We start from the raw sequence: 101342 nt of genomic DNA, 5'->3' as shown, positions 1-101342 counted from the left end.
TGCTGCGCTACAGCGGTCAGCGCATCACCCAGGTGGTGCTGACGCTGACGCTCGGCGAGTACCTGACACTGCTCAACGACACCCTCCACCAACGCACCGGCGAACTGCTCGCCAGCATCGACCAGCGTTTCAACAAACCGGCGGCCAACAAGGTCCGCGCCATGGTCCTCAGCGGCGCCCTGAGCATCGCCAGCGCCCGGAACAACCGCACCCTGATCGACGTCAGCGTCTGGACGCTGGAAAGCACCGAAGCGCTGCTGGCCCGGCTTGCACAACTGCGCGCGAGCGGCGATTTCGGCAGGGGTGAAGCTTTGCGCAGCATCCACATCGGCGCGGCGAGCCTGCAGGACAGCGCCGAGCGAGTCACGCAAAGCATGTCCATCGGCGCGGCTGAAGCCCGGCAGATGGCGACGCGGGCCCTGCGCGGCTTGCGTGACAACGCTGGAAACACGCTGTTGGTGTTGGGGAGTTTGTGGTTCGTGCAGGACAGTTTGCGCAATAGCCTGAAGGCCCTCTCGCGGACGGCAGGAAGCAGTCATGACGAAGCGCTGGCGGCGGTCTGGTCGTCGTCGGTGGGGGTGATGGGAGTGGGAGTGGAGGCTGCGGGGGTTGCGTTAAAGGCGTTGCGGCCGGGGTTGACGACGACTGTGGCTGGCGCGACTAAGCCCATGGGGACGCGGGTGATGCAGTACGGCGGGGCGATTGCGGCAGTGGCCGGGATCATGGATGGGGTGCAGTTTGGGTTGGCGGCGGGAAGGGTAGCGAAAAAGGGGGATACATCGGCTTCTGTGGCGTATATCGTTGCTGCCGCCTTTTCCGTTGTTGCCGCCGTCACGGGCATCGCAGGCGCAATCGCACCCGCTACCATTCTGCTCGGCCCACTGGGGCTCGCGATTGCTCTGGGACTTGCCGCCTATGCATTCGCTACGGCGGCCAAGAAAGCTGAGTCCGCTGCGCTTGAACTTTGGGCCCGGCACAGCTTGTGGGGGTTGCCGCGACAGCACCGGCAATGGACCACGGCCGAGCACTTCGATACCGCCATCGCCGCCCTAAACGCCGCCGCGCTTGGACTGACTGCGGAAGTGGGCATCCATACCCGCATTCAGCCCTTGGGCAGTACGCGCACCATCGGCATTGGCGCATCAGTCGGCTCCGACGTTCAGTGGGCGCCTTACCTTCGCTACGCCATCCAACTCCCCGGCTTTGTCCCCGGTGCATCTCGTTACGATTGGGCGCTCACCGTTTACCGTCCACACACTGCTGAACAGGTGATTGCCAGTGGCCGCAGCGACAGTACGCCTTCGTTGCAACCACCGCCCTTGCCGTTGCAAAACGACTATGACCATGACAGCACGCTGCCGCATCTGGAACTCGATGAAGAGTCCTGCACGCTGCTGATTCGCGGCTCGATCGAACTGGACACCTTCTACGACATCAACGCCATGCAACTGACCGTCTACTTTTGGCCAGACCGCAGCGATGAGGCCGGCCATGCTCGACTTATCGTCAAGGAAGACAAGATGGACACCGTAACAACGAATCGCAAGAGGGGTGACTGAAAATGGCACGGCCACTACTTGATCCGCCTTGTATTGGTTGGCGAGAGGATTTACCAGCGCCCGAAGAGCTGCCGACGCTAGTGCCTTCGTTGGGATTTGACTCGCCCAATCATATGAATGAGGTATATCTGGAGATGCCTAGAGCATCTTGGCAAGCGCGTGGATTTCTTATCTGGTTAGCTCCAATTGGAGGTCTATGCTCTATTGTCATGCTAATTGCGCTTATCTGGGGGTGGGACAGTACTGATCTTTGGTTATTTTTGGGGTTCGGTCCCGCCGGCATACTGACCTGTCTCTGGATAACATGTTGGATGCTGAAATCATCCATCGCTGCCCCGCGCGACTTACCCCTGCGCTTCAACCGCACCCGCAGAAGAATCTACGCCTACAACTTCAAAGAACGTTGGTGGAACCCCTTCGAACGCTGGTATGTAGCACCAGTCGCTTATGACTGGTCGCAAGTACGCGCCGAGCGCTGGAGGCAAATCAGCGCCAGTACCCATGGAGTCATCATCAGGGTGGGCGTCGTCCTTTCCATCGTCGCCCCGGGCACGAACAAGGTCATCGACCGCTTCCACCTCAGCACCATGGGCGCCGACGAACATGCCTGGGCCTACATCTGTACCTACATGCAGAAAGGCCCCGAGGCACTGCCACCCCCTGACCCACCCCAGGATCACAACGACGTGCCCTGGTACAACCTCGCCATGCGCCTGGCCCCTAAAGTCCAATGGCCCGAAGACATGGACCGCGAATCGCGAACTGCACCTTGAAATTGGGGGAGTCGTGAATGGGGTGGCTGGCGACGTAACGCGATGGTGCGGCTATGGCGTCTGAATCGAAACATTGAACAGTATCAAACGAACAATTCAGGGCTTTCCCTCGCCACAAGCGGAAACGTCCTGCATCAGTAACAAAGCTGAGAAGACATGATTCGGCCCCAGACGAAACGACTGGCCCTACTCTGCGACTATTGCAGAAAACATGTCTTGCCCATGCGGGAGGTAGCGTGAGCGCCGAAAATCAGATCACGACGGATTGGCAGCGACAGAATGTGCAGGTTGTTTTGGCACCTCGCTGGGAGAGCGTGCAAACACAAGAACGCTCATGGCTATGGCTCAATGGCAATCGTATCGACGATTTGGAAGCGCAGATTCAGGCGCTGACCCGGCGCTTCGATTACCACTGGGTGTGGCGCGGGACTGAATGGGAATATCGCGCGCCAGGGTATCGTCGCGGTCCCATGCTGGTGCCATTGGACCACGAGGCATTGCTCACACATTTTCTCGACGCGTGGGCACCACAAGGCGCCGGACTGTTGTTACAGAGCTCCGAGCCCAGCGATGTATTACTCATGCACCTGCAGCAACTGCATTTACTTATCGGCGCTGATGGGATGCCGCTGAGTTTCAGCCTTGAGCCATCCCGGCAACTTGAGGAAATCGGCGAGGGCCTCCCGAGCGCACAGCGCGCCCAACTGCTCGGCCCAATCGCGCGCCTGACCTGGCGCGCCGACAGCGAGGCGAGCACCGAATGGCTTCAACTCGATATGCCGGCCCACTGTGGCGGCACTCCTCTGAGGACTGGCGAACATCTGCAATTGACCCATGAGGATGAGACCGCGTTGGCGCAGGCCAGCTACCGCTGGTTCATTCGGGACACTGCACGGCTGTTCTTCCAGCGCTATCCAGCACACACAAGCGACCTGACCGAGCAACAACTGTGCAACAAGCTAGCGCTTATCGACGCCGAGTCGGACGTCCTGGGTCTGGCTTTGGAGCGTGATGCGCGTCAGTACATGGCGTTACGCCTGACTTACCCAAAGGAGCTGTTCGACCGAGATGCAACGCTGCGCAAGCTGCTGTGCAGCCCACAGATGTCCGCCCGCCATCGCCTGCTCGAAGCCGAAGAACATCTCTCCAGGACAGCCCGATCAAAGGTCGAATCAGCCTCATGAGCCAGCCCTTCAAAAAAGCACTGCAACCGGCCAGCCCCAGCGAAAAGCCACGACGCTCAGCCATCTCGCCACCTCCTTGCCAGCGCTGCATTCCGGTCTATCCCGTGCGATACGCCGTCACGGACACCCCTTACAACGCTGACCTGTTCGATCAGTTGACCGTCCAAGGCTATCCAACACTGCAGGCGGGTAAAACCTACGGCCTGCGGGTACTGCGCCCAGGTACCTACCTGTATCTGTTCTACTGGTCGAACGCGCGCATGCACACCTTGCATTATCAGGTGACCGACGACCTGCGCTTTGCTCCCATCTGGTGGACCGAGGCGGACACGCGGGATGAAACGCCCGGTCGTTTTGCCCGTCCCGATACCACCGGCGCCAAGCCCTATCTGCTGGCGCCGGAAACCCATGTCGCCAACACCATTCATTTGATGGTCAGCGAGACACTGCTGACGCATGCGCGGCTCTTCGACATCGCAGAGGATAGAAACGGCATTCGCAAAAGCCTGGCCACCACGCTAATGCCGGCCGATGGCCCTAAGCAAACACATGCCTTTGATGCGCTACACCTGGCGACGGCCACGCCGGAACTTGTCAGCAAATCCAGTCAATACGCCTGGAGCGAAATTGAGCTGGCAGATCATCGGGTCGGCTACCAGAGCATCATCTCCGGCATGAAGATGGCGCTGCCGCCTTCCAGCGACGAGGCAAACCTCGTGCACCCCCTGGCCGTAGCACTGCATGATCCAATCGGCACCACCAGTGAACTGGCACACCTCACTGCCGTGGCCGCCGCACAGCGTCAGACCTACGAGATCGACCACAACCACGCCTACACCAGCGCCACCCTGATCAAGCAGTACCTCGCCAGTTTGCAGGAACGGACGGAGCCAGAGTTCCAGCAGAAACGGAGCAAGCTGGTGCGCTATCACGACACCGACCACGCGAGTTCTATCAACGGTAACGTAATACCCTTCCTCCTGGCCTATGAGAGCAAGGTCAAGGCGTTGCAAAACATCCTTGATCGCTGCGTGGCCGACCTGGATAGATGGGTCAGAACCGCCAATAGCCTGGGAAAAGGCTGGAGCCACGGTTTGCTCGGTAAAGCCCTGGCCTGTTACGACCCCAGGAGTCGTGAAAACTGCCGGCACTACGAGGAGGTCATCGCCCGTTGCACCGGCGGCCTGACCCACAGTGAGGCAGGCCGCAAAACGATCAGCGACCTGGTACTGGCCCACCCGGCAGATAGCCCTCTCTGGGCAGCGCTGGCCAACGGAGTACCGGAGCTGCATACCCATTTCGCCGCACCCGATGCACTCAAGAGCGCACTGGACATCGGCGTTGCCGCATTCGCGCCGCTCTACCAGTTCAATCTCAACTACGCCGCTACCGCCCATTCGGACACCTTGGTCAGCCTGATGCTGCCGTTGTTGGCGGACAAGGCGCTGTCCGACTCACAGGCGGACACCATCGTTCGACGGCTGCGCTTGTTCGCCGAGATTCGCGTGGGTAGCACGATTGTGACCTATCGCGTGAGTAGCGCCGAGGCCAGGTTCCAATATGCGCAGTTCAGCGGTGCGCAGACGATGACTGCGGAGCAGTTGAAGAAGTGGGGTATCACGGTGAAACGACCGCTGCGCAACCTGCCGGCTACTGTCACTCTTTTTGAAGAGATACCTCGGGGGGCTGGCAAGGAGTACATCAGCCCGGCACAAGCGGGTGAGGCTCAGAAATACAGCTTGGAAGGTAATGTGTTCCAGCGTGCGCTTCAGCGGCTGCAGGGGAGCAAGGGTTATGCTGCCGTGCAGAGGGGGCTTGTTACTGCGGAGTATGCGATGACGGGGCTGGCAGCGCTTGCGGCTGCCATGTCGGTGCGGGCATCTCTTAGAGATATTGCGCAGGGAAAAGTCACCACAGGGAATAAAATCGAAGGTGTGTCATATGTACTGAACGCACTCGCGGCAATAGCGGCTGTTTTGAGCGCCACCTCCTACTTTAAAGCCGATATTGTTCAAATAAGGGCGCTGGCCCAAGGTCATGCTTTAAATAGTGTACGTACTAGGCCCGAAGTTTTTTTCGCTCGGGTAAAAGCTACAAAGCTAGGAGCACTAGGCGCATCTTTTGGATCATTTTCCGACATGGTGCGTGCGGTCCAGGCGTCTGAAGGTGGTCAAAATTCCGAAGCAGCCAAAATGTTCATGGCTTCAGCGGGGTGCGGGCTAATAGTTACTACGGGGCTGTTGTTAAATGCTGTTGGTGCAACTTTAGGTTTCACTGGACCAGTAGGCTGGCTAATATTGGCGGCTTTAGCGACCGTCGGCGTCATCTACTTCTCAATCCAGGCCGCCGCTGCGAAATTCCAACCGGACGAAGTCTGGCTTTCCCACTCCTTTTGGAGCCGTGGGGAAACACGCTATCGATTCAAAAGCATGGAGGAGGAGTTGGCTGCTTTCCATGGGGCCATCTATGGCGTGCGGGTGGTGGCCGAATGGGAGCGACCTGATAGCGAAGTCCCTTCCAGCTTTAACAACCTAGACAAGCGATTGTCGGTTCTTGCCTATGGCCTGCGGCAGGGAGTGTACGCGTTCAAACAGGAGATTCAGGCACAAGGCGTCGGCGTCCTATCCCTTTCCCTAGCCTTACCCGGATACCTGGAAAACCTGCCACCCGATGCAGTGCCGCGCTTTCAGCACACTTTGCGGGTGTTTCGAGGAAGCAAGGAACTGGTGGCCATTGAAGGCCCTATAGCAACCTCGCCGAACTACCGCTTTTCCTACGATGATCAATGCATAGTGACCCGTAGCGATTACTCGAAAAATGAAACCCGCCTGCTGACTTGGCGCATCAACATGCGCGCCGACGCGCAAGTGCATCTGGATTATTGCTATCGACCCCATCCGGAAGAGCAACCCACTCTGGCATTGATGCCTCAGAAAGCGCCGCTAGTATTCACTCGCGGTACATGGATCACCGACCCCATCGACAGCGACATGCTTGAGCCTGTTATGGAGCCTAAACGATGACAATATCCAGTTCTACAAAACAAGAATGCCCCACGCCCGCCGAGATCCAAAAAAAGTGGCGGCAGTTTCGTTCTGCGAGTCGATTTCTGCCTTCAGAGCTATTTACTATCGAACCCGCCATTTCTATATTGAGAAAAAGCAATGACTCCATCGAGCTGACTTCGGAAACCCTGCAAAGAAGTAGCGAAGGATTGACTTTAAGAGCTACCGCACCCTTGGTATTAGCCTCTCTATTAGCTGCATTCTTGAGCTCTTCAGCGTCAGATGTCGAGGCTGCAATGCTGATGTGTTTAATCACCTTGATCCTAAGCTTTGTTGGATTTTTTTCTTTTCGCTTGATAGCACCTCGCTTTAGATACCGTGCAAGTCGAGTCAGAATTAACAGAAAGAGCCGCCGGATCTATTACGCACCTCATCCCGAAAATGGTAACGAGGATATCTGGATACTCAAATGGGATTGCATTCAATCCTTGGCCTACGCCACAGGACAAAGCCCACCGTACTTGTATCTCATTGGCTATACTTGCAATACCCAACCGTCCAAACTGGTGAAGATCCCAATCGTTTCAGATTATCGTCTAAATATGCCCTTTGACGACCTCGCCCCTACAGATTGTCGGTGGGTATGGTTACAGCGATATATGGCCGGAGATACAAGTCTGCCCGAACCATTCATCGAATCTCCCCCCAGGACCTGCCGCGACGTCGTTCTCAAATACGGCGGCCAATGGGTGCTTTCCTCGTTCACCGATCCCAAGCGCCGCCGCTGGCTACCTCTGACAATATGGGCAGATCTTGTTATCGTGCTGTTGGTCATGCCGATAATGGCATTGCCCCAACTGATTGTGCTGACCTACCCAGAACCAATATTCCCGCCTGAAAACGACCGTTTGTGCGGCTTTGCTAGTAATGAGGATTGCAAGGGTGGTAGCTAAATTCAAACGGCAGATACGCCCCACACCTGCCGAAATAAAGCACACATGGAGAAAATTTCGTTCGGCAACTGATTTTTTGCCCTTCGATATCGACCCTGAAGTCAAGCCATCAATTACTATTCTGCGCGCCAATACAACCACTGTAGAAATCACATCAGATACATTACAGCGCACAGGCACCACGCTAAACTTCCATCTGAGCTCACTCGTGGCCTTTGGAGTTCTGCTGCTCTTTAGCGTTTCCCTCATGCATCACACACAGGACCTTAAACTTATCTTCTTAATATTTGCTATTCCGCTTTCCTACCTTACAAGTTTCGGCCTCTCGTATTTTCTGGGCATTCGCTTTCATTATCGTCGCTCCACTGTACGATTCAACCGAATCACACGACAGGTGTTCTTCGCACCACACATTAGGACTGCAGATTCTATGTGGATCATGAACTGGGACGAAATTTGCGCCGTGGACTATTACCGTGGAAAAGGCCAAGGCTATTTATATCTCGTTGGACATCCAGCTAACTTGGGCATTACTGAGCTTGTCAAGATCCCCATAATTGGAGCCCACATTGGTTATCACAACGCCAGTTCGTGGCTCTGGCTGCATCGGTACATGACCGGGGACTCTCAACTTCCCGCACCCACCATAGAATATCCCCCCCAGACGTGGCGCGATGTCCTTCTCAAATACGGCGGCCAATGGGTACTTACTTCCTTCACCGACCCCAAACGCCGCCGCTGGCTCCCCCTGACCATCTGGGCAGACCTCTTTATCGTATTGCTGTTCATGCCCATCATGGCACTGCCTCAGCTGATTATCCTGACCTACCCCGAGCCAAAGTTCCCCGCCGAAAACGACAAGCTGTGTGGCTTCACCGATAAGGCACAGAGCAACACCTGAGCCAGAAAGGGCGCCTTTTCTTCAAGCGAAGCGCCCCTTGGGTCGTGCTCGTCAAACCAGATAATCCTCAACCCATTTCACCCAACAATCCGACCCGACCTTCACCAGCTCATCATTAAAGTCGTAATGCGGGTTATGCACCGAACACCCATGAAACTCCCCTGTCCCATTGCCCAGCATGAAGTAGCACCCAGGCCGTGCCTGCAACATGTAGGCAAAATCCTCAGTCCCCATAACCTTCTTCGGCATCCGCGCCAGCAAGTCCCCTTCCTTGAACAACGGTCGCAGGCTTTCGCGCAGCAGGTCGCTCTCGTGTTCGCTGTTGACCAGCGCCGGTGCCAGTTGGGTGAAGTCCAGATCGATTTCTACCCCAAAGCTCAGGGCATGTCCCTGGACCAGTTCCTCGATCCGGCGATTGATCTTCTGCTGGGTCTCAAAGGTGTCGGTGCGCACGCTGATAAGCATGCTGGCTTCATCGGGAATGATGTTGTAGACCGTGCCGGCCTGAATCATGCCGATGCTGATTACCGCGTAGTCTTCGACCGCGAGGTTACGTGACTTGATGGTCTGGATGCCGCTGATCAGGCTGTTCAACGCCGAGATCGGGTCCACGGCCAGCTCCGGCATCGCGCCGTGCCCGCCCTTGCCGGTGATGCGGATGCTGACCCGCTGGGACGAGGCCATGGTCGGACCGGATTGGACCACGCAGGTGCCGACCGGCATGCCCGGCATGTTGTGCAGGGCAAACACGGCGTCACAGGGGAAGCGCTCGAACAGGCCGTCGTCGATCATGGCCTTGGCGCCTGCCAGGCCTTCTTCATCGGGCTGGAAAATCAGGTTCAGGGTGCCGTTGAAGTTGCGGCTGGCCGCCAGTCGTGCGGCGGCGGCCAGCAGGATGGCGGTGTGGCCGTCGTGGCCGCAGGCGTGCATGCGGCCGGGAATCTTGCTGGCGTGGGCAAAGGGGTTTTTCTCGCTCATGGGCAGCGCGTCCATGTCGGCGCGCAGGCCCAGGCAGCGCAGGCCATCGCCCACTTTCAAGACCCCGACCAGGCCATGGCCACCGATATTGCGGTGCACTTCATAACCCCACTGTTCGAGCTTTTCGGCCACCAGCGCGGCGGTGTCCGGGGTCTCACCGCCCAGTTCGGGCGCGGCGTGGATCTGCCGGCGAATCTTGATGAACGTGTCCATGTCTTCGGCGACAGGGTGCAGGTTCTGGTTCTTCTCGAAGTGGCTCATATCACTCGCATCCTTTGTTTTCCGGGAAGTACTTCAGGCACACCAGGCTTAACGCACCACCGGCCAGAAGGTAATAGGCAGGGGCCAGTGGGGTGTCCAGGGCGGAGGTCAGCCAAGTGGCGATCAGCGGCGAAAAGCCACCGAACAGGGTCACGCCGAAGCTGTAGCTGACAGAGGTGCCAAAGGCGCGTTGAGCCTTGGGAAAGCCCTCCATGATCATGGCGAAAAATGCACCGGCACCGATGCAACCCGGCAACACCAGGATCGCCACCAGCATCATTGCCAGGCCCAGGTGCTCGACCTGTCCCAGCAGGTAGAAGACTGGCAAGGTCAGCGCCACCGGTGTGGCCACGGTCCAGACCAACAGACGCTTTCGCAGCTGGTACTTGTCGGCGAACTTGCCGGCCAGCGGGCAGATGATCGCCAGGCAGCCGGCGCTGATGCAGGCGATGGCCATGGCGCTGCTTTGCGGGTAATGCAGGACGGTGATCAGGTAGGTCGGCATGTAAAACACGAACAGGTACATACCAATGGTGGCACTGGCCATCAGGCCGATGCCCAGCGCGATGCGCTTGAACAGCGCCTTGTCGATGGTTTGCTTGCCTTCCTGCGCGGGGGCTTCATGGGTTTCCGGCAGGCGGGTGCGGATGTACAAGCCGACCGGGCCGATCAACAGGCCGAAGATAAAGGGAATGCGCCAGCCCCAGCTGTCGAGGCTGGCAGGGTCGAGGATCTGGCTCAAGCTAAAGCCAAAGCCCGCGCCCACCAACGCCGCATAGCCTTGGCTCGCGCCTTGCCAGCTGACGCTTTGGCAACGCTTGGCGCGGGTGCTGGACTCCATCAGAAACACCGAGGCGGTGCCGATTTCACCGCCGGCAGACAAGCCTTGAATCAAGCGGCCGGTCACCAGCATCACTGTCGCGAAGATGCCGATTTGCTGGTAAGTCGGCGCAAAGGCGATCAGCGCCGTGCCTAGGGTCATCAGCCCGATGGTCAGGCTCAAGGCCGCCTTGCGTCCGCGCCGGTCTGCGAAACGGCCGATCACCATGGCCCCCACCGGCCGCATCAGAAAGCCCACGCCGAAAGTTGCCAGCGACATCAACAGAGACGCCAGCGCCGAGTCCGACGGGAAGAAGTGCCGGCCGATCAGTACGGCGAAGAAACTGTAAATGGTGAAGTCATACATCTCCAGCGCGTTGCCCAGCGAGCACGCTACAAGGGCTTTTCGGGAGGAAGAGGCCTGGGCCGCATTGAGCGGCTGCGTCTGCATGATCGTCGGTGCGGGAACGGGTCTAGTCATTATTATCTCCGGTGTCGAATCACGGCATGGCGTGACTATCAGCCAATCCCGCGGTCAACACGATTGCGGTTTTGGTAACTGATTAACCCGTTGTTAATTGACTAAACCACGCTGCGGCAGGTTTGCCTTAGTCCGGCGCACAGATGGCCTCAAATTCCGGAAACGCCCCGCCATTGCTCATTGTTGCCCCCATGAACGAGCGGTGTTTCGCTGTGCTGACGTTCGCATCCAACGGCTGTTCAGCCGTTATTTGTCATCCAGAAGGCGCTCCAGACCTGCTTGTTAACCAATCGGCATAGCGTGGCCGAACAAGCAATTAGGCAAGGGCATCCCGACCGCCCCCTACTCGGCTGCCTTGAGCAGCCGCGTACGCAAGCTGTGGAACAACTCTTCAGCCGGGGCCGTCAGGCTATGACGGTCGATACTGACCAGGTTGATGGGGTAATCGGGCACCAGCTCCTGCACCACCACCGAGGCAATCTCCGAGCTGGTGGTGAGCGTCAGCACGTCATCCACGGCCAATTCGCTGATGGTCATCAACGACTCGGTGTTCTTGAGCAGCTTGAGCGCCATCATGATCGAGGTGCATTCGACCGCGTTCTGCGGCACCCGCAAGCCGTTGATCTCAAACAACTGGTGAAACTGCGACGCCGGATCGGCCAGCTCGTCCAGGCTGATCCAGTTGGCATACTGCAGGGCGCGCAGCGACTGGGAAAACTTGTGCTGGTGGGAGGCATGGCAGATCACCTTGCCTTTGATGCTGCCCACCGCCTCCCAATCCAGGTTCAGGCGGGTCAGCGGCTGTTGCGAGGTGATGGCAAAGTCCAGGCTGCCGTCGCGCAGGCGTTGCAGGATCTGGCTGGGGCGCAGGTCGGTGATGGTGATCTTGACCCGCGGGTATTTGCGCCGAAACGCCAGGATGCTCTCATCGACGCCATCGAGCAGGGCCGTCAGCGACGTCACCCCGATGGACACGGCGCCCAATGCGGCATCCTGGATATGCGCCGCCTCCACCTGCAAGCGGCGGATGCTCTCCACCACCAGGTTGGCGTGGCGGATGATGCGCTTGCCCTCATCGGTCAGGGTCATGCCCTTGTACGAGCGCTGTAGCAGGACAAAGCCCAGTTCGCGCTCCAGCTCCTTGATTGCCCGGCTCAGCGCTGGCTGGGTGATGTGCAGGATTTTCGAGGCCTCAAGGATGCTGCCTGACTGATGGATGGCGACCAGCGCCTTGAGTTGATGAAGTTTCACCCGCTATGGCCTTATCACTGAAAGGTAAAGGGAATCGATTGAGCTGCAACCGGGATGCAGAAGCTACCACGTCAGGGCTTGGCCTGCAGGCATTGCTCAAATATTATCCAAAACGCTCCAGACAGCTTACAGCGCGGGGTCTGGACCACTATCCACAGAAATACCCACGGCTGCTGTGGATAACTTGGCGATGTGCCACCCCGAACAAAACAACTATTTTATTTATAAATAAATATTAACTTGATAAATAGTTAGCATATTAGGACATAACCAAAAAGACCTTCACAGCGCACCTCCCGAGGGTTACCGTCTGTCACGTCCGACCCCACTCCTGGCGGAGGCCTCAACTCATGCCATCGCCAGGAACACACCATGCGCTTGTTCACCGATTCAACTCCTCCCTTACAGCTTGAGGCTGATGTACTGGTCATCGGCGGCGGCCTGGCCGGTACCTGGGCGGCGATCGCCGCGCTGATCCGAACGCTGTTCTCCACCTTGCTCGCCGGCAGCCTGCTATTGGCCTCGACGGCCCACGCTGCCGAACTGGAACCCCTGCGGGTCGCCAATCAGAAATCCTCGATCAAGCTGCTGCTGGCGGCGGCCGGCCAATTGCAAGATGTGCACCTGGCGTCCGCCAAGGGTACCGAGTTCGACCGCATTCCCATCACCGACGCGGTGATCAGCAACCTGCAACAGACCTCCGACATTTACCTGGAGGAAGGCGTGCTGATTCGCCGCGTCGACGTTTCCCCAGGATTCGATGCCAGCTTCAACGTGGCCCGCGCCGAGGCAGATACCGACAGCGTTGCGACACCCCCCTGATCGCGCAAGGGGAAACCCCATGAGTGAATCCCTCACGGCAGTACTTTCACCATCCATGACAGGAGTTGTTTCATGAGTCTCGAATTTATCGGCCTGGTCGGGCCACAGGAAGGCAGTGAATCCCAGGCCCCGCGCGGCCCGGCGGTGGACCTTGAGTTCGTCAAGACCTTCGCCCAGGCCCAGGAATATGGCGGTTTCAATCAAGTGCTGCTGGCGGTGAACACCAGCGCCGCCGACTCGCTGATCCTGGCCACCCATGCCGCGGCGGTCACCGAGCGCTTGGGCCTGTTGGTGGCGCACCGCCCGGGTTTCCAGGCACCGACCTTTGCCGCGCGCCAGTTCGCCACCCTCGACCACCTCAGCCGTGGGCGCGTGGCCATCAACGTGATCACGGGCGGTGACAGCGGCGATCTGCAGCGCGACGGTGATTTCCTCGACAAGGACGACCGCTACGCACGCACCGAGGAATACCTGGACGTGTTCAAGAAAACCTGGACCTCACCGGAACCGTTCGATCACAGCGGCGAGCACTACCGGGTCGAAGACAACCTGACCTTGATCAAGCCCGTGCAGAAGCCGCATATTCCGATCTACTTCTCCGGCGCCTCGGACGCTGCGGTGGAAGTCGCCGCCAAACATGCCGATGTGTACATGATGTGGGGCGAGCCGCTGGAGAACATCCGCCAGCGTATTGCCCAGGTGCGCAAGGCCGCCGCCAGATACGGGCGGGAAAAGCACATCCGCTTCAGCCTCTCGCTGCGGCCGATCCTCGGCGCCACCGAAGATGAAGCCTGGGCCCGCGCCGAGCGCATCCTGGAAGACGCCAAGGCCTTGCAGGCCCAGCGCCAGGGCAAAAGCCGCGAACGCAATGTCGGCACCAGCAACAGCGGTTCACAGCGACTGGTGGACCTGGCCGGGCAACGCGTGGTTCACGACAAACGCCTGTGGACCGCCATCGCCGCCCTCACGGGTGCCGCGGGCAACTCCACCTCGCTGGTCGGCACCCCGGACCAGGTCGCCGAAGCGGCACTGGAGTACTACAAACTGGGCGTCAGCACCTTCCTGTTCCGAGGTTTCGAGCAACTGCGCGATGCGGTCGACTATGGCCAGCACTTGCTGCCGCGGATTCGAGCGCTGGTCGAGCAGCATGAACATGGGCGGGTCGAACAGGCGAGCTAAGCATCCAGGCCCCATTTGACTTGCACGGTAGGAGCAAGGCTTGCCCGCGATGGCCTCACCACGGTGTGCCAGATACACCGCGTTGCCTGCATCGCGAGCGCGCCCCCACAAAGTCAAAAGCTCACTCCGCGCAGGTGTGGCGGGAATGGAGATCGGTGTGTGGAGCAAGGCTTGTCGGAGCGCCGAACCGCCGCGATGGCCTCACCGCGGTGTGCCAGATACACCGCGTTGCCTGCATCGCGAGCGCGCCCCCACAAAGTCAAAAGCTCACTCCGCGCAGGTGTGGCGGGAATGGAGATCGGTGTGTGGAGCAAGGCTTGTCGGAGCGCCGAACCGCCGCGATGGCCTCACCACGGCGTGCCAGATACACCGCAGTGCCTGAATCGCGAGCAAGCGCGCGCCCACAAGGTCAAAAGCGCTCCGCCGTCGCGATGCAGGGCCTGCTGGAAACTCGGCCAGCCGCCATCGGCGCGCCCGGCACGGCGCATCGCCAACGACACGGTGGAGGCTCATTGACGTGAGCATTCAATTGATTGCAGGCTTGCTGCTGGCCTGTAGCAGCATGGTTTGCCTGTGCCTGTGCCTGTGCCTTGGACTGGAACGGCATTACAAACAGCTCTGGCAGCGCCTTCCCCCCCCCCCGCGCTGCACCGGACCTTGCGGATCGTCGGCTGGTTGGCACTGGCGGCCAGTTTTGTCTATAGCATAGGGGGCTGGGGCTGGGCCATGGGACCGGTCGGCTGGTTTGGACTGATCTCGCTTGCAGGCCTGGCACTGGTATTGCTACTGCCCTATGCCGCACGCCTCAATCAATAGCGCCTTGTGGAAAAGGAGTTTCGCGAATGAGCAAAGTCTGTGACAACCCCAGCGCTGCCGCCCAGCGCATGATCGATGAAATTGCCGCTGCCAGGACCGACCAATTGGCTGACCATCAGCAAGCCTTTGCCAAGGGCTACGCCTATGCCTTGCTGGAGCTGCGCCTGATCAACCTGCCGACCTGGGAATCGTTGATTGATGAAATCCAGGAAACTCGCGCGGCGTGGCGGCGTCGCGCCAGCGGCCAGGATTGATCTCAGGCCATCGGCCCGGCATAGCTGCTGTTCATGACCATCATCTATTGCTGGGCCTCTGCCAACCCGTCGGCCATGCACCAACCGTCCCGCCCGTTCCTCGATCCACGCACGCAGTTGCTTCAACACCACCACACCGAAACCGGACAGCCCAAAAGGGCGACGCACCAGAATGGTTCCGTCTCGTTTGGCCAGCACCAAGGCACCGCGGTCATCAATGGGAGAGCCAGAATGCTCCTCACTCGCCATCTTCGGGCTTGCGCCGCCGGATAATGGCGTCTTCAATGTTGCGCCTTCTGGCCACGGCATTGCCTATGGCCAGCACCACCGCGGACGCGATCAACATCGCCGCCAGCAGCAGGTATCCCCAATGAACGACAGTCATGCGTCGACTCCCGGGGCTGGATCCAGCCCTTGCGGATCACAATGTCCTGAGTACGCACAACTCCTTGGCATGCCGGCCTGTCTCAAGCGCCGGCATCATCGATTCAGTGTAGTTTGGTCTGGAAAGATTCGTAAGTGCAGTCATGACCCGGGGCTGCCACCTGTCGCAAGTCGGCCCCTGCTGCCTGGCATGGTTGATCTCCCCCGTCGAGCCACCCTCCCCTTGAGACAGAGCTAGACTCAATAGCACCAGGACGCACAGTGACTTGCTGCCACCATTGCGCTGGTAAACCCATCCGGGGGAGAAAGACGCAGGACGGAGGTGCCAAATGACCCAATATCAACGATTGCTTGTCATGCTCGGCCCGCAGATGCGCCACACACCTGCCTTGCAGCGCGCAGCAGCGCTGGCCGATACCAGCGGGGCCGCGCTGGATATCATCGTCTGTGTCGACGATGTCGATACGTTCGGGTTGATGAGCGATCCCGCCGAGCGCAAAAAGCTCCTGGACGACAACCAGCAATGGCTTGCCGATGAATGGGAACAGATGCGCCGCGCTGGCCTCGATGTGGCGTGCGACGTGATCCTGACCCGCGACCTGCTGCAGACCGCTCTGGATCAGGTCAATCGTGTTCATTGCGACCTGCTGATCAAGGACGTCCAGCATGAACCTACCCTCAAACGCTTGGTGAACACGCCGCTGGACTGGCAGTTGTTGCGCGAGTGCCCGGTGCCAATTCACCTGGTCAGCGAAATCCGTTGCCCGCTGCCGCGCCTGATTGCCGCCGCCGTCGACCTGATACCCGGGCACGGGGCTGACAGTCTCGACGATCAGGTCATCGAAGCCGCCCATTCGTTGGCCTTGCAGTGTGATGCCGAACTCCACCTGGTGCATGTCTTTGACACGGCGCGCACCCATCTGAGCGACTTCGGTGCCGGCACCGTCACCATGCCCGGTTTTACCGGCTCCGTGCGTACGGCCCAGCACAAAGCCTTCGACCACCTGGCAGATCGCCATTCCATCGACCTCGCCAACCGCCACTTCCTCGAAGGCCCGGCCACCCGGGCGATCACTGCGCATGTCAACCACAGCCGCACCGATGTGATGGTCATGGGCAACCGCCATCACGACATACTGCAGACCTTCATGGGTGACATCACGGCCCATGTGACCGAGCAGCAGTTGTGCAATGTACTGGCGGTGAAGGCATCGGTGGATCCCCTGTCGCCGGTCGCGGAGCAATAACCGCGGCATAACACTCATGTAGGAGCCAGCTTGCCTGCGATGAAGGCGACGCGGTCTATCTGGAAAATCGCGGTATGGCCATCGCGAAGGTTCGGCGCCCCGACAAGCTCTGCTCCTACATCAAAAAATGCCGTCCAACATCGACCGTCCGCGCTGGCGTCTAGGCTTGCTTGGCCAGGCTTTGGTAATCAGCGCTTGCCTCGCTGGCCAAGTGCCGGGCGCGCCCGACGCCCCAGACAAGCGCCCGAGTCATCGACTCGTTCGGCCTGGAATCATGAACCTCTTCGTACAGGGCCATGCCGCACGAGGCATAGACGCCAATGAAAAGCTGAGTGCCGCCCATCCTCGACAGCCTCACCTGCACATCGATGGTCGTCCCGTCATCGAGCGTTTCGGCATGCGTGCGAGAGTGAAGTGCCGGATCTGCCCATGCCCAATAGCGTTGTCCTCGGTGTCTCATTTCGACCTCCGTGCGCTGTGTGTTTCTTCAGATTATTAGAGCGCGCACTATTGGCAAGTCGTCGGGACCGCGTTGTGCACTAAATCGGACCATCGGATCGCTTCCTTGTACAGAAGCCTGTACAAGACCCCGCCCAACTCAGCCTGATAAACCGCAGCGCCTACATTCGCGGATAAATCCCACACATTAAATTGCCGTGAACCCATTACGACTGTAAAACCGCTCCAGCTCATGGGGCTGTGGATCAACGCCGGTAAAAATCTTCAGGTACTCGGGGATGTAATGCATGCGCTGGGCGATCGGTTCCTGGGTCTTCATGCTGATGTAGCCGATCTGGGTCAGGTAGATCGACCTTGCGCGGGTGACGGCCGCGTCGTGGGCGAAGCCGAAACGGTCGAACATGTGCCTGAGCGCCTCCACCCGTTGGGCGTCGGCTTCGGCAATTTCCTTGGCCACTTCCGGCGACTGGAGGGCCCAGCTGCGCATGGCGAATTCGAACTGGGAGTCGAACAGGTCGCTGTTCAGCCAGCAATCGAACACATTCAGGATGGCCTCGGTGATGGAGCTGGCGTACGCCTGGGACTGGGTGATCAGGTTGAAGGTGTTCTTGCTTTTCCAGCGTTCGATCAAGGCCTCGAGCAGCGCTTCACGGTCCTGGAAATACCAGTAGAAACTGGTGCGCGCCAGGTTCAGTTTCTTGGCCAGGGGCATCACCCTCACGGCATCGACGCCCGATTCCTTCAGGCTTTCATAGGCCGCATTAAGCCAGCTTTCCAGTGAGCCCCGGCCGGCGGTTTCCGCAAGATTGTTGGGTGCTTTCATCGAGATCCATCCACCTTCATGCCTGGTTTACGGGGTCAGTGTACACCCCTGTCGATATTATTGACACCTGTGTACATGGCATCTATCTTCAGATTGCCTGATGACCTGCATGCGAGACCGATATGAATAACGATCCGCTTCTTCAGCCTTATCGCCTCAAACATTTGACCCTGCGTAACCGCATCATCACCACCTCCCATGAGCCGGCCTACCCTGAAGACGGCATGCCGAAAAAGCTCTACCGGGCTTATCACGTCGAGCGGGCCAAGGCGGGTGTGGCCATGACCATGACCGCCGGCTCCGCGGCCATCTCCCGGGATAGCCCGCCGGTGTTCAACAACATTCTGGCCTACAAGGATGAAGTCGTCGGCTGGATGAAAGACCTGACCGATGAGTGCCACGAACACGGTGCAGCGGTCATGATCCAACTCACTCACCTGGGCCGCCGCACCCGTTGGGACAAGGGCGACTGGTTGCCGGTGGTGTCGCCCTCGCACAATCAGGAACCGGCGCACCGCGCCTTTCCGAAACGGCTCGAAGAATGGGACATCGAGCGCATTATCACTGACTATGCCGATGCCGCGGAGCGGATGAAAGCCGCAGGCCTGGACGGCATCGAGTTGCAGGCCTACGGGCACCTGATGGACCAGTTCTGGTCGCCGCTGACCAATACCCTCGAGGGGCCCTATGGGGGTTCGCTGCAGCACCGCCTGCGCTTCACCTTCGATGTGCTGACGGCGATCCGCAAGCGTGTCGGCCCCGAATTCATCGTCGGCATTCGCTACACCGGGGATGAAGTCTTGCCCGGCGGCCTGCAAAAAGAAGAAGGCCTGCAGATTTCCCAGCTGCTCAAAGACAGCGGCATGATCGACTTTCTCAACGTGATTCGCGGCAACATCGCCACCGATGCGGGCCTGACTGACATCATCCCGATCCAGGGCATGCGCAACGCGCCGCACCTGGACTTCGCTGGCGAGATTCGGGCGCTGACCGGCTTCCCGACCTTCCACGCGGCCAAGATTCCCGATGTCGCCACAGCCCGCCACGCCATCGCCAGCGGCCTGGTCGACATGGTCGGCATGACCCGCGCGCACATGACCGACCCGCATATCGTGCGCAAGATCATCGAAGGCCGGGAAGACGAGATTCGCCCCTGTGTCGGCGCCAACTACTGCCTGGACCGGATCTACAACGCCGGCGCCGCCTACTGCATTCACAATGCGGCGACGGGGCGTGAAACCACCATGCCGCATGAAATTCCCAAGGCCACTACCCGGCGCAAGGTCCTGATCGTCGGGGCCGGCCCCGGCGGGCTGGAAGCGGCACGCGTCGCGGGTGAACGCGGCCACGAAGTGTTGGTGCTGGAGGTGGCGGACAAACCCGGTGGGCAAATTCGCCTGACCGCGCAATCGGAGCGGCGCAAGGAGATGATCAGCATCATCGACTGGCGCATGGCCCAATGCGACCGGCTGGGTGTGCAGTTTCGCTTCAATACCTGGGCCGACAGCTCGGTCATTCTCGACGAGAACCCCGACGTGGTGATCATCGCCACCGGCGGCCTGCCCCACACTGAAGTCCTGGAGCGCGGCAATCAGTGGGTGGTTTCGAGCTGGGACATCATCTCCGGTGACGTGAAACCGGGCCGCAATGTGCTGGTGTACGACGACGCCGGCGACCATGCCGGCTTGCAGGCCGCGGAGATCATCGCCCGCAGCGGAGCCAAAACCGAGATCATGACCCCCGACCGCGCCTTTGCGCCGGAAGTGATGGGCATGAACCTTGTCCCTTACATGCGCTCGCTGCAGCAACTGGACACCACCTTCACGGTGACCTGGCGGCTAAAGGCGGTGGAGCAGCAGGATGACGGGTTGCTCGCCACCCTCGGCACCGACTACAGCAGCCTGGAAAAAACCCGGCAGTTTGACCAGGTGGTGGTCAACCACGGCACCCGTCCGCTGGACGACCTCTATTTCGAACTCAAGCCCTGGGCCCTCAATGAAGGCGCGGTTCAGTACATGAACCTGATCGCCGGCAATCCGCAGAACCTGGCGAGCAACCCCGAAGGTCGTTTCCAGCTGTTCCGTATCGGCGACGCGGTCGCTTCGCGCAACACCCATGCGGCGATCTACGACGCCCTGCGCCTGGTCAAGGATCTCTGACCGCCAGCGCCAGGTGTTTCCAATCATCAGAACTGACGTTTTTGTAAGCCTTTCGTACTGCCCCGTAAGTTGATCCGAATGATGGATTTGAAACTTTTCCAACGGAGTTGCCGTATGCATACAGATTCCCGCGTCCCATTTGAACCGACCGCCGAAGCCAACCTGCGTTTTCGCAGCGATGCCAGCGTCACCGACCACACCCTGCCACCCGTTGATCAAGCGCTGCTGAGCGCTCAGGCCGCCATCGATCGCAAGGCGCTGCGCCACTATCGCCTGGAGCGTATTCGCCAACAGCTGCGCGAGAGCGACTACGGCGGCATTCTGCTGGCCGACCCGATCAACATCCGCTACGCCACCGACACCAATAACCTGGGCCTGTGGGTGATGCACTCCCCCAGCCGCTACGTGTTCATCGCCACCGACGGGCCGGTGGTGCTGTTCGAGTTCTCCAGCAGCCGACACAACAGCGAGCATGTGGAAACCATTGATGAAATCCGCCCGGCCATTCCCTGGGTGTACTTTCTGGCCGGGCCGCGGGTCGAGGAAAAAGCCCGGCAATGGGCTCAGGAAGTGGCGGCGCTGATGGACCGGTTCAGCGGCCACAACCGCCGCCTGGCGGTGGATCGCTGCGACCCCTGGGGCGCCGAAAAACTCAAGGCCAGCGGCCTGGAACTGTTCGATGCGCAGCCACTGATGGAACAGGCAAGGGTCATCAAATCCGCTGAGGAGATTGCCAGCCACCGTGTCTCGATGGCGGTGTGCGACCTGGCCATTGCCCGCATGCGTGCCAGCCTCGTGCCCGGAGTCACCGAGAACCAGTTGTGGAGCATCCTCCACGGCACCAACGTCGCCCAGGGCGGTGAGTGGGCCGAGAGCCGCTTGTTGAACTCGGGGCCGCGGACCAACCCCTGGTTCCAGGACGCGACCGACAAGGTGATCGAAGCCGGCGAGATGGTCTGCTTCGACACCGATATGGTCGGGCCGGGTGGCTACCTCTCGGACATTTCCCGCAGTTTCGTCTGCCCCGGCAAGCCGGTCACTGGCCAGCAGCGCCAACTGCTGGACATTGCCACGCAACAGATCAACCACAACGTCGACCTGCTGCGCCCCGGGCTCTCTTTCCGCGAGTTCGCCGAGCGCTGCTGGCCGGTGCCCAGGCAGTACGAACACAACCGCTACATGATGATGCTGCACGGGGTCGGGCTGGTGGACGAATACCCCAGCGTTGCCTACGCGGTGGATTTCGCCGAATGGGGCTACGACGGCGTCTTTGAGGAAAACATGGTGGTCTCGGTGGAAAGCTTCATTGGCGAGCAAGGCGGGCGCGAAGGCGTGAAGCTGGAGGAGCAGGTGCTGATTACCGCCCGGGGGGCCGTGAAACTGTCGCGCACTCCCTTGGTGGATGGAGAACGTTAACGCGTGCCATGAGAGTCGCTGCAGCGACCCGTTTATCTGTCGAGGATTAGAAGAATGAGCAGCACCCTGACCGTGCTAAAAACGCCCCCTGAGCGCCCTTCGAGCCGCCCGTCTGCGGCCATTCCTTTCCTGAAACTGGAGGCTATCCAGAAACAGTTCGGCCCTTATTCCGTGCTGCACGACGTCAGCTTCGAGATGGCCAAGGGCGAGGTCGTGGCGATCATCGGCCCCAGTGGTTCGGGCAAAAGCACACTGCTGCGTTGCATCAACCAGCTAGAGCCGCCGACCAAGGGCCGGGTCAGCATGGACGGCGTGCAGATCGAAGCCGGCCGGCCCCTGCCCAAGGCGCAGTTGCTGAAATTGCGCCGGCGCATCGGCATGGTGTTCCAGTCGTTCAACCTGTTTCCACACCTGACGGTCTTGCAGAATGTCAGCCTTGCCCAGGTTCGCACCCTGGGCCGCAGCCGCCAGGAGGCCGATGCGCGGTCACTGCAACTGCTCGATCGGGTCGGGCTGGCCGACAAGGCCGGGCACTATCCGGCCCGTTGTTCGGGCGGCCAACAACAACGCATCGCCATTGCCAGGGCGCTGGCCCTGGAGCCGGAGTTGATGCTGTTCGACGAACCGACCTCCGCGCTGGACCCGGAGCTGGGCCTGGAAGTGCTGGCGGTGATGAAGGAGTTGGCCCGCGAGGGCATGTCAATGATCGTGGTGACCCACGAAATGAACTTCGCCGAAACCGTCTCGGACCGAGTGGTGGTGATGGCCGAAGGGCGGATCATCGAGCAAGGCCCCAGCGTCGAGGTGATGCGCCACCCCAGGCACGAGCGGGTGATCAAGTTCCTGCAAGCCGTGAGGGATCGCTGATGCTCGACATACTGGCTTTGCTCGCGCGGGGCGTGCCCTGGACGATCGCCGTGACCCTGGGAGCGTTGATGATTGGCGTGGTGCTGGGGTTTCCGCTCTGCGCCCTGCGCATGTCCGAGGCGCGCCTCGGCCGTGTGCTGGCGACAGCGCTGATCCTGACGCTGCGCTCCATTCCACCCATCGTCTGGCTGTTCTTCATTTTCTTCGGCATCGGTGGCGGCCTGATTCCCCTGTCGCCCTTCGCAGCGGCGGTGATCGGGCTGGGGCTGGTCACCGCGGCGCACATGGCCGAAGTTTACCGCGGGGCCTTCGCCGCGATCCCGGACGGGCAGTACGAGGCCGCTGCCGTGCTCAACCTCTCCGGGCCGCAGCGCTTCTTTGATGTGGTGCTGCCGCAACTGATCCGGATCGCCATCCCCTCCTCGGCCACCTACGCCATCGGCCTGCTCAAGGACTCGGCGGTGGCCTCGACCATCGGTGTTGGTGATATCAGCTTCCAGGCCTATCAGGTGTCGCAGCAGACCTTCCAGGGTCTGGGCGTGTACAGCGCAGCGGCGCTGGCCTACCTGATCCTCAGCGTGCCGGTGGCGTTGTTTTCCCGCTGGTTGTCGACCCGCCTCAAACTGAGGATATCGCGATGCTAGAACTCATCGAGCTGTGGAGCAGCTGGTTCCCGGAACTGTGGAAGGGTTTTGTCCTGTCGCTGCAGATCACCGCCCTCAGCCTGGCACTGGGGCTGCTGCTCGGCCTGCTGCTGGCGCTGGGCGTCAGCGCCAGGGCGCGGCTGGTGCGCTACCCGGCGCTGTTGCTGGTGGAAGTCGGACGCGGCGCGCCCGCCTTGATCCTGCTGCAGTACTTCTACTTCGGCTTGCCGTCGGCGGGCCTCACCTTGTCGTCATTCTGGGCGGCGGCACTGGCGCTGGCCTATTGCACGGCCGCTTACACCAGCGAAATCATCCGCGGTGGCATCGAGGCCGTGGATGCCGGTCAAAATGAAGCGGCCGAGGTGATCGGGCTGAACCGGATCGACGCCCTGAGGTTCGTCATTCTGCCCCAGGCCTTGCGGGTGGCGGTTCCCTCGCTGCTGGGCTTTGCGATCCTGATGTTCCAGGCCTCGTCGCTGTGCTTCACCATCGCGCTGCCGGAAATCGTCAGCAGGGCCTCTGCCATCGGTTCCACAACGTTCGAGTACATGCCGGTGCTGACCCTGGCGGGCCTGATGTACGCCGCCATTTGTGCACCCGCGACGCTGGTGGTCACTTTACTTGAGAAAAGACTGGCGCCCAGCCAGCCGCACTAACGACGACTGATCCAAGACCTGCCCCCTCATTGCATAGGTGCAACCATGACTAGATCGATCAAGCGTTTGGCTTTCCTGTTCGCCGCGATGACCGTGGCGCACGACGCCCTGGCCGAGTGCACACCGGCTCATCAGTTCGAAACCCTGACCCCCGGCGTGCTGACCGTTGCCGCCTGGGTGTTTCCGCCCTACTCCGCTCCCGGGGCCGACGGCCAGTTGAGCGGGGTCGATGGCGAAATCATCAAGCGCATCGCGGCCCGAGAGTGCCTTGAGATCAAATCGACGGTCGTCGACCCTGCCGCCGTTATCCAGTCCATCATCGCCCGGCGGGCCGACGTCGGCATCGGCGACTGGTACCGAACCGCAGAGCGCGCCAAGGCCCTGGGCCTGTCCGCGCCGATGTACCTGGACATGATGGGGATTATCTCGCCCGAGGGCCACAGCACCATCGCGGCGCTTGAAGGCAAGCGCGTGGGCACGGTCCAGGGTTACCTCTGGGTCGCGGACCTGAAGAAAGTGCTGGGTGACAACCTGGTGCTCTACCCCAACCCGGTGGCCATGGCCCAGGACCTGGCCGCGAACCGTATCCAGGCGGGCGCCGACAGCTTTGCCGTGGGCGTCGCCTCACAGCAAAAGGGCGCCTACAAAGGCAGCACCATCAAAGTCGCCGAGCCGGACCCAAGGGTCAAGGCCACGCTGGAACCGGGCCAGACCGGGATTCCGCACACCAAGTCCAACACCGCGCTGGGGCAGGCATTGAGTGCGGACATCGCGGCCCTGCATGCCTCGGGCGAGGTTGCCGAGATCCTCGAATCGTTCGGGCTGGATCGCAAGGCGGCCGATGTAGGTGCACCGCGGCTGGTGGAATAAGCCACCGGTGGGGAGCTTTTGTGGGGCAAAGTCCAGAGACTAAGTGCCTGTACTGACGTCATCGCGAGCAAGCTTTGCCACAGTCCCCGCCTCAACATCGATGTGAAGGCAAGCTCTTGTGGGGGCGCGCTCGCGATGACGCCCACACAGTCGACGCTAATCCTGGTCAGGAGCAACAACCCATGGACCACCCTCAGGCAATGAAGCACCTCTCCCTGGAACAAGCCTTTGCGTTCGCGCAACAGCGCTGCCTGGCGCACGGCACCAGCGAGCCCGTGGCGTTATCACTTGCCCAGGCAACGGTGGACGCCGAAGCCCATGGATTGCCGGAAGTCGGCTTCTCGCACCTGGCCGACTACCTCGACGGGTTCGCCTGCTCACGCATACACCCGACAGTCGAACCAACCTTGACCCATCCCGCACCCGCCATGATTCGCTGCGACGCTCGCAAGGGCATCGCCCAGCTGGGTTTTGACCGCGCATTCATCCCGTTGCGCAACGCCGCACGACAATTGGGTATCGCGCTATTCGCCCAGCACAACGGCTTTACCTGCGGGGAACTGGGTTACTACACCCGACGCCTGGCCGATGAAGGCCTGGTGGGCCTGGGTTTCACCAACGGCCCACCGCTGCTGACCGTCAGCGGCCAGGGCCAGCCCATGTACTCGACCAATCCACTGGCGTTCGCGGCCCGCGCCGCCGACGGGCGCAAGGTGCTGCTCGACCAGTCCAGCAGTGCGACGGCATTCGTCAAGATCCTGAAGGCGGCTCACGCCAACGAGCCTATTCCGGCGGGATGGGCCGTCGACGCCCGGGGCCAGGAAACGCAGAACGCCCGCGACGCGTTGCAAGGCGCGCTACTGGCCTTTGGCGGCCACCGTGGGGCGAACATCGCGCTGATGATCGAAGTGCTGGCCGCCGGCATGACCGGCGCCAACTGGTCGCTGGACTCGGCCAGTTTTCGCCAGGGCAGCGAGTCGCCCGGCAGCGGTTTGTTGGTCATCGCCATCGCGCCGCATCTGCTCGACGAACACTTCGAACAACGCCTGGCGCAACAGCTAACGCGCCTGGAAGCCTTGGGGGTTCACCGGCCCGGCAAAGCCAAGGAAGAGGCATACGCCCGCGCCCGCCGGGAAGGTATCAAGCTGCCCTGGGGGCTGTATGAGCAGCTCGCATCAATGAGCTGAAGCACACACGAAACCTTCCAACGCTGATCCAGCGGGGTGGTGTACCTCTGGCTCATCATCTCTGGTCGCACGCCCAGTCAGGATGAGTGGGCACAATGGACGAGCGCAGCGTCCCCCTTCCGGCTTCCCCCGCGCTGGATGATCTTGTCCACCAGCGCCATCACTCGGAAGTTTCCGAATGGCTCAACACCAGTCGCACTTGAACGGCCCAAAGATGTTCACCACCTCGGACGTCATCGCACTCGGCGATGGGGACTCGAACGCTGTCGGTGGTTGCTGGCTCACGGAGGCAACGACACAGAAGCGTGCCCCACTAATGTGAGGCTATCGGGCTATCTATCAGATGCAGAGAATGCCACATCAGCTCTACCAAGATTGTTTCGACCCAAGTACCAAAGCGCACAGCCCAAATGAGTAGGAAAATTCCTCAAGAAATGCTCCGAGTGCTAAGCCCTAAAGCATTAAGGAGAATATGTCGCTCATGCGAACCGCCTTGGTACCCTTAAGCGACGGCTAAGAAAACGGTCGTTCAATATTGGCCGAACAGTCCCATACCGCACTAACCTATTGATTTTAAAATAGTTAAGTCATTGAAAATAAAAAAACAAGAAAGTTCTTGCACTGCTAGTTTTTTTTTGGTTGTCTGATAAAAAGCCATCTAGATCGAATGGAAGCACGCGTCATGTACGTCATGTATGTGAAGACCCGATCCGATATTTCTCCGGCTTGCACCCATCGTAGGCGTTGAGTAATACGCTCGCGTTAGATTCACATACTCGAACTATTTCAGTTAAAACAGTGACGTAACAATTTTAGGATTGTAACAAAAGCACACCCTAGATCCTATCCTGTATTACCGATGCTTGTCATCCAGTATGGAAGGCGGGGGCTATTACAACCAAAAAATATTGGATCCAATATACAAAACCAATCTGATAAACCACTGAGGCCAGCACATGAACGAAATCCTAATAAAGGTATCGAACTCTAAAGTTGGAGAGGAAACAGTCTCCATTTTAGATGGAGCAGTTGTCGTGCCAAAAAGCTATTTGCGCGAGAGGGTTTATCTAGACGATGAAAGCATCCTGATCGTTTCAGGCACATTAATTGAAGGGATTGGAACCGCACATTCTGATATTGATTGCATCGTACTTTGCGAAGACAGACCAAAAGCAAAGGACGTGGAATCTAGTGAGCATGCACTTGTGACAGATGCTAACTATCACTTCTTAGCAGGAAATGAAGAAGTTCATAACACCACGGACTTCTACGACAAAAGCGGGCTGCACATTGACACGGACTACATTACATTCGACGACGTCAAAAATATCATTTCCAAAATCGAAGTAGCATTTGATGAAATCTTTTCTGACCAACGCTTTTTGTACCACCCCATATTACTGGAGCGAGAAAACAACGTAATACATCGGTCTCTAACGGGTTATGCGCTGACCAACGAACTAAAATTTGAAGCTCTCAAACGGCTTTTACCAAGAGATAAGCATATCTATGTTGCACACCGTGAAAAGCTACCCGTTTTTTACGCATTCCAAGATGTTCAAGGGTGCTGGCAGTCTGGAAATTTATGGATGGGGTGCGAAATTACTCGCGACATGATGCTAAAAACAACGATGAGCCTAACCTATCTTACAGGTATTACGAACAAGCATCCTAAATGGGTCTACTCAAACATATATCGAATCAAAGGCCATGACGAGATAAAACAAAAATTTTTCGAGCTTTCCAGGCGCGGCGCAGTGAGCGAGGATGAATGTCGGCGCTATATCGAGGATGCACTTAGTTACATGGACATGGTGTTTGTCGCCATGCAGGGGCTTTTGTCGAAAAACAGCATTTATCCATCAACAGAGGTAGCCCTCGCCGCTTTAAATCATGAATTTAACAGCCGAAAGCAAACCGATCACAAAATATCAACCTGTGAATACTATTTTCGCAAAAAATTCTTTGCCGCTGACGACACACCTTCCTTGAATAGCCTGCTAAAAGAGTGGGACTGACAAGATGACCGCAATGAGAACAGTTACAAACTGCAACCGCATGGCGATAAATGCGGGAAGCTCTTCCATTAAAACCTCCATGTTCTTTCAGAGCAACAGAGTTGACATAAACATGAACTTCATCGGCCTGCCCCTCCAAACAGTTAAAGTCAAATTCAACGGACTTCCTGACTATAAGGACGAAGTTTATATTGCTGCTGTCGGGGACAATCTGGCAAAGGCCGCTGCATTAATAATTAATAAAGCACGGGATATCGCAAGGCAAATTGACTGGCCACCCCCTACAATAATCGGGCATCGTGTAAAATTTGCTGGATTTGGACCCCCGGTCGAAGAATTCAGCACGGAAAATGAACGTATTCTGGAATTTAACGACTACCTCAGCTCAAGGCACAACGCGCTTTGCCTCGAAATTTTCAGAAAAGCTAAGGAAATATTCTTTGGCTCAGCGCAACTCATGGTAAGAGATCAAGCCGTCAACGACTTGTCTCTTCATCATAAAGAGAAGACTCCATTTGAGAAGTCGTTAGTCAGACGCTATGGCTTGTACGCGAATGGTTACCACGGACTGGCCATTAAGGCCTGTATTCGAGAGCTCAAGGATCGATATGCTATCGAACATTTTGATGGGGTTATTTGCCAAGTTGGCTCAGGGGTTAGTTTTTCGACCATTTCAGGTGGGGACGTCTTATACAACAGCATGCGATTTGCAGCATGCGATGGCCCGATCATGCACAATCGATCAGGGACTCAACCTCCAGGCCTGGTTCTGCGCTTTCTAAAGTACGGTTTAAACCCATCATCGATTTCAAATATGTACAATCGCCTTAGTGGTATATATGGACTCGCCGACCTCTCCTCTAGCAGCACTATTACAGTTGAAGACATCCTAAGTCAGGAATCGTTTGAGCGCGCAAAAGATGCGTACTTAAAAGCCAATTCCATAGAGCTATTCAGGGCTATCACAGAATATCCTGAGTCATCAAATTTCGTGTTTTCTGGTGGCCTTGCTACAAAACACAGGTGGATAGGCCCCGAGTTGCTTTATCGTGCAAAGGTTATAACAGAAGAAGTTAAAGACAAGCTTAGCCAGCAATTGAGTGCTCCTGATATTTTTATCGCGAGCGAAAGAGGCATATGCATTTACATTATTGATATCGATGAACAGACTTGCATCTTGGACGAATGTAATTCTTTTGGAGAGAACCATAATCCTATCGATTTCTCCTCAGCCGTCTGTGAGGTGCCTGGGACTTCCGTCGGAGTAGTACATGAGGGGCATGCGGGATGGGGCGAAGGGAAAATATGTCTAAATTTAATAACTTCCGAATTCTCATTTGATCAAAAAAACTTACCTGAAGCATTCGTTTTTTGCGGCGCAGCCCGGGACGATTTTTTTCTAAGGGCCGCATTTGCCCGAAATTTTAAAATACCAGCAATCTTTATTAATCAAGATTCGATCAGTATTAATACCTTCCTAGGCAAAAAAATTTATATTGACACACCCACGAAAACGGCAATCAGGCTATGAGCATACGGCACACTAAATATCTCAAAGAGTTAAGACTTCTCGATCCAATTAGATCTATAGAAAACAGCCTCGAATGGCCTTCTATCAATAAACATAACAACCTGATAACCGATGACAATTTAGTCGAAACATTGGCTAACATTGCGAGTCTATTGGAGAAAAATCGCTACCAAGATGCTCTACCGCGAGCTTTGATGGCCGTGTTGTATTTAACAGGGCGGATCGTTGACGAACGCGATTCGTTGCGACGTGAAGGGTTCGCGATCAACCCTTTAGAGCAGGACCTACAACTTGCGCTTATTTTGCCTGGCGAAGAAGTTAATGGCCTCTCTATCAAATGGCCAGACCAACCAAAACAAACATCGATGCTCGGTGTTACGCGCCATGAATACGCAGAATGGATTCGCAACATTCTAGTGCAGCTCAACACCAACATAGCAATCAACAAAGGACATGACTCAACCCTTTCATTAGCCTCCCTGTCATTGGCGTACAGCGCACTCACATCCCTTATTATCAACTAAGTAAGCGTACAATTTATCGACTGCAGAATGGAGCCGTTATGAACAACGTGGGAAATTTATTGCACAACGCACCTACAGCGAAAAGACTAAACTACTTAAATGCTCATAGAATTGCCGAGTTATTTTATCGTCAAGTACTTGAAGCACATAACATCCCCCATAGCAAACCAATAAACAACTGTCTAGTTTTCTGCTTCTCGCATTTATCAACAACAGTAAACTTGAGCATTTGCAATCATTGGATGTCCGTTTTTGAAAATATCTATTTGATACCTAAGAAGGCATCATTAAATCCCAATCTTCTACGACACATTAGCAATCCCACCAGAATATTGAAAGCTCGCGATAGAATTGAATTCTATAAAACCCTCGTTGAGATAAAAAAAATCCTTAGAAACTCCGAGCTCCCCGTTATTTTTTTTGACATCGGTGGATATTTTGCGCCCTACATCGATGAACTATCGTTTTTATTGGGGGATCGGCTTCTGCTTGTGCTTGAGGACACTGCAAATGGACAAAGCAAATATATGCCCACTGCTTACTACAAAACCTCTGAGCGGTTCAAGTCCATGGCATATGATTCATATAAAATGGCGGAGAACGTGATGGTGGCCAATATTATATTGGCACACTTGCACTCATTTATTTCAGACTGGTCAATTTTCAAGCCAACGCTGGTAGTTGGATATGGCCGCATTGGGCGATCACTTTGCTTCGGACTCAGAGAAAGAGGCGTCAAAAACATTGTAGTTGTTGATGCCGATAAAGCTCGTCTCTTCATGGCCTCAACCGAGGGCTTTAAATCACTATCAGGAGCGGCACTGTCAGCCTATAAAAATAGTTTTGATTATTGCTTTTCCATGTCGGGCCATCACGGTGTTACAGATGCAGTAGTCTCAGCCATGAAGAATAACTCTTATATCGCCGTAGTCACTTCCTATGACGATGAATTTTCTGACAGCATAAGGGTAGCCTTTGAACTCGGCGATAGGGAATCACTTTACTGGAAAGGAAAAGAAATAAATATCCTTAACAAAGGAAGACCAATAAATCTGTCTGCATTTGCTGCCTTTGACGCAAGAAACTTATCTCTCCATTTTCTTTTTGGTCGAATATTTTCTACCTTTTTGAGCTCACTAGGACTGACGCTTTCCTCTGACTGGGAAGAAGATGTTTATTCCGGCATCCTCGAAGAGATACAGTTAAGGTAAGGATAGCATTATGATGATTGCTAAGCTGGCTGGCCCGTTGATTATTTCTCGACTGGGTGAGATGGTCTCATCATTTTTGTATCTTGCTTTCGTCGGCCACGTTATTCCAGATGCTCTTGGGCATGCGTCATTCGCATGGGCGCTCATCTCATTAGCAACTGTTGTCGGCATTGGTTTCTATTCAGTGTTGATCTTTGAGGTAGCGGGCACTCACAATGGCAGTAACTTACACATCATGTCCATTCTTAGCACGGCAGTGAAATTGGCTTTTTTTCTGGGTAGCTGTGTGACCTCAAGCGTTTTCTTGTACCTTATACTCTGCGCTAATGAACTGGAGAATCTACATAGCGATAGCGGCAAGGTAATGGCATTCATGTCTATGTCGATACCTGCAATTTATTTACAAATCGTAATCTTCAACTACTTCAATGCACTAAACCAGCCTAAGCTTGAGCTGTTTTTTGTATGGACTTTTAATATAGTATTTCTTCTGGCATGTTTGACACCTATTATTTTCGAGTCCAAAGTTAACATTATTGGCTTTGTTGCGACCTATGCTTTCATGCGCTGGGCCTTGGTTATAACCGCACTAGTACTTCTTAGCAAAAAACACAAAATAAAATTTTCATTGTATTTCTTGCAGGCCGTTTCCGCGAAACAATATAAGAATTTTATTCTCAAGGGAGCACCGTTTGCATTATGTTTCGGCGCAGAAAGCTTTCTATACTTCACTCTCTCTGTCATTGCAAAAAATATGGGTGCACCCGAGCTATCTGCGTACCAAGCATCCTTGCATTTCTTAAGTGTGATTTACATGATCTCGATTGGCGTCGGTAATGCAACAGCCATTTTGACAGCCAAGCCACATGTGGAGGGAAAAATAAGCGAGGTCAAAGCCAAATGTATTGAAGGGTTAATTTTTGGCGCGGTACTTCTAGTGCCATGCTTGTTTCTATGCCTATATTTTTCGGATTCAATCGCTCGCCTGTACAGCTCCGATGAAATGACAAAAACGCTGATAGCTGAAAATATAAAAATCGCGATTCCTTATTTAGTATTTGAATACGTTTACATTGTTATTAGAATGGTCCTGAGAAGCTTGGGCGATTATTGGCTCCCCACCATCCTCACCATAATCTGCCTAAATGTTCTAGGCTTAGCCGCCAGCTGGATTCTATTCGAATTTTATGAGCATAGCGTTAAGTCTATATTTGTGTCTTTGGTTGCATGTTCTTTTGTACTGATGCTGTTTTTGCTGTGGCGACTCAGTAATCGCTTCCACAAAACACCCATCATGGTGTCAAAACCAACACCCTAGACAAATGTATGCAGATAAATTTCAACTAATTAATTTATCATCTGTTTACAGGCAGGTTCTGAAAACTTCCCCGGAGCCAGCCCGTTCTAAGGAGTCATCCCCACCAGGACAACAGATCTAACTTCTTAGATGAAACTCGCCATCCAAATGTATGGCCTGTAAAAAAGCGCTGTCGTGAGAGATAACGATCAATGCGCCTTGGTACTGATTAAGCATCTGCTCCAGCGCAATTCGACTGGACAGGTCCAAATGGTTGTCAGGTTCGTCCAGCAGCAGCAATTGCGGTGGCCGCTGTGCATACAGCTGCGCAGCCAGCGCGATTTTCATACGTTCTCCGCCGCTCAAATGGCACGTCTTGAGAATCGCACGATCTGCATCAATTCCTATCTGCGCCAAGCGGGTTCGCGCCTCGGCTTCGGGCAACTCCGGGTTACTCTCGTAGAGCCATTGCACCGCCGTGCGTTCGGGATACTGTAATCCGGCATGTTGATCCAGCCAGCCAACATGGCAACTGCGTATGAGCTCGCCTTCGCGCACCGGCAGTTGACCCGCGATCACCTGCAACAGGGTCGACTTCCCGCTGCCGTTAGCGCCCAGGATTGCCATGCGCATAGGCCCCGTCAGCGTCAGATTGACAGGCACTGTGTACCCGAACGGAAGAACGACGTCGTTGAGCTGCAATATCAGCTTGCCATTGGGTACCATGCTTTCCGGGGACAGCATCATGCGCTGAATGTCCGGCGCACACCGTGCACGGGCCTCGGCGATACGTTGTTGTTGCTGCTCCCGGGCCAACTGTTGATTGAGGCGCAATTTTCCCTGACTGTTTTCACTGCGCTCTTTCTGTGCATTGGTGATCAGTCTGGTCTGATTGCCGTCGCGGGCCTGACGATCGCCGCGCGCATTACGCCGTTGCTGACGCTCCATCTGCACGACCATCTCGCGTTGCTCGCGCTTGGCCTTTGCCCGCTCACCTTGCAACGCCGACTGGAACGACTGCTGTTCTTGCTCTCGCGCCGCCACATACTGACTGTAATTGCCGCCATAGACCGCCAGCCCCAATGGCGAAAACTCGACGATTTCGCTCATGTGTTCCAAAAGGCCCCGGTCGTGGCTGATCAACACCAGACCGTTGGGCCAGCGATCGATCTGCTGCGCGAGCTTGTGTTGCTGATCAATATCCAGATGGTTGCTGGGTTCATCCAGAATGAGCCAGTCGGCCCTGGATAGCCACGCCCCCAGCAGCGCCACCCGTTGCCGTTCGCCACCACTGAGGGCGTCGGTGCGAGCGTCGACATTCAAATGGCCCAGACCGATCTGCTCCAGCTCCGCCTCAAGGCGAGTGGCACAATCCCATTGATCGACCGCCAGCGAATGGTCGTAATCGTCGATGCTGCCCTGAGCTATGCGATCCAGCGCCGCCAGAATATGGTCGACACCGGCCAGCGCGCCAACAGTGGGATAGCGCTCGGGTTCCAGTAACTGTGCCACGGCGTAAACCCGCCCTTCACGCCGGACGATGCCGCTGGTGGGCAACTGTTCCGCCGTCAGAAGCCGGCCAAGCAAGGACTTGCCACAGCCATTGGCACCCACGATGCCGGTAGTCCCTGCTCTGAAGGTGTGGTTCAAGTCATCGAACAGAACGCGCCCGTCGGGCAGGTTGAACGACACTTGATCAAGCTGAAGTAACCGTTGGGTCATAACGCTTCCTTAAACATTCGGCCAGACAGGCACTGAACAACTCCTTGTTGGTGCGCAACAGCGTCCGGCGGATGGGCAATCACCGTGAACACGGCGTCGGCCCACATCTGGAAAAAACCTTCAAACAGCATGCCGGCCCTGAAGGTGTAGCGCTTCCCCGACGGTTATATGAGCAGCTCGAATCAATGGGCTGAGCGCTTGAGCGGTCGCAGATATTCACCACCACCCGTTTCCCCTGCAAGCGATTTGCGGTGTGGTTGGCGAGCTCGGCAAGCAATTGGAGCGTCTGCAGTGATGACGGCGTGTTACCGGCTCAAGGCTCGTAGTCTTCTGGCGGCTCGAAGCATTCAATCTCGCCTCGCAGCCAAGGGTCGACCGTCTCGACTCTCAAGTCCAGTACGTAGGCTTGGAATTTTGGGTGCTTGTGAGCGTTAGGGCCGAACACCGATAACAGGAGGTAGCGGTTTTCGACGTTGTCATAGACGTAGAGCAGCCAACTGTCATGCGCTGCCTCCCACTCCTTGACGGTACGGTAGAACGGATCGGCGATCTCACTCCAGCGTGCCAGGATGACTGGGCTGTCCGTCAGTTGAACTTTGCCGAATGGCCTTTGCCATAGGGTGGCGTCGCGCCCCCAATAGACGGGATGGTCGCCGCATACCTTGAAGTTGTAGAAGTCGATGTAGAGATCATGCCACGTCGGCAGCTGCATAAAGCGATTCGTCAAAAAGACGCGAGCATGCGGCACATACGCTCACTTAGAGGCCGGTAGCTTCCCGGACTCGATGTAATACTGGAACTGGGCATCCCCGACTTTCGCAGCCTCTTTGACGACTACGATCGGATCGCGGGTAGACTTCTTCACTCGACGCTTGGGCTTCGCCTGGGACGACGAGAGGTCCGCGCGGTCAGCTAAATGCAACATATGGAATCCCTCCTTGCGGGGTTCTTGCTGGCAATTCTAGGCCCAGACTCGTTTCTAAGCAACGAACCCACCAAGAAGCAAAAGCGTTCAGGGGCGCTCTTCTATTACCGGGCGTTGCATCGGTAGCCACGCCTGTCCATGAAGCCGACAAATCGGTGAAGCATTCAATTTTATTTTTACGTCTGATTCGCGTATGCGTTTCCGCTGATTTTTTCTGGACTATATTTTGGAAGATTGTCCTGAACGCTCAGGTCGGAGCCCTGACGCCCTATCCGTCTGCGATTGAGCAGGGAGCACCGAGAGCAGCCTCACGAGTACGAGCGCATGGGCAAAAACTCGCTGCTGGCTCTCGGTGTAATGCTGGGTATTTTTACGGTGAACGCCGTGGTCACCGGAATACTTTTCTTCTGGATGCTGCGATAAAACCAGGCAGCACACCGCTAACGCCTGGCCCTCACCATCAGATTCACTCCAGCCCCTTCCCGCGCCGTATCAAAATAGGTGAACCCGCTGCCATTGGGCATGCGTCCGCTGCCCAGCACCGGCAGCCCGGCCTCCTCGGCTGCCGCCTGGGCCGTGTCGCAATCGGCCACGCTGAAGCCCAGATGAAAGACCCCTTCTCCACGGGTCTCTAGAAAGGTTCGCTGCGGCGTTACCCCCTCTCCCGGCTGGCACAGCTGGATCTGGACATTGTCCAGCTCCGCGAACCTGTACCTGAGGTTGAGAAGGCCCTCGCGCTCATACCCGGTGGTCTCGAAGCCCGCCAGCGACGGGAAGTCTGTCCACGGCCCAATGCCCATGGACTGGTAATACGCCACCGCCTGTTCAAGGTCGCGAACGACGATGCAGACATGGTGCAGCGTGCGAAAGATATTCAGATCAACCACGTATTGCCCTCCCTTTCAACGGTGTGTGTAACGGTCGGCTGCCGAGTCATGGTCCTGGTCGGCCGTCGGGTTCCACTGGAAGCCCGAGCGTGCCTTCACACCGGGTTTCAAGCGCTGGTCGGTGCCGTAGTCTTCCCATGGGTGGAAGAACAACGGCTCGGTGCTGTCCAGTTGGTCCAGGCGTTCGGCGTAGTCGGCCAGGTAACCTTCGCGTTCCTCGGCGGACATCCGCGCCGGCATCCAGGCCACGAACGGCGGCAGTACCTCGAACCCCAGGTAGCGGAAGATACCGTTATGGATCGGCCAGAGAATATGGTTCATCGCCCCGTCGATCCCGTCCGGCTCATAGAGGCTGGCGGCGGTACCGGTGGTGGTGCAGATCATCGCCCGGCGGCCCTTGAACAGGCCGCTGTCGTACTTGCGCCCGGTGGCGTAGGCAAAGCCACGGGTCATGGTGCGATCAACCCAGCCCTTGAGGATCGCCGGCATGCCGAACCACCACATCGGGAACTGGAAGATGATGGTGTCGCACCACAACAGCTTTTCCTGCTCCTGGGCCACCACCGGGCACGAGCCCGCGCCTTGGAACATGTGTTCTTGCTCGGCCGACAGGTCGAGATAATTCGGGTTCAGCCGAGGGCCGGTAAAGTCCCCCTGGCCCAGATCCGCCTTCCAGTTGATGCGGTACAGGTCACTGACCTTCACCTCATGCCCAGCGGCCGTCAGCGCCGTCACGGCCCTGTCCTTCAGGGCGCCATTGAACGAGTTGGGCTCCGGGTGGGCGAAGACGATCAGTACTTTCATGTGAACACTCCAAAAACGGATAAAACGCTGCGTTGCTCATAGTGGAAGGCATGCAGACGGCTGTCTTGCATGCTTTCGGCAGGTTTATGCGGAATTTCGCACAGTCTTCAGCGGTGCGCGTCGCTGCCCAGCAGCGCTTCACGGAAGCGGCTGCGCAGGTACGGGCCATCACGCGGCGGCAGTGCGGTCGGCTCCGGGTCGGTGGTGACTTTGACGGTGACCTGGACGGGGCCTGCGCCATTGCGGATCAGGTCCAGGCTTTCTTCAAGCTCAGCCTCGGTGCGGATCAACCGGGTCTGGCCGAACCCGACGGCCTTTGACACTTCGCAGATGCTGACGCCACGTCCGGCGTGAGCAGGCTGCATACCGGTCTCGGCATAGTGTTCGTTGTCGATCACCACCACCGTCAGGTTGGCCGGTTTGTGCACCGCCACGGTCGCCAGTGAGCCGAGGCCCATCATCATTTCGCCGTCACCGACAAACACGATCACCCGCTTGCGCGGTTGTGCCAAGGCCAGGCCCAGGCCGACCATGACCGCGCCGCCCATGGCGCCCCAGAGGTAGAAGTTCTGCGCACAGTCGCCTGCCGCCGCGACGTCGAAGGTCGGGTTTCCCAGGCTGGTGATGGCCAGCGCTTCGCCGCGCTGTTCAAGGATGCGCGCGACCACTGCACGGCGGTTCAACGATGCGTTATTCAAAGACATGGGCTGCTTCTCACTTGTTGAAATTTTTAGTGCCGATGACACGTTGGGCAATCAGAACCGCGACCATCCGCCCGGTCTGGTAGGCAAAGCGCGCTCCGGCGGCCACCGTCTGGCTGATCTGGTCGGCCGAATCGGCGCGGTAGACATGCACGCCCGAGGCTTCGAGCACTTGCTCGGTGGACTTGCCCATCGCCACCTGCCACGGGTTGAACTCCCCCCACTCGCCGCGCATGGTCACGATCATGATCAAGGGGATGCGCGTCTCGTGTTGCAGCGAGAGCATGTTGATGCAGTTACCCACACCACTCGATTGCAGCAACAGCACGCCACGCTGGCCGCCGATCCAGGCGCCGGCGAGCTGGGCGACGCCCTCCTCCTCGGTGGTCAGCGATACCGAATGAATCTCCTCGTCGGCTTCGCACAGCTGGATCAGCTTGCTGTGGCCGGCATCGGGTACGTACACCACTTGGCGCACGTCAAGCTCCTTGAACTCTGCGTAGATTTGCTCGGGCCAGTTGATCTGTGTCATTGACGTTACTTCCGTTGGTTGGGTCGTGGGTTCGGTTCAAAGGGTTGCCGCGCGGCTCAATACACCACCGACTCGACGATGGGCCGGCGCGCCGCGATGCGCTCATAGCCGAGCGGCGAAAGGTCCAGGCTGCGGTAACGGCCGTGGGTAATCAGTTCGGCGACCGCGCGCCCGGTGGCCGGCGAATGCATCACGCCATGGCCGGAAAAGCCGGTGGCAAAAATGAAGTTGCCCAGCGTCGGGTGGGCGCCGACCACGCCGTTGTGGTCGAGCAGGTTCACCTCGTAATGGCCGGCCCAGGCGCGCTGAACGCGCAGCTGCTCCATGGCCGGGATGCGGTGGGCGAGCAGCGGCCAGAGGGTTTCTTCGAGCAGGTAGTGATCGGGTTCGAAGTCGTCGCTGGCCTCCGCATCCCGTGCGGGTTCAGGGGCAATGCCGCAGATGAAACCGTCACCTTCAGGGCGGATCCACATCCCTGAGTTGTCGAACAGCATCGGGAACCCCGTGCCGGCGAGCGGCGCCTTGATGTGGAACACCGTGCGCTTGCGCGGCTCCACCGGCAGCTGAATATCCAGCCAACCGGCGACCTTGCCGCCGGCCGCCCCCGCCGCATTGACACACCAGTCGCAGGCCAGGGTCTGGCCTGCGGCCAACTTCACAGCGCTGACCTTGTCGCCCGCCGTGGTGAAGCCTGTGGCCTCGCCCTGGACATACTCGACACCCAGTCGCCGGGCCTCGCGCCGCACGCATTGCAACAGCGCCCAGGCATCGAACCAGCCTTCGTTGGCGGTGCCAAAGGTGCCAATCCCCACGTCTTCGACGTTCAACCACGGGAAACGCTGGCGGGCACCGGCCGGGTCGAGAATATCGACCTGGGCGCCGTGACCGATCTGCATCAGCGCGTTGTTGCGCTGGCTATCGGCATGCTCTGGCGAGCCCAGGATCAGGTAGCCGCGCTCTTCAAAACCAATATCGGCGTCTTCGCCAAACCACTGTTTGATGTCCTTGAACACCTGGGCGCTGAACAGGCTCATGCCAATGTTGAACGGGCAGCCGAACTGGGTACGGATCGAGGCCGCCGACAACGCGGTCGAGGAAAACTGGTAGGTGCTGTCGCGTTCGACCACCTTGATCGAACCGCTGAAACCTTCCTTGCGCAGAAAGAACGCGACAAAACTGCCGATGACGGCGCCACCAATGATGACGACGGTTTCCGAAGTTTGATTCATGTGCACACCTTGTCGATTGAATGTCATGCCCGCGCGGCCTGGGTCGGTTTCACGTGCCCGCCCTCAAGGTAAGCGGCGCGAACTTCGGCGCTCTGGGCCAGCTCGCGCCCCGTGCCTTGCATCACGATTGCACCGTGCTGCAGGACGTAGGCCCGGTGGGCTACTTTCAAGGCCTGGCTGGCGTTCTGCTCGACCAGCAAAATGGTCATGCCCAGTTCCTGGTTCAGCCGCTCGATGATCTGGAACACCTTCTGGATGTAGATCGGCGCCAGACCCAGCGACGGCTCATCGAGCAGCAGCAACTGCGGATGGCTCATCAAGGCCCGGGCGATTGCCAGCATCTGCTGTTCGCCGCCGGACAAGGTCCCGGCGTTTTGCTGGCGGCGGATTTCAAGGATCGGGAAGAGCGTGTACATCCGCGCCAGGTCCGCTTCGAGTAGCGCCGGGTCGGTGAAGATCGAGCCCATCAGCAGGTTTTCCAGCACCGTCATGCGCGGGAAAATCCGCCGCCCTTCCGGCGCGATGGCGATCCCCAGACGCGAGATGTCATGGGGCTTGAGGCCCTGCAACGGCTGGCCGAGGAACAGGATCGAGCCCTGGGACACACCGGGCGTGCCGAGGATGCTGGTCATCAATGTTGATTTGCCGGCACCGTTGGCACCGATCAAGGTGACGATTTCGCCCTTGGCCACGCTCACATCGATACCCCGCAGGGCATGCACATGGCCGTAATGGGCGTGAACGCCTTGCATCTGCAGCATCATGCGACCTCCCCTTGGGCATCGGTGTCCGGGCTGCCCAGGTACGCCGCGATCACTTGCGGGTCGTTCTGGATCTGCTGCGGGGTACCCTCGGCGATCTTCTTGCCGTAGCAAAGCACGTGGATATGGTCGGAGATATTCATCACCACGCTCATGTCATGCTCGATCAGCAACACACTCAGGCCGGTGCTGCTGACCAATTGCTGCAGGTAGTCGTTGAGCTCGGCGGATTCGCGCGGGTTCAGGCCGGCGGCCGGTTCATCCAGGCACAGCAGCACGGGGTCGACGCACATGGCCCGGGCCAGCTCGACCTTGCGTTGCACCCCGTACGGCAAGGCCCCGGCCGGCAAGTCGGCAAACGGCTCCAGTTTCAGCGAGCGGATATTGACCAACGCCTTTTCCACCGCGGCCTCTTCGGCGCGGCGGTAGTTGCCCAGGCCGAGCAGGCCTGCGACGGAGAACCCCGACGCCCGTTGCAGCGCGTTGTGCTGGGCCACGATCAGGTTTTCCAGCACGGTCATCTTCGGGAACAGGCGGATATTCTGAAACGTGCGCACCACCCCGGCCTTGCTCGCCACTTCGGTGCTGTCGAGGGTTTCCAGGCGCAACTCGCCATGCACCGGGTGAGCCATGCGCAAGGTGCCGCCGCTGGGTGTGTAGAAACCGGTCAGGCAGTTGAACAAGGTGGTCTTGCCGGCGCCGTTGGGGCCGATCACCGAAGTGATCGCCGCCTGCCTGACGTCCAGCGACAGCCCCTCGATGGCCTTGATGCCGCCAAAGCTCATGTCCAGGTCCTGGACGCTTACCAGAGTCTTATTCATCCGCCAGTCTCCAGGTTGCGGGGGCGCGTGCCAGGCGCCGTTTCAGGTAGTCGATGAGGCGAATGCTCGGTTCGCGGGCCGAGAGGATGCCGCCTGGCCGCCAGACCATGATCAGCACCATGGCCGCGCCAAACAGCAGCATCCGATACTCGGAAAAGTTGCGCCCAAGCTCGGGCAGCAACACCAGCACCAGCGCCGCCAGCACCACTCCCAACTGGCTGCCCATGCCACCGAGCACCACGATTGCCAGCACAATCGCGCTTTCGTTGAAGGTGAAACTTTCCGGCGAAATAAAGCCCTGCCGCGCGGCGAAGAACACCCCCGCCAGCCCCCCGAGCATCGCTCCCAGGGCAAAGGCCGAGAGCTTGACGCGGGTCACGTTGATCCCCAGCGCCCGGCAGGCAATCTCGTCTTCGCGCATGGCCTCCCAGGCCCGCCCGGCCGGCAGTTTGCGCAAGCGCAGCACCAGCACGTTGGTCAGGATCGCCAGGGCGAAGATGAGGTAGTACAGGAAGATGATCCGGTGCTGGTTGGAGTAGTCCAGGCCAAAGAAGCTTGCGAATATTGTCTGCTCGGTACTCGACGAAAACGGCAGGCCGAAGAAGCTGGGCCGAGCGATCGAGGAAATACCGTTGGGGCCACCGGTGAGCTCGGTCCAGTTGATCAGCACCAGGCGAATGATCTCGCCAAAACCCAGGGTGACGATGGCCAGGTAGTCGCCACGCAGACGCAAGGTGGGATAGCCAAGCAACAGGCCGAAGCTCGCCGCCAGGGCGCCCGCCAGCGGCAGGCACGCCCAGAACGACAGTCCCAGGTACTGGGACAACAGCGCATAGCTGTACGCCCCCACCGCGTAGAACGCCACGTAGCCAAGGTCCAGCAGCCCGGCAAGGCCCACCACCACGTTCAGCCCCCATCCGAGCATCACGTAGATCAACACCGTGGTGGCGATATCGACGATGTAGCGATCACCGGAGAACAGGATCGGCAGCAACAAAGCACCTGCAAAGGCGATCCAGCCAAGCGACAAGGTGATCGGCAGCGGCTTGCGTGCCACCGGCAAGGGGGCAGGCTTCGATGCCCGCTTGCGTTGCAGCGCACCGAGCAGCGTGGTTTGCAGCAGGCGCAAGACAAACACCGCCGCCACCACCATCGCCAACAACGGCCAACGGGTCTGCAGTTGCAGCTGGCCGCCGAAGTCCTGGGTGTTGATGCCGATCAGCGGAATGCCCAGCACCAGCCCGACCAGCGCGATTTTCAAGGCATCGCGAAGCCTCCCGGGCAGCGCGGCGCCGGGGTTTGATTGAAGAATACGCATCAGACTTTCTCCACTTCCGGACGGCCCAGCAGCCCGGACGGTTTGATCAGCAGCACCAGAATGAGGATCGCGAAGGTCGCCACATCCTTGTATTCGGCAGAAAAGTAGCTACCCCAGAACGACTCGATCAGGCCGATCAAAATGCCCCCGAGCATCGCCCCCGGCAGGGAACCGATGCCGCCCAGTACCGCCGCGGTAAAGGCCTTGATGCCGACCAGAAAGCCGATGCTGAAATCCACCACCCCGTAGTACATCGTCACCATTACGCCCGACACGGCCGCCAATGCCGCGCCAATCATGAAGGTCAGGGAAATGATCCGGTCGACGTTCACGCCCAGAAAGCCGGTCATCAGGCGGTCCTGTTCACAGGAGCGCTGCTGGCGGCCGAACGAGGTCCGGGTAAGCAACCAGGTGAAGGCAGCGAGCAGCAGCAAGGTGGTGGCAACGATCAGAATCTGCACATACGAGATGTAGATCGCCGGACCACTGCCCGCGCCAAACTCGATGCCGCCGGGAATCACCGGGGCAATCGCCTTGACCCGCGCGCCCTGGCTCAGTTGCACGAAGTTCTGCAGGAAGATCGACATGCCGATCGCCGAAATCAGCGGCGCCAGCCGCGACGATCCGCGCAGCGGACGGTAGGCCGTACGTTCCACGGCCCAGCCGTACATCGAGGTAAAGGCGATGGTCACCAGCAGCACGCAGACAATGGCCAGTGGTACCGAGCTGATACCCAGCGCCGTCATCAAGGCAAAGCCTGCGATGGCGATAAAGGCGCTGATCATGAAGATCTCGCCGTGGGCGAAATTGATCATGCCGATGATGCCGTAGACCATGGTGTAGCCAATCGCGATCAGTCCGTAGACGGCACCGAGCGTGAGCCCGTTGATGAGTTGTTGAATCGCTAGAAACATGAAACCTACTCCCGGTATCGGTTGCTGCTGAATCGACGCTTTCTGTCGCATCCCCCTGTAGGAGCGGACCTGGCCGCGATGGGCCGCGTAGCGGCCCCCAGGGCTGCTGCGCACCCCATCGCGGCTGAAGCCTGCTCCTACCCGGTTCAGCCCTTCAGTTGGCGTAGCCGTACTGGGTGCCCGACCAGCGATACACCACATAGCCGGGCTGGGTGATGTCGCCCTTGCGGTCAAAGCTCAAGGGGCCAACCACGGTGTCGTAGGCACCCTCGCCCAAGGCGCTGCGAATGCCCTCGAGCCGGGTGGTCCTGGCCCGCTCGGCCGCCTGGGCGAACAGCTGGACGGTGGCGTAGGAATAGAGGGTGTAGCCTTCGGGCTCGATATTGGCCTTGCGGAAATTGGCCACCACCTGGGCCGCCTCGGCGTTCAGCCGTGGGTCGGGGCCGAAGGTGAACAACACGCCATCGGCGGCCTGGCCTGCGGCCATCAGCAGCTCGGAGTTGGTCAGCGTGTCGCCGCCAATCACCTTCAGCTTCAGGCCGGCTTGTGACGCCTGGCGAAGGATCATGCCAAGCTCGGTGTAGTAACCGCCGAAGGCCAGCACCTCGATGCCGCCCGCCTTGAGCTTGCTGATCAGGCCGTTGTAATCCTTCTCGCCGGCGGTGATCGACTCACGCAGGGCGATCACGACATTGCGGGCCTTGAGCCCCTTGCCGATTTCATCGGCCAGGCCCTTGCCATAGGCGCTCTTGTCGTCAATCACGGCGATTTTCTTGCCGGCAAAATGGCTCGCCAGGTAGTCGGCGGCCACAACCCCCTGTTGGTCGTCGCGCCCCACCACCCGAACGATATTGTTCAGGCCGCGCTCAGTGACTTGCGGGTTGGTGGAGATGGTCGCCATCGGAATCGATTCGTCGGCGTAGACTTCGGACGCCGGCATGGTGGAGCTGGAGCAATAGTGTCCATCCACAAAGATGACGCCCTTGTTGACGAAGGTATTGGCCACCGACACCGCCTGCTTGGGGTCGCAGACATCGTCACCGACAATCAGCTTGAGCGGCTGGCCAAGCACGCCGCCCTTGGCGTTGATGTCGTCTACCGCCATTTGTGCGCCATTGCGCATCTGTTGGCCGCCGGAAGCGTAAGGGCCGGTCATGGGGCCGGCGACGCCGATCAGCAGATCAGCACTCGCGCCCTGGGCAAACAGCCCCGCCAGGCTGGCCATGCACAGGCCCAACGGCAAAATTCGCATGTTCATATCGCCTTCTCCAACTCAATTTGTTGTTGTCTGTTTTCCCGGGCGTGGGCCTGGGATGAAATACGGATCGGCAGTGATAAGCGTGGCTGCGCGCAGGCTTTGCCCTGTGCGTCAGCAGCGGAACGGGTTTTTGCTTTTAGCAGTCCGCGCAAGATCAATTCTGCGGCCAGTGCGCCCCCATGGCTTGAATCCACGGGCGCAGGTTCTTGCGGTTTTTTGCATAGTGAGCCATTGCGCCGCAGAAGTGCCCAGGCGGGTTTTCAGCTGTTACAGTGGCGAGGCGACAACCGCCGCGGCGGCGGGATTCAGACAACCCTAAAGGGGGTAACGATTCATGCTCGAAGGCACAGCGCTGCTGCACTGGCTGGACCAGGACCTGGACTTGCTCGGCAAGATTTTCGATCGCATGCCCGATGTGATGTTCTATGTGAAGGACACCCAGGGCCGCTATGTGATGGTCAACCAGACACTGGTCAAGTACAGCGGTCGGCGCAACAAGGAAGCGGTGATTGGCTGGACGGCCGATGAAGTGTTCCCGGTCACCGGCTACAGCACCATGGCCCATGATTTGAATGTGATGCAGACCGGCAAGGAGTTGATCGACTCACTGCGGCTGTTCTTTTCGCCGGACGGGCACAAGCAATGGTGCCTGAGTTCCAAGTACGGCATTTTCGGCAACCAGGCGCAGGCGACCGGGTTGGTGGGTATTTCGCGGATCCTGCCCAAACCGGACGAAAAAAATTCGGCCTACAAACGGCTGATGCAATTTCTTGATCTGGTGCGAGACAACATTGGCCAGCCGCTGCTGATTTCCGATATCGCCCGCCAGGTCAATCTGTCGGTCGACACCCTGGAGCGTCTGACCAAGGAAGTGTTCCAGCTCACGCCCAAGCAGATCCTGCTCAAGGCCAGGATTGATAAAGCCTGCGAGTTGCTGGAGTCCTCCGCGATGAGCATTACTGACATCGCCAGCGAATGCGGCTATTCGGACCACAGCGCCTTCAGCCGGCAATTCAAGGCCGCCTCCCATTGCACGCCCCAGCAGTATCGGCTCAATGCCAAATCCGCAACGCCCGCCCGGTAGGGGGTAGGAGCAACTGTTCGTAGGAGTCCGCCCCGCCTCTTTGAGGCTGCGCTGTCGCGCAGAGAACATGCCGATAAATCGGCAAAAAATTTATCTTTAAAAATCAATGAGATAAATTTTGTTCTATGAGAGCCAGGCAGTTAAGGCACAGAACATGTGGGAGCGGATTTATCCGCGAATGAACGATGACGCGCAATGCCTGACAAACCGCGGTGCCTGGATTCGCGGATAAATCCGCTCCCACAGGGTTTGTGTCGTTCAATGCCTTAACTGACTGGCATTGGGGCGAGTCCATGTAATTACAGTTCGCGCTCACAGGCCGCCAGCAGGATGCAGGTGGCAATCACCTGGGCCGCCAGCGCCAGCTGATCGCCAGGCGGCGACGACGGGGCGATGCGCAGGTGCTTGTCGTCCGGGTCGCGGCCTTCGACAAAACTGGCCCCTGCCGTGGTCATCTGCACGCCGCACGCCCTGGCCAGCTCTACCACTCGCCGCGCCGTGCCGGGCAGGCCATCGACGCTGATGAAGTAGCCGCCGCGCGGTTCGCTCCAGCGCGCCACGGCCCAAGGCCCGAGCACCTCCTTGAAGACCTGGTTCACCGCCTCGAAGCGCGGCGTCAGTATCCGTCGATGCGCTCGCATCAAGGCCTTGATGCCTTGTTGGTCTTTGAGGAAGCGCACATGCCGCAGCTGGTTGAGCTTGTCCGGCCCGACACTGCGCAAGGCCTCATGCCCCAGCCACCAACGCACATTCGCCGCCGAGCTGCCGAACAGCGCAAGCCCGGCACCGGCGAAAGTCATTTTCGAGGTGGAGGCGAACACCAGCGCCCGGTTCGGATGGCCGTGCTGCGCGCACAAGGTCGAAATATTGGCGATTTCAACTTCATCGTCGGTCAGGTGATGGCTGCCATAAGCGTCATCCCAGAACAGGCGAAAATCCGCTGCGGCAGTCGGCATCCGCGCCAGCGCCTCGACCACTTCATGGCTGTAGACCGCACCGGTCGGGTTGCTGTACTTGGGCACGCACCACATGCCCTTGACCGCCGGGTCCTGGACCCAGCGCTCAACCTCGGCCAGGTCTGGACCGTCATCCCCCATGGCCACCGGAATCAGGCGAATACCGAAATGCTCGCAGATCGCGAAATGCCGGTCATAACCGGGTGACGGGCACAGAAACGCAATCCCGCCCTCGACCTGGCCCCAGGGTGTGGTCGAATCACAGGTGCCCGCGCGCAGGGCATAGGCGATGCAATCGTGCATCAGCGCCAGGCTGGAATTGCCATCGACCACCACCTGCTCGGCCGGCACGCCGAGCAACGGCGCAAACAGCGCGCGGGCTTCGGGCAAGCCCTGCTGGCCCATATAGTTGCGGCAATCGGTGCCGTCGGCGGCCCGGTAGTCAGACAGTGTCAGCAGCGCGTTGGAGAGGTCCAGCTGCTCTGCCGACGGCACGCCGCGGGCCATGTTGATGGAAAGCTTCAGACTGCAGAAATGCTGGTAGCGGGTCAGCAGCCCGTCGTGCAACTGGCGCAGCCGTTCGCGGGTCTGCTCGCGTAATGGGGTCATGGTCGCTCCTCAAGCTCGAACAGCGGCTGGGCGAAGCCGATCAATTCGCCTTCGCTGGCCAGCACCCGGGCGATGACCCCGGCCTGCTCGGCCAGCACCGGTTGCAACAGCGTGCCGGTCTGCAAGAACGCCAACACCTGCCCGGCAGTAACGCTGGTTCCGGCGGTCACGCACGGCTCGCGACGCTGCGGGTGGGTCAAGCGCAAATGCCCAAGCCCCGTGGCGTTCAACGTCGGCGGCGGCGCAACTGCCAGTGCGACAGGCGCCGTCAGCGCCTGACCACCGGGCATCAGCCGCAGGCAGGCACCTGCCTGTTCGAACTCGAACGCACGCAAGGCGCGCTTGTTCAGCATCTGCACAACCTGTTCGATAAAGTCCGGGGTCATAGTCATTCCTCCCGATCGGGGTGTGGGGCCTGGGCCAAAAAGCGCTCCAGGTGGTGAATGTCGAAGCCTGAGGCGACGAAGCCCGGCTCGTCCATCAGCCGCTGATGCAAGGCGATAGTGCTGCTGATGCCCGCAAGCGTTGCCTCGGACAGCGCGCCGCGCATGCGCACGATGGCCTGTTCACGGGTGTCGCCATGGGCCAGGAACTTGGCAACCAGCGAGTCGTAATACGGCGGCACCGAATAGCCGTCGTACAGATGCGTATCGATGCGGATGCCCGGCCCGGCCGGCGCGATCCAGCGGCTGACCTTGCCTGGGGTCGGGCTGAAACTGACCGGGTCTTCGGCGTTGATTCGGCACTCGATGGCATGGCCACGCAAGCGGATATCGTCCTGGCGCAAGGTCAACGGATGCCCCAGCGCCACCAACAGCTGCTCACGAACAATATCGACGCCGGTGACCAGCTCGGTGACCGGGTGCTCGACCTGAACCCGGGTGTTCATTTCGATAAAGTAGAACTGACCGTCCTCATAGAGAAACTCGAAGGTGCCGACACCGCGATAAGCAATGGCCTTGCACGCGTCGACACAGCGCGCGCCGATGGCGGCAATGGCCTCGCGGGCAATGCCGGGTGCCGGCGATTCCTCGATGATTTTCTGGTGGCGGCGTTGCATCGAACAGTCCCGCTCACCCAGCCAGACAGCGTTGCCGAAACGGTCCGCCAGCACCTGGATTTCAATATGCCGGGGATGCTCGAGAAATTTCTCCAGGTACACCTCGGGGTTGCCGAAGGCGCGCCCGGCTTCCTCGCGGGTCATGGCGACCGCTTCGAGCAACAATTGCGGCTCACGGACAATGCGCATGCCGCGCCCGCCGCCACCGCCGGACGCCTTGACGATCAACGGGTAACCGCAGGCTTCACCCAGACCAAGAATCTGGTCGGGGTCCTGGGGCAAGGCCCCGGGTGAGCCGGGTACACAGGGCACACCGGCTTCGAACATGGCTTGCTTGGCCGAGACTTTGTCACCCATCAACCGAATCGAGGCCGACTCGGGGCCGACAAACACCAGCCCCGCGTCTTCCACAGCGCTGGCAAAATCGGCACTTTCGGCCAGAAAACCGTAGCCGGGGTGGATCGCGTCGGCACCGGTCAACTCGGCGGCCTGGAGGATGCGCGGCACGTTCAGGTAGCTCTGGGCGGCGGCTGCCGGGCCGATGCACAGCCGCTGATCGGCCAGCGCCACATGACGAAGATTGGCATCGGCTTGCGAATGCACCGCGACCGTACGCAGGCCCAGGTCACGGGCTGCCCGCAGGATGCGCAAGGCAATTTCGCCACGGTTGGCGATCAATAGCGTATCGAACAAGGGTTGGGTCATGGTTCAGCCCGCCACGTCGATGATGAACAAAGGGCTGCCAAACTCGACCATCTCGCCGTCACCCGGCACGATGGCGATGACCCGGCCGGCGCAATCGGCTTCGATCGGGTTGAGCATTTTCATGGCTTCGACAATGGCCAGGGTCTGGCCCTCCTCGATCAGGTCACCGACCTGCACGAACGGCGGCTTGTCCGGGGCCGGGGCACGGTAGAACAGGCCGACCAGGCTGGAGGTCACGGCATGGCCGCTGGCCGGGGCCGTTGTTGCGGCTGACTCGACGCTGTTGGTTGAAACCGGGCGCGGTTCGGCTGGCTTCAGTTGTTCGATAGGCGCTGCGAGGCGACGGTCAATACGCACCCGGCAGTCGCCTTCGCTGTATTCCAGTTCTGCCAGTTGCGAGCGTTCGGCGATGTCGATCAAACGCTCAATGAATTCAAGTTTCATCTCGATATCCGTTGTGCCAGAGAGGTGGGCTGGGAGGCGCTCAGGCGAATCCCGTGATTGCAATGTCCTGCTGCTCCAGGGTGCGGCGCACGCAGGCGGCGATCTGCACGGCGGCCGGGGTGTCGCTGTGCACGCAGATCGAATCGACCGGGCAGTCGAGCAAGCGTCCCGAGAGCGTCTCGATACCCTGCGCACGCACCATCCGCACCACCCGCGCGGCGGCAAGCTCAGGGTCATGAATGACCGCGCCGGGCAAGGTGCGGGAGACCAGATGGCCTTCTTCGGTGTAGGCCCGGTCGGCGAAAATTTCCGAGCGTGCCGAAAGGCCCATCTCTGCCGCGATTCGGGCCTGATGCCCGAGCGCAATCACCAGGCACACCAGCGTCGGGTCCACTGCCTTGATTGCCCGGCAGACAGCCTGCGCGACACCGGCATCGGTCTGGGTCAGGTTGCCGAGTGCGCCATGGGCCTTGACGTGAGTGATCGGGTGGCCGGCATACGCCGACAACGCCTGGGCGGCGCCGATCTGATAGGCCACCAGCCGTTCGATTTCAGCCAGCGAAAACGCCATGTTGCGGCGCCCGAAGCCCCACAGGTCCGGGAAGCCGGGGTGGGCACCGACGGCCACGCCCTTGTCCTTGGCCATGGCAAAGGTGGCCGCCATGATCTGCGGGTCACCGGCATGAAAACCGCAGGCGACATTGGCCGAACTGACGAGGTCGAGAATCGCCGCATCATGACCCATGGCATAGGCACCGAAGCCTTCACCCATATCGGAATTCAAGTCGACGGTCAGGGCTGTGGTTGACATGAGCATGCTCCGTAGAAAGTCAGGCTGGTCGTGCGCAAACGGGCCAGTTGTTCTTCAAGCTGCCGGTCGGCGGCAAGCGCCGCCGCATGGTCGACTTCGATAAACCGCAGCTGCGAGCCAATCGGCGCCTGCGCGAGGCGCCAGAGGTCGGCGTCGATCACATGGGCGATCTTCGGATACCCCCCGCAGGTGTTGGCATCGGCCAGTTGGATGATCGGCTGGCCTGCGGGCGGCACTTGCACGGTGCCTGGGAGAATCCCGTGGGACAGCAGCTCGCGGGGCTGTTGCAGATGCAACAGTGGCCCCTCAAGGCGCATGCCCATGCGGTTGGTCTGCGGGCTGAGCGTCCAGGGTTGGGAAAAGAACGCCGAGCGCGCCGCCGGCTCGAAGTCGCTGTGCTCGGCGCCGGGCATGACACGAATGGCTATCGGCGTGCCCGGCTCGCCCGGGCCAACGCCAAGCGTTGCGCCAAACGCGGGCCGTGGTGTCGGGCTCGATGCCCCCAACGCCAAGCGATCGCCGCGCAACAGGCCACGGCCTTCGAAACCACCAAAACCACTTTTTAGGTCGGTGGCCTGCGAGCCCATCACCCGCGGCACATCGATTCCACCGGCAACGCACAGGTAGGCCCGCACGCCGCGCCTCGGCGCCTTGAGCACCAGGGTCTGCCCGGCCTTGGCATCGAACACCCAGTCCGGTGGCAGCTCGGCCTTGTCCAGGTGCGCCTGGCAATCGGCGCCGGTCAGGGCCAGGCGGCAGTCACGGTGGATGCGCAGACGAAACGGGAACACGACAATCTCCAGCCCCGCCAATGCGTCGTCGTTGCCCAGCAGCGCATTGCCGCAGGCCAGGGCCAGGCGGTCCATGGCGCCGCTGGTGCTGACGCCGAAGCGGAGAAAACCCGGTCGCCCGGCATCTTGCACGGTATTGAGGGCGCCGGAGCTGAGGATCTCGATCATGCTTCAAGCCCCGCAACCGTAAAGTGAAGGCGGTCGCCCGGGTGCAGCAAGGCGGGTGTCGAGGCAAAGGGATCGAACAGCGCAAGCTCTGTGCGACCGATCACATGCCAGCCCGAAGGCGCGCTGCACGGCATGATCCCGGCCTGGACGCCACCAATGATGACGGCGCCTTGCTCAAGCCGCAGGCGCGGTACTGACCGGCGAGGTGATGCCAGCCGTGGGTCGAGTCCCGACAGGTACGGAAAACCCGCCATCGCGCCCAGGCAGGCGACGCTGTAGACCGCCTGGCTGTGGCGCTGCACGAACTCGTCGCGGCTCAGCCCGGCCTGCTCGGCCAGCAGTGGCAGGTCTTCGCCAACGGCGCCGCCATAGATCACCGGCACCTCGATGTCACGGCCCACCACTTCACTGCCCTCAAGGTTCTGCCAGAGATCCAGCAGCACATCGGCCAGGGCCTTGGACGATACCTTGCCCGGTGTGTAGACCAGCATCAGGTTGTTCATCCCCGGCACCACCTCGGCCACCCCTGGCAGCGCCGAGGCGGCCCGGGCCAGCCCGAGAATGCGCTGCTGCAGCGCCTCGCTGAAACGCTCGGCGGCGACATCGAAGAACAACCCGCGGCTGCCGCTGGTCGTGATGCTGGGCACTGCGTCGTGCTTGCGCATGCGTCACCCTCACTCCGCCACGGGCACGGTGTAGTTGAGGATCAAGCGACCGCCATCGGGATAAATGGTCTGGCCGATGATGTACGACGCATCGTCGCTGGCCAGAAAGGACGCCACGCTGGCCACTTCCGACGCTTCACCGCAACGCCCCATGGGGGTACGCGACAGCACGGTGTGACGCTGGGCCGGGCTGGACATGACGGAATTGAGCACCAGGTCGGTGGCGATGGTGCCCGGCCCGATGGCATTGACGCGAATACCGTGGCGCACCAGGCCGACGGCCATGACTGCCGTCAGTTGCTTGATCCCGCCCTTGGATACGGCATAGGCCACGGAGTTGGGGATGGCCAGTTCCGCGTTGATCGAGGACATGTTGATGATCGAACCCTTGACGCCTTTTTCGATCATCACCCGGGCGGCGGCCTGGCCGATCAGGAACGGCGATTTGAGGTTGACCCGCTGGACGCGGTCAAAAGCCTCTTCGGGAAAATCGACAAAATCAGCGGTGTGGATGATCCCGGCGTTGTTGACGACGATATCGAGCGAGCCGAAGTGATCGACCGCCTTGGCAACGATGGCCCGAGCCATGTCCGAATCGATTTCACTGAAATCGGCCGCGTACCAGGTGGCGCGTTCGCCCAGGCGTTCGGCCTGTGCCCTGACTTTTTCGGCCTGCACATCGACCAGGACCACCTTGGCGCCATCGGCCAGAAAGCGTTCGGCGCAGGCCAGGCCCAGGCCTTGGGCTGCACCGGTCACCAGGGCGACTTTATCTGTGTGTTTCATGCGTTCTCCCACTTGAGTTGGTTGTGGGTTTATCTTGCCGCTGGGCAGGTTGGCTGGCTTGCATTCGCGCCAGCAGTATTTTGCGGTTTTCTGCACACCCCAAGCGTTAACACATACTTGTAGGAGCGGACCTGGCCGCGATGGGCTGCGAAGCAGCCCCTTGGGCCTGTGACATCTGCAAATCAGCTTGCGAATGCCGGCGGTTTCAAAATCGCCGGGGCCGCTACGCAGCCCATCGCGGCCAGGTCCGCTCCTACATCAGCCGCAGATCGTGGGCATCGCGCAGCGACCAGACGGCATTGATCAACGACTGGGCCTGCTCGAAGGTGCGGGCACCGGAGAACGCCACCAGCCGATGGAATTTGTCTTCGAGCTCAGGCCGAGACAGGGTGTTGCCGGGGTCGCCCTTGGGCTCATCGATGGCGGCGGTGAGGGTGCGCCCATCGACCGTGCTGACCACCACCCGCCCCAGCCAACGGCGGGGATAGGCTGAATCCACCTGCGGATCGAGCTCCATGCTGACCCGCTCGCGGAAGGCCTGCACATCCGGGTCAGTCAATGCCAAGGCGTCGAACTCGGTCAAGCCGGCCTTGCCATGCACCGCAATCAGTCCCAGCACCGCGCCCATGGAGAATTTGGCCTGGTGCACGGTTTGCGGCACAGTCACCCGCCCCAGTACATCGATGGCGGCCTGATGCACACGGGTGACCACCCGGGTGATGTGTTCGTGAGTCAGCCGTTCTCGCTGCATCAACGCCAGCAACGCATCGGCGGCCGGATGGGTATGCCGACACGAGGCGTGAAACTTGAACGAGGTTTCGGCCAGCGCCCAGCGCTCACCCAGGCGATCCGACAGCTTGCGGGCATCGGCATCGCTGGACATGCCGGCCGCCATGCCCTGCTCGCCTTCCAGAATATTGTGCGCACCGGTCAAGCCGTCCTGCGTCAGGTAAGCGGCCAATAAGCCATCGGCGGCGGCCTTGGCGGTGTGCAATTGCTTGGAGTCGGCGGCATCGCGCAAAAACTCCCACAGGCCGGCAGCCTGGGTGCCGGCACTGCCGAGCAGGTTGATGAACTGCGCCTGATTGAAGTTGAGCAGCTTGCCCACCGCAACAGCAGCGGCCAACGTGCCGACGGTGGCGGTGGTATGGAAGATTCGATAATGCGAACGGCCGAGGAATTCGCCGATACGGATACCGGCTTCATACCCCGCCACCGATGCCAGCAGCAACTCGCGACCGGACTTGCCCAAGTCCTGTGCCGCGGCCAGCACCGCCGGGAACACCACCGTCGCCGGGTGCAGCACAGAGCTGTTGTGCAGATCGTCCTGCTCGACCAGATGCGAGGCTGCGGCGTTGACCAGCGCAGCAAAGTAGGCGGAGGTACCGGCGCCGTTGACGAGGACGGTGGCAGGCCCCGTGGTCGGTCCCATTTTTGCCGCATAGCGTTCGAACAAGGGGATCGGGTGCAGACCCTGACTGGCCAGGGCCGAACCCAGCCAGTCAAGAAACAGGTCTTCGGTGCGATCCAGCACGCTGGCGGGAATCTGGTCGTAAGCGAGTTCAGCCAGAAATCCGGCCAACGCTTGGGTATCACGCATGTAGGGCTCCTTGGAAGCAGTGCGTCAGGTTGGTCGTATCTTGCCGATGGAGGGCATGGCTGGCTTGAATGGACACCCAGGGAAATATGCGGGTTTTTGCATACCGCAGGCCCTGACCTGACGCGCACCTGTCACTTGAACACGCTCAACTTCTGCTTTGCGTAATACGCGAGCAAGCATCAGTGGCGCAAACCGTTACCGGAATGACCCGTCAGCTGCTGTGCATGAATTCAGTGGGACCGCGGTGATGCCATCGCGGCGGTCCGGCGATCCGGCAAGCCTTGCTCCCACAAAATCAAAAGCGCTCCGTGCGCGCTGATGAAATGTCTTACGCGCCTTGGAGCAATGTTCTGTAGCTTCGCTCAAGGCTCAGGAAATACCCTACGCGCCGTGTCGCCAGCCATGAACTTGTCCATGGGAAGCCATGCCCCTAGGCTTTTGCGGTCGCTGAATGGTCAGCGATCGGGTGTGGTAACCCGGTATGGCTTGGGCTGTCTTTATGGCGGCTGTACGCGGGAGAGCTTCGGCTCTGCCGGTTTGAGCTCTGCCGGTTTACCACCCTGCGTACAGCTGTCACCCACCGTGTGGTAACGAGTGGATTGCGGCCCAGACCTTGAGCTTGCCATGAAAAAAATTGTTCCAGATCCTCCCAGAAAAGTCCTCGCCAAAACCATCAAAACCCCTATCGACAACTGCAACGCCGGCCACCTGCCGCTGCTCGCCGTCCAACCCGGCATCCACGCAGAAGACGCGCTGATCCACACCGTTCTGTACCTGCAAAACGGTATCGACAGCCTCAATAAAGTGATTGAACAAGCCCCCGGCCCCTTCAAGGGCCTGGCGTTGAACAGCCTGCATTCCATGGAAATGGCCAAGGGGGTGGTGGAAGCGGTGTTGGGCGGCATGAAGCGCGGGGATCCCGGTACACGAATGTAGCCACCTTCTGTAGGAGCAAGGCTTGCCTGCGATGGCCTCAACACGGTGAGCCAGATACACCGCGTCGCCTGCATCGCAAGCAAGCTTGGCTCCTACAAAAAGCGATCTATGCCTGTCTGGCGAGGTCTGGCTGTTCCTGCCTCTGCTCGGTCGCCATCCCCCGGGCGCGGCCGACTCCCCATGCCAGGGCCCGGGTCACCGACTCGTGGGGCCTGGAGTCATAGGCTTCCTCGACAAGGGCCATGCCACACGACGCATAAACGCCGATGAACAGCTGGGTCCCCCCCACTCTGGAGAGTCGGACTTGCACGTTGAAATTGGTCCCGTCATCGAGCGTTTCATCATGGGTGTGACAGGGCAGGACCGGATCGGCCCATTTCCAGTAACGTTCACCTCGCTGCCTCATTTGAACCTCCAATGTCATCAATAAGCGACTCAGCTCTTCACCGGCTGGCTGCGGCCATACACATCTTCCAGACGCTCGATGTCGTCTTCGCCCAGGTAACTGCCCGACTGCACCTCGATGATCTCCAGCGGGATCTTGCCGGGGTTGGCCAGGCGATGCACCGAAGCGATCGGGATGTAGGTGGACTGGTTTTCGGTGAGCAGAAAGACCTTCTCGTTGCAGGTCACCTGGGCGGTGCCCGAGACCACGATCCAGTGCTCGGCGCGGTGGTGATGCATTTGCAGCGAGAGCTGCGCACCGGGTTTTACGGTGATGTGCTTGACCTGATGGCGGCTGCCGACGTCCACCGAGTCATAGCCGCCCCAGGGGCGATACACCGCGCAGTGGCTCTGGGTTTCCGAGCGGCCCTGGGCATCGAGCACATTGACCAGCTTTTTCACGTCCTGGACGGCATCACGGTGCGCCACCATGATTGCATCCTTGGTCTCGACCACCACCACATCGTCCATTCCCAACAGGGTGACCAGCTTGCTGCTGCCATGCACGAAGCAGTTACGGCTGTTGTGGCTGACCACGTCGCCCTTGAGGACATTGCCGTCGATATCCTTGTCATGCACATCCCACAGCGCTGACCAGCATCCCACATCGCTCCAGCCGGCACTGAGCGGCACCACCCAGGCGCGCTGGGTGCGCTCCATCACGGCGTAGTCGATGGACTTGTCCGGGCAGCACTCGAAGGTGGCCCGATCAATGTTGACCACGCCGTCGATGCCGCGGCTGCGCTCCAGGGCGAGCACGCAATTGTCGTACATGTCCGGTTCGTGGTTGCGCAGTTCCTCCAGATAACGGCTGGCGCGGAACAGGAACATCCCGCTGTTCCAGAAGTAGTCGCCAGACTGGACAAAATCGCTGGCGGTGGCCAGGTCAGGTTTCTCGATAAACTGCTCGACCTTGAACAAGCGGGCCGTGCCATCGCCCTGGGCGGCCTTGATGTAGCCAAAGCCGGTTTCCGCACGCACAGCAGGAATGCCGAACAGCACCATGTCGCCACGCAGTGCCTGCTCTTGCGCCAGTGCCATGGATTCGCGCAAGGCCTCGACGTCGCTGATCACGTGGTCGGCCGGCAACACCAGCAGCAGCTCGTCACGACCCTCGGCAATCAGTTTCAGGGCGGCCAGCGCCACCGCCGGCGCGGTATTGCGACCAAAGGGTTCGAGCAGTGTCGCCTGGGGTGTACAGCCAATGGCCGCCAGTTGCTCGGCGACGATAAAACGGTGCTCCTGGTTACACACCACAATCGGCTTGCCGATGCCGTCGAACGCCAGGCGTTTCAGGGTTTGCTGAAACAGCGAGCCCTCACCCGCCAGGCTCAGGAACTGTTTGGGAAACAGCTTGCGCGACAACGGCCACAACCGTGAGCCACTGCCGCCGGACAAAATCACTGGAATCATCGCGCCTTCCTCTCACACCGTTATCGAACGATATGAAGGCTCTTCGCAGTGCGAAGGACTGCCCTTCTCTTTTTCCAACACTACCCTGTTGAAATCGCATGGGGTCAATCCTTGGGGCCAGCGAACAGCTGTGTAATGTCACCGCCCAGGCGGTAGGTCTTCATCGGCTCGGCCGATTGGCGCCAGCGGTTGGTTTGCGCCGAGCAGTTGTAGAGCGCGCAGTAGGGTTCGAGCCAGGCAAATTTGCCGTCCTCGTCGAGGTCTTCCATTTTTTGCTTGTAGCCGGTCTTGCGCTCGAAGGTGCCCGGGTCCTTGATACCCTCCTCTATTCGCCCCGCCAGTCGGCGCATGGCGCCCTGGTTTTCTTCACGCAGGTCGACGCCGTTGGCCTGGGCAAACGCCGCGATCATCATCAAAGGCCCCATGGCGTAGTTGTGATAGGCCAGTGCCCGGGTATCGCGCCCCAGTTCGTTGGGCAGATAGCCGTCGGCATTGACCTGGGAAGCACCAAAGCGGAACTGCGCCACCGACCAGTCGAACAAGTCGCGGCGATCGACCACCACCGAGGCGGCCATCACGGCCCAGGCGGCCCAGTACTGGTGATTGTTGAGGCGGTCCCGCGGTTGATCGCGCCAGTCGACCACCACCTGATCGGCGACCTGGCCGAGCCAGGCCTCGATTGGCCGGGTCTGCGCCTCGCGGCCTTGCAGTGGCCGGGAACGCGAATACTTGAGCCGCAGGTAAGCCGACGACACGCTGCCCAGCGCCCATTTGCGCATCGATTTGCCGGTATGGGTGTAGGTGGTGCTCAGCAGTGCCTGGGCCTTGGCCCAGCTGTCCAGCCAGGTCAGGGTGCAATCCACATAGCCCGGGCGACCGAGGCGCAAATAAGCGGCCACCTGTTTGTTGACGCCCTTCTCAAGCTCATTGATGTCGGCCGACAGCTGCTTGTAGCGCTTGTAGGAGTCGGCGTTGAATTTATCGCGGGCCTTGCCCGAGCCCTCGTATTTGCTGGGGATCAACAGATCGCCGGTATAGGGTTTGGGGGTTTCCGGACAGCGCTCTGCGTCGCCTTGCTTGACCGTCGCCTCGGCGTAATAGCCCTCGGGCGGGCGCAACTGCGCCACGGCCGGTGCCGTCAGGAGAAAGGCCGCGCCGAAGGCCGCCCAGTGTGAATGTCGCATCAGTGACCCTCCGCCTGCGCCGTGCGCAGGGATGGCGCTTGCGGGGTGGCCGGCTTGGCACACAAGCGGGCCGAGAGTCCCGTGGAGGCAGTCCCGGGTGGCGGTTGCACATCCATGGAAAGAAACGTGAGCTCATCCCAGTCCGCATCGGCACGCAGTTCGAACGCGAAGCGACCGCGGGTATCGACTGTCGGCGGGCGACTGAGGCTGATGTTTTCCTGGCGCCCGTTCATGAACGTCAGTGTGGCGCTCATCAGGTGCACCGTGGGGTCGGCAAACTGCAGATCGACCTGATAGCGATCGCCCTTGATCGGATGCACCGCGCCGCCACTGCCGTTGAACAACACCTGGCGACGCCCGCCTTGAAGCGTCACCTGGCCTCTGAGCAGCGGCGCCTGGCCATCGCAACCATCGCTCAGCGCGGCCATCGCCTGCCGGTAGAAACTGGCCTTGCGCAGGCTGTCGAGGTTGTCGGTTTCCCACACCAGCACTGCCGGTGGGCGGGCCTGGAAGGTATCGCTGAGCAGGTAAGCAATCAGCGAATCGTCGTAACCGCCGCCGGCCACGCTCAGGTTAGTGACCGGTGTTTGCAGGTACTGCTCCAGGAAGCCGGCAAAGTTGAAGGCATCACCGCTGGCGCTGGTGCCGATCAATGCAACTCGCGGGGCCGGTTTGGCGCTCCCCTCGGCCAGGGTCTGGTAACGGGTCACGAATTGCGCTGCATAGCCATTGCCGCAGATCTGTGCAGCGGCTTTGTGCAAGTTGCCCGAGCGCCCGAGCAGCCCCACCGGCCGGCTGACGAAGGCCTGCTGCGGCAACGCCTTGAGCGCATTACTGCCCTTGAGCGCCTGCGCCACCAGGCGCGCGCTGCGTTCGGCGCCGTAGGGCGTCCAGTTATGATCGCCCTTGAAGTAGAACGGCTGGTCGGCTGGCGAGGGGGCTTGCAGCAGCGTGCCAAAGTCGGGAACCACAACCCGCAAGTCACGTACCCGCGCCAGGGTTTGCAGGTAGTTGTCCCGCGCCGTGGCCTGGTCGAAGGTGGCCAGCGCCGCCGGCGTCAGGCGGTCAGCGTGCAGCAGGCCGCGACTGGGGGGCAACACCAGCACCAGCTCGACGCCGCGCTGGGCCAGCCCGTCGCGCAGTCGCTTGAGGGCCTTGTAGCCGATCTCATCAAGGCCGAAATCGGTGCGCAAATCGCTTTGGGTACGAAACAGCCATTGGTCTTTGGTTTGCACCAGCGTCGCAAAGTTCTTGAGCCCCAGCGGCTCGTAAAGTGTCGCCTGCGCCGCTTGCGGACACAGCTGGCAACAGGCTTCGACGCTGTATTCAGGCTGCGCCGCCGGGGCCCATGCGGGCGCGGACAACAGGCACAACGCGGCAAATCCCTGAAGAGTGTTCATCGGCAGGCTCCTCATAATTTCATCGGCACAATCAGCGCCGCTTCATGGCGGTTCAGAAGGATACGTATCAAGTCGCCCTGCACCTCCCCCAGCAAACCAGAGAATGAAAGACCGTCCTGTTTCTGTGGCGCCAGAAAGGTCAGGTCATAGAGTTCCAGGCGCGACGGCGAAAACACGGTGATAGGGCTTGAACCGTTGCCGATCAATTTGCCGCCGACCACGGTCAGTGACAGCTTGGCTTCGAAGGGGTCTTCATGGAGGTTACGGTCGGTGCCGCGCAGGTCTTTGATATGGCCGTAGATGCCGGTCAGGACATTGGCCATCAGCTCGTTTTCATAAAGCTTCACGCGGGTGCTGTTACGCACGCGAATGCCATGCCGGTCGTTGTTGACCGCGCGGTTGCGCCAGAGCAGGTTGTTGCCGCTTTCATAGAGGGTGATGCCGTCGGAGCGGTTTTTGTAGGCCTCGTTGTAGGCCACCAGGTTGTTGACACTGGAGCGGTCCAGCACGATGCCTGACAGGCCATTTTCGTAGGCACGGTTGTGGATGATCCAGCTGTCGTTGACCTCCCGTGAAACGATGATGCCGTGCTTCTTGCGGGTGCCGAAGGCGTCGTTGTGGGCAATGATCAAACGCCGAGAGCGGTCGTGAGGGTCAATGCCGTAGACGATGTTGTCGCGGTACCTGTTGCCGAGGATCACCACGTCGTCGGCCTCGTAGCAATAGAAGCCGTACCAGTTGTCGACGAATTCGGAATTGATCAGCCAGCCGGTCGGCCGCTTGCGCTTCATCTTCGGTGCCATGCTGGGGCTGTACTGGGAAATACTCACCCCATAGCTCTTGCTCGCGGTGTAGCCGAAGCTGGTGATGGTGCTGTTGACGATGTAGGTCTGGGTGCCACCCCAGGACACCAGGAAGGGCCGGAAAACGCCCTCCTTCTTGTACCAGGCCGGGCTGTTGTTCTTCTCGCTCCAGGCGCTGACCTTGGTGTCGGTGATAAACAGCTTGCCGTCATTGACCAGAAACGAGCCGCCTTCCTGGGACAGGCGCAACTCCTTGACCGACTTGTCGACGTGCAGGGTCGCGCCGGGGCGTATCACGATCGGCAAGCGGGCCAGGAACACCCCCGGCGCCGTTTCGCGCAACGCCGTCGGCGGCAGGCTGCGCGCCAGTTGCGAAAGGTTCATGTAGCCACGGTCGATAAAGATCGCCACCGGCATCCGTTTCTGGCGCACCACCCATTCCTTGATGCGCTCCTTGCCGCCGATGAACTCATCGAGCATCTGCTCCTTGAGCATCGGCTGGATCAAGGCACGCCCCGCAGGCTTATAGACGATCTTCGCCATCGCGGCCTCGGCCGTGTAGCCCGACAGGTCGGGCATCTTGGGTTCTTTGATCAGCAAGGATTTGCCAGGCGCCTCGCTGATGGTATAGCGCGGCAGTGAAACGCCTTGCGCCGCACTGACCGCTTGGGCCTGCCCCCAGAGTAGCGTGGCGAGCAACAGCCCTATCTTGACGACACTGTCCATAAGCCTCACTCATCAAATTGAACGCAACTTATCGGTACAAAGGCCACACCCTGAACGACACCCCGCCCCCTGTAGGAGCCGGCGGTCCGGCGTTCCGGCTCGCCCGCGATTTCAGACGCCGCGGTGGGTCAGGAAGAAAGCGGCGCCTTCTTTCGCGGGCAAGCCCGGCTCCTACCGGGTGGGCAAGCCTGTGGTTAGATTTTCCAGACGAAATCCAGGAATGCCCGGTGCATGCTCGAGTCGGTGTCATCGGCGTAGGCGTCGCCCGGGAGGAACACCCCGACGCGCAAACGGACCAGCGCTGAAGGTTCATCCACCCAGTCGACCATGCTTGACGGCAACAGGCCCTGCTTGAAGTACTTGGTCAGGACCAGATCGACTTCCTGGCCCAGGTCCTTTTCACCATCGACCAGGACGGTGTTGATGATTCCGTTGTCGCCGGTCTCCTGCAGCTCATCGACCCGCCAGAAGCGGTGATAGACGAGACTGGCGTCGTAGTCATCACGCAGCTGCCAGGCGCCAAACAGCGTCGCCGACTGGAGGTTACTCAGCTCACCGCGAAAGGCTTCGCCGAAGCGGTGCACCCGCGACCGGGTACCGGTGTAGCTGGAGCGGTTGCTGTGCAGGCCGGTCTGCTGGAACTGGTCTTCCTTGTCGACACCACCGCCTTCGCCACGGGCCGCGGCCGCACCCAGGCGCCAGCTGTCATTGATGTTCCAGCGCAGGCCCAGGTCGGCGGCCCAGGTGTTGACGTCGCCTTTGTTACTGCCCACCGCGATGCGGTTGCCATTGACGTCCGTCCTGCTGCTGAGGTTGTCGCGGTTGCCGGTCAGCCAGGTGCCATTGATCCAGTAGTTGACCGGCATCGTGGAGCGGTAGTTGTAGCCATCGCCGTTGGTTTCAAGGCCAACCCAGGTCAGGTTGCCGGTATAGCTTTTGTCCAGTACTTCGACCTGCTCGCCCGGGTTTGGCAGGCTGCCGCTGTCTTCGACGTGGTGCACGCGAAGCCCTATCCAGTTATTGGGCAGCCATTGGGTGGAAATATCCCCGAAGCCGTGGGTGCGGTCTTCGTCCTCGGGCGCCAGGTCGCTGTAGTCAGTGCGGTAGTCGGAAAAGCGCTGAGCGACGCCAAGGTGGGCACGCAGCAGGGTGGTCTCGAAGCTCCAGTTGAGCGCTTCGATGTTGCTGTCCATCCACTGGCCAGTCTCCTCGCGCAAGCGCTGGCGCCCCAGGCGCAGGTGCTCGCCGGGGTAGGCGGTGATCCCCGAGTAATCGATCCAGAATTCGCGCAGGGCCAGGTAGCTGTCGTCAGCCTCGCGTGCGTCGGCGTTGTCGACACCGTTATTGACCTGATCAGTGTCGATGGTATCGGTGGCCGCCACCCCCTGGCCCATGATGTAGGCACTCCAGTTGCCCCACAGGCCGAAGGCCCAGGGCCGCACGTCGATACCGACGCCATTGACCGTGCCACCGGGCGCGGTGCCCAGATCACGGTCTTCCTGGGATTCACCGGTGAGCTTCACATCCACACCGAAGTTCTTCGGTGCCTCGTCTGCCAACGCCAGACCGCTACTGCAAAGCAGCGACAACCCTAGACCACAACCTGCCCACAATGTCTGCTTCATAGTAAGTCCTGTCCATTTTCCGGAGTTTGCAACCTGGCAAGCGCAGCGCCTGTCAGGCGAGCTTGGGTTTCACCCTCAAGCAAGGGCTGAGCGATTTTCCTTTCTGCCGGTGTCAGCGCCGAGTGCAGGGTCAACAGCACGGGTGCCGCCTCTAGCACACCCTGCCGTTGCGCCAGTTGCGCAAAGACAAACGCATTGACTCGATTGACCTTGATCCCGCGGGCCTCGGAAAACATCCGTGCCAAGGCCAGGTCGGCGCTGGGCGAGCCGCTGCGGGCCGCCAGCAGCAAATGCTGCAAGGCCTTTTGCGGTTCGACCTGCCCCAGGAACCCGCGCCGATACAACTGGCCCAGGTAGTAATGCGCACCGAGCTCGCCGGCCGCGGCCGCCTTGAGCAAATGCGCCTCGGCCTGACGCGGGTCCTGGGGCAACCACTTACCAAGGTAGTACAGTCTGCCCGTCAGCAACTGCGCACGTGAGTCGCCCGCGTCGCGTCCACGCTGCAAGGCCGTCAGCAATTGCGGCGCATCGCCCTGCGCCGGGTAGTCGTTGATCAGGCGTGCCAGGCTGGTCCAGGCCGGCGCATAGACCGGCGCCAGTTCCTCGAGCAGGCGCTGGGCGGCCTGGGCATCGGCTGGCCCTTCCAGGGTGAGTGTCGACAGCACGCGCGCCACCGACTCGACCCGCAAGGGCGCCACCCGCCCCTCGCGCCAGCCCTGGCGCAATTGCACCAACAGCTGCGCCTGGGCCTTGGAATCGGCGCGCATGCGGTAGATCGTGGCCAGTTCGACATAGCAGGCATCGAGCACTGCAAGCCGGGCTTGGCACATCGTTTCGATCCGCCGCAGGTGCGCCTGGTAGGTGCCCTGGTTGCGGTAGATCAGGATCTGCGCCAGATCGGCCTCGACAATGCCTTGGGCGCGCCAGGCATCGACCTGCTGCTGCGGGTTCACGCCAGGCACCAGTTGCGGGTAGCTCAGGTACAACAGCGTCAGCGGCACCACCGCACTGAACTCGTTTTTGGCCAGCGCGCCTTCCAACAGCTGCCGGGCCTCGCGCACTTGCGCAGGGTCCGTCGGCCCCTGCCGCAAGATCAAACGCCCCAGGCGCGACTGCGCTTTGAGCGACTCCGGTGCGGCCTGCCGGTACAGGACTTCGGCGGCTTTCAGGCTCGCCGGATCGCCCGCCGACGCAGTCAGGTCGCCCATGCCGGCCTGGGCATCGGCATAACCGTCTTCGGCCAGGGCCGCATAGTTCTGGCGCGCGGTCTGAAAATCGCCGCGTGCCATGGCTTGGCGCGCCAAGCCTTCATCCGGCAAGCTGCCGCAGCCTTGAACCAGCGCCAACGCCGCGGCCAATGCCGTCCACTGAAACCCCGATCGCCAGGTACCGTTCATTTTGTCGCCGCCATGACTTTGTTGATCCAGTTGTTGTTGGCCCAGGCCTCACTCAACCAGTTGCCGATCGGCAGGTTTTCGATGCTGACTTCCACCGGGCGGCCGGCCAGTTCTGTCTGCAAGGCGCTGTCAGGCACGATGGTGACCCGCAGATCCGAAGCCAGCCCGCCGTTGTCCAGCATCACCGTGGTGATCTTGCCGCTGCGTGACTGTTCTTCGCCGACCACCTGGAAATTCACCCCCTTGCCGGGCTGGATCCTGGAAAAGTTTTTGTAGGGAAAGCGTGCTTCGATGGTCGCCACGCCGTTGGTCGGCATCAATTCGAACACCGTGGTGCCCTTGCCGACGACCTGGCCGTCGGGCACCAGTTGCGCCACCACCCGGCAATCGCATGGGCTGGTCAGCGAACCCTGCAGCGTGCGGCTGAACAGACGCTCGAGGTTTTCCGGGGTCGCCTGCCCCGGTGGCAGATTGCCCTTCATCACATCCAGCAAGGATGCGGAGAAGCTCGCCAGCGGCGCGCCCTTGGCCACCACCGCCCCGACCTTGGCCAGCGCCGTGACGCTGCCGTCACGGGGCAAGCCGATCAACTGGCCAGGGACGTTGACCCGCGCCGACTCGGCGTGGGTGACAAAGTAAACGCCGTACAACTGGTACAGCACAAAGCCAAAGGCACACAGCCCCACCAGGAAAATCAGCAGGCTCAAGGTGGTCGCCCGCAAGCGCCCGAAAAAGCCCAGGCTGCTGCCACTGTCGTGCTTGCGTGGCTTGGTGAAGTTTTCGCGCTGCAGGGTCGCGAGCATATCCCCCAGGCTGATGACCACGCCCGAGAGATAGGCCGTGATCAGGTAGCGCAGTGCCGCGATCTCTCGTGGGCGCAGGTTCTGGAATTCGCATCCCACCCGCTCCCCATCGTCGCTGAACGAGCGCACGACAAACTCCACATCGATGGCCAACCCCAGCCCATCGACCTGAAACACCAGTTTGCCTTTGTGCTGGCGCCCCAAGATGAACGGCGAATCCGGTTGATACAGGCTGAAGCCACCGGCCGACAGGTCGAGCAGCTCACATTCGAGCATCTCGCGGTCCGGCCCGTAGAACTTGAGCTTGGCCGGAAGTTTCAGCCGCACGTGCTGACGCTGTACTTCCGACTCGTGTACGACATCGTTACTCATCGCAATGCTGGCTGTGCTCATAACGCGTCCCATCCCATCCACAATTAAGGTCGACCCGGCAGGTCAGAATCGGGGTTGATTTTTTTCTTTGCGCTACACGATCCACATCAAAAAGGCCCCATACACACTGGCAGCCGAGAACGTCATGGCCCGCGAAGACCAGGTGTTGAACCAGCGCTGATAGCGCGCCAGGCCGCGGTCGAGCCGAGTGTTCTGGCGCGTCCAGGACTGACGGTCCAGGCGAAAGAACACGTAGATCTTCACCACCGCTCCGACCAGCTGGTTGTAATAGAGAATCAATGGATACGCAGGCCCCACCGGGTGCTTCGATGCCAGCAACAACAGGCTCAGGAGCAAGCGGGTAACGCCGACCCACAGCACGTACACCAGCAGGTAGGCCATGCTGTATTTGAGGCTGGCGATGATCGCCACCGACGGCCCGAGCAGGCTGGCCCACATCGTCACCCGCTGGTCGAACAGCACCAGTGAGGTGAACCATCCCAGGCGGTTGGCGCCCAGGTGCAGGGCCCGCGAGTTCTGCCGCAGGTTGTTGCCGTACCAGCGGAACATCAGTTTGCGGCTGGCCTTGAAGAAGCTCTTTTCCGGCGGATGCTCGACCGTGTTGATGACCGCATCGGGCACATAAAAGGTGTCGTAGCCCAGCCGCATCAGGCTGTACCAACTGGACTTGTCATCGCCGGTCAGAAAGCGGAAGCGACCCAGGCGCCAATGTTCCAGGTAGTCGCTTTCCACGTCCTGGATAAAGCCCGGATGGGTCACCACCTGGGCGCGGAACACCGACATCCGCCCGGTCATGGTCAGCACCCGCTTGCCCAGCGCCATCGAACACATGTTGATATGGCGCTGGGCGAAGCGCAGCTTGTGCCATTGGCTCATCAGGTAGCTGCCACGCACTTCGCAGAACTCGTTGGTGGTCAACCCGCCGACGTTCGGGAACAGCTTGAACCAGGGCACGCACCGGCGCACAAGGCCTGGGGTGAGCACGGTGTCGCCATCCACCACCGCCACCACGGCACTGCTGTCGGGCATATGCCGTGAGATGGCCCGAAAACCATGGGCCAGGCCGTCACGCTTGCCGGTGCCGGGAATGCGCACGAAGTCCAGCTTGACGTGCGCTGGCGGGTTGCAGCTTTCCCAGAGCGTCTTGATCAGCAGCTCATCGGCCAGCTCGACGATGGAGCAAACCACGGTGGTCGGGTAACCACAGCCGATGGCCTCCTCGATGACCGAGCGGTAGACCTGGGCGGTGGTCATGGCATCGATGCGAAAGCTGGTGACCATCAGGAACACCTGCGACGGGTCGGCACCGGCGCCTAGCCGACTGACCTTGCGGCGGTACCATGGAAACACCAGGTACAGGAACACCATGCCCCGCAGATAATGGATCGCGCCCATCGAATAGCGCCAGATACCGACCGCCCCCAACAGCAGGAGGAAATCCTTTGATTCGGGATCGAATACGGTGCGCGGCAACAGCAGCGCAATCCCCATCAATGCCGCGATGTAAAACAACCACCCCGCACCTTCGCGCAAGTAATCCCTGGAATCCGCCATCACCCATGCCCCCGGTTCAATTCTGCACAAGGCGCGCTTGCGCAGCGCCCTCGATGCTTTACCAGCAGATGCCTTCGAGCTGATCGTTACTGACGCCAAGCATGAAGCCCACCAGATCGACCACCCGTTTGCCTTCCGGGGCCTGTTGCGCAATGGCCTGGAATGACTCGTCGCCGTTGCCCAGCACGATCACATCGGCGTGTTCGATCACCTCTGCAAGGTCGGGACGCAGCAAGGACGCCAGATGAGGAATCTTCGACTCGATGTATTCCTTGTTCGCCCCATGGATACGCGCGTACTCCACGTTGCGGTCGAAGATGTGCAAGTCGTAGCCCTTGCCGATCAGCATCTCGGCCAGTTCTACCAATGGGCTTTCGCGCAGGTCATCAGTGCCCGCCTTGAAGCTCAGGCCCAGCAGCGCGATACGCCGCTTGCCGATGCCGGCGACGATGTCGAAGGCTCGCTGCACTTGCGCCACATTGCTGCGCATGATCGAGGCCAGCAGCGGATGATCGACGTCCAGTTGCCCGGCGCGGTAGTTCAGCGCGCGCACATCCTTGGGCAGGCAGGAACCGCCGAAGGCAAAACCTGGCCGCATGTAATAACGCGAGAGGTTGAGCTTGGTATCCTGGCAGACCACATCCATCACATCGCGGCCGTCCACGCCGGCGGCCTTGGCGATGTTGCCGATCTCGTTGGCGAAGCTGACCTTGGTGGCGTGCCAGACGTTGCAGGTGTACTTGATCATCTCCGCTACTTCGATGCTCCTGCGCACGATCGGCGCATCCAGCTCCCGATAGACCGAGACGAGCATGTCCCCACTGCGTTGGTCGAGTTCACCGATCACCGTCATGGGGGGATTGTGGAAATCCTTGATCGCGGTGCTTTCGCGCAGGAACTCAGGGTTGATCGCTACCCCGAAGTCGATCCCGGCCTGCTTGCCGGAACAGTCTTCCAGGATCGGGATCACGACATTCTTGACCGTGCCTGGCAGCACCGTGCTGCGCACCACCACCGTGTGCCAGCCATCCTTCTCGCGCATAGCCGTGCCGATCTCACGGCAGACCGACTCGATGTAGACCAGATCCAGGTCACCGTTCTTCTTGCTGGGCGTACCCACGCAGACAAACGACATGTCCGTGTCCATCACGGCTGATTTCACATCGCAGACACCACGCAACCGACCAAAACTCACACCGAGCTCAAGCAGCGCTTCCAGGCCAGGCTCGACGATTGGTGATTTCCCTTGGTTGATCAGGTCGACTTTGACCTGAGATACATCCACCCCAACCACGTCATAACCACGCGCGCAGAGACAACCTGCACACACAGCGCCCACGTAACCCAGACCCAATATGCTGATGCGCATGGGTGAGATCTCCTCGTATGTCCTGATTCAAGAGCGCCAGCGATCTGTCACGCAGACCAACGGTCGCTCTACCGTTCCAACTAACGCTACTGGACAGTCAGGTACGACTCACTCCTCGACCCGCACGCGAAGAACTTCGCGTGCTGTACGACATACATCACAGGGGGCACTGTCTCATTTAACTCGGTAAACACGGGTCTTGACACAATCTTGAACATTGAACAGCAAAGTAAGTGCCAAGTTTCTGACTGATTACAGGGTTGAATATTTAACCTTGACAATCAGCAACTTACAAAAACAGATCAACTATAGCCACGGAGACCGTCAAAACAAAGCACCAAAAAGAAGCAACTTCTCTGGCGCTTTTTGTATTCAATACACGTAAAGCACGTTAGCGGTGCAAAACCGCTTTTACAACTGTCGTTGCAAAATTTTTTAAATGTTACACTCAGTGTAAAGTTGGTGAAACGACGTCAAAATCCCAGCAGCTGTTTTTCTGGCGCACTTTTGAAAATAACTCGACATGTCGTCGGAAATTTACGCAATGAGCGCGACTGTTATTTTGATGCATCTACAGTATTCAAAGGCGGTATTTGAGGGCAGCTATTAGAGCCCAATATGACGGGATCATGTATTAACATCAACTCTTATGACGCGACCACTCACTGTTCAGTCGTTTGCCGGTATTAACGCGGGGTAATACCGGTCAAGGTCTTGAATGGGCCGCAGATAGCTGCGTCTACCCGGGCACGTTTTTTGTTGCTTGTGCTGGCCTCATCGCTAGCAAGCTCTGCTCCCACAGGTGCACGGCTCAGCTTCACGTCTGTGCGCCAGGCTCACTTATCCTCGCCTTGTACGACGAGGCGAATAATCTGCTCCAGATTTGCCCGAGCGCCTTCGTCGACGACAAAGCAAGCCAGTTTCCGGACGATGGCAACCACTTTTTCATCAGGCAATTTGAGGCTGGCAAGTACTTGGCGGATAAGCTTCTCGGTGCCGAAGGTGCGTACGAACGCTTTGTCGAGCACCACGGGCAGGCTCATCAACAGTTGCTGGATCGCAGGGTCGCTGCGCAACGGTGAGTTGGCCGGCAAGAACTTTTCGGCAAGGTCCTGGATGCAATCAAGCCACTTTTCCAGCTCCCCTCGTTCAACGAGTGCGACAAGGCTTTTCACCGCTTCATCGAGCGTTGATGGCAGGAGGCTTCCGTCTACAGGACTGGCAAGCTCAATGGAAAGCAGGTCGTTTTCGATGACGACTGGAGGCCTCACATAAATTTTGCTGAACTTCGCTTTTTTCGGCAGGTATTTCTCCAGCCGCGCCATGCCAGAAACGGCCAGGCTTCCAAGGAATGACGTCGATCTGATTTCAGGTTTTTCGACTCGCACAGCCGACGCCAAGGGTTTATCGGGTTCAGGTTCGCTCGACCAGATGAACCAGGTGGTGGTCTCGTCAACGACGCAGGGCTGCGGAATAACCTGGTTCAATGTCCTGCTTGCGCCATAGGCAGCCACCAACTGCTCCCAGCTCCTTCGAAGCAGAGGAGGACCGCTCAACGCTTCCAGGGTCTGCGTCGAGGGGGGGTAGCAGCGCGTCGCGAGCGGTCAGCTCTCGATAGGCCGCGCGCAAGGCAATCACATCAGGAAAGTGGCTGCCGAGGACTTCGGCGCTGGCGTCGATGAGCGCCGCTAGCCGTGTATTGTTCGACCCAGGCGGGCTCTTGAGACAAAGCTGGGCGTCTATCAAGGCCAGCAGAGGATTGGAGGCTGCCGTGGCATGAATCGAGGCAGTGTCTTTGCCGGCCCATCCTGAAATCGTGCGACCGGCACTGAACGCCTTGCGGGCCACTTCAAGCTTGAGCGCATTTTGAGTCCACACGCTTACCTGGGCGCCGTGTTGAAAAATGACCGCGGCATTGTCCAGATTGATTTCAATCGGCTTGAGACTGTCAAGGTCCCGAAGTGACAAGAGATACAGGTGCGTTACCCGCTCTTTGAGGAGGTAAATCGGCAGGCAACGCTTGCGGCCGTTTGCACATGCCTGTGTCAACACGACCACGCCCTCCTCCAGAGCAATGTCGAGGATGAACATCCCTTGCGCGGCCTCCAGGGTGCCGCTTGCCTGGAGGTCGAGTAGCGGCGTGCCCGCGAGCGTCTGGATACCCAGCTTGCCAACCTCCGTGCGAAGGTGCTCAATGGCCGCTGGATCAAAGTAGGCGGGAATGGCATTGGCGTCCCCCGGAACGAATTTCACGGCTTCACGCAAGGTGCCAGGAAAGCTTAATACGTGCTCGTCGTTCGAGAGCTTGAGCTTGAACACCCGGCGCCCGTCGGCCTGGGGCGGTTCCAGCGGTATATCGACCTTCCAGGCGCTGTTGTTTGCAATCCAGACCACGGTATCGGCACGGACAGTCCCGGTGGCCGCGAGCACGCTGGATTGCAGATTCAGTTGTGTGCCGTCGGCAGTGCCTGCCGCAAGGCTGAATGCCTGGATGGACAGCGGCTTGAGTGATTGAAAGAAAATGTCGCCGGCCTGGGGCGTGATGATTCGAGGGGCCGGCGGCACCGGAGCAGAAAACCAATCCGACCAGTGCAGGTCCACATAGCCCTTCAAGGTCACCGACGGGATGCGCCCAGCGACATCGGTCGGCGCCTCCCTCAGCGATTTCAGCAGCGCATGCGTCAGCAGGCCGACGGCTTTGCCATCAGAGTCTGGCAGGATGCGTTCCTGGGCTTTGCCTCTTTTCTGTGTGGCGTAGATCTGCAGCACCTTGACCTTCTCGGACCCATCATCCTCGACGGTGTTGATCTCCGGATGGTCCCTGCCGTTGGCGTGTCGCTTGACGACCGCGATGACAATTCTGGCGACATACTTGGCGACACCGAGCCAGCTCAGAACGCCCCTGGACTTGACCTGTTGATCGGATGGAGCGAGTGCCTCGTCCTCGGGCGGAAACATCTCGTCGAGCACTCCCGGGTCCAGGAGCAGATTGCTGGACCTGGCCTTCGATCCAACGCCCTTGGTGGTGAGCTCCGAAGCGGGAATGGACGCGTTGTAAGCCTCAGCCAAGGCCTTCTTGAAGGCCGGGTCGTTATCCAGTGTCCCCTGTATTTCCTGTGCCAATGCCGCTTCGTCGAGCGTCTTGGCTTTGGTCCTGGTTTGCGGGCTATCGCCGGCAGGGACGTCTGTGGTCTCGGAGGGCGGCGTGTCGCGCTGTTCATCGAAGAACTTATCGAACTCGTTGCGAAACTCGTGAATGTCCTCGATTTCGTTGGGGGGTCTCCCAGCAATCCACTCGCGGAGATCAAGTAATGGTCGGGGTTAGGTGTTTTGGCTCCAGGCTTTACGTCAGACATTGTTCCTCCTATCGAGGCTGAGCCGCCTGTTTCAGGCGAGCATCAATCACTGTCAATCAACGCACTGCCGTGAGGCATTCCGTCACCTGGCAGAATGCAGCGCCCTGCGAATCCTCCAGACTCAGGTTCAACGACTGCACAGGTCGACTCCGCTCGGCTGCGACCCACCTGATTCACCCGACCACGAACTGCCTTGTGTCTAACGATATAGACGAGGAAACGGCAAATCGCCACCGCCCTTGTTCGAGGCTGCCACCCAGCGTCACTGACAACCGCTGAGTGGTCGCTGCCAATACGAATGTCCCTATGCCTCAGCACGCAAGCGAATGATCCCCGCCACATTTTTCATCTGTCGGGTGCCATTGACGCTTTGGTTATTACGGTTGCCTTCGGCGGTCTGCAGGGTCGTGCCATTTCCCGGCCCCTGGAGCACGATGCCGATGTGATCCAGGGCCTTGTCGCCATCGAGCCATTCAAAGCAAACGATATCGCCGCGCTCAGGTGTGGTCACGCCGGCCGGGTGCCAATACCTCTGGTCCTTCGCCCAGGCTTTCCACATTTCAACCAAGGCCATGGTTGCCTTGTGACCAGCCGGTTGGTCCGGGATGGTGTAGCCAGCCTGGCGGGCGCAATAAGTCACGAAGGCTGCGCACCAGTTATAGAACACCGGTTTCGTGCCGATATGCCCAAGTTTCTGCATCGGCGCACGGAACGGCTTCAAATAGCGCTCGGCCAGCGACGTTGGCCCGGACCAGGAGAGCCCCATCGCAGCTTCGGTCTCGGCAATACTGGCGAGTCGCTCCCGGATACCGCTGGCGAACACCACGGTCGCGGCTTCGGGTTGCGACCTGCCCCCCAGTGCAGTCCAGCTGATCGGCCCGGCAATGCCATCGACCGTCAGCTCGTTCATGCGTTGGAAATGCTTGAGTGCCTGTTCGGTCAATGGGCCGAACTCGCCATCGATTGCTCCTGGATCGAAGCCTTTTGCAGCCAGCGCTGTTTGCAGGTCTTTGACGGCCTTTCCTTTGGCGCCATTGCGCAGTTCCCCGGGGAAGTCACCCAGGCTTGTAGGCGCGGGGGTGGCGCTGGGGATGAGCGCAGCGGTCTTGCTGTAATCGAGATTCCATGCCTGGCCTTTGAGACCCAGTGTCGGAATGCGGAATATCGAAGAACCCGGGTACGCATTCAGAAAACTTTGCAAGGTGGCCGCTGTCGCAGGATGGGCAGCATCTTCTTCGCTGCCCCAAATAGGCAGGATGGGGTTTTTCAAACGCAGGCTTTTATGAGCATCCAATGCCGCTTTGACTTCGTCAGCATCGGTCGCGCCGAACCTGAACTTCTCAAAATAGATTTGTGGAAAGGCGATGTCTGTTCTGCTGTCGAGCAGCGTCCAGGGCACTTCCCGATGAAACCCCGGGTGGCCAAATGAGGTATAGCCAAGAAATTTGCTGCCAGTAGCCGTGCGCAAAGCAGTGAGCAAGTCATCCAGTGGCGCCTTTGCTCTGGGTGATTTGACTTCGGCTTCGACGTCAACGATATACCCCTCCAGGCCACAGGCCATGGCCATGGCGACGGCTTTTACTTCTTCAGCGACAGGTATCGATGTGCGCTGGTCGAAGTGGTACCCCCACCCGACAACACTGACGCCGATGGCGTTGAAGGCCTGGATGGTCGCCGCGGTACATTGAAAGTCCCAGAAAAAATCGTCGGCGCTGTCACCACGCCGGTCGTCGAATACTTTCAAGTAGACACGTTTGCAACCTACCTCGGCCAGTCGATTCAAATAATTGCGGTCGATGTTGGCGAGGCGCCAGATCCAGACACCGGAGGGCGTATTGTCAATAGTCTTTTTGATGTCGGCGGGACTGAGCTTTGGCATGGCATGTTCCTCGAAGCCGGACGCGGATATAACTGCCGGTTAAAGCATAGGCCTGATCAAAGGAAATATGGGGCGCTGCCTGCGTCCTTTGCGGGCTGGCGGTTCCAGTGCTGACTGGATTATTCACTTGTGGCTTTTGGAGGTGCAGCGGTGATATGGGTCGGTTGGCGTGCCGATGCTGTTGCACCGATTTTGCTATGGGGCATAGCCTGCCAGGCCGTAGGGTCGACTGTAGGATTTCTTTTCGGCATTCCACGTTCAGGGGGAAACATCCCCAAGCAGATTGGATAAACAACCTGATCCGGCGTACGGGTCGCTTATTCCTCGCAAGCACTGGGCGCTGATTGGGTGAACCTCTCTAAATCCTGACCGGTGCCGCCTCAGGGAACGGGTTTGCCGAGCAATGAAGCCGGTCCCACAATCGCCGGCTTCTGGTCATAACCCAGATCGGCCAGGAGCTTTCCCGTCTCGCGAACCAGGGCCTTGAACGTCGGTCGTTGCCTGGATGCGCGCAACGTATGGGCGAGCGCGTAGGTGAACGCTCCATATGAGGTAACACCGTGACGATACTCATATGACAGCTGGGATTCACCGCAGGCGTACATGAGAATCGGCAGAAAGGGGCCTTCGTGCCCGTACGCCTTGCGGCGTTTATCGTAAAGCTTATCGTCGTAACCGCGCACCGCGATGGACTGGCCGAGTCGGCGGATACCCTCGCGGTTGCTAACGGTATTGGCGGTCTCGGCCTTCTGTGCACTTTTACGAGCCCTCTTCACCCAGTCACGCTCCACCCACATTTGCAGCTCAGGCTCCCAACGCAGCGCGCGATGGCGGATGTCATCCGGCGGCGTGAGTCCTCGGGCGCGCCGTGCCCCGTCGCGCGTCATACCACCGGCATGGCAGCAATCGAAAATCGTCATGAACTGCGTGTCGTATGGCAGCTGGATATAGAGATCGCGGAAGTCGTTGTCGAGAATTGCGTGTTCCGGCGTCCAGTCGAAATCCCAAGGGCACAGGCATTCGTCTATGCGATCGGCTTCGCCCGAAGCATTGGTATTGGGAATCTGTGCACCGTGTCCGGAATAAAAGAGCACCCGGCGATCGCCCGCTTGGGCGTCGTCGAGCAGCCAGTGCAGACGATCACGAATTCCTGCCGCGGTAGCGCGCTCATCGAACACGATGCGGATGTCGTCCGGCGCGAACTTCGACTCTTGCAACAGTGAACTCATCAGGAAGACGTCATTGACGCAGCCTTCGAGCCGATCCGCGGGATTGGGATAGTTGTTGATACCGATCAGCAACGCCTTGTCTTTCGAACGGCGCACCGTGCGCCCCTTGGGTATGGCAATGCCCAGTGACTTATCGACTGCGGCGAGCCGCTTGTCGAATCCCTTGGTGATGCTGGCCTGGAATAGAGGCCCCCACACATTGGCCACGGTTTCGTTCTGGCCAAGGTAAAACGTCGCATCGTGATTGAGTGCATCACCCGGTTTGTCGAACGGTGTCATGACCTGAGTGAAGTTTGCATTACGTAGATACAGCGGCGCCGTGAACACGTTATCGTGTTCGTTGTAGAGGTGGTACCACTTGCGCGCGCCCTCGATGCTTTCGATGCGCCCGCCGAAAGTCTCGCGTACTGCGGGATTACCAATTTGCGAGCCGAACGTGATCAGCACTCGCTTGCTCATGAGCGATGGATCTCTGCTGAACGTGTCATACGCGACCAGCGACCCCAGGCTGTGTGCACAGACGATGTCCGGTTGCGAGGCGAGGATATGGCTGGACAGATCATTGCGCAGCGTAGTACGTAGGGACTCGTCCGCAGTCCACTGGGCTACCATGCCGGCCGTCCAGCGCAGGCGGTCAGAGAACTGGCCGAAGCCACGATCGCGCCGGAAAACGTCCCCCACTGAATGGATCACCGAGCTGGTCAGCAGACGAAGCGTCGCCTCGGCGATTTCCGGCGTGCCAAGGCCGCTGGCAGAAAAACGCGAGTCATACTGAAAATAATCCAGTTCGATGTCTGCACTCGGGGCAACGTGCGATACCGCTTCGGCGATCGACCTATGCCAGGATGTTTCGAAATTCTCATCCGCCTCTTCGTGGCCTATGCCATGTACACACAGAATTTTGATCGCCATTTCCACACTCCAGCAGTCTTGTTGTTGTCCAATCTGACTACGTTGGTTGGGGCAGGCACACCATTGTCGAGCTGATCGGGAGTGTTCCAGCTACCGTCGCAGCAAATCACGATATTTGTCATGGGGATATCCTTGCCCGGTTGGGTTGGGCGGATAGGGTTTGAAAGTTGAATTCCTCTCGAAAAACCCTGATATACCCGGTGGCAAGGACAAGTCTGGCATTCGCAACCCTGGAATACTCCATTGCCCTGGTCGCGATGACTGGCGTATGCATGGTCACCTCACACTATGAGAGGGGCGCGCCGACCACAAATACCCAGCGTTTTTTGAAGTCAAGATCAATTCAAATAGGACGTCAAGGCAAGTGCCGGCGTGCTGGCTCTCTCGGCCAAAAAGTCATGCCCAGCCAGGCGAGATCGCCACATTTACCGTGCATCCGGGTGGTCGAGATCGGCAACCCGATTCCTACCGAGTGGCCTAACATAATAAGGAGCAGGGCTATTTGTAACACCCTCGTTTTGCAATCCCATTCAGGTTGAGAGGTGGATGACATGAACAACATTATCTACATCGTCGGGGTAGTTGTGATTGTCGTGGTTATCCTGTCGTTCCTCGGGATTGCATAGATTCGACGGCCGTACTGACTCATCATGTATGTTCGATTTTCATTGAAGTGGACGTCAGTTTCATCCCCGTACCTTCAATGGTAGCCATGCGACGTCGTGCTGGCAGGAGCCGGGCTTGCCCCAATGCCAGTCAGTTAAGGCGCAGAACATGTGGGAGCGGATTTATCCGCGAATGTAGGCGCCGCGCAATGCCTGATAAACCGCGGTGTTTTCATTCGCGGATAAATCCGCTCCCACAGGGGTTGCGTCGTTCTATTCCTTAACTGACTGGCATTGGGGCTTGCCCGCGATAAGAACGCCGCGGTTTTACAGGTATTGCGCGTCATCGTTCATCGCGGCGGTGCGGCGATCCGACAAGCCCGGCTCCTACATGTCCTCAAATGGAGGAACCAGCCGTGGATCTGCTGTTTCTTGGCACCTCATCCGCGGTACCGACCCGGGCCCGGAATGTCAGCGGTACCGCCCTGATCGAATCTTCCGGTAAAGGCTGGTACCTGATCGATTGCGGCGAAGCCACTCAGCATCAGCTGCTTTCCACTTCTCTGTCACTGCACCAGCTGCGAGGGATTTTCATTACTCACGTGCATGGGGATCACTGCTTCGGCTTGCCCGGATTGCTGGCCAGCGCTGGCATGTCGGGGCGTACCGAGCCGCTTGACCTGGTGCTGCCGACTGCTCTGCATGACTGGTTGCACCTTAGCCTGGCCGTCACCGAGACGCGCCTACCTTTCGAGTTGCGTCTTCATGCGGTCGAAACCCTCGACGGCTGGCGCACTGGCAATGTCCAGCTCAGCACGGTTGCTCTGTCCCATCGGGTTCCCTGTCACGGCTACGTGTTTGCCGAGATCAATTCTGAGCCGCGCCTGGATTTGCAACGCCTGCTGGCCGAAGGTATCCCGCGTGGTCCCCTTTGGGGCGAGCTGGCACGGGGGCTTGATGTGGAACATGACGGGCGCATGCTTCGTGCACAGGACTATCTGCGCCCCTCGCGGCCAGCACGTCGCGTCATCGTCTGCGGCGACAACGACAGCCCCGAGCTTCTGGCCGAGGTGGCGCCGGTTGCGGATGTGCTCGTGCACGAGGCGACCTTCACCCAAGCGGTGGTCGATCACATCCAAGGCAGTTATGGGCACAGTACGGCTGCAGCGGTGGCGCGTTTCGCCGAGTCGGCGGGCGTTCCAAACCTGGTCCTTACGCATTTCAGCGCCCGCTACCAGACTAACCCCCAGCGCAGCCCGTCCATCGAGGACATCCGCGAAGAGGCCAGGGCACAATTCACCGGCCAGTTAATTCTGGCGCGCGATCTGGAGCGCTACCACCTCGGACGGGATGGCCGCCTGGAGGTGATGGCGACCGATCGACAGGAGCGGTTTCACTAACCGCTTTCCGATCAGGATCTTCGGCTTGGGCTCCACCAACCGGTAATCGGAAAAAACCAAGCGCCGATGCCTGGCTTTGTAGAGTTGCTGGACCCGAAAGAGCAGCCCTACCGCTGAGCGCCTGTGCCCAGCTTTTTTTAAAGCGGGACTAACGCCTCAAAAACGAATGATGTATTCTTTTGATGTCTCTGCAGATGACGCCATGCCCATAAAAATAATCACAGACGGTGAAATTCGGAAAAACCGACATGAGATCCGCACCAATAACGATCATTGTATTTTTTTAGCCGCCCGTTTAGGTACCGGCTAAACCTTGCCTATAAGAACATCACCAAAAGGATAAATACGTGCACATCACCGAGACGAGCCATGCCGGGACGGCCACCCGCCTTCCCCGCTCCACCATGCTTCTAGTGCTAGGCCTCTGCTGGGCCGCCATCCTCTCGGAGGGTTATGACATCGGCGTGATGGGCACCATCGTGCCTGCCCTGTTGAGCGACCCTCAATGGAGCCTGACCCCACTGGAAATCGGCGCCATGAGCAGCTCTGCCCTGTTCGGCACGCTCATTGGTGCCTACTTCATCAGCCCATGGAGCGACATCATCGGGCGCAAACCGCTGATCATCCTCTGTATCGCGCTGTTTTCAGGCTCAATGCTGGCCGCAGCCTGGGCGCCAACCCCGGAAATCTTCTCGCTGGTCAGAGGTATTGGCGGCCTCGGGCTGGGTGGAGTGATCCCCGTGGCCGCAGCCTTGACGGTCGAATACTCTCCACCTCACCGACGCAACCTCAATTTTGCCCTGATGTACTCCGGCTATCCGCTCGGTGCCCTGCTTTCAGCCTGGGTAGGCATGACGTTCATGCCCGACCATGGCTGGCGCACGGTGGTGGCTGCCGGTGCGCTGGCGCTGCTGCTCATCCCGATCATGCTGCTGTGGCTACCCGAATCGCTGGAGTTTCTGGTCGCAAAGAAGCGCACCCGCCAGGCTCAGGCACTCGCCGCACGATTGGGCATCAGCGAATTGCCCGCCCCACCTGTCAGCAAAGGGCCTACTCAACAGTCGCCATTCAGGGAGATCCTCGCCGAGGTTTTTTCCACGCGCAATCGTCGCGGCACCTTGTGCCTGTGGCTGGCGCAATGCACTGCCGTCATGGTGGTGTATGGGCTGGGGACCTGGCTGCCGCAATATATGCGGCATAACGGCTACGACCTGGGCTCCAGCCTGATGTTCTTCGCCACTTTCAACCTGGCCGCCGCTGTGGGCGGAATCGTGATCGGGCGGATCGCGGATCGCTTCGGAGCGCGCCGCACACTGGCCCTGGGCTTTACCTTTGGCGCCTGCGCCATTGCCGCACTGTCGTTCAAGAACTCGATCCTGGTGAACTACGTACTGGTGGCCTGCGCAGGCTTTGGCAGCGTTGCCGTGGCGCTGGTGCAGCTGGGCTACATCGCCAACTACTATGCACCGCATGCACGGGCTTCGGCGACGGGCTGGGCGGTGGGCATAGGGCGCTTCGGGGCCATGGGCGGGCCGATTCTGGGGGGGTTCGTCGCCGGACTGCACCTCGATAGTTTCTGGAACTTCATGGTCTTCGCCGCCGCCGCAATCGCCGCGGCGATCGCAATCATCATGACGCCTGCGCCAGCCCACGAAAGATAACAACCCGCGCCTGCAACCTACAACTCACCGACAAGCCAAGCTTGCCGGTGAGTTGCTGCGTACGCCCTACTCGATGACAGGCAACGATTTGGTGAACAGCGAACCAAAACCTTGCACCTGACTTTCGATGCGCAATTGCTGCAAGCACATCCACACCAGCGCCTGATTACTGCTGACCACCGGCAGGCCCAGTTGCGCTTCGATGGTTGCGAGCACTTCGCACACCTGGATGCCCGCACAGCTGATCAAGACGCCATCCAACTCTATGCCGCAGAACCCTTTTGCCAACTCCAGCCATGTCTGAGGCAGCAGACTGCCCTGCTCCACCGGGGTTGTGCAGGGCCTGCCCAGCGACGTGACCACTTCAATACCAAGACCTGCGAAGTACTCGCGTTCAACCTCTACCACTTCTTGCGGGTAAGGCGTCAACAAGCCGATACGACGCATGTTCTGCGCCCGACAGCCCGCTACAACCGCTTCAATGGTGGTGACGCTGTTGAGCCCGGTCGCCTCGAACAGACGCTTGCGCAGATTCTGCGGCCCAGCCAGCAAGGTCGCCGCGGTGCAGTTGATTGCCAGCAGATCCACGCTGGCATCGGCGAGCAATTGCGCATGGAACTCAAGGTCTTCAGAAAACTTGCGATCAGCCTCCAGCGAGGTCTGCCGGAAAGGCACGCGAGTGGTGACAAAACGCACCCCCTGGGGGGCCATCAATTGTGGTTCGTGGTCGCAGATCCCGCCCGAAGGGTAGAGCTGACCAATGCGCGCCAAAGTACCGATACCTGGGTTCACGGGGCTTTCCTTTTGATGAATTGCACAAGCTTGAAAACAGAAAACCTCCGGGGGCCAGTATGGCCACCAGAGGTCAGTCACCGCAGACCGGCGCTACCAGAGCGCCAGGGTGTACCCGACTATCAGCCGGTTTTCGTCGACTTTGGTGGTCAAGCCGTCGCCTGAACGGAAGGTGACATTGCGCCAGCGTACGCTCACGCCCTTCAGAGGACCATCCTGCACGGTATAGGCAAGGTCGGTGTCGCGCTCCCACTCCCGCCCCTCAGACCCGGTGGCGGTTTTGACATTGCGCCCATCTACGTAACGAGTCATGAATGTCAAACCCGGCACGCCCCACGCAACGAAATCATAGTCGTAACGCAGTTGCCACGAATCCTCCTGAGCCCGGGTGAACAGATTAAAGGTCACCAGGTTGGCCACATAGGGTTCCGCGCCGTTGAGAAACGGAAAATCACTGTCGCCTGACAAGTACTGCCAGGCCGTGGAAAACCGATGCGCCTTATAACCCAGGCTGATCGTCCCGTTGAAGTTGCGGTTATCAATGTGTCCCGCAAGCCTGCGCCCGTCATCACGACTGTCGAAATAGCGAATATCGCTTTTCAACACGACGCCTTCGGCCAACTGCCAACCGTGGGTGACCCCCGCGAATTGCTGCTGGTAGATATCCTGCAACGTCGAAGTGTAGTAACTAAGGTTCAGCTGGGGTGTTAACGCATAGGTTCCGCCGGCAAAATCAAAGTGATCACTGGACGCTGCGCCATAACCAACATCTTCGTTGCTGGAAGAGTCGCGCAGGCTGGCCTGTGTCAATCTTCCCGCATTCAACGAAAGACCTTGAATCGCTTGCGAGCTCAACAAACCACCGCGAAAAGATGAACCCAGTAGACGGGTATCGTTATACATCACCACCGGCAGCGTCGGTTGCAGCGTCCCCACATTCAAAACGGTTTTGCCCGCACGCAGTTTTGCCGTCAGCCCCAGCTTGCTGTAACTGTCTACCGGTTCCTGGCTTGCGCCATAGGGCAACAGCCCGGAGTTGCGTCGATCGCGGCTGGAGTCGAGCTTCACCCCCAACTGGCCCAGCGCATCGACGCCAACCCCCACGGGGCCGTCGGTAAACCCTGAAACCAGCCGGGTGGTAAAACCTTGCGCCCACTCTTCGGTCTTCGCCTGAGCAGCATTGTCCTGGCGATAATCACGGTTCAAATAGAAGTTGCGTAATTCCACGGTCGCCTTGCTGTCTTCTACAAATGCCGCCGAGGCGCAGTTGGCCATGGAAGTACCCAATGAAAAAAGCAACGGCACAGCAAAACAAGGTCGGTTCATTATTGTTATCCAAGCTCGATAAAAGCCGGGGCGGCCGGCAACCGGACGCGCACCAATTGGCAACGCATCGCTTCACGAAGCAGCAGGCAAAGAAAAGCCACAGGTGCCCACTACCAGACACCCACACGCACTATTTATTATTTTTGGAACGACGCCGCACCACGGCCCAATGCGCCCTAACGACTTACGCCGCGAGAATGCACGCTTGCAACTGCGAAGCCTCCATATTCTGGGTCAAGGCCAACATCAGCAATATGCGCAACTTGTGAGGGCTCAGATCACCACCGGCCATCACACTGTCGCGCTCCAGAAACGCCTGCGGCGGAACATGACCGCGCACAGCCCGGGTCGCCTGTACCACGACGACCCCACCGGCAGTTGCCCGCCTGATGGCGGCCATCTCACCCGCGGCCGGCCGCCCCGGGGCCAATCCGGCACAAATGATTGCCCGGCTTCCGGCGGCAACCAGCGCATCAATGACCACATCGTCGGCACCGGCGTAAGAAGTGGCGATATCAACCCGTGCAAGCGCATTGACGCCCTCGAACTGAAAGCGTGCATGCCAGCCATTGACCGGCATAAACCGTCGCCAGTGAACCTGAGCCAGGGCATCCACCTGCGCCAGCGGCCCAAAAGGAACGGCTTCGAACGCATTGAGATCGAAGCTCGAACTCTTGCTCACGTCGCGGGCGGAGTAGACTTTGTTATCCATGACCACGAGCGCGCCGCACTCCTTGGCCTGCTCACAGCTCGCCACCGCCAGGGCGGCTCGCAAGTTGGTCAATACATCACTGCCCGCGGTATTGAGCGGACGCTGGGCACCGGTCAATACCAACCCAACCTCAAGGTCCAGGGCCAGGTCGAGGAAATATGCTGTCTCTTCCAGCGTGGCGGTGCCGTGAGTGATGACAAACCCTTCGATGTCCGGGCGCTCGCTCGCTGTACGTTCGATCAGCCGGGCAAGCTCCAGCCAATCGGCCGGGGTGATCGCGGTGCTGCCCAGCGCCCGAAACGGCACGGGAACACATTCGATATGGGGGGCCGCTGCGCCCAATTGCTCCAGTAAATGATCAATGGGCAAGACCACTCCACTTTCACTGTATTCAACCCAATCGAACAGGTTGCGGGCTTGCATGGCGAACGTACCGCCGGTGCCTATGACGGCGATTTTGGGCCGGTGCTCAGAATTCATCGATCAAGCCTCCCCACTGGCGAGCTGCACGAACACGCCATCGCCTTCGACTTTGACCGAATGGCATCGAGTATTCTTGACCAACGGACTACACAGCGCCTTGCCATTACGCAGGTCGAACGCCCCGGCATGCAGCGGGCATTCGATTTCATAACCCTCCAGATCACCGTCGCTGAGCAGCGCGTTGCCATGGGTGCAAATATCGTCAACGGCAAACAACTGGTCGTCGACTTTGAACAGGCCGACTTTGCGGCCATTGACCTGGACGCCCACGCAATCGCCCTGGTCAAACAGCTCGGCCACAGTCCCTACGGCAATCCATTGCCCACTTTTCGTTTGCTCAGGAAATATCAATGCTTGCGATGCAGTCATGGAAATATCGCTCCATCAATTAATGCGCGGTGCGCATCGGAGAAAGGGTTCGCGCGCGCAATGCTTCAAGCCCAGGCGCCAGCGGCAAGCTGCCGTTACCCAGCGCCGCCACCTGGACGTCACAAAAGCGCATCGAATCGATCAGCCAGCCTTCAGCTTCGCTGTACTGATAGGTTTCCTCGGTGCGCGCCATCAGCAACACGGCCTCAGCGTTGTCAGCGCGAAGGGCCAGCTGCCACAGACGCCAGGCGGCCCTGGCCTGTTGGCCGTCGACTTCGATATCCGCCCCCACGTAGTAATGCGCAGCAAAGCACCACGGAGACTGCTCGAACCATTGCGCCAACGCTTCTCGCCCCACGCGATCACCCCCGAACTCGGCGCCATGCCAGACCGCCTGCGAGGTGAAGCACGCCGCCTGCGCCTTGGCCAGCTCGCTCAGCCGCTCGGGCTCCCGCTGGCGGTAATCGGCCGTGTATTTGGCGTCGGCCAATGCGGCGTACCGGGCCTTGAGCTGCCTGATGGCCTCGACTGCCTCCAGCCGCTGCAGGCGCTCGGTCAATTGGGAAAAATCGCTCATGCCGCCACCGCCTTCAATGACACCGACACGTCACTGAGCAGCGCTTCGTCAATCTGTCGCCGACCACGAATCAGCGCTTCCAGTGCCTTGCGCTCCTTGCCCTGATTGACCATGACCGCCGCCACCACTCGGCACTCCTTGAGGAGCACCATCGTCGCCTTGCCTTGCGCGAGATCCCCACGCCAGACATGTCCATCAGCTTCGTCGATCAGCCCGACGACCTGAATGTTGTGCCCGAACTGATCGGTCCACATCCACGGAATTTCACTGTATGGCTGCGCAGCTCCGACAATCTGTTGAGCGACGGCCAGCGCCTGGTTTTCAGCATTGCGCCACGTCTCTTGACGCAAAGGCCGGCCGTAAAATGCATTGTCGCAATTGGCAACATCGCCCACGGCGTAGCACCAGGACGCATCGGGACTGCGGCAGAAAGCATCGACCACGACACCATTGACGCAAGTGATTCCAGTCTGTTCAAGAAACCCGGTATCGCAGTCGATGCCAATGGCGAGCAGTACCTGCTCTGCCTCCAGGACCTCACACCTCCCCTCCAGGCCTTGCACCTGAACCTGGTAGACAGCGCCGTCATGGACAATGGACTGCACGCCGACTTGCGACTTCAGGACGACCCCCGCATGCTGATGCTGCGCCGCCAGCCACTGCGAAACAGCAGCCGGCAGGCATCGGCGCATGACCTGATCAGACACGTCCAGCACCGTCACCGCGACGCCCAGCCCTGATGCGGTTGCCGCGACTTCCATGCCAATGACGCCAGCTCCGATCACCAACAATCGCGAACCACTTTCCAAGGCCCCGGCCAACTTCTCACAGTCGCCGATCCCTCTGAGAACATGAAGGCCAGGCAAATCACCGCCGGGCACCTTCAACGATCGCGCCACACCGCCGGTGGCCACGACCAGTTCATCGAACTCGACCTGACGACCGTCATCGAGCCGCAGGCAACGCTGGTCGCTATCAAGCCCAACCACACGCGCGGTCATACGCACCAGCCGGTCATGCGCGGTCCAGAATTCGTCCGCAGCCAGCATCAGCTCGCCCCAGGCCTGCTCGCCGGCCAACACGGCCTTGGACAAGGCCGGACGCTCGTAGGGCGCATACGGCTCATCACCGATCAGCAGCACCTGACAACGGCTGTCCAGCTCGATCAGATGTTGAGCGACTCGACCGCCAGCATGGCCGGCACCGACAATAGCGATTCGCCGAACGCTCATGGCGCACCCTCCTGCACGTCGCTATTGCGCACAATGGCTCGATAGAGCAGCCCCTGGGCCGAGGTGCAGACCCAACGCCGCGGTTCGTGCGCCGGGATGAGGATCGCCTCACCGGCACTGAGGCTGTAGGACTCATCGGCGGCGAATACATCGAAGCTGCCTTCGACGATAGCGCCGACCTCCTCGCCCAGATCGCTGATTCCGCCCTCCACCGCCTCACCCTGGACAAACCGGCGCAATTGCAGATCGAAGGCATCACCACTGATAGCGCTGACCGCAGAAGCGTCCAGTGGCGGGGTGAGCAGACACTGTTGAGTGCTCATGACTGACCTCCCCGATCCTTGAGTGGGTAATAAGGCACGCTATCTTCCGGCCCGAACTCCGGTCGCGGCGGCGTGACCACATTCAGCCGCATGCTGACGCCCTGCTGGCCAAAACGGTTGCTGCCGTAATGGCTCAACTGCGCGGGAATAATCATTGCGCTGCGCGCCATCATGGGCACCGCGACGTCATCGACCAGGCCAGTACCTTCAAAGACCGTGCACTCGCCGACCAGCTGCAACGACGCTTCTTCTCCATGGACGTGGGCCTTGGCAGGCAGGTCATGCCCGACTTTTTCTACAAACTTCACCACCGAAACACTGATGCGCTCGCCGAACAGGTGCTTCATGTACAACCCGTCGGCGACGACTTCCTTGAGCCCGTCGTCAATACCAAAAACTCTGCACTTGGCCATAGCCACCTCCGCGCTCAATAAACAGGCTTGAGAGAAAAATCCTCTTCTGCCACGAAGCGGCGCGGATCAAACCCGTACACCACTTCCTGCTGGTTGTAACATTCGACCGTGGGGGCAATTTCAGCCAGAGACAGCAGCAGCTTGAGCAAGGTGGTCTCCACCTCATCGAGCTCTGCCAAGGGTTTTCGATTAACGAACTCAAGCAGCGCATCGATCTGCGCCATCATGGCGTCCTTGAAGGCGATGATGCTTGGCATCGACTGGCGGTGACGCTGGATATTGCGCTCGGTTTCAGTGTCCAGCGCCCACACGCCGATATAGGCCTGCAGCGATTGGAATGGCTCGGGCAGCAGCACGTTGACCGGGTGATCAGCCTGCGAGGTTGCAATCATATTCATGGGCTTCACTCCCCTGCGGCTTGAGCAGCATTGCGTTCGAGCATGCGCTCGACAGCGTGATAGTTATGGCGCACGAGAATTTCGTTGTCCTGCAGGAACATGAAGCGCTTGGCGCCGGTTTCAGCGGCCTTTTGCGTGCGCTCCACGGTGCTCATGTCTTCGAGCAACACATCGCGCAAGGCGACCTTCATGTACTCGATGAAGAAGCGCCCACCCGCCGTGGTCATCTCTGGGTAGAACACCCGGCATTCGACGCGCGTACGGTTGTAGGCGGTGGGGCGGAAGGTGTAGCACTGGAAATAATTGGGTCGCAGGGACAGGTACAGGTCTGGAAAGACGACGTTGATGTCGAACAACCAGTTAGGGCTCCTGGTCCAATTCATGCCCTCGGGCAATGCCTCGATCGGAAAATCATGCCTGGCGCTACCCACGGCGCCGCGCAGCGCCGCCGCCGAGATGGGCTTGGACCTGGTCGCCTCTGCCAGCGCTTCCTCAAAGGCTGCCCCCCCTTCGGTCATGGCCTTGGGATTGCCGTAGACCGACTTCTGGTTACCCGACAGTGACAACCGGCGGTGGTATTCACCACACAGCGCACCGAGCGGCGGCATGCTGCCATTTTCGTCCTTTTCAACCGCATCGGCGATCGACAGGCCATGAATGTAGGCCACGTGATAGGCCTCCTGGAACGCATCCAGGGCAAGCTTCCAGTTGCACTCCACTTCGCTGACCCAGGAAAAACCGCAGGTCAGCTTTTCGAACGGGTAACCCTCGATCGAACCGAACATGGGCTTGAGATAATCCTCAAGCGATTGCGCCGGTTCAGCCTGCATATTGATAAAGATGAAGCCTTGCCAGATTTCGCAGGCGACTCGCGCCAGGCCATTGGCAGATTTGTCCAGGTCGAAGAAGCACTCTTCTTCGGGAACGCCGGTCAGGTTTCCATCCAGATCAAAGGCCCAACCGTGGAATTTGCAGGAAAACTTGCGGGTATTGCCGCATTTTTCGTAGGCGATCTGGTTGACCCGATGAGAGCAGACGTTGTGCATGGCATTGATCTGGCCCTTCTTGTTACGCACAACAATGATTGACGCATCAGCGCACGGCAGGTCCTTGACCATGTAGTCCCCGGCGTTGGGGATCTCTTCTACACGCCCCACCTCAAGCCAGGTCTTCTTGAAAATGTGCTCTTTTTCCCGCTCGTAGTAGTCAGGAGAAATATAGGGCTCTACCGGCACCGGGCCTTTGCCCAGCTCGGGATAGTCGTCTGTGATAAAGGTGCGCTTGGTGCTCATTATTTTTCTCAAACCCCATCAGTTCGTCCAATTAACGAATGCCATTCTGTATTTCGGTGTGGCTAGCTGTCAATAGCCCCACAAAACAGACAGCCAGCGGCTACGAAGCCCTGTAAAACGACTGCAAATCTGTAAAGGGACGCGTTGGCACGAATGGATTTTCCAGCCGAGCGGCACCGTAATGGCTCTAGCTGGTATGATTCGCCCCCGTTGCACGTGTGTGTGCGAGACTGATCAGCAGGAGTAGTGCGTGGCGCAAATAAAGAAAATGGAAATCCGCGATGCCATCGTCGAATCCGCGTTCACCCTGTTCAAACACAAGGGATACACGGCGACCACCATGAGCAGCATTGCGCGCGAAGCAGGCGTGACGGTGTCGAACCTGTACGTCTACTTCGACTCCAAGATTCTGATTCTTTACGAGATTTACACGCCGTGGTTTCAAGACCAGGTCATCCGGCTAAAGGAATCCGTCAGCCGTCTCCGTCAGCAACGAGCACGGCTAAAACGAATCTTGATCGGGGTTTGGTCGGAGCTTCCCGTTGCCGACCAGGCATTTGCCAACTGCATGATCGAAGCCTTGGCAAGCGCTCCCCGCCAACAGGGCAAACCGAATGATTTACTCAAGTGGTCAGAGCAGCAGATCAGCGAGATGCTGCTCGATGCCCTGCCTGAGGACCGCCACCACCTGGTCACCGACGGCCTGTTGGCACACATCCTGTGGATGGCATTTGACGGGTTCGTCATCAATCAACGCATGGGTGATTGCCGAGACATGGAGAAAATTGCTGATCTGTTTACAGATATGCTGCTGCCGAATTGAGCGTTAACAAGAGAGCTGAAGCCGATGAATCAGCATCCCACGTTTTACCCGGCGCTCCAGGCGCCGGGCCCAGTCATGGGAAGAAACATCAGAACAGCGCCAGGGTGTAGCTGACGAACACGCGGTTCTGGTCTTGGTTGGCATCCGCCTGGGAGTGCAGGACGCCATAGCGCCACCCGAAACCGACGCCCTTGAAGGTGCCAGCCTGGATGACGTAGTCCAGCGCCATGTCGCGCTCCCACTCCTGTTGGTCGCGGCCTGAGGTGGTCTTGATGTTGTCGCCGTTGAGGTAGACCAGCGAAGCGCGCAGGCCAGGAATGCCTGACGCCGCGAAGTCGTAGGCGTATTGAGTGAACCAGGTCCGTTCGCCGGCGCGGTTGAAGCTGGTGAGCATACGATCGGTAAACAGGTAGAGGCTCGCGCCAGCGGCCCCCTTGCCGGGCAAGGTGCCCTGATTGAGTTGAACGAAGTTGCTGCCATCAGAAACACTTTGGTAGCCCCCCGTCAGTGCGTGGCCACCGAGGCTGTAGGTGAGCATCGCGCTCCAGGTCCGGTTATCGATTTCTCCCGAACCGTTGCGCGAGTAGCCGCCCACCCGGTAACCGTCGGCACGGCCGCTGGCGCTGCCGTTGGCGCCGCTGGAGCGGGTGTCGAAGTAACGCAGGTCGGTCTTGATCGACTGGCCTTCACCCAGGCCCTGGGCATGCTGCAAACCAAAAAATTGCTGGGTGTAGTAGTCCTCAAGCTTGGCCGCGTAGTACTGGGCGACCAAGTCCTTGGTGACCTTGTAGTCGGCGCCGGCGAAGAAAAACGTGTTGCTTTCCTGACGACCACCGCTGACCGCCAACCCGGTGCTGTCGCTGGAACCACGCCCAGTAGCCTGCTCCAATTGCCCGGCAGTCAGCGTCAGTCTGTCGATGTCATTGCTGGTGATCTGGCCCCCTTCGAAGGTCTGCGGTAGCACTCGACCGTCGCTCGATTGCAAGATCGGTAGCTTGGGCGTCAGCGTGCCGTAACGCACTTCTGACTTGTTCAGGCGCGCCTTTGCGGTCAGGCCCAGGCGGCTCCATTCATCGACGGCGCCATCACCGTCGGACGGGATCATCGAGCTGCCGCGATGGCGGCCCTGGCCGCTGTCCAGGGTCACGCCGAGCAAGCCCGATGCATCGATGCCAAAGCCCAAGGTGCCGCGGGTATAGCCCGAAACGTAATTGAGCATGAAACCTTGCGCCCACTCCTCTGTTTTACTTTGTCCGGCAGGACCGGCTCGGTCGCGGTAGTCGTTGTTGAAGTAGTAGTTGCGCATACCCAGCGTGGCCTTGCTGTCACTGATAAAGTCGGCCGAGGCATTCTGACCAAGGGACAGCAGGCAAGCGCCGGTACCCAGCAGACCAAGAGATTTTTTCATGGGATGTAAGTCCAGCCAGATTATTGTTGTTATGGATGACTTTTTCCGAAGGGGGGCCGGACTGCGCCCCCTCCCCCAGAACCCGGGTCATGACGGGTTCAGACGCGCTCGATCACCATGGCTACGCCCTGGCCCACCCCAACGCAGAGGCTGACAACGGCGTAACGCAGGTTGCTGCGTTGCAACGTGCGACAGGCACTCAGCACCAGCCGGGCACCGGACGCGCCCAATGGATGACCCATGGCGATAGCACCGCCGTTGGGATTGACCCGCGGATCGTCGAAACTGAGTTCCAGCGCCTTGAGACAGGACAGCACTTGTGGCGCGAACGCTTCGTTGATCTCGATCAAATCGACCTGCGCGAGGCTGATACCGGCCCGCTGCAAGGCCACCTCAATCGCCCGGTGCGGGCCGATGCCCATGATCCGGGGCTCCACTCCGACCACTGCCGAGGAGAGAATCCGTGCCATGGGTTGCACCTCATGCGCCCTGCCGATCTCGCGGTTTCCCAGCAACAATGCGGCGGCACCATCGTTGATACCCGAGGCGTTGCCGGCCGTGACAACACCGTTCGGGAACAGCGGCTGCAACCGCGACAATGCCGCCAGGTCGGACTGTGGTCGCGGATGCTCGTCGTGGCTGACGCGCTGGGTCTGTCCCTTGCGCCCGGTCGGCACGTCGATGGCCATGATTTCGTCGTCCAGCACGCCAGCCTGCAAGGCCGCCTGGTAACGCGCTTGAGACGCGGCGGCGAAACGATCAGCGTCCTCGCGACTGATGGAATACTCCAGGGCAACGTTATCGCCGGTCTGGGGCATGCTGTCGTTGCCATAACGCTGCACCAACTTCGGGTTGGAGAAGCGTGCGCCGATGGTACTGTCCGCCATCTCTTGAGTTCGACTGAACGCGCTCTCGGCCTTGGCGATCACCAGGGGCGCCCGCGACATGCTCTCAACGCCGCCAGCCAGGTACAGCCGGCCTTCGCCGCAGGTGATGGCCCGCGCCGCGTCGATCACTGCCGACAGCCCGCTGGCGCACAAGCGGTTGACCGTCTGCCCAGGCACTGACCAGGGCAGGCCGGCACTGAGCAAGGCATTGCGGGCCAGATTGCGGCTGTCCTCGCCAGCCTGATTGGTGCATCCGAGAATCACATCTTCCAGCGCATCCGTTGGCAAGCCCGATGTTTCCATCAGTCGGGCCAAGAGCCCTGCGACCAAATCGTCCGGGCGCACCCCGGACAGGCTGCCGGCATGTCGCCCAAAAGGCGTGCGTAAACCGCTATAAACATAGGCATCAAGCATGGCAAAGCTCCCGAAAAATAAGGGTTGAATCGACTCAGGCCGGTAGAAGGTTTTCTGGCTGACACAGGGACATTCCCAACCGCACCCGTCTGCGTAGCCAACTGCCAGGGCGGTAACGTGGGTCACCGGTGAGGGCATGCATACGTTCCAGAATGTGCAGCAGACGAGCCGCGCCCAACTGGTCGCCCCACTCCAGCGGCCCTTGCGGATAACCAAGGCCCAGCCGCACCGCCGTATCGATATCGGAGACTGAGGCGATGCCTTGTTGAGCGATATCGCAGGCCAGGTTGACGATCGACGCCAGGGTGCGCTGAACGATGAATCCGCAACTGTCCCGGATGATCACAACCGTGCCGCCATCGGCGCTGAACAGCGCGTGGGCGGCGCTCTGCATGTCCGCCCGGGTCGCCGGGTTGAGCATCAGGCAACGCAGACTACCGAGATCCAGCAAGGTATCGATCGCCACCGTGCGCGCGGGATCTGTGCCGTGCCGCAGGGCTGATTCGGTGGCGTCCTCACCCAGCGGCGCCAACAGGCACAAGGCCTCGGCAGACGGCCGCGGGCCGCTCTCGACCTCGACACCCAGCTGTTCAAGCAAAGCCAACAGTCGCGTCCTGCCGATTTCATCATCGCCCGCCACCCAGACGGGAGGTAGCTGGGGACAGTGCGGCACGGTTTGAACCACCCGCGGCGCAGTGTCCTTGTCCTTGTACCGATAAAACCCCTGGCCACTTTTACGCCCAAGGTGCCCTCCCGCTTGCATCAATCGCAGCAGCGGATGGGGCCGGTAACGGGGCTCTTCATAGAACTGCCGGTACACCGACTCCATCACCGGCAGGCTGACATCCAGGCCAATCAGGTCCAACAACTCGAACGGCCCCATGCGAAAGCCGGCACCGTCGCGCAGTACGGTGTCAATCAACGCGGCCGGTGCTACGCCCTCACTGAGAATGCGCAACGCCTCGGTGCCAAAGGCCCTGCCTGCGTGGTTGACAATAAACCCCGGGGAATCCTTGGAGCTGGCCGGGTAATGACCGATACGCCGGACCAGCGCCTGCAGTTGCTCGATGACTTCAGGCCGGGTAGCGATACCGCCGATCACTTCGACAAGACGCATCAGCGGTACCGGGTTGAAGAAATGCAGCCCGGCCACACGTTCGGGGTGCCCGCAGACTGAAGCGATCGCGGTGATCGACAGTGACGAGGTATTGCTCGCCAGCACGGTCGCTTCATCGAGCACCTCCTCCAGTTGCCGGAACAGACGCTGTTTGGCCTCCAGATCCTCGATGATCGCCTCGATCACCACTTGGCAATCAGCCAAGGCTTCCAGGCGATCGACCACTTGCAAATGCGCCAGCGCCACGGTGGCCGCTTGCGGAGTGATACGGGCCTTCTCTTGCAACATGGCGAAGGTCGTCGCCAGTTGTGCTCGAGCGGTGCTCGCCGCACCTGGGCGCGCATCGAACAGTGATACGTTCAAGCCGGCCAGGGCCATGACCTGGGCGATGCCCTGCCCCATCGCGCCAGTACCGACCAGACCGATGCGTTGCAGTGGTTGCGGGTTCATTGACCGAGGTACTCCGGTTTGCGTTTTTGCAGGAAGGCCTGCATGCCTTCTTTTTGATCACTGGAGCCAAACAGCAACTGGAAGGCCTTGCGCTCCAGGGTCAGCGCCTGCTCCAGCGGTAAATCCATCCCTGCGAGCACCACTTCCTTGATCTGCGCAATGGCGATCGGCGGCATATCGGCGATGGCGACGGCCATTGCCAGGGCCGACGACAGGGTCTCGGCGTCCGCCACCACCTCGCTGACCAGCCCCATTTGCAACGCCTCTTCGGCGGTTACCTGGCAGCCCGTGAACAACATGCGCAGCGCCTGGAACTTGCCGACGGCACGCAGCAAGCGCTGAGTCCCGCCCGCACCCGGCATGACGCCGACCTTGACTTCCGGTTGAGCGAAGCGCGCTGACGTGCCGGCAATGATCAAGTCGCAATGCATCGCCAGCTCGCAGCCACCGCCCAGGGCGAAGCCGTTGACCGCGGCGATTACCGGTTTGCGACAAGCCGAAATGGCTTGCCAATGGCGCTCGGCATGCCGTGCATACAGATCCAGCGCCGTTGCGTCGACCATCTCGCCGAGGTCCGCGCCCGCCGCAAATACCGTATCGCTACCGGTGAGAATGATGACTCGGGTAACGGGGCACTCATCGAGGCGCCGAAAATGTCCGGCCAGCTCCTCGCGCAACGCCATGTTCAGAGCGTTGCGCGCCTTGGGACGATTGAGCCGCAGCAGCGCCACGCCCGGCGCGGGCTGCTCCAGCAAAACCATGGGTTCAGGACAAACAGGGTCAAAGCTCATGGGCTCTCCTGCTACAGGGTGTATGGGCTAAGTCGGGTGCCAGCCACAAGCGCAGCTGGCGTTATCCGCATGCCGCGTTAACCGCGAACGATGCCGGCTGCATAGAGCTGGTCGATCACCTGCGCCTCCAGACCCAGGCCTTCGAGCACTTCACGGGTGTTTTCCCCCAAGGCTGGGGGTGCACTGCGGTAAGTGGCCGGGGTCCGCGAAAGCTTCACCGGGGAGCCGATACCCCGGTAGCCGCCGATATCCACCAATAGGCCGCGGTGCGCGGTATGCGGGTGGGCAACCACGGTGTCGATCGTCGCGATTGCCCCGCAAGGCACCCCGGCCCGGATCAGTTGTTGCGCCAGAGCAGCCCCATCATGGCTGGCCAAGTGCATCTCCAACGCCTGCTTGAGCGCCTCGCGGTTGACCGAACGCGTGCCGTTGTTGACAAAGCGCGGATCCTCCAGCATTTCGCCGGCACCCAGTTGCTCGCACAATTTGGCGAACTGGCCATCGTTACCCACCGCCAGGAAAATCGGCTCGGTGCCCGTGCAATAACTGTCATAGGGGGCAATATTGGGATGGGCATTGCCGGTCAGCTGCGGGGTCTTGCCGCAAGCCAGATAGTTAGGCACATGCGGATGCAGCAACGACACACCGCAGTCGTACAGGGTGATGTCCAGGGACTGCCCCAGCCCACTGCGATGGCGCTCATTGAGTGCCAGCAGAACCCCCGCCAAGGCATTCAGGCCCGTCACCATGTCGACGATCGGCAGGCCAATGCGCAGCGGACCGCTGTCGGCTTCACCGTTGACGCTCATCAGCCCGGCCATCGCCTGGATCACGGCGTCGTAACCTGGCAGGCCACCCAACGGGCCATCGGCACCGAAACCGGAGATCGCGCAGTGGATCAGCCCGGGAAAACGCTGGCTCAGGACTTCGGTGTAATCGATGCCCCAGCGCTTCAAGGTACCGGGCTTGAAATTCTCGATCAGTACGTCGGCGCCTTCGAGCAGGCACATCAGCAGCTCGATGCCTTCGGGCCGGGACAGGTCCACGGCGATGCCCTGTTTGTTACGGTTGACGCCGCGAAAATACGAAGCGTCCGCGCCCTCGAAGGGAGGCCCCCAACCGCGCGTCTCATCGCCGCTCAAGGGTTCCAGTTTGATCACTTCGGCGCCATGGTCCGCCAATGCCTGAGAACAGTAAGGCCCGCCCAGCACTCGGCTGAGGTCGATCACTTTCAGGCCCTCGAGGGCCCCTTTGGACTGATTCATAAGTACACTCTGCTCAATCGGGTGAGGGCCGGTCAGACCGGCAACAACTGCATGGCTTCGGCTTGCGACAGCGGGCTTTCATTGGCCAGGCGCGACAGCAGTTCGGCGTCGATCGCAGGCTCAGGGCTCAGCGGGTCGCGCGGTAAAAGCTTGTGTTGCAGCAGCAGATGGGCCAGGGCCAGGCGGCGAGCATCATCAGGCTGACGGCTGGCTTCCCAGGCCATGAAAATCGCTGTGGCGATGTGATAGAGCGAACTACCGGCCTGGCGTACCTGTTCATCGCGGCGCTCATGGGCAACCTCGGCCAGTCGCGCCACGGTCCGTTGCAGCACGGACTCGAACAAACCATGGCTGGCAGCCGGCAAGGCGGCCTCGGCCAGAACGCTGACCAGATGCTGATGCAACGGTTCGAGGGCCTGCTCCCGGGTCACGGCGCGGCCGATATCCAGCGCCACAATATTGCTGGTGCCTTCCCAGATCGAACCCAGGTGGGCATCGCGCACCAGTCGGGCATCGCTCCACTCTTCGATGTAGCCGATCCCGCCACGCACTTCCATGGCATCGCCGGTGACCCGGCGCGCGTCGCGGCAGGCACGGAACTTGATGAGCGGGGTCAGGATGCGCACGCATTTGCGCGCCGCCTCATCGCCGGCATCAGCCTTGGGCAACAGCGTGGCAATTTGCATGAACATCGAGCGCGCCTGCTCGGTGGGCAACATCATTTTCAGCAACTGCCGCTGCATCAGCGGCATGTCGATCAAGTGCTTGCCAAAGGCCCGACGATGACGCGCGATGTACATCGCTTCGTTAACACCCCGGCGCATCAACCCGGCCGCGCGCACGCCGTTGGACAAGCGCGACATATTGACCATGTCGGCCATTTGCTGGAACCCGCGACCGACTTCGCCAATCAGGTAAGCGGTGGCGCCTTCAAGGGTGATCTCGCCGCTGGCCATCGAGCGCGTACCGAGCTTGTCTTTCAAGCGCTGAATCCGGTAGGCGTTGCGCGAACCATCCGGGCGCAGCTTGGGCAACAGGAACAGGCTCACGCCCTGCATACCCTCCGGCGCATCTTCGGGACGCGCCAGGACCATGGCCAGGTCCGCATCGGGATTGGAGCAGAACCACTTTTCGCCAAACAACTGCCACTCGCCGTCCGTCAGCCTGGCCCGGGTCTGGGTGCGTGAGACATCGGAGCCAGCGGCTTGCTCGGTCATGAACATGGCGCCCTGGAACAGCGTGTCGAAATCCTGCGAGACCAGGGATGGCAAGTACCGCTCCACCAGCTCGGGGGAGCCAAACTTGCGCAAGGTGCGGGTCAGGGAGTCGGTCATGCTCACCGGGCAGCACAGGCCGAACTCGGCCTGTACGAACAGATAGGTCAAGGCATACTTGGTCAGTGGCAACGTGCCGTCGTCACGATGGCTCATCGCAGCCAGGCCGAGCTCGGCATAGGCCACCCGCTCCAGCTCGACGAAATCCGGGTGTTTCTGAATGCTCTCAATGTCTTCACCACGACGGGTACGCGGCAACAGTTTCGGCGGGTTCTTGTCGGCCGAAAGTGCCAGCACATCCAGCTCGCCACCGGCTCGTGCGCCGAGTTGCTGCCAGGTCGGCAGCCATTGGGCATAGAGTTCGGACGGCAGGTAAACCTTGAGCAAAGCCGCCAGGCCGGTATCGCATTCGAACAGGTTCAGACCCCGGCTATCAGGGATATTCAGTGGGTCGTGATCGCGTTCTGACAGGGCATTCATGGTGACTCTCCTGATTTTTGTGATCCAAGAGTAAGGTCGTCACCCATAAGTATCTAATACAAAATAAATCATCTACGATAATGAAAAATTATCGTAGATGAGGCGGATCAGCATGGATCTCAAGCAACTTCGTTACTTTGTCGCCGTCGCCGAAGAGCTGCATTTTGGACGAGCGGCTGCGCGATTGTTCATCTCCCAACCCGCCCTGAGCTTTGACATCAAGAAGCTCGAAAGCCAACTGGACATCCAGTTGCTCAACCGCAACAACAAATCGGTCAGCCTGACCAACGCCGGCCAGGTGCTGCTCGACGAGGCGCGTTACCTGCTGCTGCGGGCCGAGCAGGCCAAGCACCTGACCTTGCGTTCAGCCCAGGGTTTCGCCGGACGTCTGAGTGTCGGCTTCGTCAACTCAACGCTGCATCGCGGCCTGCCGCAGGCGGTCAAGATCTTCGAATGGGAACACCCCGATACCGAGATCGTGTTGATGGAGATGAACAGTGCCGAGCAGGCTCAGGCATTACTGCGCGGCCAGATCGATATCGGTTTCGTTCACGGGAGCAGATTTCCCGAGAGTATCTGTTGCGAAACCGTGCTCCGCGAACCATTCCTCTGCTGCCTGCCCGCCTCTCATCGACTGGCGGGACAATCGCGAATTGACCTGGCGGACCTCGCGGACGACGACTTCATCCTGTTTCCGCGCAACGTCTCACCGCACTATCACGATCTGATTATCGCGCACTGTGTGGCGGCTGGTTTCAGCCCGCGGATCCGTCACGAGAGCCGGCTCTGGCAAACAGCGGTATCCATGGTGGCTTACGGAATGGGCGTAACCCTGGTGCCTCAGACGTTGGCCATGACCTGGAAGGAAGGGGTGCATTACTGCGAATTCAACGGCAACGGCGCGTACTCGGAAATGAATGCCATTCATCAGGCTGCCTTGCCGTCCGCCGCCGCGCAAAGCTTCCTTGCATTATTCAAAGCCATTGCAGCCGCCCAGGCTACATAGCGTGGAAATCAATCATACGAAATCTTGTATCACACAATAATTATTAATCATTATTTTTTTTAATCCTGCACGTATAGGCTCCCAGCAATCGGACTTGGCAACACTTATAGGCCGATCTGTTAAAAATAACCCCTCAGCTGCTTTGGAAGGGTTATATACAAACAATAACAAGCAGGTATTAATATGAATGCCCCCCAGGACGCCCACAAAAGAGCTCGCAAGGCAGGAATAGCCTCGTTCATTGGAACGACCATCGAGTGGTATGACTTCTATGTTTATGGCATTGCCGCTGCACTGGTCTTTGGCAAGGTATTCTTTCCGGCCGACCTTGCGCCTGGCACAGCCACCCTGCTCTCCTTTCTCACGCTGTGGGCCGGGTTTGTCGCACGACCAATAGGCGGGATCATCTTTGGTCACCTGGGCGACAAGATTGGTCGCAAGACCACCCTGGTGATCACGCTGATCATGATGGGGGTGGCCACCACCTGCATCGGCCTGCTGCCCACTTACCTTCAGATCGGCGTCTGGGCCCCGATTTCCCTAGTGGTTCTCCGTATCATTCAGGGGGTTGCCGTGGGTGGCGAATGGGGAGGTGCCATACTTATCGCCAGCGAAAACGCCCCCAAGGGCAAGGGCATTATGTATGCCGCCTTCGCCCAACAGGGCTCCCCCGCGGGTAACCTGCTGGCAACCATCGTCTTCTTCGCGCTGAGCGCCATTCCCGTGTCGGATTTCATGCTTTGGGGCTGGCGAATTCCTTTCCTGCTGTCCGCAGCGCTGGTGATCGTTGGCATGGTCATTCGCCTCAAGCTTGAAGAGTCGGAGGACATGAAACGTCTCATGCAGCAGAAGAAGACCGTCAAGCTGCCGATTCTGGAAGTGCTGCGCAACCATTGGCGGATAGTGCTTCTCGGTGCCGGTGTATTACCGATCATCCATGTCACTTACTTCAAGAGTACCTTTGCGCTGTCCTGGGCCACCAAAGAGTTGGGTTACGAACAAAGCACCTTCCTCAGCGTCATTATTATTGCCCTGGTCGTCCAGTTCATTGTCCAGCCCTTCGGCGCACTGCTGGTCTCGAAGATAGACATGCGCAAGGCGGTCGCCCTGATGGTGATCCCGGAACTGATCCTCATGCCGGCGATGTTTTATGCGGTGGAAACCAGGATCTACTGGGTCGCGGTGCTCGGCATGTGCCTGGCCACCATTCCGCACGCAATGTATTACGGCGCCGTCGGCGGCATCCTGGCACGCGCTTTCCCGACCAAGGTACGTTACAGTGGCTTGTCGATGTCCTACCAGCTCTGTTCATTGCTGGTAGCCGGCGCGACGCCGGTGTTGGCACAAAGCATTCTCAACTCAACCGGCAGTATCATCGGTGTGGCAATGGTCTCGGCCTCCTATGCCCTGGTTTCTCTAGTGTGCATGCTCATGCTGCTGAAACGTATCGGGCACACTGCATCGGCTCTCTCTACCGCAGAGCAGGCGGACGCCGATGAGCTCGCTGGCGATCATCTGAACCAGTCCCCTGCGCTCAAGGCCAATGGGAAACAGAGTTCAGGCGGCCTCCCCGACACTGAACCGACTGTTCGCGCAGCACTGGCGCCAAACGCCTCCTCCTGACATCAACGCTTGCGACAGTGTCCATCGATAAAGGTGGACACTGTTGTTACATTGCTTAATACACCAAGTTCTACCGGGGCTTCGGGTGGGCGCAGGAATCTAAGAGCTCCGAAATAATCGGTCGATTGCGACGTATTCCCAGGCAGCAAAGGAAATAGCTGATGTGAAAGGGTTGTTCGATGAATGAGATCGCCTTGGTACCCGGTCTGTCGGCATATTCAACTGCTGATACGAAGCCGATACCTATTCCTTGAACGACAGCATGGACGATAGCCTCCCGACTGTTGAGCTGCATGGCGCAGTCCAGGCTGACAGCGTGTGCCCTACAACCTTCTTCTACCAGTTGCCGAGTGCGCGAACCTTTCTCGCGCAGCACTACGCGCTGACCGGTGATTTCCTTGACGCTGACCTGCGTCTGGCTCGCCCACGGGTGGTCGTCGCGAACCACAGCAAAAATCGGACAGGTTCGATACAGCTGCGTGCTCAAGCGGGGGTCGAACTCCGACAGTGCCAGAATCGCCACATCAATATCGAAGTTATACAAACGGTCCAGCGTCCCTGTTTCAGTGGCGAACGAGGTCTCCAGCTTGACGTCCGGATACTGCTGCATCAGTTCATAGGTCAGGCTCATGGCAATCGGAGGTGATACTGCACCGATACGAAGCATGCCCTGCTTTCGTTGCCGGAAGCTCTGTAACAGTTGCAAGGCCTCGTCCTCCTGGCCAAACAACCCTTGGGTGATGTCATACAACATGCGCCCTGCCGAACTCATTTCGATGTATCGTCCGCGACGATGAAATAACTCCACCGAAAACTTTTTTTCCAGCGCACTGACTTGTTCGCTGATGGTGGGCTGGCCGACACTCAGGTATTCGGCGGCCAATGTGAAGCTCCCCGTTCTGGCTACGGCATGAAAGGAGCGCAGCCACTTATGATACTGGTACATAAACAGTCCGATTCCTGAAGCGTCAATGAGTCTGGTTGTCCGTCCAGTTCAGCGCCTGACGAATAGGCGACCCTGACGCTGTATCGACAGAGGCCGCGTAAGCATGAGACCTATCGCGGCCCATAATCATCGCCTTCAATCAGCTTCCAAGGCAGTCCCTGCTATCGATTAACCCGCCCAGTTGGCTTCAGCAGGCCTGCGGTACCTCACCGCGAGCCAGCCGCTGGTTGATGTCGTCGATCACCGCCGGCAGGTCAGTAATCGTGTCGATCAGGTAGTGCGGGCGCGAGCCTTCGAACATCTGAGCGATGCGTGCGCGCTCTTGCGTCAGTTGCTCCTCTGACAGGGCCTTGTACTGATCAAAAGTCAGGCCCAGGGCATTACCGGAACAGGTCAGCGCGACAGTCCACATGCCAGCGCTGCGACCCTCGAGGATCCCCGGCCAGGTGTCATCGACCTTCACGCAGGCAGCCACGTCGTCGATACCCAAAGCGATCACATTGGCCAGGGCCTGGGCTGGGTGCGGGCGGCCATTGGGCACTTCGTCGGTGGCCACTACGTGGTCGGCGACATAGCCATTCTGACGAGCCAGCGCTATCACCTTCTCCATCACCACCGCCGGGTAACCGGAGCAGGAGCCGATCTTCAGGCCCTTGCCGCGCAAGGCGGCGATTGCTTCCAGAGCGCCAGGGATCAGGGCCGAGTGCAGGGCGATTTTCTCGATCTGCAGCGGCATGAAGCGCTCGTAGAGGGCAGTGACGTCATCATCGGTCGGCAGGCGGTCGAAGGCGGCACGGTAGCGTTCAGCGATCTGCGGTTGGTTGCACAGGGTGCGGATGTGGTCCCACTTGCCCATGCCCATCGGGCCTCGAGCCTCTTGCAGGGAGACGGCGACACCGAACTCAGCGAACGCTTCCACGAAAATCTGGGTTGGCGCGAAGGAACCGAAGTCGACGACGGTACCCGCCCAGTCCAGGACTACAGCTTTCAGTTGGGTAGGTTGCTTGTATTGCATGGTGAATCTCCGATTTAGGGTGAGTGGGGCCTCCCCTCTCGTACAAGAGGAGTGTTCCCGTAGCTTGGTTACCAATGTGGGTCAAGGCGGTGGTGACTCTGGCAGGCTGCGTTTCAACGCCTGATAAATAGCGCGACCAGGGCACTGGACAGGCAGGCGGCGGTGACCACGATGAATATCAGCGAGGTATTCCCGGTGCTGTCGAGCAGGCTGCCGATCAGGGGTTCGGCAAGGCCGGCAAACAGGTAGGACGCGAAGTTCATCACCCCTGTTGCGGTACCTGCGCGTTTGGCGCCCACCAGATCAGGGCACAGCGCCCAGAAGCTGGAAGCAGGCCCGTAGACGAAGAAACCACACAGAAACAGCGCCACCAGGCCGATGCCGCTATGGGCAGGAAGGCTCCACATCCACAGACTGGTCAGCGCACCAAGGAACATGTAAAGCATGATCGCCAGGTAACGCCTGGAGCCGAACAACTTGTCGGAAACCCAACCATTGCTCAGAGCGCCGATCGCCATACCCACCGGCAGGGCCACGGTGATCCACTTGGGGTCGATGAAGCTGTCACCGCTCTTCCAGTCGGCACCCAGAAAGTGCACCGGTACCCAGACGATCAGGCCGTAGCGGGCGGCGTTCTGGAATCCCAGGGACACGGCGGCGATCATCAGGCGGAAGTTCTTCAGTACCGCCTTGTAGCGTTGCGTGGAGGTTTCGTCTTGCCCGTGTGCCACCTCCTTGTCTTTGTCATCGGCATTGG

Annotated in this window: 89 protein-coding genes and 1 pseudogene (1 of these 90 only partly in view); 30 read left to right on the top strand and 60 right to left on the bottom strand. The window is 59.5% G+C overall.

The genetic code is table 11. The features are described from left to right. From GUY40_RS08045 to GUY40_RS08020, 6 genes and pseudogenes are all read left to right on the top strand, one after another. Positions 1 to 1559, top strand: a pseudogene (locus GUY40_RS08045) (hypothetical protein); the annotation flags it as partial. Positions 1560 to 1561: 2 nt separating this feature from the next. After that, complete coding sequence (locus GUY40_RS28740) at positions 1562 to 2332, top strand: DUF6708 domain-containing protein (RefSeq protein ID WP_371924743.1); 771 nt, start codon at positions 1562 to 1564, stop codon at positions 2330 to 2332. Positions 2333 to 2568: 236 nt separating this feature from the next. Further along, positions 2569 to 3516: a DUF4123 domain-containing protein gene (locus GUY40_RS08035; RefSeq protein WP_166568417.1), complete on the top strand. Its 948-nt coding sequence runs from the start codon at positions 2569 to 2571 to the stop codon at positions 3514 to 3516. Beyond that, complete coding sequence (locus tag GUY40_RS08030; protein WP_166568416.1) at positions 3513 to 6539, top strand: toxin VasX; 3027 nt, start codon at positions 3513 to 3515, stop codon at positions 6537 to 6539. The genes GUY40_RS08035 and GUY40_RS08030 overlap by 4 nt, the downstream gene beginning before the upstream one ends. Then, complete coding sequence (locus tag GUY40_RS08025; RefSeq protein ID WP_166568415.1) at positions 6536 to 7474, top strand: hypothetical protein; 939 nt, start codon at positions 6536 to 6538, stop codon at positions 7472 to 7474. Before GUY40_RS08030 ends, GUY40_RS08025 begins: the two co-directional genes overlap by 4 nt. Then, positions 7464 to 8375 carry a DUF6708 domain-containing protein gene (locus GUY40_RS08020; protein ID WP_166568414.1) on the top strand — a complete coding sequence of 304 codons (912 nt, stop codon included), beginning with the start codon at positions 7464 to 7466 and terminating at the stop codon, positions 8373 to 8375. Before GUY40_RS08025 ends, GUY40_RS08020 begins: the two co-directional genes overlap by 11 nt. A gap of 51 nt (positions 8376 to 8426) precedes the next feature. Here GUY40_RS08020 and GUY40_RS08015 read toward each other — a convergent pair whose 3' ends face one another. From GUY40_RS08015 to GUY40_RS08005, 3 genes are all read right to left on the bottom strand, one after another. Beyond that, on the bottom strand, positions 8427 to 9614 hold the full coding sequence (locus GUY40_RS08015) for a M20 aminoacylase family protein (protein ID WP_166568413.1): 1188 nt from the start codon (positions 9612 to 9614) through the stop codon (positions 8427 to 8429). Position 9615: 1 nt separating this feature from the next. Then, a complete protein-coding gene (locus GUY40_RS08010) occupies positions 9616 to 10914 on the bottom strand; it encodes an MFS transporter (RefSeq protein WP_166568412.1) in 1299 nt (432 codons plus the stop codon). Between the two features lie 342 nt (positions 10915 to 11256). Then, positions 11257 to 12165, bottom strand: a complete 909-nt coding sequence (locus GUY40_RS08005) for a LysR family transcriptional regulator (protein WP_166568411.1) — start codon at positions 12163 to 12165, stop codon at positions 11257 to 11259. Between the two features lie 372 nt (positions 12166 to 12537). Between GUY40_RS08005 and GUY40_RS08000 the strand changes: the two genes are divergently transcribed. The 4 genes from GUY40_RS08000 (at position 12538) to GUY40_RS07985 (ending at position 15236) form a co-directional block, all read left to right on the top strand. Next, positions 12538 to 12987 (top strand): hypothetical protein, encoded by a 450-nt coding sequence (locus GUY40_RS08000; RefSeq protein WP_166568290.1) that lies wholly within the window; start codon positions 12538 to 12540, stop codon positions 12985 to 12987. 72 nt (positions 12988 to 13059) lie between these two features. Beyond that, entirely contained in the window at positions 13060 to 14166 is a 1107-nt protein-coding gene (locus GUY40_RS07995; protein WP_166568410.1) for an LLM class flavin-dependent oxidoreductase, read from the top strand. A 573-nt stretch (positions 14167 to 14739) separates the two neighbouring features. Then, positions 14740 to 14982, top strand: a complete 243-nt coding sequence (locus GUY40_RS07990; protein ID WP_371924742.1) for a DUF3325 domain-containing protein — start codon at positions 14740 to 14742, stop codon at positions 14980 to 14982. Between the two features lie 26 nt (positions 14983 to 15008). Then, positions 15009 to 15236, top strand: a complete 228-nt coding sequence (locus tag GUY40_RS07985) for a hypothetical protein (protein ID WP_166568289.1) — start codon at positions 15009 to 15011, stop codon at positions 15234 to 15236. 238 nt (positions 15237 to 15474) lie between these two features. Here GUY40_RS07985 and GUY40_RS07980 read toward each other — a convergent pair whose 3' ends face one another. Further along, complete coding sequence (locus tag GUY40_RS07980; protein WP_166568409.1) at positions 15475 to 15621, bottom strand: hypothetical protein; 147 nt, start codon at positions 15619 to 15621, stop codon at positions 15475 to 15477. Between the two features lie 328 nt (positions 15622 to 15949). Here GUY40_RS07980 and GUY40_RS07975 point away from each other — a divergent pair, with 328 nt between their 5' ends. Then, on the top strand, positions 15950 to 16867 hold the full coding sequence (locus GUY40_RS07975; protein WP_166568408.1) for a universal stress protein: 918 nt from the start codon (positions 15950 to 15952) through the stop codon (positions 16865 to 16867). A gap of 160 nt (positions 16868 to 17027) precedes the next feature. On the opposite strand, the gene GUY40_RS07970 is transcribed toward GUY40_RS07975, so the two are convergent. Beyond that, complete coding sequence (locus GUY40_RS07970; protein WP_166568407.1) at positions 17028 to 17327, bottom strand: hypothetical protein; 300 nt, start codon at positions 17325 to 17327, stop codon at positions 17028 to 17030. A gap of 186 nt (positions 17328 to 17513) precedes the next feature. Further along, the gene (locus tag GUY40_RS07965) at positions 17514 to 18149 is read right to left on the bottom strand and encodes a TetR/AcrR family transcriptional regulator (protein ID WP_166568406.1); all 636 of its coding nucleotides are present in this window, start codon (positions 18147 to 18149) and stop codon (positions 17514 to 17516) included. A gap of 122 nt (positions 18150 to 18271) precedes the next feature. On the opposite strand from GUY40_RS07965, the gene GUY40_RS07960 reads away from it, so the two are divergent. The 12 genes from GUY40_RS07960 to GUY40_RS07905 all read left to right on the top strand — a co-directional run bounded on the left by GUY40_RS07960 (position 18272) and on the right by GUY40_RS07905 (position 32550). After that, entirely contained in the window at positions 18272 to 20308 is a 2037-nt protein-coding gene (locus tag GUY40_RS07960) for an NADH:flavin oxidoreductase (RefSeq protein WP_166568405.1), read from the top strand. 114 nt (positions 20309 to 20422) lie between these two features. After that, entirely contained in the window at positions 20423 to 21724 is a 1302-nt protein-coding gene (locus GUY40_RS07955; RefSeq protein WP_166568404.1) for a Xaa-Pro peptidase family protein, read from the top strand. Positions 21725 to 21778: 54 nt separating this feature from the next. Further along, positions 21779 to 22591, top strand: a complete 813-nt coding sequence (locus GUY40_RS07950) for an amino acid ABC transporter ATP-binding protein (RefSeq protein ID WP_166568403.1) — start codon at positions 21779 to 21781, stop codon at positions 22589 to 22591. Then, positions 22591 to 23235 carry an amino acid ABC transporter permease gene (locus GUY40_RS07945; protein ID WP_166568402.1) on the top strand — a complete coding sequence of 215 codons (645 nt, stop codon included), beginning with the start codon at positions 22591 to 22593 and terminating at the stop codon, positions 23233 to 23235. Before GUY40_RS07950 ends, GUY40_RS07945 begins: the two co-directional genes overlap by 1 nt. Further along, the gene (locus GUY40_RS07940; protein ID WP_166568401.1) at positions 23229 to 23891 is read left to right on the top strand and encodes an amino acid ABC transporter permease; all 663 of its coding nucleotides are present in this window, start codon (positions 23229 to 23231) and stop codon (positions 23889 to 23891) included. Before GUY40_RS07945 ends, GUY40_RS07940 begins: the two co-directional genes overlap by 7 nt. Before the next feature lie 45 nt (positions 23892 to 23936). After that, positions 23937 to 24761 (top strand): ABC transporter substrate-binding protein, encoded by an 825-nt coding sequence (locus GUY40_RS07935; protein ID WP_166568400.1) that lies wholly within the window; start codon positions 23937 to 23939, stop codon positions 24759 to 24761. Between the two features lie 182 nt (positions 24762 to 24943). After that, the gene (locus GUY40_RS07930; protein ID WP_166568399.1) at positions 24944 to 25948 is read left to right on the top strand and encodes an Ldh family oxidoreductase; all 1005 of its coding nucleotides are present in this window, start codon (positions 24944 to 24946) and stop codon (positions 25946 to 25948) included. A 956-nt stretch (positions 25949 to 26904) separates the two neighbouring features. Continuing rightward, positions 26905 to 27966, top strand: coding sequence for a hypothetical protein (locus tag GUY40_RS07925; protein WP_166568398.1), 1062 nt, complete (start codon positions 26905 to 26907; stop codon positions 27964 to 27966). Positions 27967 to 27970: 4 nt separating this feature from the next. Further along, positions 27971 to 29497 carry a hypothetical protein gene (locus GUY40_RS07920; RefSeq protein ID WP_166568397.1) on the top strand — a complete coding sequence of 509 codons (1527 nt, stop codon included), beginning with the start codon at positions 27971 to 27973 and terminating at the stop codon, positions 29495 to 29497. Beyond that, complete coding sequence (locus GUY40_RS07915) at positions 29494 to 30021, top strand: hypothetical protein (protein ID WP_166568396.1); 528 nt, start codon at positions 29494 to 29496, stop codon at positions 30019 to 30021. Before GUY40_RS07920 ends, GUY40_RS07915 begins: the two co-directional genes overlap by 4 nt. A gap of 38 nt (positions 30022 to 30059) precedes the next feature. Continuing rightward, complete coding sequence (locus GUY40_RS07910; protein ID WP_166568395.1) at positions 30060 to 31232, top strand: NAD-binding protein; 1173 nt, start codon at positions 30060 to 30062, stop codon at positions 31230 to 31232. Positions 31233 to 31242: 10 nt separating this feature from the next. Beyond that, positions 31243 to 32550, top strand: coding sequence for an MATE family efflux transporter (locus GUY40_RS07905; protein WP_166568394.1), 1308 nt, complete (start codon positions 31243 to 31245; stop codon positions 32548 to 32550). Between the two features lie 117 nt (positions 32551 to 32667). On the opposite strand, the gene GUY40_RS07900 is transcribed toward GUY40_RS07905, so the two are convergent. The 12 genes from GUY40_RS07900 to GUY40_RS07845 all read right to left on the bottom strand — a co-directional run bounded on the left by GUY40_RS07900 (position 32668) and on the right by GUY40_RS07845 (position 44401). Beyond that, the gene (locus GUY40_RS07900) at positions 32668 to 34251 is read right to left on the bottom strand and encodes an ATP-binding cassette domain-containing protein (protein WP_166568393.1); all 1584 of its coding nucleotides are present in this window, start codon (positions 34249 to 34251) and stop codon (positions 32668 to 32670) included. A gap of 313 nt (positions 34252 to 34564) precedes the next feature. Then, the gene (locus tag GUY40_RS07895) at positions 34565 to 34963 is read right to left on the bottom strand and encodes a hypothetical protein (protein WP_166568392.1); all 399 of its coding nucleotides are present in this window, start codon (positions 34961 to 34963) and stop codon (positions 34565 to 34567) included. A gap of 653 nt (positions 34964 to 35616) precedes the next feature. Then, the gene (locus tag GUY40_RS07890) at positions 35617 to 36063 is read right to left on the bottom strand and encodes a VOC family protein (protein WP_166568391.1); all 447 of its coding nucleotides are present in this window, start codon (positions 36061 to 36063) and stop codon (positions 35617 to 35619) included. A gap of 15 nt (positions 36064 to 36078) precedes the next feature. Next, positions 36079 to 36867, bottom strand: a complete 789-nt coding sequence (locus tag GUY40_RS07885) for an NAD(P)H-dependent oxidoreductase (RefSeq protein WP_166568390.1) — start codon at positions 36865 to 36867, stop codon at positions 36079 to 36081. A 107-nt stretch (positions 36868 to 36974) separates the two neighbouring features. Further along, complete coding sequence (locus tag GUY40_RS07880) at positions 36975 to 37571, bottom strand: thiamine pyrophosphate-dependent enzyme (RefSeq protein WP_166568389.1); 597 nt, start codon at positions 37569 to 37571, stop codon at positions 36975 to 36977. 10 nt (positions 37572 to 37581) lie between these two features. Further along, positions 37582 to 38100, bottom strand: coding sequence for a thiamine pyrophosphate-binding protein (locus GUY40_RS07875; RefSeq protein ID WP_166568388.1), 519 nt, complete (start codon positions 38098 to 38100; stop codon positions 37582 to 37584). 56 nt (positions 38101 to 38156) lie between these two features. Beyond that, entirely contained in the window at positions 38157 to 39329 is a 1173-nt protein-coding gene (locus tag GUY40_RS07870) for an FAD-binding oxidoreductase (RefSeq protein WP_166568387.1), read from the bottom strand. A 23-nt stretch (positions 39330 to 39352) separates the two neighbouring features. Continuing rightward, positions 39353 to 40090, bottom strand: coding sequence for an ABC transporter ATP-binding protein (locus tag GUY40_RS07865; protein ID WP_166568424.1), 738 nt, complete (start codon positions 40088 to 40090; stop codon positions 39353 to 39355). Continuing rightward, positions 40090 to 40911 (bottom strand): ABC transporter ATP-binding protein, encoded by an 822-nt coding sequence (locus GUY40_RS07860; RefSeq protein ID WP_166568386.1) that lies wholly within the window; start codon positions 40909 to 40911, stop codon positions 40090 to 40092. The genes GUY40_RS07865 and GUY40_RS07860 overlap by 1 nt, the downstream gene beginning before the upstream one ends. Further along, on the bottom strand, positions 40904 to 42196 hold the full coding sequence (livM, locus tag GUY40_RS07855; protein WP_371924745.1) for a high-affinity branched-chain amino acid ABC transporter permease LivM: 1293 nt from the start codon (positions 42194 to 42196) through the stop codon (positions 40904 to 40906). The genes GUY40_RS07860 and livM overlap by 8 nt, the downstream gene beginning before the upstream one ends. Positions 42197 to 42228: 32 nt before the next feature. Continuing rightward, complete coding sequence (locus GUY40_RS07850) at positions 42229 to 43143, bottom strand: branched-chain amino acid ABC transporter permease LivH (RefSeq protein WP_166568384.1); 915 nt, start codon at positions 43141 to 43143, stop codon at positions 42229 to 42231. Between the two features lie 154 nt (positions 43144 to 43297). Then, positions 43298 to 44401, bottom strand: a complete 1104-nt coding sequence (locus GUY40_RS07845; RefSeq protein WP_166568383.1) for a branched-chain amino acid ABC transporter substrate-binding protein — start codon at positions 44399 to 44401, stop codon at positions 43298 to 43300. Between the two features lie 334 nt (positions 44402 to 44735). Between GUY40_RS07845 and GUY40_RS07840 the strand changes: the two genes are divergently transcribed. After that, a complete protein-coding gene (locus GUY40_RS07840) occupies positions 44736 to 45485 on the top strand; it encodes a helix-turn-helix domain-containing protein (RefSeq protein ID WP_166568382.1) in 750 nt (249 codons plus the stop codon). 299 nt (positions 45486 to 45784) lie between these two features. Here GUY40_RS07840 and GUY40_RS07835 read toward each other — a convergent pair whose 3' ends face one another. The 9 genes from GUY40_RS07835 to GUY40_RS07795 all read right to left on the bottom strand — a co-directional run bounded on the left by GUY40_RS07835 (position 45785) and on the right by GUY40_RS07795 (position 54080). After that, the gene (locus GUY40_RS07835) at positions 45785 to 47050 is read right to left on the bottom strand and encodes an aminotransferase class I/II-fold pyridoxal phosphate-dependent enzyme (protein WP_166568381.1); all 1266 of its coding nucleotides are present in this window, start codon (positions 47048 to 47050) and stop codon (positions 45785 to 45787) included. Further along, positions 47047 to 47436 carry an acetyl-CoA carboxylase biotin carboxyl carrier protein subunit gene (locus GUY40_RS07830; RefSeq protein ID WP_166568380.1) on the bottom strand — a complete coding sequence of 130 codons (390 nt, stop codon included), beginning with the start codon at positions 47434 to 47436 and terminating at the stop codon, positions 47047 to 47049. The genes GUY40_RS07835 and GUY40_RS07830 overlap by 4 nt, the downstream gene beginning before the upstream one ends. A gap of 2 nt (positions 47437 to 47438) precedes the next feature. Next, positions 47439 to 48803, bottom strand: a complete 1365-nt coding sequence (gene accC / locus GUY40_RS07825; protein ID WP_166568423.1) for an acetyl-CoA carboxylase biotin carboxylase subunit — start codon at positions 48801 to 48803, stop codon at positions 47439 to 47441. A gap of 15 nt (positions 48804 to 48818) precedes the next feature. Beyond that, positions 48819 to 49259 (bottom strand): acetyl-CoA carboxylase biotin carboxyl carrier protein, encoded by a 441-nt coding sequence (accB, locus tag GUY40_RS07820; RefSeq protein ID WP_166568379.1) that lies wholly within the window; start codon positions 49257 to 49259, stop codon positions 48819 to 48821. 40 nt (positions 49260 to 49299) lie between these two features. After that, positions 49300 to 50070, bottom strand: a complete 771-nt coding sequence (locus GUY40_RS07815) for a LamB/YcsF family protein (protein WP_166568378.1) — start codon at positions 50068 to 50070, stop codon at positions 49300 to 49302. Next, positions 50052 to 51029: a biotin-dependent carboxyltransferase family protein gene (locus tag GUY40_RS07810; RefSeq protein ID WP_166568377.1), complete on the bottom strand. Its 978-nt coding sequence runs from the start codon at positions 51027 to 51029 to the stop codon at positions 50052 to 50054. The genes GUY40_RS07815 and GUY40_RS07810 overlap by 19 nt, the downstream gene beginning before the upstream one ends. Beyond that, positions 51026 to 51694, bottom strand: coding sequence for a 5-oxoprolinase subunit PxpB (pxpB, locus tag GUY40_RS07805; protein WP_166568376.1), 669 nt, complete (start codon positions 51692 to 51694; stop codon positions 51026 to 51028). Before pxpB ends, GUY40_RS07810 begins: the two co-directional genes overlap by 4 nt. A gap of 9 nt (positions 51695 to 51703) precedes the next feature. Beyond that, complete coding sequence (locus GUY40_RS07800) at positions 51704 to 52480, bottom strand: SDR family NAD(P)-dependent oxidoreductase (RefSeq protein ID WP_166568375.1); 777 nt, start codon at positions 52478 to 52480, stop codon at positions 51704 to 51706. Between the two features lie 253 nt (positions 52481 to 52733). Beyond that, on the bottom strand, positions 52734 to 54080 hold the full coding sequence (locus GUY40_RS07795) for an MmgE/PrpD family protein (protein WP_166568374.1): 1347 nt from the start codon (positions 54078 to 54080) through the stop codon (positions 52734 to 52736). Positions 54081 to 54704: 624 nt separating this feature from the next. Between GUY40_RS07795 and GUY40_RS07790 the strand changes: the two genes are divergently transcribed. Next, on the top strand, positions 54705 to 55016 hold the full coding sequence (locus tag GUY40_RS07790; protein ID WP_166568373.1) for a hypothetical protein: 312 nt from the start codon (positions 54705 to 54707) through the stop codon (positions 55014 to 55016). Positions 55017 to 55122: 106 nt separating this feature from the next. Here the strand turns inward: GUY40_RS07790 and GUY40_RS28205 are convergent, their stop codons facing one another. From GUY40_RS28205 to GUY40_RS07725, 14 genes are all read right to left on the bottom strand, one after another. Further along, entirely contained in the window at positions 55123 to 55422 is a 300-nt protein-coding gene (locus GUY40_RS28205; RefSeq protein WP_256675667.1) for a hypothetical protein, read from the bottom strand. 29 nt (positions 55423 to 55451) lie between these two features. Next, the gene (locus GUY40_RS07785; protein WP_166568372.1) at positions 55452 to 56873 is read right to left on the bottom strand and encodes a mannose-1-phosphate guanylyltransferase/mannose-6-phosphate isomerase; all 1422 of its coding nucleotides are present in this window, start codon (positions 56871 to 56873) and stop codon (positions 55452 to 55454) included. 104 nt (positions 56874 to 56977) lie between these two features. Beyond that, a complete protein-coding gene (locus tag GUY40_RS07780; protein WP_166568371.1) occupies positions 56978 to 58057 on the bottom strand; it encodes a mannuronate-specific alginate lyase in 1080 nt (359 codons plus the stop codon). After that, on the bottom strand, positions 58057 to 59457 hold the full coding sequence (locus GUY40_RS07775) for an alginate biosynthesis protein AlgX (RefSeq protein ID WP_166568370.1): 1401 nt from the start codon (positions 59455 to 59457) through the stop codon (positions 58057 to 58059). The genes GUY40_RS07780 and GUY40_RS07775 overlap by 1 nt, the downstream gene beginning before the upstream one ends. A gap of 11 nt (positions 59458 to 59468) precedes the next feature. Further along, positions 59469 to 60986 carry a mannuronan 5-epimerase AlgG gene (gene algG / locus GUY40_RS07770; RefSeq protein WP_166568369.1) on the bottom strand — a complete coding sequence of 506 codons (1518 nt, stop codon included), beginning with the start codon at positions 60984 to 60986 and terminating at the stop codon, positions 59469 to 59471. Positions 60987 to 61180: 194 nt separating this feature from the next. After that, a complete protein-coding gene (locus tag GUY40_RS07765) occupies positions 61181 to 62611 on the bottom strand; it encodes an alginate export family protein (RefSeq protein ID WP_166568368.1) in 1431 nt (476 codons plus the stop codon). Then, on the bottom strand, positions 62608 to 64008 hold the full coding sequence (locus tag GUY40_RS07760) for an SEL1-like repeat protein (protein WP_166568367.1): 1401 nt from the start codon (positions 64006 to 64008) through the stop codon (positions 62608 to 62610). Before GUY40_RS07760 ends, GUY40_RS07765 begins: the two co-directional genes overlap by 4 nt. Then, the gene (locus GUY40_RS07755) at positions 64005 to 65204 is read right to left on the bottom strand and encodes an alginate biosynthesis protein Alg44 (RefSeq protein ID WP_166568366.1); all 1200 of its coding nucleotides are present in this window, start codon (positions 65202 to 65204) and stop codon (positions 64005 to 64007) included. The genes GUY40_RS07760 and GUY40_RS07755 overlap by 4 nt, the downstream gene beginning before the upstream one ends. 72 nt (positions 65205 to 65276) lie before the next feature. Beyond that, positions 65277 to 66758, bottom strand: coding sequence for a glycosyltransferase family 2 protein (locus GUY40_RS07750; RefSeq protein ID WP_166568365.1), 1482 nt, complete (start codon positions 66756 to 66758; stop codon positions 65277 to 65279). A 58-nt stretch (positions 66759 to 66816) separates the two neighbouring features. Continuing rightward, positions 66817 to 68127 carry a nucleotide sugar dehydrogenase gene (locus GUY40_RS07745; protein ID WP_166568364.1) on the bottom strand — a complete coding sequence of 437 codons (1311 nt, stop codon included), beginning with the start codon at positions 68125 to 68127 and terminating at the stop codon, positions 66817 to 66819. An 836-nt stretch (positions 68128 to 68963) separates the two neighbouring features. Next, the gene (locus GUY40_RS07740; protein WP_166568363.1) at positions 68964 to 69641 is read right to left on the bottom strand and encodes a hypothetical protein; all 678 of its coding nucleotides are present in this window, start codon (positions 69639 to 69641) and stop codon (positions 68964 to 68966) included. After that, positions 69580 to 71250 (bottom strand): hypothetical protein, encoded by a 1671-nt coding sequence (locus GUY40_RS07735; protein WP_166568362.1) that lies wholly within the window; start codon positions 71248 to 71250, stop codon positions 69580 to 69582. The genes GUY40_RS07740 and GUY40_RS07735 overlap by 62 nt, the downstream gene beginning before the upstream one ends. A 537-nt stretch (positions 71251 to 71787) precedes the next feature. After that, positions 71788 to 73362, bottom strand: a complete 1575-nt coding sequence (locus GUY40_RS07730) for a peptidoglycan-binding protein (RefSeq protein ID WP_178117728.1) — start codon at positions 73360 to 73362, stop codon at positions 71788 to 71790. Positions 73363 to 73742: 380 nt separating this feature from the next. Further along, positions 73743 to 75503, bottom strand: coding sequence for a caspase family protein (locus GUY40_RS07725; protein WP_166568361.1), 1761 nt, complete (start codon positions 75501 to 75503; stop codon positions 73743 to 73745). Between the two features lie 1021 nt (positions 75504 to 76524). Here GUY40_RS07725 and GUY40_RS07720 point away from each other — a divergent pair. Together GUY40_RS07720 and GUY40_RS07715 are read left to right on the top strand one after the other, a co-directional pair. Next, a complete protein-coding gene (locus GUY40_RS07720; RefSeq protein ID WP_166568360.1) occupies positions 76525 to 77508 on the top strand; it encodes a ribonuclease Z in 984 nt (327 codons plus the stop codon). Between the two features lie 347 nt (positions 77509 to 77855). After that, positions 77856 to 79169: an MFS transporter gene (locus GUY40_RS07715; protein ID WP_166568359.1), complete on the top strand. Its 1314-nt coding sequence runs from the start codon at positions 77856 to 77858 to the stop codon at positions 79167 to 79169. A gap of 66 nt (positions 79170 to 79235) precedes the next feature. Here the strand turns inward: GUY40_RS07715 and GUY40_RS07710 are convergent, their stop codons facing one another. From GUY40_RS07710 to GUY40_RS07665, 10 genes are all read right to left on the bottom strand, one after another. Continuing rightward, a complete protein-coding gene (locus GUY40_RS07710) occupies positions 79236 to 79961 on the bottom strand; it encodes an aspartate/glutamate racemase family protein (protein ID WP_166568358.1) in 726 nt (241 codons plus the stop codon). Positions 79962 to 80054: 93 nt separating this feature from the next. Next, positions 80055 to 81236 carry an OprD family porin gene (locus GUY40_RS07705; protein ID WP_256675673.1) on the bottom strand — a complete coding sequence of 394 codons (1182 nt, stop codon included), beginning with the start codon at positions 81234 to 81236 and terminating at the stop codon, positions 80055 to 80057. Positions 81237 to 81471: 235 nt separating this feature from the next. Next, positions 81472 to 82479 carry an asparaginase gene (locus GUY40_RS07700; protein ID WP_166568356.1) on the bottom strand — a complete coding sequence of 336 codons (1008 nt, stop codon included), beginning with the start codon at positions 82477 to 82479 and terminating at the stop codon, positions 81472 to 81474. A gap of 3 nt (positions 82480 to 82482) precedes the next feature. Continuing rightward, positions 82483 to 82851 (bottom strand): non-heme iron oxygenase ferredoxin subunit, encoded by a 369-nt coding sequence (locus tag GUY40_RS07695; protein ID WP_166568355.1) that lies wholly within the window; start codon positions 82849 to 82851, stop codon positions 82483 to 82485. Positions 82852 to 82870: 19 nt separating this feature from the next. Beyond that, a complete protein-coding gene (locus tag GUY40_RS07690; protein WP_166568354.1) occupies positions 82871 to 83428 on the bottom strand; it encodes a nuclear transport factor 2 family protein in 558 nt (185 codons plus the stop codon). Beyond that, on the bottom strand, positions 83425 to 84660 hold the full coding sequence (locus GUY40_RS07685) for an NAD(P)/FAD-dependent oxidoreductase (RefSeq protein WP_166568353.1): 1236 nt from the start codon (positions 84658 to 84660) through the stop codon (positions 83425 to 83427). The genes GUY40_RS07690 and GUY40_RS07685 overlap by 4 nt, the downstream gene beginning before the upstream one ends. Further along, a complete protein-coding gene (locus GUY40_RS07680) occupies positions 84657 to 84983 on the bottom strand; it encodes a hypothetical protein (protein ID WP_166568352.1) in 327 nt (108 codons plus the stop codon). Before GUY40_RS07680 ends, GUY40_RS07685 begins: the two co-directional genes overlap by 4 nt. Then, positions 84980 to 85396, bottom strand: coding sequence for a cupin (locus GUY40_RS07675; protein ID WP_166568351.1), 417 nt, complete (start codon positions 85394 to 85396; stop codon positions 84980 to 84982). Before GUY40_RS07675 ends, GUY40_RS07680 begins: the two co-directional genes overlap by 4 nt. Before the next feature lie 14 nt (positions 85397 to 85410). Further along, positions 85411 to 85794 (bottom strand): hypothetical protein, encoded by a 384-nt coding sequence (locus GUY40_RS07670; RefSeq protein WP_166568350.1) that lies wholly within the window; start codon positions 85792 to 85794, stop codon positions 85411 to 85413. 5 nt (positions 85795 to 85799) lie between these two features. Continuing rightward, entirely contained in the window at positions 85800 to 87086 is a 1287-nt protein-coding gene (locus tag GUY40_RS07665) for an SRPBCC family protein (protein ID WP_166568349.1), read from the bottom strand. A 250-nt stretch (positions 87087 to 87336) separates the two neighbouring features. Between GUY40_RS07665 and GUY40_RS07660 the strand changes: the two genes are divergently transcribed. Beyond that, positions 87337 to 87909, top strand: a complete 573-nt coding sequence (locus GUY40_RS07660) for a TetR/AcrR family transcriptional regulator (RefSeq protein ID WP_166568348.1) — start codon at positions 87337 to 87339, stop codon at positions 87907 to 87909. 88 nt (positions 87910 to 87997) lie between these two features. Here GUY40_RS07660 and GUY40_RS07655 read toward each other — a convergent pair whose 3' ends face one another. The 6 genes from GUY40_RS07655 to GUY40_RS07630 all read right to left on the bottom strand — a co-directional run bounded on the left by GUY40_RS07655 (position 87998) and on the right by GUY40_RS07630 (position 95995). Beyond that, positions 87998 to 89317, bottom strand: coding sequence for an OprD family porin (locus GUY40_RS07655; RefSeq protein WP_166568347.1), 1320 nt, complete (start codon positions 89315 to 89317; stop codon positions 87998 to 88000). 98 nt (positions 89318 to 89415) lie between these two features. Then, complete coding sequence (locus GUY40_RS07650) at positions 89416 to 90618, bottom strand: 3-oxoadipyl-CoA thiolase (protein WP_166568346.1); 1203 nt, start codon at positions 90616 to 90618, stop codon at positions 89416 to 89418. Between the two features lie 34 nt (positions 90619 to 90652). Beyond that, complete coding sequence (locus GUY40_RS07645) at positions 90653 to 92185, bottom strand: 3-hydroxyacyl-CoA dehydrogenase (RefSeq protein WP_166568345.1); 1533 nt, start codon at positions 92183 to 92185, stop codon at positions 90653 to 90655. Beyond that, positions 92182 to 92976: an enoyl-CoA hydratase gene (locus GUY40_RS07640; protein WP_166568344.1), complete on the bottom strand. Its 795-nt coding sequence runs from the start codon at positions 92974 to 92976 to the stop codon at positions 92182 to 92184. The genes GUY40_RS07645 and GUY40_RS07640 overlap by 4 nt, the downstream gene beginning before the upstream one ends. A 77-nt stretch (positions 92977 to 93053) precedes the next feature. Further along, positions 93054 to 94241, bottom strand: a complete 1188-nt coding sequence (locus GUY40_RS07635) for a CaiB/BaiF CoA-transferase family protein (RefSeq protein ID WP_166568343.1) — start codon at positions 94239 to 94241, stop codon at positions 93054 to 93056. 32 nt (positions 94242 to 94273) lie between these two features. After that, a complete protein-coding gene (locus tag GUY40_RS07630) occupies positions 94274 to 95995 on the bottom strand; it encodes an acyl-CoA dehydrogenase family protein (protein ID WP_166568342.1) in 1722 nt (573 codons plus the stop codon). 112 nt (positions 95996 to 96107) lie between these two features. Between GUY40_RS07630 and GUY40_RS07625 the strand changes: the two genes are divergently transcribed. Next, positions 96108 to 97001: a LysR family transcriptional regulator gene (locus GUY40_RS07625; RefSeq protein ID WP_166568341.1), complete on the top strand. Its 894-nt coding sequence runs from the start codon at positions 96108 to 96110 to the stop codon at positions 96999 to 97001. Between the two features lie 183 nt (positions 97002 to 97184). Beyond that, the gene (locus GUY40_RS07620; protein WP_166568340.1) at positions 97185 to 98624 is read left to right on the top strand and encodes an MFS transporter; all 1440 of its coding nucleotides are present in this window, start codon (positions 97185 to 97187) and stop codon (positions 98622 to 98624) included. A 70-nt stretch (positions 98625 to 98694) separates the two neighbouring features. On the opposite strand, the gene GUY40_RS07615 is transcribed toward GUY40_RS07620, so the two are convergent. The 3 genes from GUY40_RS07615 to GUY40_RS07605 all read right to left on the bottom strand — a co-directional run. After that, entirely contained in the window at positions 98695 to 99570 is an 876-nt protein-coding gene (locus tag GUY40_RS07615; RefSeq protein WP_166568339.1) for a LysR substrate-binding domain-containing protein, read from the bottom strand. Between the two features lie 187 nt (positions 99571 to 99757). Then, complete coding sequence (gene phnX, locus GUY40_RS07610; RefSeq protein WP_166568338.1) at positions 99758 to 100585, bottom strand: phosphonoacetaldehyde hydrolase; 828 nt, start codon at positions 100583 to 100585, stop codon at positions 99758 to 99760. A 113-nt stretch (positions 100586 to 100698) separates the two neighbouring features. Further along, a protein-coding gene (locus GUY40_RS07605) for an MFS transporter (protein ID WP_166568337.1) crosses the window boundary here: on the bottom strand, positions 100699 to 101342 show its end. Its footprint extends 652 nt past the window's final position; only the last 644 of its 1296 coding nucleotides appear in the window; the start codon falls outside the window, past its right edge — the gene reads right to left on this strand; it ends in the stop codon at positions 100699 to 100701.

It is taken from the genome of Pseudomonas sp. R5(2019), from assembly GCF_009905435.1.
Lineage (GTDB): Bacteria > Pseudomonadota > Gammaproteobacteria > Pseudomonadales > Pseudomonadaceae > Aquipseudomonas.
This window is presented reverse-complemented; position numbering and strand designations above follow the sequence as displayed.

Excerpts from the sequence above, each read along its gene's own strand:
- GUY40_RS28740 (WP_371924743.1), top strand. The coding sequence starts at position 1,562 with ATGGCACGGCCACTACTTGATCCGCCTTGTATTGGTTGGCGAGAGGAT.
- GUY40_RS08030 (WP_166568416.1), top strand. The coding sequence starts at position 3,513 with ATGAGCCAGCCCTTCAAAAAAGCACTGCAACCGGCCAGCCCCAGCGAA.
- GUY40_RS08025 (WP_166568415.1), top strand. The coding sequence starts at position 6,536 with ATGACAATATCCAGTTCTACAAAACAAGAATGCCCCACGCCCGCCGAG.
- GUY40_RS08015 (WP_166568413.1), bottom strand. The coding sequence starts at position 9,614 with ATGAGCCACTTCGAGAAGAACCAGAACCTGCACCCTGTCGCCGAAGAC.
- GUY40_RS08010 (WP_166568412.1), bottom strand. The coding sequence starts at position 10,914 with ATGACTAGACCCGTTCCCGCACCGACGATCATGCAGACGCAGCCGCTC.
- GUY40_RS08000 (WP_166568290.1), top strand. The coding sequence starts at position 12,538 with ATGCGCTTGTTCACCGATTCAACTCCTCCCTTACAGCTTGAGGCTGAT.
- GUY40_RS07995 (WP_166568410.1), top strand. The coding sequence starts at position 13,060 with ATGAGTCTCGAATTTATCGGCCTGGTCGGGCCACAGGAAGGCAGTGAA.
- GUY40_RS07985 (WP_166568289.1), top strand. The coding sequence starts at position 15,009 with ATGAGCAAAGTCTGTGACAACCCCAGCGCTGCCGCCCAGCGCATGATC.
- GUY40_RS07980 (WP_166568409.1), bottom strand. The coding sequence starts at position 15,621 with ATGACTGTCGTTCATTGGGGATACCTGCTGCTGGCGGCGATGTTGATC.
- GUY40_RS07975 (WP_166568408.1), top strand. The coding sequence starts at position 15,950 with ATGACCCAATATCAACGATTGCTTGTCATGCTCGGCCCGCAGATGCGC.
- GUY40_RS07970 (WP_166568407.1), bottom strand. The coding sequence starts at position 17,327 with ATGAGACACCGAGGACAACGCTATTGGGCATGGGCAGATCCGGCACTT.
- GUY40_RS07965 (WP_166568406.1), bottom strand. The coding sequence starts at position 18,149 with ATGAAAGCACCCAACAATCTTGCGGAAACCGCCGGCCGGGGCTCACTG.
- GUY40_RS07960 (WP_166568405.1), top strand. The coding sequence starts at position 18,272 with ATGAATAACGATCCGCTTCTTCAGCCTTATCGCCTCAAACATTTGACC.
- GUY40_RS07955 (WP_166568404.1), top strand. The coding sequence starts at position 20,423 with ATGCATACAGATTCCCGCGTCCCATTTGAACCGACCGCCGAAGCCAAC.
- GUY40_RS07950 (WP_166568403.1), top strand. The coding sequence starts at position 21,779 with ATGAGCAGCACCCTGACCGTGCTAAAAACGCCCCCTGAGCGCCCTTCG.
- GUY40_RS07945 (WP_166568402.1), top strand. The coding sequence starts at position 22,591 with ATGCTCGACATACTGGCTTTGCTCGCGCGGGGCGTGCCCTGGACGATC.
- GUY40_RS07940 (WP_166568401.1), top strand. The coding sequence starts at position 23,229 with ATGCTAGAACTCATCGAGCTGTGGAGCAGCTGGTTCCCGGAACTGTGG.
- GUY40_RS07935 (WP_166568400.1), top strand. The coding sequence starts at position 23,937 with ATGACTAGATCGATCAAGCGTTTGGCTTTCCTGTTCGCCGCGATGACC.
- GUY40_RS07930 (WP_166568399.1), top strand. The coding sequence starts at position 24,944 with ATGGACCACCCTCAGGCAATGAAGCACCTCTCCCTGGAACAAGCCTTT.
- GUY40_RS07925 (WP_166568398.1), top strand. The coding sequence starts at position 26,905 with ATGAACGAAATCCTAATAAAGGTATCGAACTCTAAAGTTGGAGAGGAA.
- GUY40_RS07920 (WP_166568397.1), top strand. The coding sequence starts at position 27,971 with ATGACCGCAATGAGAACAGTTACAAACTGCAACCGCATGGCGATAAAT.
- GUY40_RS07915 (WP_166568396.1), top strand. The coding sequence starts at position 29,494 with ATGAGCATACGGCACACTAAATATCTCAAAGAGTTAAGACTTCTCGAT.
- GUY40_RS07910 (WP_166568395.1), top strand. The coding sequence starts at position 30,060 with ATGAACAACGTGGGAAATTTATTGCACAACGCACCTACAGCGAAAAGA.
- GUY40_RS07905 (WP_166568394.1), top strand. The coding sequence starts at position 31,243 with ATGATGATTGCTAAGCTGGCTGGCCCGTTGATTATTTCTCGACTGGGT.
- GUY40_RS07900 (WP_166568393.1), bottom strand. The coding sequence starts at position 34,251 with ATGACCCAACGGTTACTTCAGCTTGATCAAGTGTCGTTCAACCTGCCC.
- GUY40_RS07895 (WP_166568392.1), bottom strand. The coding sequence starts at position 34,963 with ATGCAGCTGCCGACGTGGCATGATCTCTACATCGACTTCTACAACTTC.
- GUY40_RS07885 (WP_166568390.1), bottom strand. The coding sequence starts at position 36,867 with ATGAAAGTACTGATCGTCTTCGCCCACCCGGAGCCCAACTCGTTCAAT.
- GUY40_RS07880 (WP_166568389.1), bottom strand. The coding sequence starts at position 37,571 with ATGTCTTTGAATAACGCATCGTTGAACCGCCGTGCAGTGGTCGCGCGC.
- GUY40_RS07875 (WP_166568388.1), bottom strand. The coding sequence starts at position 38,100 with ATGACACAGATCAACTGGCCCGAGCAAATCTACGCAGAGTTCAAGGAG.
- GUY40_RS07870 (WP_166568387.1), bottom strand. The coding sequence starts at position 39,329 with ATGAATCAAACTTCGGAAACCGTCGTCATCATTGGTGGCGCCGTCATC.
- GUY40_RS07865 (WP_166568424.1), bottom strand. The coding sequence starts at position 40,090 with ATGCTGCAGATGCAAGGCGTTCACGCCCATTACGGCCATGTGCATGCC.
- GUY40_RS07860 (WP_166568386.1), bottom strand. The coding sequence starts at position 40,911 with ATGAATAAGACTCTGGTAAGCGTCCAGGACCTGGACATGAGCTTTGGC.
- GUY40_RS07850 (WP_166568384.1), bottom strand. The coding sequence starts at position 43,143 with ATGTTTCTAGCGATTCAACAACTCATCAACGGGCTCACGCTCGGTGCC.
- GUY40_RS07845 (WP_166568383.1), bottom strand. The coding sequence starts at position 44,401 with ATGAACATGCGAATTTTGCCGTTGGGCCTGTGCATGGCCAGCCTGGCG.
- GUY40_RS07840 (WP_166568382.1), top strand. The coding sequence starts at position 44,736 with ATGCTCGAAGGCACAGCGCTGCTGCACTGGCTGGACCAGGACCTGGAC.
- GUY40_RS07835 (WP_166568381.1), bottom strand. The coding sequence starts at position 47,050 with ATGACCCCATTACGCGAGCAGACCCGCGAACGGCTGCGCCAGTTGCAC.
- GUY40_RS07830 (WP_166568380.1), bottom strand. The coding sequence starts at position 47,436 with ATGACCCCGGACTTTATCGAACAGGTTGTGCAGATGCTGAACAAGCGC.
- accB (WP_166568379.1), bottom strand. The coding sequence starts at position 49,259 with ATGAAACTTGAATTCATTGAGCGTTTGATCGACATCGCCGAACGCTCG.
- GUY40_RS07815 (WP_166568378.1), bottom strand. The coding sequence starts at position 50,070 with ATGTCAACCACAGCCCTGACCGTCGACTTGAATTCCGATATGGGTGAA.
- GUY40_RS07810 (WP_166568377.1), bottom strand. The coding sequence starts at position 51,029 with ATGATCGAGATCCTCAGCTCCGGCGCCCTCAATACCGTGCAAGATGCC.
- pxpB (WP_166568376.1), bottom strand. The coding sequence starts at position 51,694 with ATGCGCAAGCACGACGCAGTGCCCAGCATCACGACCAGCGGCAGCCGC.
- GUY40_RS07800 (WP_166568375.1), bottom strand. The coding sequence starts at position 52,480 with ATGAAACACACAGATAAAGTCGCCCTGGTGACCGGTGCAGCCCAAGGC.
- GUY40_RS07795 (WP_166568374.1), bottom strand. The coding sequence starts at position 54,080 with ATGCGTGATACCCAAGCGTTGGCCGGATTTCTGGCTGAACTCGCTTAC.
- GUY40_RS07790 (WP_166568373.1), top strand. The coding sequence starts at position 54,705 with ATGAAAAAAATTGTTCCAGATCCTCCCAGAAAAGTCCTCGCCAAAACC.
- GUY40_RS28205 (WP_256675667.1), bottom strand. The coding sequence starts at position 55,422 with ATGAGGCAGCGAGGTGAACGTTACTGGAAATGGGCCGATCCGGTCCTG.
- GUY40_RS07785 (WP_166568372.1), bottom strand. The coding sequence starts at position 56,873 with ATGATTCCAGTGATTTTGTCCGGCGGCAGTGGCTCACGGTTGTGGCCG.
- GUY40_RS07780 (WP_166568371.1), bottom strand. The coding sequence starts at position 58,057 with ATGCGACATTCACACTGGGCGGCCTTCGGCGCGGCCTTTCTCCTGACG.
- GUY40_RS07775 (WP_166568370.1), bottom strand. The coding sequence starts at position 59,457 with ATGAACACTCTTCAGGGATTTGCCGCGTTGTGCCTGTTGTCCGCGCCC.
- algG (WP_166568369.1), bottom strand. The coding sequence starts at position 60,986 with ATGGACAGTGTCGTCAAGATAGGGCTGTTGCTCGCCACGCTACTCTGG.
- GUY40_RS07765 (WP_166568368.1), bottom strand. The coding sequence starts at position 62,611 with ATGAAGCAGACATTGTGGGCAGGTTGTGGTCTAGGGTTGTCGCTGCTT.
- GUY40_RS07760 (WP_166568367.1), bottom strand. The coding sequence starts at position 64,008 with ATGAACGGTACCTGGCGATCGGGGTTTCAGTGGACGGCATTGGCCGCG.
- GUY40_RS07755 (WP_166568366.1), bottom strand. The coding sequence starts at position 65,204 with ATGAGCACAGCCAGCATTGCGATGAGTAACGATGTCGTACACGAGTCG.
- GUY40_RS07750 (WP_166568365.1), bottom strand. The coding sequence starts at position 66,758 with ATGGCGGATTCCAGGGATTACTTGCGCGAAGGTGCGGGGTGGTTGTTT.
- GUY40_RS07745 (WP_166568364.1), bottom strand. The coding sequence starts at position 68,127 with ATGCGCATCAGCATATTGGGTCTGGGTTACGTGGGCGCTGTGTGTGCA.
- GUY40_RS07730 (WP_178117728.1), bottom strand. The coding sequence starts at position 73,362 with ATGCCAAAGCTCAGTCCCGCCGACATCAAAAAGACTATTGACAATACG.
- GUY40_RS07725 (WP_166568361.1), bottom strand. The coding sequence starts at position 75,503 with ATGGCGATCAAAATTCTGTGTGTACATGGCATAGGCCACGAAGAGGCG.
- GUY40_RS07705 (WP_256675673.1), bottom strand. The coding sequence starts at position 81,236 with ATGGCCAACTGCGCCTCGGCGGCATTTGTAGAAGACAGCAAGGCGACC.
- GUY40_RS07700 (WP_166568356.1), bottom strand. The coding sequence starts at position 82,479 with ATGAATTCTGAGCACCGGCCCAAAATCGCCGTCATAGGCACCGGCGGT.
- GUY40_RS07695 (WP_166568355.1), bottom strand. The coding sequence starts at position 82,851 with ATGACTGCATCGCAAGCATTGATATTTCCTGAGCAAACGAAAAGTGGG.
- GUY40_RS07690 (WP_166568354.1), bottom strand. The coding sequence starts at position 83,428 with ATGAGCGATTTTTCCCAATTGACCGAGCGCCTGCAGCGGCTGGAGGCA.
- GUY40_RS07685 (WP_166568353.1), bottom strand. The coding sequence starts at position 84,660 with ATGAGCGTTCGGCGAATCGCTATTGTCGGTGCCGGCCATGCTGGCGGT.
- GUY40_RS07680 (WP_166568352.1), bottom strand. The coding sequence starts at position 84,983 with ATGAGCACTCAACAGTGTCTGCTCACCCCGCCACTGGACGCTTCTGCG.
- GUY40_RS07675 (WP_166568351.1), bottom strand. The coding sequence starts at position 85,396 with ATGGCCAAGTGCAGAGTTTTTGGTATTGACGACGGGCTCAAGGAAGTC.
- GUY40_RS07670 (WP_166568350.1), bottom strand. The coding sequence starts at position 85,794 with ATGAATATGATTGCAACCTCGCAGGCTGATCACCCGGTCAACGTGCTG.
- GUY40_RS07665 (WP_166568349.1), bottom strand. The coding sequence starts at position 87,086 with ATGAGCACCAAGCGCACCTTTATCACAGACGACTATCCCGAGCTGGGC.
- GUY40_RS07655 (WP_166568347.1), bottom strand. The coding sequence starts at position 89,317 with ATGAAAAAATCTCTTGGTCTGCTGGGTACCGGCGCTTGCCTGCTGTCC.
- GUY40_RS07650 (WP_166568346.1), bottom strand. The coding sequence starts at position 90,618 with ATGCTTGATGCCTATGTTTATAGCGGTTTACGCACGCCTTTTGGGCGA.
- GUY40_RS07645 (WP_166568345.1), bottom strand. The coding sequence starts at position 92,185 with ATGAACCCGCAACCACTGCAACGCATCGGTCTGGTCGGTACTGGCGCG.
- GUY40_RS07640 (WP_166568344.1), bottom strand. The coding sequence starts at position 92,976 with ATGAGCTTTGACCCTGTTTGTCCTGAACCCATGGTTTTGCTGGAGCAG.
- GUY40_RS07635 (WP_166568343.1), bottom strand. The coding sequence starts at position 94,241 with ATGAATCAGTCCAAAGGGGCCCTCGAGGGCCTGAAAGTGATCGACCTC.
- GUY40_RS07630 (WP_166568342.1), bottom strand. The coding sequence starts at position 95,995 with ATGAATGCCCTGTCAGAACGCGATCACGACCCACTGAATATCCCTGAT.
- GUY40_RS07625 (WP_166568341.1), top strand. The coding sequence starts at position 96,108 with ATGGATCTCAAGCAACTTCGTTACTTTGTCGCCGTCGCCGAAGAGCTG.
- GUY40_RS07620 (WP_166568340.1), top strand. The coding sequence starts at position 97,185 with ATGAATGCCCCCCAGGACGCCCACAAAAGAGCTCGCAAGGCAGGAATA.
- GUY40_RS07615 (WP_166568339.1), bottom strand. The coding sequence starts at position 99,570 with ATGTACCAGTATCATAAGTGGCTGCGCTCCTTTCATGCCGTAGCCAGA.
- phnX (WP_166568338.1), bottom strand. The coding sequence starts at position 100,585 with ATGCAATACAAGCAACCTACCCAACTGAAAGCTGTAGTCCTGGACTGG.